The 115343-nt window shown below is 71.7% G+C and carries 81 protein-coding genes (2 of these 81 cut by a window edge); 26 read left to right on the top strand and 55 right to left on the bottom strand.

The annotated features are described in order from the left end of the window. The 13 genes from ACZ56E_RS02655 to ACZ56E_RS02595 form a co-directional block, all read right to left on the bottom strand. Positions 1 to 484, bottom strand: partial view of an amino acid adenylation domain-containing protein gene (locus tag ACZ56E_RS02655; RefSeq protein ID WP_471210162.1) — the 5' end (the start) only. It extends 13688 nt beyond the left edge of the window; the window shows 484 of its 14172 coding nt (coding positions 1-484); it begins with the start codon at positions 482 to 484; its stop codon lies off the left edge, out of view. 69 nt (positions 485 to 553) lie between these two features. Next, positions 554 to 5185, bottom strand: coding sequence for an amino acid adenylation domain-containing protein (locus ACZ56E_RS02650; RefSeq protein WP_471210159.1), 4632 nt, complete (start codon positions 5183 to 5185; stop codon positions 554 to 556). Next, positions 5182 to 16557: an amino acid adenylation domain-containing protein gene (locus ACZ56E_RS02645; RefSeq protein WP_471210157.1), complete on the bottom strand. Its 11376-nt coding sequence runs from the start codon at positions 16555 to 16557 to the stop codon at positions 5182 to 5184. Before ACZ56E_RS02645 ends, ACZ56E_RS02650 begins: the two co-directional genes overlap by 4 nt. A gap of 186 nt (positions 16558 to 16743) precedes the next feature. After that, positions 16744 to 18057, bottom strand: a complete 1314-nt coding sequence (locus tag ACZ56E_RS02640; protein ID WP_471210155.1) for a sensor histidine kinase — start codon at positions 18055 to 18057, stop codon at positions 16744 to 16746. 25 nt (positions 18058 to 18082) lie between these two features. After that, complete coding sequence (locus ACZ56E_RS02635; protein ID WP_471210152.1) at positions 18083 to 18742, bottom strand: response regulator transcription factor; 660 nt, start codon at positions 18740 to 18742, stop codon at positions 18083 to 18085. 216 nt (positions 18743 to 18958) lie between these two features. Further along, positions 18959 to 21100 carry an ABC transporter ATP-binding protein gene (locus ACZ56E_RS02630; protein ID WP_471211504.1) on the bottom strand — a complete coding sequence of 714 codons (2142 nt, stop codon included), beginning with the start codon at positions 21098 to 21100 and terminating at the stop codon, positions 18959 to 18961. A gap of 47 nt (positions 21101 to 21147) precedes the next feature. Further along, entirely contained in the window at positions 21148 to 21372 is a 225-nt protein-coding gene (locus ACZ56E_RS02625) for an MbtH family protein (RefSeq protein ID WP_471210149.1), read from the bottom strand. Positions 21373 to 21428: 56 nt separating this feature from the next. Further along, the gene (locus ACZ56E_RS02620; RefSeq protein WP_471210146.1) at positions 21429 to 22277 is read right to left on the bottom strand and encodes an alpha/beta fold hydrolase; all 849 of its coding nucleotides are present in this window, start codon (positions 22275 to 22277) and stop codon (positions 21429 to 21431) included. Positions 22278 to 22289: 12 nt separating this feature from the next. Next, complete coding sequence (gene dpgC / locus ACZ56E_RS02615) at positions 22290 to 23684, bottom strand: (3,5-dihydroxyphenyl)acetyl-CoA 1,2-dioxygenase DpgC (protein ID WP_471210143.1); 1395 nt, start codon at positions 23682 to 23684, stop codon at positions 22290 to 22292. After that, positions 23681 to 24340 (bottom strand): enoyl-CoA-hydratase DpgB, encoded by a 660-nt coding sequence (dpgB, locus tag ACZ56E_RS02610; protein WP_471210140.1) that lies wholly within the window; start codon positions 24338 to 24340, stop codon positions 23681 to 23683. Before dpgB ends, dpgC begins: the two co-directional genes overlap by 4 nt. 14 nt (positions 24341 to 24354) lie before the next feature. After that, on the bottom strand, positions 24355 to 25473 hold the full coding sequence (gene dpgA, locus ACZ56E_RS02605; protein WP_471210137.1) for a 3,5-dihydroxyphenylacetyl-CoA synthase DpgA: 1119 nt from the start codon (positions 25471 to 25473) through the stop codon (positions 24355 to 24357). A gap of 117 nt (positions 25474 to 25590) precedes the next feature. Then, positions 25591 to 27825, bottom strand: a complete 2235-nt coding sequence (locus ACZ56E_RS02600) for an aminotransferase class I/II-fold pyridoxal phosphate-dependent enzyme (RefSeq protein WP_471210135.1) — start codon at positions 27823 to 27825, stop codon at positions 25591 to 25593. Between the two features lie 147 nt (positions 27826 to 27972). Further along, positions 27973 to 29145 carry a prephenate dehydrogenase gene (locus ACZ56E_RS02595; protein ID WP_471210132.1) on the bottom strand — a complete coding sequence of 391 codons (1173 nt, stop codon included), beginning with the start codon at positions 29143 to 29145 and terminating at the stop codon, positions 27973 to 27975. Positions 29146 to 29352: 207 nt separating this feature from the next. Between ACZ56E_RS02595 and hppD the strand changes: the two genes are divergently transcribed. The 3 genes from hppD to ACZ56E_RS02580 all read left to right on the top strand — a co-directional run bounded on the left by hppD (position 29353) and on the right by ACZ56E_RS02580 (position 34224). After that, positions 29353 to 30474, top strand: coding sequence for a 4-hydroxyphenylpyruvate dioxygenase (gene hppD / locus ACZ56E_RS02590; protein ID WP_471210129.1), 1122 nt, complete (start codon positions 29353 to 29355; stop codon positions 30472 to 30474). Next, positions 30455 to 31603, top strand: coding sequence for an alpha-hydroxy acid oxidase (locus ACZ56E_RS02585; protein ID WP_471210126.1), 1149 nt, complete (start codon positions 30455 to 30457; stop codon positions 31601 to 31603). The genes hppD and ACZ56E_RS02585 overlap by 20 nt, the downstream gene beginning before the upstream one ends. Before the next feature lie 269 nt (positions 31604 to 31872). After that, positions 31873 to 34224, top strand: coding sequence for an ATP-binding cassette domain-containing protein (locus ACZ56E_RS02580; RefSeq protein ID WP_471210123.1), 2352 nt, complete (start codon positions 31873 to 31875; stop codon positions 34222 to 34224). Positions 34225 to 34260: 36 nt separating this feature from the next. Here ACZ56E_RS02580 and ACZ56E_RS02575 read toward each other — a convergent pair whose 3' ends face one another. From ACZ56E_RS02575 to ACZ56E_RS02560, 4 genes are all read right to left on the bottom strand, one after another. Then, on the bottom strand, positions 34261 to 35775 hold the full coding sequence (locus tag ACZ56E_RS02575) for an acyl-CoA synthetase (RefSeq protein ID WP_471210121.1): 1515 nt from the start codon (positions 35773 to 35775) through the stop codon (positions 34261 to 34263). 88 nt (positions 35776 to 35863) lie between these two features. Beyond that, positions 35864 to 36610 (bottom strand): succinate dehydrogenase/fumarate reductase iron-sulfur subunit, encoded by a 747-nt coding sequence (locus ACZ56E_RS02570; RefSeq protein WP_362989312.1) that lies wholly within the window; start codon positions 36608 to 36610, stop codon positions 35864 to 35866. Further along, positions 36607 to 38565, bottom strand: coding sequence for a fumarate reductase/succinate dehydrogenase flavoprotein subunit (locus ACZ56E_RS02565; RefSeq protein ID WP_471210117.1), 1959 nt, complete (start codon positions 38563 to 38565; stop codon positions 36607 to 36609). The genes ACZ56E_RS02570 and ACZ56E_RS02565 overlap by 4 nt, the downstream gene beginning before the upstream one ends. Before the next feature lie 3 nt (positions 38566 to 38568). Beyond that, the gene (locus ACZ56E_RS02560) at positions 38569 to 39276 is read right to left on the bottom strand and encodes a succinate dehydrogenase (RefSeq protein ID WP_471210114.1); all 708 of its coding nucleotides are present in this window, start codon (positions 39274 to 39276) and stop codon (positions 38569 to 38571) included. A gap of 95 nt (positions 39277 to 39371) precedes the next feature. Between ACZ56E_RS02560 and ACZ56E_RS02555 the strand changes: the two genes are divergently transcribed. Beyond that, entirely contained in the window at positions 39372 to 40247 is an 876-nt protein-coding gene (locus ACZ56E_RS02555; protein WP_471210111.1) for a LysR family transcriptional regulator, read from the top strand. A gap of 24 nt (positions 40248 to 40271) precedes the next feature. Here ACZ56E_RS02555 and ACZ56E_RS02550 read toward each other — a convergent pair whose 3' ends face one another. The 4 genes from ACZ56E_RS02550 to ACZ56E_RS02535 form a co-directional block, all read right to left on the bottom strand. Continuing rightward, on the bottom strand, positions 40272 to 41030 hold the full coding sequence (locus ACZ56E_RS02550) for a VOC family protein (RefSeq protein ID WP_471210108.1): 759 nt from the start codon (positions 41028 to 41030) through the stop codon (positions 40272 to 40274). A gap of 3 nt (positions 41031 to 41033) precedes the next feature. Next, positions 41034 to 43181, bottom strand: a complete 2148-nt coding sequence (locus ACZ56E_RS02545; RefSeq protein ID WP_471210105.1) for a putative bifunctional diguanylate cyclase/phosphodiesterase — start codon at positions 43179 to 43181, stop codon at positions 41034 to 41036. After that, on the bottom strand, positions 43178 to 43990 hold the full coding sequence (locus ACZ56E_RS02540) for an SAM-dependent methyltransferase (protein ID WP_468607627.1): 813 nt from the start codon (positions 43988 to 43990) through the stop codon (positions 43178 to 43180). The genes ACZ56E_RS02545 and ACZ56E_RS02540 overlap by 4 nt, the downstream gene beginning before the upstream one ends. 216 nt (positions 43991 to 44206) lie before the next feature. Continuing rightward, positions 44207 to 45181: an SCO0930 family lipoprotein gene (locus ACZ56E_RS02535; protein WP_471210102.1), complete on the bottom strand. Its 975-nt coding sequence runs from the start codon at positions 45179 to 45181 to the stop codon at positions 44207 to 44209. A 258-nt stretch (positions 45182 to 45439) separates the two neighbouring features. Between ACZ56E_RS02535 and ACZ56E_RS02530 the strand changes: the two genes are divergently transcribed. After that, positions 45440 to 45988 carry a hypothetical protein gene (locus ACZ56E_RS02530; protein ID WP_471210100.1) on the top strand — a complete coding sequence of 183 codons (549 nt, stop codon included), beginning with the start codon at positions 45440 to 45442 and terminating at the stop codon, positions 45986 to 45988. Between the two features lie 15 nt (positions 45989 to 46003). Next, positions 46004 to 46768: a bestrophin-like domain gene (locus ACZ56E_RS02525; RefSeq protein WP_468607621.1), complete on the top strand. Its 765-nt coding sequence runs from the start codon at positions 46004 to 46006 to the stop codon at positions 46766 to 46768. 42 nt (positions 46769 to 46810) lie between these two features. On the opposite strand, the gene ACZ56E_RS02520 is transcribed toward ACZ56E_RS02525, so the two are convergent. Next, complete coding sequence (locus tag ACZ56E_RS02520; protein WP_471210096.1) at positions 46811 to 47587, bottom strand: polyprenol monophosphomannose synthase; 777 nt, start codon at positions 47585 to 47587, stop codon at positions 46811 to 46813. A 144-nt stretch (positions 47588 to 47731) separates the two neighbouring features. On the opposite strand from ACZ56E_RS02520, the gene ACZ56E_RS02515 reads away from it, so the two are divergent. Both ACZ56E_RS02515 and ACZ56E_RS02510 read left to right on the top strand, forming a co-directional pair. Further along, positions 47732 to 47944, top strand: a complete 213-nt coding sequence (locus tag ACZ56E_RS02515; protein WP_471210093.1) for a hypothetical protein — start codon at positions 47732 to 47734, stop codon at positions 47942 to 47944. 169 nt (positions 47945 to 48113) lie between these two features. Then, positions 48114 to 48665, top strand: a complete 552-nt coding sequence (locus ACZ56E_RS02510; RefSeq protein WP_468607615.1) for a hypothetical protein — start codon at positions 48114 to 48116, stop codon at positions 48663 to 48665. 85 nt (positions 48666 to 48750) lie between these two features. On the opposite strand, the gene ACZ56E_RS02505 is transcribed toward ACZ56E_RS02510, so the two are convergent. Next, a complete protein-coding gene (locus ACZ56E_RS02505) occupies positions 48751 to 49245 on the bottom strand; it encodes a hypothetical protein (RefSeq protein ID WP_471211502.1) in 495 nt (164 codons plus the stop codon). Between the two features lie 445 nt (positions 49246 to 49690). Here ACZ56E_RS02505 and ACZ56E_RS02500 point away from each other — a divergent pair, with 445 nt between their 5' ends. Continuing rightward, positions 49691 to 50284: a class F sortase gene (locus ACZ56E_RS02500; RefSeq protein WP_468607719.1), complete on the top strand. Its 594-nt coding sequence runs from the start codon at positions 49691 to 49693 to the stop codon at positions 50282 to 50284. Between the two features lie 52 nt (positions 50285 to 50336). Here the strand turns inward: ACZ56E_RS02500 and ACZ56E_RS02495 are convergent, their stop codons facing one another. Continuing rightward, positions 50337 to 51182, bottom strand: a complete 846-nt coding sequence (locus ACZ56E_RS02495) for a polysaccharide deacetylase family protein (protein WP_471210090.1) — start codon at positions 51180 to 51182, stop codon at positions 50337 to 50339. A 71-nt stretch (positions 51183 to 51253) separates the two neighbouring features. Beyond that, the gene (gene lysX / locus ACZ56E_RS02490; protein WP_471210087.1) at positions 51254 to 54538 is read right to left on the bottom strand and encodes a bifunctional lysylphosphatidylglycerol synthetase/lysine--tRNA ligase LysX; all 3285 of its coding nucleotides are present in this window, start codon (positions 54536 to 54538) and stop codon (positions 51254 to 51256) included. A 108-nt stretch (positions 54539 to 54646) separates the two neighbouring features. Here lysX and ACZ56E_RS02485 point away from each other — a divergent pair, with 108 nt between their 5' ends. Continuing rightward, a complete protein-coding gene (locus ACZ56E_RS02485; protein WP_362989340.1) occupies positions 54647 to 55108 on the top strand; it encodes a universal stress protein in 462 nt (153 codons plus the stop codon). A gap of 131 nt (positions 55109 to 55239) precedes the next feature. Further along, positions 55240 to 56670 (top strand): amino acid permease, encoded by a 1431-nt coding sequence (locus ACZ56E_RS02480; protein WP_471210084.1) that lies wholly within the window; start codon positions 55240 to 55242, stop codon positions 56668 to 56670. A gap of 7 nt (positions 56671 to 56677) precedes the next feature. Here ACZ56E_RS02480 and ACZ56E_RS02475 read toward each other — a convergent pair whose 3' ends face one another. Then, entirely contained in the window at positions 56678 to 57898 is a 1221-nt protein-coding gene (locus ACZ56E_RS02475) for a CapA family protein (protein WP_471210081.1), read from the bottom strand. A gap of 286 nt (positions 57899 to 58184) precedes the next feature. On the opposite strand from ACZ56E_RS02475, the gene ACZ56E_RS02470 reads away from it, so the two are divergent. Both ACZ56E_RS02470 and ACZ56E_RS02465 read left to right on the top strand, forming a co-directional pair. Continuing rightward, complete coding sequence (locus ACZ56E_RS02470) at positions 58185 to 58697, top strand: hypothetical protein (RefSeq protein WP_471210079.1); 513 nt, start codon at positions 58185 to 58187, stop codon at positions 58695 to 58697. An 89-nt stretch (positions 58698 to 58786) separates the two neighbouring features. Beyond that, positions 58787 to 59431, top strand: a complete 645-nt coding sequence (locus ACZ56E_RS02465; RefSeq protein ID WP_471211500.1) for a zf-HC2 domain-containing protein — start codon at positions 58787 to 58789, stop codon at positions 59429 to 59431. Positions 59432 to 59440: 9 nt separating this feature from the next. Here ACZ56E_RS02465 and ACZ56E_RS02460 read toward each other — a convergent pair whose 3' ends face one another. The 7 genes from ACZ56E_RS02460 to ACZ56E_RS02430 form a co-directional block, all read right to left on the bottom strand. Then, positions 59441 to 60301, bottom strand: coding sequence for an Fpg/Nei family DNA glycosylase (locus ACZ56E_RS02460; RefSeq protein ID WP_471210076.1), 861 nt, complete (start codon positions 60299 to 60301; stop codon positions 59441 to 59443). Between the two features lie 9 nt (positions 60302 to 60310). After that, positions 60311 to 62410 carry a SpoIIE family protein phosphatase gene (locus ACZ56E_RS02455; RefSeq protein ID WP_471210073.1) on the bottom strand — a complete coding sequence of 700 codons (2100 nt, stop codon included), beginning with the start codon at positions 62408 to 62410 and terminating at the stop codon, positions 60311 to 60313. A gap of 119 nt (positions 62411 to 62529) precedes the next feature. Beyond that, entirely contained in the window at positions 62530 to 63507 is a 978-nt protein-coding gene (locus ACZ56E_RS02450; RefSeq protein ID WP_471210070.1) for a streptomycin biosynthesis protein, read from the bottom strand. Between the two features lie 342 nt (positions 63508 to 63849). After that, a complete protein-coding gene (gene aroF, locus ACZ56E_RS02445) occupies positions 63850 to 64893 on the bottom strand; it encodes a 3-deoxy-7-phosphoheptulonate synthase (RefSeq protein WP_471211498.1) in 1044 nt (347 codons plus the stop codon). Between the two features lie 176 nt (positions 64894 to 65069). Further along, positions 65070 to 66386: a sensor histidine kinase gene (locus ACZ56E_RS02440; protein ID WP_471210068.1), complete on the bottom strand. Its 1317-nt coding sequence runs from the start codon at positions 66384 to 66386 to the stop codon at positions 65070 to 65072. A gap of 7 nt (positions 66387 to 66393) precedes the next feature. Further along, positions 66394 to 67050: a response regulator transcription factor gene (locus ACZ56E_RS02435; protein ID WP_471210065.1), complete on the bottom strand. Its 657-nt coding sequence runs from the start codon at positions 67048 to 67050 to the stop codon at positions 66394 to 66396. A gap of 266 nt (positions 67051 to 67316) precedes the next feature. Beyond that, positions 67317 to 70199, bottom strand: a complete 2883-nt coding sequence (locus ACZ56E_RS02430) for a helix-turn-helix transcriptional regulator (protein WP_471210063.1) — start codon at positions 70197 to 70199, stop codon at positions 67317 to 67319. 404 nt (positions 70200 to 70603) lie between these two features. On the opposite strand from ACZ56E_RS02430, the gene ACZ56E_RS02425 reads away from it, so the two are divergent. Next, positions 70604 to 72031, top strand: a complete 1428-nt coding sequence (locus tag ACZ56E_RS02425; protein WP_471210060.1) for a lipase maturation factor family protein — start codon at positions 70604 to 70606, stop codon at positions 72029 to 72031. On the opposite strand, the gene ACZ56E_RS02420 is transcribed toward ACZ56E_RS02425, so the two are convergent. The 8 genes from ACZ56E_RS02420 to ACZ56E_RS02385 all read right to left on the bottom strand — a co-directional run bounded on the left by ACZ56E_RS02420 (position 72019) and on the right by ACZ56E_RS02385 (position 80148). Next, positions 72019 to 72888 (bottom strand): amidohydrolase family protein, encoded by an 870-nt coding sequence (locus tag ACZ56E_RS02420; RefSeq protein ID WP_471210057.1) that lies wholly within the window; start codon positions 72886 to 72888, stop codon positions 72019 to 72021. The genes ACZ56E_RS02425 and ACZ56E_RS02420 overlap by 13 nt on opposite strands. Next, positions 72873 to 73187, bottom strand: a complete 315-nt coding sequence (locus tag ACZ56E_RS02415) for an L-rhamnose mutarotase (RefSeq protein WP_471210054.1) — start codon at positions 73185 to 73187, stop codon at positions 72873 to 72875. The genes ACZ56E_RS02420 and ACZ56E_RS02415 overlap by 16 nt, the downstream gene beginning before the upstream one ends. After that, positions 73184 to 74194, bottom strand: a complete 1011-nt coding sequence (locus ACZ56E_RS02410) for an aldo/keto reductase (protein ID WP_471210051.1) — start codon at positions 74192 to 74194, stop codon at positions 73184 to 73186. The genes ACZ56E_RS02415 and ACZ56E_RS02410 overlap by 4 nt, the downstream gene beginning before the upstream one ends. Before the next feature lie 41 nt (positions 74195 to 74235). Next, a complete protein-coding gene (locus ACZ56E_RS02405) occupies positions 74236 to 74991 on the bottom strand; it encodes an SDR family NAD(P)-dependent oxidoreductase (RefSeq protein WP_471210048.1) in 756 nt (251 codons plus the stop codon). Beyond that, entirely contained in the window at positions 74988 to 76358 is a 1371-nt protein-coding gene (locus tag ACZ56E_RS02400; protein ID WP_471210045.1) for an L-fuconate dehydratase, read from the bottom strand. The genes ACZ56E_RS02405 and ACZ56E_RS02400 overlap by 4 nt, the downstream gene beginning before the upstream one ends. A 79-nt stretch (positions 76359 to 76437) precedes the next feature. After that, entirely contained in the window at positions 76438 to 77475 is a 1038-nt protein-coding gene (locus tag ACZ56E_RS02395) for an ABC transporter permease (RefSeq protein WP_471210043.1), read from the bottom strand. Continuing rightward, positions 77468 to 79069: a sugar ABC transporter ATP-binding protein gene (locus ACZ56E_RS02390; protein ID WP_471210040.1), complete on the bottom strand. Its 1602-nt coding sequence runs from the start codon at positions 79067 to 79069 to the stop codon at positions 77468 to 77470. The genes ACZ56E_RS02395 and ACZ56E_RS02390 overlap by 8 nt, the downstream gene beginning before the upstream one ends. After that, the gene (locus ACZ56E_RS02385; protein WP_471210037.1) at positions 79066 to 80148 is read right to left on the bottom strand and encodes a sugar ABC transporter substrate-binding protein; all 1083 of its coding nucleotides are present in this window, start codon (positions 80146 to 80148) and stop codon (positions 79066 to 79068) included. Before ACZ56E_RS02385 ends, ACZ56E_RS02390 begins: the two co-directional genes overlap by 4 nt. Positions 80149 to 80370: 222 nt before the next feature. Here ACZ56E_RS02385 and ACZ56E_RS02380 point away from each other — a divergent pair, with 222 nt between their 5' ends. Continuing rightward, positions 80371 to 81081, top strand: coding sequence for a FadR/GntR family transcriptional regulator (locus ACZ56E_RS02380; protein WP_398298794.1), 711 nt, complete (start codon positions 80371 to 80373; stop codon positions 81079 to 81081). Between the two features lie 44 nt (positions 81082 to 81125). Here ACZ56E_RS02380 and ACZ56E_RS02375 read toward each other — a convergent pair whose 3' ends face one another. Further along, on the bottom strand, positions 81126 to 82238 hold the full coding sequence (locus ACZ56E_RS02375; protein WP_471210034.1) for a hypothetical protein: 1113 nt from the start codon (positions 82236 to 82238) through the stop codon (positions 81126 to 81128). Between the two features lie 137 nt (positions 82239 to 82375). Here ACZ56E_RS02375 and ACZ56E_RS02370 point away from each other — a divergent pair, with 137 nt between their 5' ends. Continuing rightward, the gene (locus ACZ56E_RS02370) at positions 82376 to 83110 is read left to right on the top strand and encodes a hypothetical protein (protein WP_471211496.1); all 735 of its coding nucleotides are present in this window, start codon (positions 82376 to 82378) and stop codon (positions 83108 to 83110) included. Between the two features lie 18 nt (positions 83111 to 83128). Here ACZ56E_RS02370 and ACZ56E_RS02365 read toward each other — a convergent pair whose 3' ends face one another. From ACZ56E_RS02365 to ACZ56E_RS02345, 5 genes are all read right to left on the bottom strand, one after another. Further along, positions 83129 to 86176 carry an alpha-mannosidase gene (locus ACZ56E_RS02365; protein ID WP_471210032.1) on the bottom strand — a complete coding sequence of 1016 codons (3048 nt, stop codon included), beginning with the start codon at positions 86174 to 86176 and terminating at the stop codon, positions 83129 to 83131. A 172-nt stretch (positions 86177 to 86348) separates the two neighbouring features. After that, positions 86349 to 87605: a glycoside hydrolase 5 family protein gene (locus tag ACZ56E_RS02360; protein WP_471210030.1), complete on the bottom strand. Its 1257-nt coding sequence runs from the start codon at positions 87603 to 87605 to the stop codon at positions 86349 to 86351. Positions 87606 to 87663: 58 nt separating this feature from the next. Then, entirely contained in the window at positions 87664 to 88581 is a 918-nt protein-coding gene (locus ACZ56E_RS02355) for a carbohydrate ABC transporter permease (RefSeq protein ID WP_471210027.1), read from the bottom strand. Continuing rightward, positions 88578 to 89549, bottom strand: coding sequence for a carbohydrate ABC transporter permease (locus ACZ56E_RS02350; protein WP_471210024.1), 972 nt, complete (start codon positions 89547 to 89549; stop codon positions 88578 to 88580). Before ACZ56E_RS02350 ends, ACZ56E_RS02355 begins: the two co-directional genes overlap by 4 nt. 20 nt (positions 89550 to 89569) lie before the next feature. Continuing rightward, a complete protein-coding gene (locus ACZ56E_RS02345) occupies positions 89570 to 90868 on the bottom strand; it encodes an extracellular solute-binding protein (RefSeq protein WP_471210021.1) in 1299 nt (432 codons plus the stop codon). Positions 90869 to 91136: 268 nt separating this feature from the next. Here ACZ56E_RS02345 and ACZ56E_RS02340 point away from each other — a divergent pair, with 268 nt between their 5' ends. Continuing rightward, entirely contained in the window at positions 91137 to 92186 is a 1050-nt protein-coding gene (locus ACZ56E_RS02340; RefSeq protein ID WP_471210018.1) for a LacI family DNA-binding transcriptional regulator, read from the top strand. A gap of 33 nt (positions 92187 to 92219) precedes the next feature. Here ACZ56E_RS02340 and ACZ56E_RS02335 read toward each other — a convergent pair whose 3' ends face one another. The 5 genes from ACZ56E_RS02335 to ACZ56E_RS02315 all read right to left on the bottom strand — a co-directional run bounded on the left by ACZ56E_RS02335 (position 92220) and on the right by ACZ56E_RS02315 (position 98252). Next, a complete protein-coding gene (locus tag ACZ56E_RS02335; RefSeq protein ID WP_471210016.1) occupies positions 92220 to 93131 on the bottom strand; it encodes a nitroreductase/quinone reductase family protein in 912 nt (303 codons plus the stop codon). 307 nt (positions 93132 to 93438) lie between these two features. Further along, entirely contained in the window at positions 93439 to 94575 is a 1137-nt protein-coding gene (locus ACZ56E_RS02330) for a hypothetical protein (RefSeq protein ID WP_471210013.1), read from the bottom strand. A 209-nt stretch (positions 94576 to 94784) separates the two neighbouring features. Beyond that, complete coding sequence (locus ACZ56E_RS02325) at positions 94785 to 94958, bottom strand: hypothetical protein (protein WP_398298812.1); 174 nt, start codon at positions 94956 to 94958, stop codon at positions 94785 to 94787. A gap of 365 nt (positions 94959 to 95323) precedes the next feature. After that, entirely contained in the window at positions 95324 to 96811 is a 1488-nt protein-coding gene (locus ACZ56E_RS02320) for an SDR family NAD(P)-dependent oxidoreductase (protein WP_471210010.1), read from the bottom strand. 70 nt (positions 96812 to 96881) lie between these two features. Next, positions 96882 to 98252, bottom strand: a complete 1371-nt coding sequence (locus tag ACZ56E_RS02315) for a wax ester/triacylglycerol synthase family O-acyltransferase (protein WP_471210007.1) — start codon at positions 98250 to 98252, stop codon at positions 96882 to 96884. Between the two features lie 542 nt (positions 98253 to 98794). Between ACZ56E_RS02315 and ACZ56E_RS02310 the strand changes: the two genes are divergently transcribed. From ACZ56E_RS02310 to ACZ56E_RS02295, 4 genes are all read left to right on the top strand, one after another. After that, entirely contained in the window at positions 98795 to 99022 is a 228-nt protein-coding gene (locus ACZ56E_RS02310; protein ID WP_471210004.1) for a type A2 lantipeptide, read from the top strand. A gap of 135 nt (positions 99023 to 99157) precedes the next feature. Then, positions 99158 to 99964, top strand: coding sequence for a hypothetical protein (locus tag ACZ56E_RS02305; protein WP_471210001.1), 807 nt, complete (start codon positions 99158 to 99160; stop codon positions 99962 to 99964). Between the two features lie 38 nt (positions 99965 to 100002). Next, positions 100003 to 102249 carry an NHLP family bacteriocin export ABC transporter peptidase/permease/ATPase subunit gene (locus tag ACZ56E_RS02300; protein WP_471211493.1) on the top strand — a complete coding sequence of 749 codons (2247 nt, stop codon included), beginning with the start codon at positions 100003 to 100005 and terminating at the stop codon, positions 102247 to 102249. Between the two features lies 1 nt (position 102250). Further along, a complete protein-coding gene (locus ACZ56E_RS02295; protein ID WP_471209999.1) occupies positions 102251 to 105127 on the top strand; it encodes an NHLP bacteriocin export ABC transporter permease/ATPase subunit in 2877 nt (958 codons plus the stop codon). Positions 105128 to 105133: 6 nt separating this feature from the next. On the opposite strand, the gene ACZ56E_RS02290 is transcribed toward ACZ56E_RS02295, so the two are convergent. Both ACZ56E_RS02290 and ACZ56E_RS02285 read right to left on the bottom strand, forming a co-directional pair. Further along, positions 105134 to 105523 carry a peptidase inhibitor family I36 protein gene (locus ACZ56E_RS02290; RefSeq protein ID WP_471209996.1) on the bottom strand — a complete coding sequence of 130 codons (390 nt, stop codon included), beginning with the start codon at positions 105521 to 105523 and terminating at the stop codon, positions 105134 to 105136. 164 nt (positions 105524 to 105687) lie between these two features. Continuing rightward, positions 105688 to 108324, bottom strand: coding sequence for a PA14 domain-containing protein (locus ACZ56E_RS02285; RefSeq protein WP_471211489.1), 2637 nt, complete (start codon positions 108322 to 108324; stop codon positions 105688 to 105690). A gap of 177 nt (positions 108325 to 108501) precedes the next feature. Here ACZ56E_RS02285 and ACZ56E_RS02280 point away from each other — a divergent pair, with 177 nt between their 5' ends. From ACZ56E_RS02280 to ACZ56E_RS02260, 5 genes are all read left to right on the top strand, one after another. Further along, on the top strand, positions 108502 to 109515 hold the full coding sequence (locus tag ACZ56E_RS02280) for a LacI family DNA-binding transcriptional regulator (protein ID WP_471209993.1): 1014 nt from the start codon (positions 108502 to 108504) through the stop codon (positions 109513 to 109515). A 144-nt stretch (positions 109516 to 109659) separates the two neighbouring features. Continuing rightward, on the top strand, positions 109660 to 110742 hold the full coding sequence (locus ACZ56E_RS02275) for an ABC transporter substrate-binding protein (protein ID WP_471209990.1): 1083 nt from the start codon (positions 109660 to 109662) through the stop codon (positions 110740 to 110742). 1 nt (position 110743) lies between these two features. Further along, positions 110744 to 112258: a sugar ABC transporter ATP-binding protein gene (locus ACZ56E_RS02270; protein ID WP_471209987.1), complete on the top strand. Its 1515-nt coding sequence runs from the start codon at positions 110744 to 110746 to the stop codon at positions 112256 to 112258. A 40-nt stretch (positions 112259 to 112298) separates the two neighbouring features. Then, positions 112299 to 113261 (top strand): ABC transporter permease, encoded by a 963-nt coding sequence (locus ACZ56E_RS02265; RefSeq protein ID WP_471209985.1) that lies wholly within the window; start codon positions 112299 to 112301, stop codon positions 113259 to 113261. Positions 113262 to 113290: 29 nt separating this feature from the next. After that, the gene (locus tag ACZ56E_RS02260; protein WP_471211487.1) at positions 113291 to 114286 is read left to right on the top strand and encodes an ABC transporter permease; all 996 of its coding nucleotides are present in this window, start codon (positions 113291 to 113293) and stop codon (positions 114284 to 114286) included. Between the two features lie 9 nt (positions 114287 to 114295). On the opposite strand, the gene glgC is transcribed toward ACZ56E_RS02260, so the two are convergent. Further along, positions 114296 to 115343: the 3' portion of a glucose-1-phosphate adenylyltransferase gene (gene glgC, locus ACZ56E_RS02255; RefSeq protein ID WP_468607532.1), read on the bottom strand. It continues 173 nt past the right edge of the window; 1048 of the gene's 1221 nt are visible here — the last part of the coding sequence; its start codon lies off the right edge, out of view — the gene reads right to left on this strand; it ends in the stop codon at positions 114296 to 114298.

The raw sequence follows: 115343 nt of genomic DNA, 5'->3' as shown, positions 1-115343 counted from the left end.
CCGGCAATTCGTTGAAGAGCACCGCCATGGACCAGCCGTCCATCACGACGTGGTGGCTGGTGACGACCAGCCGGTGCCGTTCCTCGCCCAGCCGGACGAGGAGGAGCCGGAGCAGCGGGGCGTTCGCCGGGTCGAAGCGTTGCGTCCGCTCCCGGGCCGCCAGCCGCTCGGTCTCGGCGAGGGCCGCGTCCTCCGGAAGGCCGGAAGCGTCCACGATGTTCCACGGCAGCGCGGCCTCGCGCGCGATGACCTGCACCGCCTCCCCGGACTTGCGGCCCCGGAAACTCGCCCGCAGCGCGCCGTGCCTGGCCAGCAGCGCCTGCCACGACCGGCGCAGCCGTTCCACGTCCAGAGGTCCGACCAGCTCCAGCATGCGCTGCCCCTGGTAGACGTCCGGCCCCTGGTCGTCGAAGGCGGCGTGGAACAGCAGCCCCTCCTGCAATGGCGACAGCGGCCAGACATCCTCGACAAGGGATCGGGTCATCGTCTCTGTCTCCTCATAGCGGTCATAGCGGCAACAGCGCAGCGGCAACAGCGGAAGGGTCGGTCGGGGTCAGTGGCCTTCGAACTCGTCGACTTCGTCCTGCGCGAGGTCGAGGAGAGGGAAGTCGGAGGGCGTATGGCCGCCCGCGGCGGGAGCGTCGGTGTGGTCGGCGAGGCCGCCCAGCAGCTCCACCCAGGTCCGGCCGACGCGCTCGGCCTCGGCGTCCGTCACGAGGTGACCCGGCCAGCTCAGGGTGACCGTCAGCTCCGGCCCGCCCGGCGTGTCCCGAACCATCGCGCCCGCCTCAAGGAGGTGGTGCAGCGGCATGTCCGGATCGATCGAGCCGCCGATGGCGGTCTCGCCCGTCAATTGCCATGCCTCGAAACGCCCTTGGTCCGCGTCGGACGCGAAGCGGCCCATGTAGTTGAAGCCGACCTCGGGGGCGGGCCGGGCGCGCAGTACCGGCCCGGTCTCCGGGTTGAGATGGCGCAGCAGCTCGTAGCCGAGGCCGTCGCCCGGTATCGCGCGCACCTGCTCCTTGACCGTCTTCAGGAGCGCGCCGGCCGCGGGCCCGCCCGCCTTGACCTGCGTGAGGTCGATACCGGTCGTGTCCACCCTGACCGGGTGGGTGCTGGCGAACCAGCCGACCGTGCGTGACAGATCGACTTCCCCGATCGGCTCGCGGCCGTGTCCCTCGACGTCCACCAGGAACCCGGAAGCCGCTGGTCCGGGGGCTGCCGGTGCTGCCACCTCGGGTCGCCAGTGCGTGACGGCTCCGGCCAGGGCCGCCAGCAGGATGTCGTCGACACCACAGTGGAACGCGGTCGCCGTGCCGCCCAGCAACGTCGCGACCTGCGCCGACGGCACGGACCACGCCTTGTGGCGCAGCGTGCCCACAGTGTCGATGTATGAGTCCAACCCCCGGCGCGCCAGGGTGGTTTGTGTGTCGCCGAGCAGCGTCAGCCAGGAGTCGAGCTCCGCGACCCGGCGCCCCTCCGTCGCCTCCGTTGCCAGCAGTTCCGCCCAGCGCCGGAACGACGTGCCCACCGGCTCCAGCTTCGGCGCCCGCCCCTCGGCCACCGCCTCACACGCGGCCCGCAGATCCGGCACCAACACTCGCCACGACACACCATCAACCACCAAGTGATGCGCTACGACAATGAGTCGCCCGGCACGGTCGGGTCCCGCATCCACCCACACCGCCCGCACCATCACCCCGGACACCGGATCCAACCGCCCCGCCGCCTCCTGCGCAGCCCGCCCCGCGATCTCCTCCAACGCATCCGCAGCGGCACCCGCCGCGTCGACACGAGAGACCACAGCCCCGGCATCGACCGACCTCGGCTCACCCACCACCAGCCTCGCCTCACCAGGAACGGCCCGCGCGCGCAACATGTCGTGCGTATCAAGGACAGCGCTCAGACCCGCCGCAAGAACATCCAGGCCAAGGCCGGCCGGGGCACCCAGCACCACCCACTGCGCGAACCCCGGCCGCGCGGCCCGCTCACCCAGCGCCCGCATGACCGGCGTCCAGGGCACCTCGCCCACGCCGACGTCGACTGCGGGGCGCGCCTCGCCGGGCGTCTGCACCACAGCCGCCAGCCGTTCCGGTGTCTTCTCCTCGAACACCTGGCGGGGTGTGATGACGAGCCCGGCGCGGCGGGCCCGGGAGGCCAACTGCATCGAACTGATCGAGTCACCGCCCAGCTCGAAGAACCCGTCCTCGACCCCGACCCGCTCCAACCCCAACACCTCGGCGAACAGGTCACTCAGAATCCGCTCCGCCTCCGTGCGCGGCTCACGCCCCGACACGCGTTCCGCGAAGTCCGGCGCGGGAAGAGCCACCCGATCCACCTTCCCGTTCACCGTCAACGGCAAGGCGTCCAGAACCACGACCGCCACCGGCACCATGTACTCCGGCAACACCCCCGCCACATACGCGCGCAACAGCTCCGGATCCACAACCTGCCGGCCATCGGGCACGACGTAACCGACCAGGCGCCGGTCTCCGGGGCGGTCCTCGCGGGCCACCACCACGGCCTGCCGTACGCCGGGGTGTGCCGCGAGTGCCGCCTCCACCTCGCCCGGCTCGACGCGGAACCCGCGGACCTTCACCTGCTCGTCCGCCCGGCCGGCAAAGGTGAGCTGCCCGTCGGCCGTCCAGCGGGCCAGGTCGCCGGTGCGGTACATCCGGCCGCCGCCACCCTCACCGAACGGGCACGCCACGAAGCGTTCTGCCGTCAGCCCAGGGCGGCCCACATACCCCCGGGCCACTCCGGGTCCCGCGACGTACAACTCACCCGTCACGCCCATAGGGGCCGGGCGCAGAAAAGCGTCCAGGACGTACGTCCGCATGTTCCCGAGCGGGCGGCCTATCGGAGGTGGGGCGTCGGACTGGCCGGTCGTGGCGTCCACCGGTCCGGCGGTGGACATGACGGTGGCTTCGGTGGGGCCGTAGGTGTTCCACAGCCGCGTCCGGCCGGCCCAACGGCTTGCCAGTTCGCCGGTCAGGAGTTCCGCGCCGAGGACCCAGTTGCGTACGCCTCGCACCGCCGACGGGTCCAGCACCCCCAGCAGGGAGGGCACGACGCTGGCCGTGCTCACCCCGGCCGACTCGATCATCTCCGCCAGCGCCGAGGGCTCCGCACGCTCCTCGGACGAGGCGATCGCCAAGGTACCGCCCCCGGACAGCGTCACCGCCACATCCAGCACCGCCGCGTCAAAACTGAACGACGCGAACTGCAGGACAGTGGTCCCCTCGGACACACCAAGCACCGGACGCATCGCCGCCGCGAGGTTCGCCACGCCACCATGCGCCACCCCCACACCCTTGGGGCGTCCCGTCGAACCGGACGTGTAGATCACATAGGCCAGTTGCTCCCGTGCCACGCGCGAGTCCAAGGGAGTTGCCGCCAGCGTGGTGAGCGTTCGAGCGACCTCCGGGTCGTCCAGTCGCACTGCCCGCGCCTCGCCGACCGACACCTCCGCCAGGCTCTCCGCGACACCCAGCACCACAGCCGCGCCACTGTCGGCCACCATGAACGACAACCGGTCCACCGGGTACTCGGGATCCAGCGGGACGAAGGCGCCACCCGCCTTCCACACCGCGAGCTCCCCCACGACCATGTCGACACCGCGCGGCAGACACAGACCCACCCGCGACTCCGGCCCCACCCCGAGCCCGACCAGATAGCGCGCCAGCCGATTCGCCCGCGCCTCCAACTCCCCGTACGCCACAGCATCCGCACCACACCGCACCGCCACCGCCTCCGGCGTGCGCACCGCCTGCGCGGCGAACAGCTCGGGGACGGAGGCCCCCGGGACTGCGGCCGCCGTGTCATTCCAGCGGTCCACGACCAGTTCGCGCTCCGGAGCGCCGAGTACGTCGATGCGGGCCACCGGCGTCGACGGGTCGGCGACGATCTGCTGGAGGACCCGTATCAGCCGTCGGCCCATCGCGGCGGCGTCCTCCCGGGCGATCAGGTCCGGCCGGGACGTCACGCGGAGGTGGAGGCGGTCGGTCGTGAGGACGCCGAGCGTCACCGGGTAGTTGGTCGCCTGGTGGCCCGCGGTGGCGGAGAAAGTGGGCACGTCGCCGGTCGTCGGCCGGGCGGGTGGCGCGGGGTAGTTCTCGTAGACCACGAGGGTGTCGAAGACCGCTCCGGGGCCCGTGACCCGCTGGATCTCGGCGAGGCCCAGATGCTGGTGGGCGATCAGGCCGGACTGGCGTTCCTGCAGTCGGGTCAGCATGTCGGCGACGGGCTGCGTGCCGTCGAGGCGTACGCGGACCGGGAGCGTGTTGATGAGCAGGCCGATCATCGACTCCGCGCCCGGCAGTTCGGCCGGGCGGCCCGCGACGGTCGCGCCGAAGACGACGTCCGTGCGGCCGGCGAGACGGGCGAGTACGAGTGCCCACGCGCCCTGGACCAGCGTGTTCACCGTGAGCCCGAGGGAGCGGCCCGCCTCCGTCAGCGCCCGCGTCTCCTCTTCGGAGAGCCACAGGGAGGTCTCCTCCGGCAGGACGAGGGCGCCGCTCGGGTTCGCCGGTGCCACCAGCGTCGACTCGTCGGCCCCGGCGAGCTCGGCCCGCCAGGCGACACGCGCGGCTTCCTTGTCCTGGCGGCCCAGCCACGCCAGGTAATCGCCGTAGGAGGCCGCGCGCCCGAGTACCGAGGGGTCGCCGCCCGCCTCGTAGATCTGGGAGAGCTCGTTCAGGAGGACCGGCATGGACCAGCCGTCCATCAGGAGGTGGTGGGACGTCACGACGAGGCGGTGCCGTCGCTCGCCGAGCCGTACGAGGAGGAGGCGGAGCAGCGGGGGCACTGTCAGGTCGAGCCGATGGGCCCGTTCCTGTGCGGCCAGCTTCTCCGCCTGGTCGGTCATGTCGGGTTCGGCGAGACCCGAGAGGTCGACGTCGCGCCAGGGCAGGGTCACCGTCCGGGTGATGAGCTGCACCGCCTCGCCGGACTTCCTGCGGTGGAAGCTGGCCCGCAGTGCCGCGTGCCTGCCGAGCAGCGCCTCCCACGAGGCGCGCAGGCGGCCGGCGTCCAACGGTCCTGTCACGTCCAGCAGGAACTGGACGGCGTAGACGTCGGGGCCCCGGTCGTCGAAATCCGCGTGGAACAGCATCCCTTCCTGCAGCGGGGACAGCGGCCACACTTCGGCCAGGGCCGAGCCGTGCGCGGCGGTTGAAGACTTCACCGGGACAGACCTCCCTCGAGGTTCGCTGCTATCGCTTGGAACTGGTCGACCTCGTCCTGCTCCAGGTGGAGGAGGTGGAAGTCGGACGGGGTGTGCCCGCCCGCGGTGGGGTCGTCGGTGTGCGCGGCCAGGCCGGTCAGCATGCGCACCCAGGTCCGGCCGAGACGTTCCGCGTCGGCCTCGGTCAGGAGCCGGCCCGGCCAGCTGAGCGTGACGGTGAGTTCGGGGCCTTCCGCTGTGTCCCGGACGGCCGCGATTCCTTCCAGGGCGTGCGGTGCGGGGGTGTCCGAGGCGTCGGTGCCGCCGGCTGCCTCGGGTCCTGCCTGCTGCCAGGCTCCTACGTGCCCGGGCTGCCCGGGCTGCCCGGGCTGCCCGGGCTGCCCGGCCTGAGTCGCGGATTCCTGCTGCGGCTCCGCCTCTGTTTCTGCCTCTGTTCCCGCTCCCGTCCCTGTGGCGAACCGGCCGAGGTAGTTGAAGCCGATCTGTGCCGTCGGAGCGGCTTCGAGAACCGGAGCCGTACGAGGGTTGAGGTGACGCAGCAGGCCGTAGCCGAGTCCGTCGCCGGGGACCGCCCTCACCTGCTCCTTGACGGCCTTCACCAACGTACCGGCAGCCCGGCCGCCCGCCATAGCGTCGTCCAGGTCGGCGCCGGTCACGTCGAGCCGCACCGGGTGCGCGCTCGTGAACCAGCCCACCGTCCGCAACAGGTCGGTCCCGTGCAGGGGTTCGCGTCCGTGCCGCTCGATGTCGAGCAGCAGCCCCGCTGCCTGCTCGGGGCGCCAGTGCGCCACCGCGCCCGCCAGGGTGGCGAGGAGCACCTCGTGCAGTCCGCAGTGGAAGGCGGCCGGTGTCCGGCTCACCAGGGTCTCCACGTGTTCGGAGGGGACGGTCCACGACCGGCGGCGGAGGGTGCGCGCGGTGTCGATGGTCGGGTTCAACGCGCGGTGGGTCAGGGGCGGTTGGTGGTTCCCCAGCAGGTTCAGCCAGTCCGGCAGCTCGGCGACGCGCTGCTCGTCGGTCGCCTCCTGGGCCAGCAGTTCCGACCAGCGGCGGAACGACGTCCCCACTGGGTCGAGTCGCGGTGTCCGCCCCGCGGCCACGGCCTCGCACGCGGCCCGCAGGTCCGGGATCAGCACGCGCCAGGACACGCCGTCGACCACGAGGTGGTGGGCCACCAGGATCACCCGTCCCATGCGTCCGGGGCCTGCGTCGATCCACACGGCCCGCACCATTTCCCCTGCCGCCGGATCGATCCGCCGCGCCGCCTCCCGTGCCGCCCTGCCCGCGGTCACGTCCAGCGCTTCAGCGGCGGTGGCGTTCGTCAGTGTCTCGGCGGCGGTGGCGTTCATCAGTGTCTCGGCGTCGGTGGCGTTCCCCGGGCCCGTCGCCGTGACCGTCACCTCGACGCACGACACCAGTCCAGCCGCGTCGACCGACCCCGGCTCGCCGACGATCAGTTTGGGCTCGCCCGGCACGGTGCGGGCCCGCAGCATGTCGTGCGTGTCGAGGAGGGCGTTCAGTCCCGCCACGAGAACGTCCAGGCCCAGCCCGGCCGGCGCGCCCACCGTCATCCACTGGGTGAACCCCGGACCCGCGACCTTCTCGCCGAAGGCCCGCATCACCGGTGTCCACGGCACCTCGCCGACGCCGTTGTCGTCCGCCGCGGCCTCGTCCCCGGCGGGCTCCGCCACCTCCGCGAGGCGTTCGGGGGTCTTCTCCTCGAAGACCTGCCGGGGCGTCACGACGAGACCTGCCCGGCGGGCCCGCGACACCAGCTGCATCGAGCTGATCGAGTCGCCGCCCAGCTCGAAGAAGCTGTCCTCGGCGCCCACCCGGTCGAGTCCCAGCATGTCGGCGAAGAGGTCGCACAGGATCCGCTCGGTCGCCGTCCGCGGGTCCCGGCTCGTGGCGCGCCCTGCGAAGTCGGGGGCGGGCAGCGCGGCCCGGTCGACCTTGCCGTGCGCGGTGCGCGGCAGGGCGTCGAGGACCAGCACCGCCGTCGGCACCATGTACTCCGGCAGCACACCGGCGACGTACTCGCGGACCGTCCCGCCGTCGACCGTCCGCCCGTCGGCGGCCACATAGCCGATGAGGCGGCGCTCGCCGGGCCGGTCCTCCCTGATCGTCACCGCGGCGTGGCGTACGCCGGGGCAGGCCGCGAGGGCCGCCTCGACCTCGCCGGGTTCGACGCGGTGCCCGCGGATCTTGAGCTGGTCGTCGGCGCGGCCCGCGAAGACCAGTCGGCCGTCGTTGGTCCAGCGGACGACGTCGCCGGTGCGGTACATCCGCCGGCCGGGTTCGAAGGGGTCCGGCGCGAAGGGGTTCGCCACGAAGCGCTGGGCGGAGAGTCCCGGTCGTCCGAGGTAGCCGCGGGCGAGGCCGGCACCGGCGACGTACAGCTCCCCCGGGACGCCCACCGGCACCGGGCGCAGGGATGCGTCCAGTACGTACGCCTGGGTGTTGGTGACCGGGGCGCCGATCGGCGGTGGTCCTTCGCCGTCGGGGGCGCCGTGCCGGATCAGGCCGGCCGTGGAGATGATCGTCGACTCGGTGACCCCGTACTGGTTGTACATGGCGCGGCCCTTCGCCCACCGCCGTCGCACCTCCGCGGGCATGGCCTCGCCGCCGGTGATCAGCAGGCGGAGGTCCGGCAGTTCCTCCGGGGGCATCTGCGAGAGGAAGGTGGGCGGGATCGCGGCGTGGGTGATGCGCCGGGTGCGCACCAGGCGGGCCAGTTCCTCGCCGGAGATGTCGAGCCGTGTCGGGGCGAGCACGAGTCGGCCGCCCGCGCACAGGGTGGGCCAGATGTCCGCGAGCGAGACGTCGAAGCTCGGCGATACCAGTTGCAGGACGCGGCTGTCCGGGTCGATCGCGTACCGCCGCACGTTCTCCGCGACGAGATTCCGCAGCCCGTGGTGCGACACGGTGACGCCTTTGGGCGCGCCGGTGGAGCCCGAGGTGTAGATGACGTACGCGGCGTGGGCGGCCGTCAGCGGCACCGACCGCTCGGCGTCACGCACCGGACCGGCCGGGAGCCGCCCGATCTCGCCGGCCACCACCGGGTCGTCCACCACCACGACCCGACCGGCGAACCCGTCGGGCACGGCACCCCGCGAGGCCGCCGTACACACCACCACCGACGGATCCACGTCACCCACCACATACGCGAGCCGCTCCGCCGGATATCCCGCGTCCACCGGCACGAACACACCCCCCGCCGACGACACCGCCAGCAGTGACACGACCAACTCCGTCGACCGCTCACCCACCACGGCCACCCTGACCTCGGGCCCCACCCCGACGCCCATCAGATACCGGGCGAGACGGCTCACCCTGCCGCCCAACTCGCCGTAGGTGAGCCGCTGTTCGCCTGCCACCAACGCCACCGCGCTCGGGGACTCCGCCACCCGTCGGCCGAACTGTTCGGGTGCCAGCGCGTCCGGGACCGGGGACGCCGTGTCGTTCCAGTGCTCGACGATGCGGACCCGTTCGGCGGGCGTCAGGATGTCGATCTCGCTGAGGCGGAGGCGCGGATCGGCCGCGACCTGTTCGAGTACGTGGGCCAGGCGTTCCGCGAGTGCCCGCGCGGTGTGTTCGTCGAAGAGGTCGGTCGCGTAGAGGATCTCGCCGTCGAGGCCGGCGGGTGCGCCGCGCTCGTCGCGCCGCTCGACCATGGACACCGCCAGGTCGAAGCGGGCGGAGAGTTCGGGGGGCAGCGGTGCGGGCCGGACGTCGACGCCGGGAAGTTCCCAGGCGACTTCGGGGACGTTCTGGAGGGCGAGCATCACCTGGAAGAGCGGGTTGCGGGAGAGCGAGCGGGTCGGGTTCAGCTCTTCGACCAGGCGCTCGAAGGGGACGTCCTGGTGCGCGTACGCCGCCAGGTCCGCGGCCCGGACGCGCTCCAGGAGTTCGGCGAAGGTCGGATCACCACTCACATCGGCACGCAGGACGAGAGTGTTGACGAAGAACCCGGCCAGCTGCTCCAGCGCCGCGTCCCCGCGGCCGGCCGCCGGGGTTCCCACAGCGATGTCGTCCCCCGCTCCCAGACGGGACAGCAGCAGCGCCACCGCCGTGTGCACGACCATGAACATCGTCGCCCGGCCCTGCCCCGCCACCTCCACCAGCCGCCCATGCGTGAACGCATCGGCCGCCACCGGCACCAGCCGCCCCTGGAAGGACGGCACCACAGGCCGCACCCGGTCCACCGGCAGCACCAACTCCTGCGGAACGCCCGCCAACGCGTCCCGCCAGTAAGCCAGTTGGCCGCTCAGCACACTCGCCGGGTCGTCCAGCTCCCCCAGCACCTCACGCTGCCACAACGCGTAATCCGCGTACTGCACCGGCAACGCATCCCAACCCGGCGCCCGCCCCTCACACCGCGCCGCATACGCCACCTCCAGATCCCGCGCCAGCACACCCATCGACCAGCCGTCCACCGCCACGTGATGCGCCACCACCGACAACACGTACTCACCCGCGCCCACCACCACCAGGCACACCCGCCACGGCAGATCCGTACGCAGGTCGAAGCCGGTTGCCAGTTGCCCGGCGAGGGTCCGGTCGAGGTCGGTCTCGTCGGCGCGCACCACGGTCAGCGGCGGCCGCCCCGCATCTCCGTGCCGTACCTGCTGATGCGGAACACCGTCGACGTCGGGCAGGACGGTACGCAGGCTCTCGTGCCGGTCGGCCACATCACCCAAGGCGGCCTCCAGCGCTGCCACGTCCAGCACACCCGAAATCCGCAACGCCAAGGGCAAGTTGTACGCGGACGACGCGCCCGGGACCGTCTCCTCAAGCCGGTTCAGGAACCACATCCGCTGCTGCGCGAACGACAACGGCACCACGTCCGGCCGCACCCACGGCCGCAACTCCAGCCGCCCCTCTCCCACGCCCGCACGCCCGCCGATCAGTCCGGCAAGCCCCGCCACCGTCGGCGCGCCGAACAACTCACCGATCCCCACCTCCACATCCAGCACCGCACGCACCCGCGCCACCAACCGCATCCCCGACAGCGAATCCCCGCCCAGGTCGAAGAAGCCGTCCTCGATCCCGATCCACTCCAGGCCGAGCACCTCGGCGAACAGGCCGCACAGGATCTCCTCGGTCTGCGTGCGCGGCTCGCGCCGGGAGCCCCGGGCGGTGAAGTCCGGTGCCGGGAGGGCGGCGCGGTCGAGCTTGCCGTTGGCCGTTATCGGCAGGGCGTCGAGGAGCAGGACGGCGGCCGGGACCATGTACTCGGGCAGCGTCCTCGCCGCGTAGTCCCGGACCTTCCTGGGGTCGAGGCTCCGCCGTGTGGCGGGCACGACGTAGGCGACCAGCCGTTTGTCGCCGGGGCGGTCCTCGCGGGCCACGACCGCCACCTGGCCGACCGACGCGTGCCCGGCGAGCACCGACTCGACCTCGCCCGGCTCCACCCGGAAGCCGCGCACCTTGACCTGCTCGTCCGCGCGCCCCACGAACAGCAGCTCGCCGTCGGCCGTCCACCGGACGAGGTCGCCGGTCCGGTACATCCGCCGTCCGCCGCCGTCACCGTCACGGCCGCCGTCACCGCCGCCGTCACCGTCGCCCTCGCCGAACGGGCAGGCCACGAAACGTTCGGCCGTCAGGGCCGGCCGTCGCAGGTACCCGCGCGCCAAGCCGGACCCGGCGATGTACAGCTCGCCCGTGACGCCGGGCGGGACCGGCTGCAGCGCCGCGTCCAGGACGTACACCTGCCGGTTGGCGAGCGGCCGTCCGATGGGGAGCACCCGACCCGCCTCATCCTGGGGCCGCAGCAGGTGTGTCGTCGCGCAGAGGGTGATCTCGGTGGGGCCGTAGAGGTGCCGTACGGCGACCCCGGGGCATGCCTCCCGCACCCGCGCCACGGCACCGGTCGGCACCACATCGCCGCCGGTCAGCACCTCCTTGAGACCGGCGAAACACTCCGGGGACTCCTCCGCAAGCACCCGGAACATCCCCGCCGTCACATGCAGCACCGACACCCCGACGGCAATGGCGGCACGTATCCGGCCGGCATCCACGACACCCGGCTCCGCCACCACTACCTGGCCACCGGCCACCAGCGGCACCCACACCTCGAACAGCGACACATCAAAGGCATGCGGGGCATGCATCAACACCGCATCCTCCGGGCCCACCGACCAACCCCGGTCTGCCACCAGCCCGGTGACACTGCCGTGTGGCACCGCCACACCCTTCGGCACACCCGACGACCCGGACGTATACATCACATACGCCACGTCCTCGGAACCGATACCGACGGCTGAACGGTCGACCGGGCACCCCGCGACAGCCGCACGGCCCCCCGGATCGTCCAGCACCACGACCTGCGCCCCCATACCCGCAGGGATCGCGTCCCGGTGTGCCCTGGTGCACACCACCGCCGCAGGGGCCGAGTCGTCCAGCAGAAACGCCACCCGCTCCGCCGGATACTCCACATCCACCGGCACATACGCCGCCCCCGCACGCCACACCGCCAGCAACGCGACCACCAGGTCGACCGACCGCTCCATCACCACCGCGACACGATCACCACGCCCCACCCCCACACTCCCCAGGTAGGACGCCAGCCGACCCGCCGCCCCAGCCAACTCCCCGTAGGACAGGGCATCCGAGCCACAGCGCACCGCCACGGCGTCGGGCGTGCGCCTCACGTGTGCGGCGAGCAGTTCCGGCACCGACGCGTCCGGGACAGCGGCCGCCGTATCGTTCCAGCGCTCCACGGTCTGCGTGCGCTCGGCGGGCGTCAGGATGTCGATCTGACTGAGGCGGAGGTCCGGGTCGGCGGCGACCTGGGCGAGGACGCGGCCCAGCCGGTCCGCCAGCGCCTGCGCGGTACGGTCGTCGAAGAGGTCGGTCGCGTAGAGGATCTCACCGTCGAGGCCGGCGGGCGCGCCGCGCTCGTCGCGCCGCTCCGCCAGGGTCACCTCTAGGTCGAAGCGGGCAACCGGGGAGACCATCGACGCGGAGCGCACCTCAGCGCCGCGGAACCGCCACTGCGGTTCGGGCACGGTGTCCAGGGCGAGCATCACCTGGAAGAGCGGGTTGCGGGACACCGAACGGGCCGGGTTGACCTCCTCGACCAGGCGCTCGAAGGGAACGTCCTGGTGGGCGTACGCCCCCAGATCCGCGGCCCGCACCCGCTCAAGGAGCTCGGCGAAGGTCGGATCACCGCTCACATCGGCACGCAGGACGAGAGTGTTGACGAAGAACCCGGCCAGCTCCTCCAGCGCCGCGTCCCCGCGGCCCGCGATCGGCGTGCCCAGCGGGATGTCATCCCCCGCTCCCAGGCGGGACAGCAGCAGCGCCACTGCCGCGTGCACGACCATGAACATCGTCGCCCGGCCCTGCCCCGCCACCTCCACCAACCGGCCATGCGCCTCCGCGTCCGCCGTCACCGGCACCAACCGCCCCTGGAACGACGGCACCACAGGCCGCACCCGGTCCACCGGCAGCTCCAACTCCTGCGGGACACCAATCAACACATCGCGCCAGTACGCCAGTTGGCCACTCAGCACACTCGCCGGATCGCCCAGCTCCCCCAGCACCTCACGCTGCCACAACGCGTAATCCGCGTACTGCACCGGCAACGCATCCCAACCCGGCACCCGCCCCTCACACCGCGCCGCATACGCCACCTCCAGATCCCGCGCCAGCACACCCATCGACCAGCCGTCCACCGCCACGTGATGCGCCACCACCGACAACACGTACTCACCCGCGCCGACAGCTATCAGGCACACCCGCCACGGCAGGTCGGCGCGCAGGTCGAAGCCGCGTGCCGCCTGCTCCGCCAGTACCTCGTCGACCCGCTGCTCGGTGCACTCCCTGGTCAGCAGGGGTGGCCGGCCCGCTTCACCGTCCAGGACACGCTGGCGGGGTACGCCATTCACGTCGGGCAGGACGGTGCGCAGGCTCTCGTGCCGGTCGGCCACATCACCCAACGCGGCCTCCAGCACGGCCACATCCAGCACACCCGAGATCCGTATGGCCCACGGCAGGTTGTACGCCGATGACGCCCCCGGAACCGTCTCCTCAAGCCGGTTCAGGAACCACATCCGCTGCTGCGCGAACGACAACGGCACCACAGCCGGCCGCACCCACGGCCGCAACTCCGACCGCTCCCCCACCACGCCCGCGCGCTCACCGATCAACCCCGCGAGCCCCGCCACCGTCGGTGCCCCGAACAACTCCCCGATCCCCACCTCCACATCCAGCACCGCACGCACCCGCGCCACCAACCGCATGCCCAGCAGCGAATCCCCGCCCAGGTCGAAGAACGACGCGTCGGTGCCGACCCGCCCCAGGCCGAGGACCTCGCCGTACAGGCCGCACAGCACCTCCTCCACAGGTGTCGCCGGACCACGGGCAGCGCCCGCGCCCGCGAAGTCGGGGGACGGCAGAGCGGCGCGGTCGAGCTTGCCGTTGGCCGTGATCGGAAGGGCGTCCAGGACCAGCACGGCGGCCGGGACCATGTACTCCGGCAGGTGGTCCGCCACGTATCCGCGTACCGCTCGGGGGTCGAGGGCACCCCGCTCCCGCTGCCGTTCGTCCGGCACGACGTAGCCGACCAGCCGCATGTCGCCGGTCGAAGCGCCGTCCTGCCGGGCCACCACGCCGGCCTGCCCGACCCCCGCGTACCCGGCGAGCACCGACTCGATCTCACCCGGCTCCACCCGGAACCCGCGCACCTTCACCTGCTCGTCCGCACGCCCCACGAACAGCAGCTCGCCCTCGGCCGACCACCGGGCCAGGTCACCCGTGCGGTACATGCGCCCCTCGCCGAACGGGCACGCCACGAAACGTTCCGCCGTCAGGCCCGGCCGCCTCAGATACCCACGCGCCAGGCCGGACCCCGCCACGTACAACTCCCCCACCACACCGGGCGGGACCGGCTGCAGCGCCGCGTCCAAGACGTACACCTGCCGGTTGGCGAGCGGGCGGCCGATGGGGAGGGCCAACCGGTCGGGTGCCCCTACCGGCAGCGCATGCCATGTCGCACAGAGCGTGATCTCGGTAGGGCCATACAGATGCCGTACCGCCACACCCGGGCACGCCTCCCGCACCCGCGCCACCGCCCCGACCGGCACCACATCACCGCCGGTCAGCACCTCCTTGAGACCGGCGAAACACTCCGGGGACTCCTCCGCAAGCACCCGGAACATCCCCGCCGTCACATGCAGCACCGACACACCGCCCGCAACAGCGGCACGAATCCGACCGGCATCCACCACACCCGGCCCCGCCACCACCACACGGCCACCCGCCGCCAACGGCACCCACACCTCAAAAAGCGACACATCAAAGGCATGCGGCGCATGCATCAACACCGCATCCTCCGGACCCACCGACCAGCCCGAATCCCCCACCAGCCCGGCGACACTGCCGTGTGGCACCGCCACACCCTTCGGCACACCCGACGACCCGGACGTATACATCACATACGCCACGTCCTCAGCACCCACCGACACCGCCGGCCCGTCGGCGTGGCACGCCGCGACCTCCGCACGGACCCTCGGGTCGTCCAGCACCACGACATCCGCGCCCATACCCGCAGGGACCGCGTCCCGGTGTTTCCCGGTGCACACCACCGCTACCGGCGCCGAGTCCTCCAGCAGAAACGTCACCCGCTCCGGCGGATACTCCACATCCACCGGCACATACGCCGCCCCCGCACGCCACACCGCCAACAGCGCGACAACAAGGTCGGCCGACCGCTCCATCACCACCGCGACGCGATCACCACGCCCCACCCCTAAATCCGCCAGGTGCGACGCCAGGCGACCCGCCTCGGAGTCCAACTGGCCATGGGTGATGGAGCGTTCGCCGTCCTCGACCGCCACCGCGTCCGCCGACCAGCCGAGCTGGCGGGCCAGCAGCTTCGGCACCGTGTCCGCCACGGTCGGGCGCGCGGTGGCGTTCCACGCGGCGAGCAGCATGCCTCGCTCGGGCTCGGCCATCAGCGGCACATGTCCCACCGGCTGTGACGGGTCGGCCGTCAGCTGCTCCAGGAAGTGCAGGAAGGAGCGGTGGCTGCCGCGGAGCCAGTCGCGGTCGTAGGTGTGCGCGTCGGCCTCGAAGGTGATCTCCATGCCCCGGTCGGCGGACGCGCCGCTCACCAGTACGCCCAACTCCTCGACGCGGCGGCTGGAGAGGTCGCGCACGACGGCCCGTCGGCCTCCGAAGGACAGGGTTTCGCCGGCCATCGGCATGACGTTCACGTACGGGCCGAAGTACCAGCGGTCGCCGGTGGGCCAGTTGAGCTCGCGGCGCAGCCGCTCGCCTCGGAAGTTCTGGTGGTCGACGAGGTCGCCGATCTCGCCGGCCGCCGTCCGCGCGAGGTCGAGGAGGTTCGTTTCGGCGGTCACGGGGAGGCGGAGCGGCAGGATGTTCGCCATCGTGCACGGGGTGCGCCGGGCCTGGTCACTCGTGCGGCCGGCCACCGGGAGGCTCAGGATCGCCTCGTCGGAGCCGCTGAGCCGGCCCACGAAGGCGGCGACCGCCGCGACGACGAGGCGGGGCCAGCTCACGTCGGCGCGGGTGGCCGCCGCACGCAGTGCCGCGACGGCGCGGGGCGGCAGGTGCCCTGTCTCGCGCAGCACCGTTGTCGACGTGTCGGATGTGTGGGGGGCTTCGGGGGCGGCCGGGGCGGGCGTCGTCCGGTGGCCAGGGACGACGGTCAGGTCGGGGCGGTCCGCGAAGTGCTCGTGCCAGTAGCGCCGGTCGGCCTCGTGCCGCCCTGAGTCGCGGTGGGCGGACTCCTGCTCCATCAGTTCGCGCAGCGGGGCATGGTCCGCCGGGGCGAAGGGCTTGCCTTCGAGGAGCGCCGTGTAGACGTCGGCGGCGCGGCGGGCCAGCAGGGAGCAACCGTAGGCGTCCATCAGGAGGTGGTCGTAGCGCTGGTACCAGATGTGGTGGTCGGGTGCCAGGCGGATGAGGGCGTGCGAGAAGGGGCGGTCGGCGTGGGCCGTGATCTCTTGGTTCAGTTCCGCCCGCATCCACGCTTCGGCGGCCGCCCTCGGGTCCTGCTCGGCGGTGAGGTCGACGAATTCGGTGGGCGGACGGTTCGCCTCTTCGGTTTCTTTCGAGGTGTTGCTCTCGATGTTCTCAGTGTTCTCAGTGTTCTCAAGGACAGGAAAGATCATCCGCGATCCGCCGGCGCCGTCGTCCTCGAATCGCGCGTGCAGGATTTCCGTCTCGTCCGTCAACTGCCGCAGTACGCGCGCGAACAAGTTCTCGTCGACGGGCCCGAATATCTCGACGTACTGCCCGACGCTGTACAACCGGCGCGAGCCCGCCACGTGTTGTGCCAGCCATATTCCCTCCTGGGCGTCGAGGAGGGGCAGAGCATGAGCAGCGTTGCCGTTCATCATTCCCCCTGGCCGAGTAATCCCCCTCGGCTAACCAGCTATGTCTGTCAAGGCCGTACGAGTGTGTCCGGCAAGGCCGTACGAGCCGTCCAACCGCGCACTTTCCGCACTTGGACAGGGATTTGGATACGCGCTCAGGCATGCCGGACGGGCACGCAAAGCAAAAGGCGCGTGGTCTCGTACGGATAATTAAATGCTATGGCCCAGAGGGGAAGGGGCGCGACCGTCTGCGGTGGGAATTCCTGGCTGTTCCGCCGGTGCCTGGTGCGGGAGCGGCGGTGCCGGTGTCCGCAGGGGGAAGTCCACCTCGACGACGAGGCCGCCCTGGGGCCGCGCGTGCGCGTTCAGGGTTGCTTCGTGGGCCGCCGCGATGGAGCGGACGATGGAGAGGCCGAGGCCGTGGTGTCCGTTGTCGGCCGTCCGGCCGAGGCGCTGGAACGGCTCGAAGAGGCGGCTCACTCCGGCGGGCGGGATCTGCGGGCCGGTGTTGGAGACGCGGACGAAGGCGCGCCCGTTCCTGACGCCGGTCACGACTGCCACCCAGCCGTCGGGCGTGTTGTAACCCATGGCGTTGTCCAGGAGGTTGGCGACGAGTCGCTCGACGAGCGCGTCGTCGCCCCAGATGAAGGCCGGTTCGATGTGCGGCTCCACGCGCAGCCCGCGCCGGTCGGCCTCCGGCCGGGACGCGAGGACGACGTCACCGGTGAGCTCCGCGAGGTCCAGCGGGTCCCTGCGGTCGAGGCCGCGCTCGCTGCTCGACAGGGTCAGCAGCGACTCCAGGAGGCGGGCCTGCTGTTCGCTGAGGGTCAGCAGCCGCTCGAAGTTGGCGCGGAAGGAGTCGACGGTCGCCTCGCGGTCGATCAGGGACTCCTCCAGCAGGGCGTGTTCGACGGTCAGGGGGGTGCGCAGTTCGTGCGCGGCGTTGGCGACGAAGCGTTTGTGGGAGTCCAGCGCGGCCTCCAGCCGGCCGAGGAGGCCGTCGACGGTGTCGGCCAGGTCCTTCAGCTCGTCGCCGGGCCCGTCGACGGCGAGGCGCTCGTGCACGTTGTGCGCGGAGATGCGCTGGACGGTGGTGGTGATGGTGCGCAGCGGCCGCAGTACGCGCCCCGCGACCAGCCAGCCGAGGCCTATGGCGAGCACCGCCATGAACGCCAGCGCGATGCCGGACTGGGTCAGCAGGTGCTGCATCTCGGCGGCGTGCTGGCGCATCGCCTGTTGCTGCTGTGCGTGGGCGAAGCTGTCGACGGCTCCCGGCACCTGGTCGCGGCGGTACATGTGGACGCCGGCGTCGCCGGGTGAGCCGGAGCCGCCGCGGCGGCTGACGAGCACGGTGTTGTCGGGGCGGTTGACCAGGAGGTAGGTGATCGTGAGCAGGACGGCGCCGGACACGACGAACAGCAGGCCGTACAGCAGGGTGAGCCGCATGCGGACCCGTCGGGGCATGAGGCGCGAGACGAGTCCGGCTCGGGACAGGGCCGCGCGGGCCGCACTTCGCAGACGCATCGGCATCTCGCTCCGCATCGTCAGGTCATCGTCGGATCCGGTACCCGCCGCGGGGCACGGTCTCGATCACCGGTGGTGAACCGAGCTTCGGCCGCAGCCTGTTGATGGTCGCCTTGACCGTCGTGGTGAACGGGTCGGTCGCCTCGTCCCACACCCGTTCGAGGAGTTCCTCTGCGGACACGACGCGGCCGTGGGCCGCCATCAGGTATTCGAGGACCGCGAACTCCTTGGGGGTGAGCGAGAGCCGCTGCCCGGCGCGGGTCGCGATCCGCTGGGCCGGGTCGAGCCGCAGATCGCCGTGGACGAGGACCGGTGGTACGGCCGGCTGGGCGCGGCGGGCCACCGCCCGGATGCGGGCGACCAGTTCGGCGTACGCGAAGGGCTTGGGGAGGTAGTCGTCGGCGCCGAGGCTGAGTCCTTCCACCCGGTCCGCGATCGTCCCGGACGCCGTGAGCATGAGGACTCTGGTGCGGGCGGGTTCCGCCATCAGGGCGCCGCACACCTCGTCGCCGTGCACGGTGGGCAGGTCGCGGTCGAGTACGACCACGTCGTAGTCGACGACGGAGGTGCGCTCCAGCGCGCCCTCTCCGTCGTAGACGACGTCGACCGCCATTCCTTCGCGGCGCAGCACTCTGGCCACGGAATCCGCGAGTTCGGCCTGGTCCTCTACCACCAGCACCCTCACAGCCCCACCCCCCGATGGATCATGGCTGACAGGATCTCCGAGCGGGGGTCACACACTGGTCACAGCCCGCCGCCACGGTTCAGCGTACCGGCGGGGCGCCGCGTGCGGGCCGGTGTGACGGAACGGCATCCGCGATGCGGGGTGCCGCATCGCGGATGCCGTGGGAGGGGCAGGGCTCATCTCATCCGTGGCCCGGGGTCATGCGCGGCCCGGGGTTCATCCGTGGCCGGGAGGCGGTGGGCCTCCGGGGCCGCCTGGTCCACCCGGCCCGCCGGGTCCACCGGGTCCGCCCGGGCCACCGGGGCCGGCCAGGAAGACTCCCGGGCCGCCGGGGAAGGCTCCGTGCGGGCCGCCCGGCATCGGTCCACCGGGGCCGCCGGGTCCGCCGGTCAGGACCGGGCCGGGGCCGTGCGGGCCGCCGACCGGCTCGGGCACGGGACCGTCGCCGTTCTTCGAGGGCTGGCGGGAGAACTGCGTGCGGTACAACTCCGCGTACATCCCGTCCAGTCGCATCAGTTCCTCGTGTGTGCCGCGTTCCTGGACGCGGCCCTTGTCGATGACGAGGATCTGGTCGGCGTCCCTGATGGTGGACAGGCGGTGCGCGATCACCAGGGAGGTGCGGCCCTTCAGCGCCGTCTTCAGGGCCCGTTGCAGTGCCGCCTCGGACTCCGAGTCGAGGTGGGCGGTGGCCTCGTCGAGTACGACGATAGGCGGGGCCTTGAGCAGCAGCCGCGCCATGGCCACGCGCTGTTTCTCACCGCCGGAGAAGCGGTAGCCGCGGTCGCCGACCACGGTGTCGAAGCCGTCGGGCAGCGACTCGATCAGGTCCCAGATCTGCGCGGCCTTGCACGCGTCGATCAGTTCCTGCTCGGTGGCGTCGGGCCGCGCGTAGGTGAGGTTGTCGCGGATCGTCGCGTGGAAGAGGTGCGCGTCCTGCGTGACCATGCCGACGGTGTCGTTCAGCGACTTCAGCGTCACGTCGCGGATGTCGTGGCCGCCGATGCGGATGACGCCCTCGACGGGGTCGTAGAGCCGCGGCACCAGGTGGGTGATGGTGGTCTTGCCCGCGCCCGACGGGCCGACCAGGGCGGTGAGTTTGCCCGCGGGCACGGTGAAGTTCAGGTCGCGCAGGGTCCAGGTGTTCTGGGCGCGCTCCTGCGAGGGCAGCGCGATGGACTCCAGCGAGGCGAGGGAGACGTCCGCGGCCTTCGGGTAGCGGAACGACACGTTCTCGAACGTGACCTCGGGTGCCCGGGAGCTCCCGTCGGCGGCGGCCGTGGCCGCGGCGGCCGGCAGCGGCACCGCGTCGGGCTTCTCGGAGATCAGCGGCTTGAGGTCGAGGATCTCGAAGAGCCGGTCGAAGCTGACGAGGGCGGTCAGTACGCTCGTCTGCGCGCTCGACAGCTGGTTGATGGGGCCCATCAGCCGGGTGAGCAGCGTGGCGAGGGCCACCAGTGTGCCGATCTGGAACGTGCCCTCGATGACGAGGGCGCCGCCGATGCCGTAGACGAGGGCGGTGGCGATGGCGCCGACGAGCGTCATCGTCAGGAAGAGCATCTTGCCGTAGACGGAGGTCAGGACGCCCAGGTCGCGTCCCTTGCGGGCCAGCCGGGAGAACATGCCCGTCTCGGTCGCGGGGCGGCCGTACAGCTTGCTCAGCAGGGCGCCGGTCACGTTGAAGCGCTCGTTCATGAACGAGCCGACCTCGGCGTTGACCTGCATGTGCTCCCGCATGATCCGCTGCAGCCTGCGGCCGACGACCCGGCCCGGCAGGATGAAGAGCGGGATCACCACGAGGGAGACGAGGGTGACCACCCAGGAGAGGTAGAACATCGCGCCGAGGACGAGGAGCAGGGTCAGCCCGGCGGACACCACCGTGGACAGCAGTGCCGTGACCGCCTGTTGGGCACCGACGACGTCGGTGTTGAGGCGGCTGACGAGGGACCCGGTCTGGGCGCGGGTGAAGAACGCCAGCGGCTGGCGCTGCACATGGTCGAAGATCTTGGTGCGCAGGTCGTAGATGAGCCCCTCGCTGACCCGGCCCGAGTACCAGGCCTCCGCGAAGCCGAAGCCGGTGCTCAGCAGGGCGAGGACGGCGACGATCACGGAGATCCACACGACCACCGAGGTGTCGCCCTCGACGATGCCGTCGTCGATGAGGTACTTGAAGAGAAGGGGCGTGGCCACCACGTTGCCCGCGTTGAGCACGGTGACGACCAGGAGAACGCCTATGTTGAAGCGATACGGTTTCGTATAGGGGAGGATTCGCTTGGCCGTGCCAGGCTTTATCTTCTGCTTGGTCACCGACTCGTCAGGACCCATCCCCCGCATCAGTACCGGCCCCGGGCCGCCGATCATGGCCACGAAAACCTCCTGTTTCCGTTGTCGTTTCGGTCGGGGAGCGCCTAGCCGGCGGCTTCGAACTTCTCCATCTCGTCGATGAGACTCTTGGGACGCATGTCCGTCCAGTTCTCCTCGATGTAGTCCAGGCAGGCCTTGCGGGTGTCTTCTCCGAAGACGGCCTTCCAGCCGGCCGGCACCTCGGCGAAGGCGGGCCAGAGCGAATGCTGGTTCTCGTCGTTCATGAGAACGAGGAAGGTGCCGTTTTCGTCGTCGAACGGGTTCGGCATAACCACTCCGATCAATTTCCGTCGGCTCAATTTCCGTCGGCAGGACGTGTTTCACGCTAGCGGGGTGATTCGGGGCCTACAAGGTTGTCCAGGCGGCCTGCGAAGAATTCGGTGATCGCCGAATTCACCGCCGCGGGCCGCTCCAGATATCCGTAGTGGCCGCAGCCCGGGATCTCCGTGTAGGAGCCGCCGGGAATGCTCCGCGCGACCTCGCGGGACAGGTGCGGGCGGATGACGAGGTCGTCCTGGAACCCGATGACCAGGCACGGCCTGTCGATACGGCGGTAGGCGGTCAGCCGGTCCGGGATGAGCTGGAGTCCGAGCTGGCCACGGGCGCCCGCCGCCGTGGTGTCCACGGCCGACATCTCGAAGACCGCGAGCCAGTCCCGCAGGCGTTCCTCGTCGTTGAGCGTGCGCGGCGAGAGGTTCTGCAAGGCCTGTACGTAGGCCGCGAAGCGGGGCGGGAGTTTGCCTCCGCCGTCGGCGAGCTCCACGTCGGCGGCCGTCATCGCGGCGGTGAGGGCGTCGGTGCGTCCGCTGGTCGCCATCAGGACGGCCCGGCTCACGAGGTCGGGCCGGGCCAGCAGCAGTTCCTGGACCACGATCGCGCCCAGTGAGTAGCCGACGACCCGGCACGCGCCGTCGCCCGCGCTCACGTGCTCGATGAGTCCGGCGACGTCCGCGACCATGTCGACGAGGGTGAACCCGTCGGGGCACGGGTCGCTCGGCGGGATCCCCCGGTTGTCGAGCGTGATCACCCGGTAGCCCGCGCCGGTGAGGGCGGGCACCTGGTGGGTCCGCCACATGCGGCCGGGGGCACCGGTGCCGGTGACCATGACGACCGGCTCTCCGGTGCCGTACTCGTCGTAACCGAGGCTGGTCCCGTTGATGCGGGCGATCGGCATCGCGGTGTCCCCTCAGCCGTGCGGTGTCGCACCGAAGCGGCCGACCTTGTCGATGACGTCCTGGCCGTAGATGCGGAGGGCCTGTTGGAGGGCGAACTCCGCCATGTACGCGCGGAAGGCGTCCGGCGGTTCCTCGGCGAGGTTGAGCATCCGCCGGTTGGCGAGCACCGCGGCGCCGTCGAGCCGGGCCAGGCTCGCCTCGACGGCGGCGTCCATGTCCTCCGGCTCCACGACCTCGTCGACGAGCAGCCGCGCGTCGGGCTCGGCGGCCCTGATCCTGCGGCCCTCCAGGATCACCTGCCGGGACAGGCGCGGCCCCACGTACCGGCTGAAGCGGAAGTTGGCGACGCCGGGGATGATCCCCTCCTTCGCGGCGGGCAGGCTGAGGTACGCGTCCGACGCGGCGAGCACGTGGTCGCAGACCAGCAGGAGCTGGGCGCCGCCCCCGATGGCGAAGCCGTCGACGGCCGCGACCCACGGCTTCTCCACGAGGGGCGAGTGCCACTGGCCGGGGTGGTCGGCGCGCACACCGCGCACGATCTTCTGCAGATAGCCGAGTTCGCGGCGCAGCAGGAACCCGACGAGCGGGATGTCGCCGGCGCTCAGGCTCTTGAGGTTGATGCCCGCGCTGAACACGCGCCGGCCACGGTAACGGGGGTGCGTCATCTCCCCGCCGCGCAGCAGCCCGACCCGGACCGCCGGGTCGAGCAGGGCGAGGTCGACGGCGGTCTCCATGTCGTCGACCTGGCGGACGTCCTCGGCGTTCAGGCAGTCGTCCCTGCACATGGTCAGCCGCGCCACACCGTCGGCACGCCGTTCGACGCGCACCGACTCCATCTCCACCACGCCGGTACGGGTGAACTCCTCGATGAGCCCCAGCGCGCGGGGAGTCGGCCGCAGCATGGCGTCGAGCAGGTGCGGGCCCGCGGACGGGGAGCGGAGCACGGCCCGCAGGAAGATGCCCTGGTCGATCTCATCCCCCTCCTTGGCGGCCTGCGTCCTGCTCCGCTCGGCCGCGAGGCGGGCTTCGCCGGGCACCAGGCCCGGGAAGACGACGGCCGCGGCGGCGAGGAGTTCCTCGATGCGCGGGGACTCGGTGCGGTCCGCGGTCAACCGGTCGTAGACGGCGTCCGCGTACGTGTCGAGAAAGGCGACCCGCAGTGCGCGCGCCGCGTCCTTGGCCGCGGCGACGTCGGCGCGCTGCTCGGCGGTACGGGCGGGGGGCTCCGGCAGACCGGCCACCAGTTCGTCGACGCGGGCCATGACGCCGGCCCCCGCGACGAGCTTCACCCAGGCGTCCCGCACGTCGGCGGAGCCGGGCGGGGACGGTGGCGCCGACTGCGCCTGTGCTGACGGCTGCCCCGGTCGGCCGGGCAGGGGCGGTTGGTTCGGGAGCGTGGTCGTCACGAGGCCTCCTCCGCCGCGCCGGCCCCCTGCCGCAAGGCGCGGTCGCAGGCCGCGAGGTGGGCGCCGAGTGCGTCCTCGAAGCCGGTGGTCGCCGCGTCGAACATCAACTGCCGGCGGATCGCGACCTCCTTGCCGGACAGCCCGCCGACCAGCTCGGCGACGTCCGCGAGCGCGGCCGCCGGGTCGTCCGTCAGCTCGTCGACGATGCCAAGCGCCAGTGCCTCGGCGGCTTCGATCGTCCGGCCGAACAGGACGGCCTTGCGGATCCTGGCGACCCCGGCGAGCCGGACCAGGCGGTAGCCGGCCATCCCGGGCCAGGTGGCCGCGGTGTCGCGCGGGAGGAGCAGCCGCGTGTCCGGGAAGGCCACGCGGACGTCGGCGGCCAGGAACGCTTCGAGCGCGGTCCCTCCGCAGTCGCCGCGCGCCACCGCGACCGTGGCCGCGGGCAGCCGCTCCAGGCGGCGCAGCGCGCGCTCCCACTTGGTGACCAGCATGACGTCGAGCCCGTCGGCCCAGCCGTCCCGCGGCGCCCCGGTGACGTGCAGGGCGACGACAGGGCGGCCCGCCCCGTCCTCGGTCCGGTCGCAGAGGGCGCCGACGTCCTTGACCGCCGTGGCCGACAGGGGTTCGGATCCGTCCAACTCCAGTGCGTACATGGTCCGTTCCGTCCTCACCATCGGATCAGCGCCGTCTCGATCGTGGAGCCCGGTCCCATGGTCATGAGCACTCCGTACTCGCCGGGCCGGGTGACCTCCTCGTCGAGGAGGCGTTCGTACGAGAACAGGAACGAGCCGCTGGACACGTTCCCGTGGTCGCGCAGCACACCGACGGTGTGGCGGACGTCGTGGCGGGTCAGTCCGAGGTTGACGACGACCGCGTCGATGACCTTCTTGCCGCCGGAGTGCACCAGCCAGTGCCGGATGTCGCTCCTGCGCAGCCCGGTGCCCGCCAGGAGCCGGTCGACGACCAGTTCGGCGTGCGCGCCCACCACGTAGGGGATCTGCGGGTCGAGGAAGAAGCTGAACCGGCCCTGGACGCGGTCCCAGTCGTAGCGCATGGCATCGACCGCTTCGGGGATGACGCAGCTCGCGAACTTCAGGACGGCCGGCGCCTCGGCGTCCACGTCCGGGTCCATGACTGTGCCGGTGCCCGGCCCCGTGAGCAGGGCGACGGCCGCCGCGCCGTCGCCGAACAGGCTGTTCACGACCGCCGTCCGCATCGTCGAGTCCACGGTGTACGCGGCCGAGCACGCCTCCACGCAGAGCACGACGGCGAGTTCTCCGGGGTGGGCCGCCGACCAGCCGGCCACCACGCCCAGGGCGTTGAGCCCCGCGTTGCAGCCCATGCCGACGATGTCGGTCCTGCTGCAATGGCGGTCGATGCCCAACTCACGTATGAGGAGGGCGCTGAGGCCGGGCGTGAGCAGCCCCGTGGAGGTCACGCAGCACAGGTGGCGCAGGTCCGCGAGGTCGGCGCCGGCCTTCTTCAGGCAGGCGCGCAGGGCCTCGCCGCCCATCTCCAGGGCGAGTGCCTTGTGTTTGTCGAGGAGGTCGCCCTGGGACTCGGGGGCGCGGACACCGTGGGTGTCCTCCGGAGGGAGGGCGAGGTTGCGCCGTTCGATCGCGCTGTTGAGGAACACCGAGCGCACTTTGGGGTCGGTGATCCCGAAGGCGTCGAGCACCTCCAGCTGCGAGTAGGACGCGGCGGTCACGGCCGTGCCCACGCCGACGATGCGGGGGTGAGCGAGGTCCGTGGTCGTCGATGCTGCTGTCCCCGTGGTCATGGTCATCGGAAGGTCCACCCCCACATACGTGGCTTGCTGCGCAGGTGCCGCATGGTCTCGGTGCCGGTCACTGTCCTGCCCTCCTTGTCAGGTCGTGGCTCGCGCTCAGGTCATGGCTCGCGCTCAGGTCGTGGCTCGCGCGCTCTCCGATTCGATGAACCGCACGAGCCTCGCCGTGCCCTCCCGGATCTGGGCGGGCGTCAGATAGCTGGTCGACAGGCGGATGCCGTCAAGGCCTCCGCCGCCGGGATGGAAGTACGTCATCGGCGTCCAGATGACGCCGAAGTCCTGTGCCGAGCGGATCAGCGCGGCGTTGTCCGCGCGGAAGGGCACCCGCAGGGTGAGGAAGAACCCGCCGGTGGGCTCGTTCCACCGCACGCCCAGGGCCTCCCGCCGGTCCGCGGGCAGGTGGGTGTCGAGCTCCCTGAGCGTGGCCCGCATCGCGTCGCCGTAATACGTGGCCGCCGCCGCGTTCAGCTCCGAGACCCGGCCGCCCGCCGCGAGGAGCGTGCCCGCCACGGCGGCCTGGCTGAGCGAAGAGGTGTTGACCGTCACCATGCTCTTGATCTTGGAGAGTTCGTCCGCGAGCAGGCCGGTGTGCCCGGAGTCGTCGACGACGGGCTGGTCGGCGACGACGAAGCCGACGCGGGCGCCGGGGAACACGGTCTTGGAGAAGGAGCCCAGGTGGACGACCGTGTGCGCGCGGTCCTGGGACTTCAGCGTCGGCAGCGGCGGGCCGGGGCTGACCAGGCGGTAGGGGCTGTCCTCCAGGATGAGGATGCCGTGCCGGGCGGCGAGGTCGAGGAGTTCGGCCCGCGTCCGCGGACTCATCGTGGTCCCCGACGGGTTGGAGTGGTCGGGGACGACGTAGAAGGCGCGGGGGCGGCGCCCGCGGGCCCGCTCGTTCCTGATCGCCGCTTCCAGGTCGGCGCAGGAGACGCCGTCCTCGTGTTCCTCGACGGGGGTCACGGCGATGTCCAGGAGGCGGGCCGCTCCGGTGATGCCCACGTAACAGGGGCTGGAGACCAGGAGCACGTCGTCCGGGCCGGTGATCAGGGCGCGCAGGACGAGGAGCATGGCCTCCTGCGCGCCGACGGTCACCACGATCGACTCGGCCGGGACGTCGATGTTCTCGTCGGCGCGCAGCGAGTCGGCGATGATCTCGCGGATCTGTCCCGCGGTGGGCCCGTACTGGTACATCGCGGTGCGCACCTGCTGCGGCGAGAACCCCTGCTCCTCGAGGTGGTCCAGGTACCGGCGGAGGTGGGTGAAGATCTGTTCGGTGTCGAAGAAGCCGTCGTGGGGGCGCCCCGGTGCGAAGGAGATCGCCTCCGGGTAGCGGGAGGTGATCTCGTTGAGGAAGGTCATCGTGTCCAGGACCGGGGCGGAGACGCTGGCGTGCAGCTCGGCCTTCCGCAGCGGCCGCGCGGCCGCGGGCGGTGCCGTGTCCGCGGCGGGCGGCCCGGTGCGGACCAGGCCGGGGCCGAGGTCCGCGACGGTGGCGGTGCCGGTGAACGTCATCGCGTCGCTCAGCTCCCGGACTAGGCCGTTCAGCGCCTCCGCCACCCCGGCGCGCCCGTCGGCCCGCAGCCCGTCGAGGACGGGACGCCCGGCGAACACCGCGTCGGCACCGGCCGCGAGCGACACGAGGATGTCCGCGCCGCGCCGGACCCCGCCGCTCAGGAGGACCGGGCAGCGGCCCGCCACGGTCTCCGCGATCGCGGGAAGCGCGTCGAGGGAGGCGACCACGATGCCGTCGGCGCCGCTGTCCACGGCGCGAAGCGCGTCGGATGCGGTGCGCACGCCCGCGACGAGGAGCGGCAGCGCGGTGGCAGCGCGCAGCTCGGCCACGTCGGTCCAGTCGGCGTGGGTGCCGAGCAGGGTGCGGACGTCGCTCGACGGTGCGTGCCGCGCGAGGTTGGCGGGGGCGGCGACCTTCCTGAGGCGGATGTCGTCGCGGCTGCCCAGCGCGAGGAGCACCGCTCCGAATCCGGCGTCCTCGGCGCGCGCGGCGAGCCGGTGGCCGGTGTCGCGGTCCCGGAAGGCGTAGGTGCGCAGCCACGGCGGGACGTCGGTGGCCGAGGAGAGTTCGCTGAAGGTGCGTTCGGCGAAGGCGCCGACCACGGCGGGGAGTTGGGCGGTTCCCGCGGCGCGGACCACGGCGAGCTCGCCGCCGGGGCGGGCCGGGGCGGAGAGCGGCCCCACGGCCAGGGGCGCCGCCCAGACGCGGCCGAGGATCTTCACGGTGGTGTCGGGGGGCCCGGGGTTGCCCGGTGGGCCCTGGCGCAGTCCCCTGCGGTCGAACGCCGCTCGGTTGGCGGCGGAGTGTTCGGAGCCGTCGGCCGTCAGTTCCGCCATGGATTTCCCCCAGGCGTCCGGAAGTTATCGGGAAAGTGTCATCCGTCGCTCAGAGTCACACGGTTCCCGACGGTCCACCACCGCGTCCAACCGGCCGATTCGCACACTTGGACAGGCGTGGACACGCTTCAACACGCCGGGCGGCGGTCACGCGGGGCGACGGCCCGGCCGGGTCGCCGCGACGGTCACGTCCCGTACGACGACGACATCCCATCCCCTGGCGCCGAGCACGGCCACGAGCCGGTCCGCGGTGCGCGGCGGGACGGTGAAGCCTACGGCGAACCCTCCGCCGTCCGCGTCACCTCCGGGCATGGTGTCCCTGCCGCCCGCTGCCTTCGAGCTCGCCGTCTCGACCCGGGCGTCGTCCGCCGCGATGCCGAGGTCCGCCACGGCGTCGAGGAGCCGCGCCAGTTCGCCGGGGCGGTCCGAGACGGCGACCCGTACGCGCGGGTCCTCGGGCGAGGCGCCGGGCCGGGCGTCCGGGATCTCCGCGAGGCCGGAGATGCCCCGGTCGAGCAGGTCCACCAGCGTCCGCATGCCGAGGTCCCGCTCCTGCCCGCCGCCGGGCGCGGCGAGCGCGTCCAGCGCCGGCACGAGGCGGGAGAGATCCATGTGCAGGTCCTTGAGAACGCCGGCGATCGCCGGGGCGTTGGCCTGGAGGATGTCGCCCCAGAGCCGTGAGTCGCCACCCGCGATCCGGGTGGCGTCGCGCAGTCCCTGCCCGGCGAGGCGGGGCAGGTCGGCCGGGCCCTCTCGCAGCCGTGCGGCCATCAGGCTGGCCATGAGGTGGGGCACGTGGGAGGTCACGGCCACGGCGGCGTCGTGTTCCTTGCTGCCCATCACGACCGGGACGGCACCGCACAGGGCGACCAGTTCCAGAGCCCGGTCGAGGGTGTCGTCCGTGGTCAGCGGGGACGGCGTCAGCACCCAGGTACGGCCACGGAACAGGTCGGCGCGGGCGGCGAGCGGACCCGAGCGCTCCCGCCCCGCCAAGGGGTGGCCGCCGACGTACCGGTCCGGGTCGGGGGCGTGGCTCAGCGCGGCGCGCTCCGGCTCGGCCTTCACTGACGCCACGTCGGTGTAGCTGTCGGCGAGGCGGCGTTCCTGTGCCTCGCCGAGCACGGCGCCCACCTGGCTGGGCGGCACGGCGAGCACGGCCAGGTCCACCCGTTCGGCGGGTGTCCTCGCGAGTCCGGCGCCGAGCGCTGCGGCCGTCCGGGCCGCCGCGGGGTCACGGTCGGCCAGGTACACCGTCACGCCCCGCCGGCTCACGGCCAGCGCGACGGAGGTGCCGATCAGGCCCGTACCGATGACGGCCATGGTGCGCATCACAAGTCATCACCCGTCCAAAAGGCCATCGACCATAAACCGAAAGCTGAAGGATAAAGGACCTCCTGTTTTATGCGCGGCCCCGCGAAGTCGCCGTCCTGGACGGCGGAGTTCGGCGTCCATATCGGCCGTAGCCAGATTCGCGACCGGGCTCGTACAGTCCCAGGAGCTCATTTCTCTCCGGATCTGGAGACACTCATGAGGGATTTATCAGAATCACCGGAATCAGCAGAATCAACGGATCCGCTCGCGGATCTCTCCATCGACTACGTGGAGATGTACGTCGAGGACCTGGACGCGGCGGTGGCCCACTGGACCGACCGGTACGCCTTCACCGTAGTCGGCACCAGCACCTCCGCGGAGCACCGCGGCGTCGCCGTGCGCCACGGGGAGATCACGCTCGTCCTGACCCAGGCGACGTCCGAGCTGCACCCCGCGTCCGCGTACGTGATGGCCCACGGCGACGGCGTCGCGGACATCGCGCTGCGCACCGCCGACCCGGAAGGGGCCTTCCACGCGGCGCTCGCGCGCGGCGCCCTGGCCCACCGGCACCCGACGCCGCGGACCGAGGCCGGGCCCGGCACCACCGCGGCGCTCCGCGGCTTCGGGGACCTGGTCCACACACTCGTCCGGCGCGCACCCGGGGAAGGTCCCGGACTGCCCGTCGGCCATGTCCCGGTGGCGGCGCCGGGCGGCGAACGGTCCGACGCGGTGGGCCTGTTGGAGCTCGACCACGTCGCCGTGTGCCTGCCGGCGGGTGACCTCGACGCGATGGTCGCCTACTACCGCGACGCCCTCGGCTTCCGGTTCGTCTTCGAGGAGCACATCGTCGTGGGCACGCAGGCCATGGAGTCGAAGGTCGTGCAGAGCCGTTCGGGGACCGTGACGCTGACCCTGATCGAGCCCGACACCTCGGCCGCCACCGGCCAGATCGACGAGTTCCTGAAGGGGCACCAGGGGGCGGGCGTCCAGCACCTGGCGTTCTCCTCGCGGGACGCGGTGCGTTCAGTGCGGGCCCTGTCCGAGCGCGGCGTCACGTTCCTGCGCACCCCGTCGTCGTACTACGACCTGCTCGGCCAACGCGTCGAGCTGGGCGAGAAGCGGCTGGCCGACCTGCGTGCGACGCACGTGCTCGCCGACGAGGACCACGACGGCCGGCTCTTCCAGATCTTCACGGCGTCGACCCACCCGCGGAAGACCCTGTTCTTCGAGGTCATCGAACGCCAGGGAGCGGCGACCTTCGGCAGCGCGAACATCAAGGCGCTCTACGAAGCGGTGGAGCTGGAGCGGACGAAGCAGCGTGGCTTCGACCAGCGCTGAGGCGGATCCCCCGACGTCGGCCACGACCCCGGACACGGGCCCGGCCGACGGGCTCCACTGTCTCGCCGACGCGGAACGCGCCGCCGAGGCGGTCCTGCCCGCCGCCGTCCGGGACTTCGTGGCCGGGGGCAGTGGCGCGGAGGTGACGCTCGACGCCAACCGTGCCGCCCTCGACCGGGTCTTCGTCGTGCCGCGCGTCCTGCGGGACGTGTCGCGGTGCACGACGGAGACCACCCTGCTCGGGCGCCCGGCCCGGCTGCCGCTCGCGGTCGCGCCGGTCGCCTACCAGCGGCTGCTGCACCCCGAGGGAGAGCTGGCCGCCGCCCGTGCCGCGAAGGCGGTGGGGGTGCCGTTCACCGCGAGCACCCTCAGCAGCGTCCCGGTGGAGCGGCTCACCGCGGTCGGCGGTGCCGTCTGGTTCCAGCTGTACTGGCTGCGGGAGCCGGGGCGCTCCCTCGACCTGGTCCGGCGGGCCGAGGACGCCGGCGCGGAGGCGATCGTGCTCACGGTCGACGTGCCGTGGATGGGGCGCAGGCCGCGCGACGTACGCAACCGGTTCGCGCTGCCCGACCACGTGCGCGCCGCCCACCTGACGGCAGGGCCCTCCGCGGCGCACCGGCCGCCTTCCGGCGCCGCCTCCGCGCTGGCCGCGCACACCCGGGCGGCGTTCTCGCCGGCGCTGACGTGGTCGTCGGTGGTGGCGCTGCGGGAGCAGACCCGGCTGCCGCTGGTGCTGAAGGGTGTCCTCGCGGCCGAGGACGCGGTGCGGGCCGCCGAGTGCGGGGTCGACGCCGTGGTGGTCTCGAACCACGGCGGCCGCCAGCTGGACGGCGCCGTGCCGAGCGTCGACGCGCTGCCGGACGTGGTGGCGGCGCTGGCCGGCCGGTGCGAGGTCCTGCTGGACAGCGGCATCCGCAGCGGTACGGACGTGCTCAGGGCGCTGGCTCTCGGCGCGTCCGGCGTCCTGGTGGGGCGCCCGGCGCTCTGGGGTCTGGCGGTCGCCGGTGAGGACGGGGTGCGGCGGGTACTCGAACTCCTGTCGGACGAGTTCCGGGACGCTCTGGGGCTCGCGGGATGCGCGGACGTGGCTGCGGCGCGCGCACTGCGGGCGGTACGCCGGGAGTGGTGAATACGTGGCGGGCGCGCTGTCCAATTCTTGAGGCGCCGCACGAAGGAACACGTAGGGACGCACGAAGGGGCGCACGAAGAACGCCCCGCACAATATTTCCGGACGTGTTCCCGACGCTTTTCAGAAGCCGCTCGCATCGACTGCCGGCGCCGCCGCACCACAATTGCGACCCCCTATTGCGACACCCCTCATCACCCCTACCGGGTCGCGCGGCGGCCCGCGGCCTAGAATCGTGGGGTTTGCCCCCGAGCCGCGTTCGGAGCCCCACCATGCACAGCCCCCACGATCCGTTCGTACGCGTCCGGGGTGCCCGGGAGCACAACCTCCGGGGCGTCGACGTGGACATCCCGCGCGACGTCCTCGCGGTCTTCACGGGCGTCTCCGGCTCGGGCAAGTCCTCGCTCGCGTTCGGCACGATCTACGCCGAGGCCCAGCGGCGCTACTTCGAATCCGTCGCGCCCTACGCCAGGCGGCTCATCCACCAGGTGGGCGCCCCGAAGGTCGGCGAGATCACCGGGCTGCCGCCCGCCGTCTCCCTCCAGCAGCGCCGCTCGGCGCCGACATCCCGCTCCTCCGTCGGCACGGTCACCACGCTCTCCAACTCCCTGCGGATGCTCTTCTCCCGCGCGGGCCGCTACCCGGAGGGCGCCGAACGGCTCGACTCGGACGCCTTCTCACCCAACACCACGGCCGGCGCGTGCCCCGAGTGCCACGGTCTGGGCCGCGTCCACCGGACCACCGAGGAACTGCTGGTCCCCGACCCCTCGCTGTCCATCCGCGAGGGCGCCATCGCCGCCTGGCCCGGCGCCTGGCAGGGCAAGAACCTGCGGGACGTCCTCGACGCCCTCGGCCACGACGTGGACCGCCCGTGGCGCGAGCTGCCGCAGGAGGACCGCGACTGGATCCTGTTCACGGACGAGCAGCCGGTCGTGACGGTGCACCCGGTGCGGGAGGCCGGCCGCATCCACCGCCCCTACCAGGGCACCTACATGAGCGCCCGCCGCTATGTGCTGAAGACCTTCGCGGACTCCAAGAGCCAGCCGCTGCGCGCCAGGGCCGAGCGGTTCCTGGCGAGTGCGCCGTGCCCGGCGTGCGGCGGGAGCAGGCTGCGGCCGGAGGCGATGGCGGTGACGTTCGCAGGCCGTACGATCGCCGAGCTCGCCGCGCTGCCGCTCTCCGAGCTCGCCGACGTCCTCGCGGGCGCGGCCGACTCCTCGGAGACGGCGCGCGTCCTGACCGACGACCTGCTGGCCCGCATCGCGACCGTCACCGAGCTCGGACTCGGCTACCTCAGCCCGGACCGCGCCACGCCCACCCTGTCGGCGGGCGAACTGCAGCGCCTGCGCCTGGCGACCCAGCTGCGCTCGGGGCTCTTCGGTGTGGTGTACGTCCTGGACGAGCCGTCGGCGGGCCTCCATCCGGCGGACACGGAAGCCCTGTTGACGGTCCTCGACCGGCTCAAGGAGGCCGGCAACTCCGTCTTCGTCGTCGAGCACCACCTCGATGTCATGCGGCACGCGGACTGGCTCGTCGACGTCGGCCCGCAGGCGGGCGAGCACGGCGGGCGGGTCCTGCACAGCGGCCCGGTGGCGGAGCTCGCGGGCGTCCGGGAGTCGGCGACGGCCCGCTTCCTCTTCGACGAGTCACCCGCCCCCGTACGCGAAGTCCGCGCCCCGCAGGGCTGGTTGAAGGTCGGCCCGGTCACCCGGCACAACCTGCGCGAGGTGACGGCGGAGATCCCGCTGGGCGCCTTCACAGCGGTCACCGGCGTGTCGGGCTCGGGCAAGTCCACGCTCGTCGGCGAGATCACCGAGGAGCTGCCGGGCGTCGGCAGGCTGGTCCGCGTCGACCAGAAGCCGATCGGACGCACACCCCGCTCCAACCTCGCCACCTACACCGGCCTCTTCGACGTCGTCCGCAAGGTCTTCGCGGCCACGGACACGGCGAAGGAGCGCGGTTACGGCGTGGGCCGGTTCTCCTTCAACGTGGCGGGCGGGCGGTGCGAGACCTGCCAGGGCGAGGGGTTCGTCAGCGTCGAGCTGCTCTTCCTGCCGAGCACGTACGCGCCGTGCCCCGACTGCGCGGGCGCCCGGTACAACCCCGAGACGCTCGACGTGACGTACCGGGGCAGGAACATCGCGGAGGTCCTCGACCTGACCGTGGAGTCCGCCGCGGACTTCTTCGCCGACACCCCGCCCGTCGTACGCAGCCTGCGCACACTCCTCGACGTCGGCCTCGGCTATCTGCGGCTCGGCCAGCCGGCCACGGAGCTGTCGGGCGGCGAGGCCCAACGCATCAAGCTGGCGGGCGAGTTGCAGCGCGTCCGGCGGGGCCACACGCTCTACCTCCTGGACGAGCCGACGACGGGCCTGCACCCGGCCGACGCCGAACTCCTCACCCACCGCCTGCACGAGCTGGTCGACGCGGGCAACTCCGTGGTCGTCGTCGAGCACGACATGGCGATGGTGGCGGTCGCGGACCATGTGATCGACCTGGGCCCGGGCGGCGGCGACCGGGGCGGCCGGATCGTCGCGACGGGCACCCCGGCGGAGGTCTCCCGCGCGGAGAACAGCCGGACCGCGCCCTACCTGGCCCGCGCACTGGGCGGGTCGGGCGGCTGACCGGCAGCACGGCACCGGAAGCGCAAACCCGGCCCGTCACCCGTTCCGATACGCGTCGCGCAGCCGAGACTTCGCCAGTTTGCCGGTCGGGGTGCGCGGCAGGGACGCGGTGAAGTCGACGGTGCGAGGAGCCTTGTAGTGCGCGAGGCGGTCCCGGGCGAAGGCGATGAGTTCGCGCTCCAGTCCGGGGCCGGGCTCGATGCCCGGCTCGACCTGGACGACCGCCTTGACCGCCTCGCCCATCTCCGGGTCGGGAACCCCGACGACCGCGACATCGGCGACGGCCGGGTGCAGCACGAGGACGTCCTCGGCCTCCTGCGGGTAGACGTTCACACCACCCGAGATGATCATGAAGGCCTTGCGGTCGGTGAGGAAGAGGTAGCCGTCGTCGTCGACGTGCCCGACGTCGCCGGTGGTCGTCCAGTTCGGGCGCTCGGGGTGCTGCGCCTCGCGGGTGCGGGTCTCGTCCTTGTGGTAGCGGAAGGACGGTTCGTCGCGCTCGAAGTAGACCGTTCCGGTCTCGCCGGGCGGCAGGACGCGCCCCTCCTCGTCACAGATCCGCAGGGTCCCGAGGAACCCGTCGCGGCCGACCGACCCCGGCTTGCGCAGCCACTCCTGCGGGGAGATGAAGGTGATGCCGTTGCCCTCCGTCGACGAGTAGTACTCGTACAGGACGGGCCCCCACCACTCCATCATCCGCCGCTTGACCTCGACGGGGCAGGGCGCGGCGGCGTGGATGGCGACCTTCATCGACGACAGGTCGTATCGCTCACGCACGGCCTCGGGCAGCTTCAGCATGCGGACGAACATGGTCGGCACCCACTGACTGTGCGTCACCCGGTGCCGCTGCACGGCCGCGAGGGCCGCCTCGGCGTCGAAGGACTCCATCAGGACGACGGTGCCGCCGAGCGCGATCACCACACCGCAGAAGCGCAGGGGCGCCGCGTGGTAGATCGGCGCGGGACAGAGGTAGACGGTGTCCTCACCGAAGCCGTACATCGCCTGGAAGACCACGGTGTACGTCGTGGGCCCGTCCCGCACGTCCCCTTCTGGGAGGACCGGCTCGATGCCCTTCGGCCGTCCTGTGGTGCCGGAGGAGTAGAGCATGTCGGTGCCGAGCGGCTGCCGGTCGGGCGGCACGGCGGAGGCGGCGTCCAGCGCCTTCTCGTACGACCCGTCGTCGAGCCCGAGCACGAGTGGCGGCCCGCCCGCCAACTCCCTTACCTGGTCGCCCAGTTCGGCGAGCGACCCGGCGACGATCAGCGCGCCCGCCCCGCAGTCGCGCACGATGTAGGCGGCCTCCTCCGCCGTCAAGTGGTGGTTGACGGCGGTGAGATAGAGCCCGGACCGCATGGCAGCCCAGTAGACCTCCATGGCGCGCGGGTCGTTGTCGCAGAGCAGGGCGAGGTGGTCGCCCCGACGCAGACCCGCGGCCCGCAGATGGTCCGCGAGCCGCAGGGAGCGTTCTTCGAGCTGTCCGTAGGTGAGGGCCCGTGTGCCGTCGGCGCTGACGACGGCCGTCCTCGCGGGGTCGTACGCTCCCGGATGCATAGGGCGCAAGGTACGCGCCCCTCAGGGGCGCGGGGAACCGCGCGACCGGCCACATCGGACCCACACATCCCACGCCCCACGGCCGGAGCTACCGGCTCACCTTCCGGGTGGCCCGCAGCCACTCCTTGTTCATCGCGGCGATGGACGGCAGCGGAATGCCCTTCGGGCAGGCGGTCGCGCACTCGCCGGTCAGCGTGCAGCCGCCGAACCCCTCCGCGTCCATCTGCGCGACCATGTCCAGGACCCGGGTCTCCCGCTCGGGTGCGCCCTGCGGCAGCACGTTGAGGTGGTTGACCTTGGCCGAGGTGAAGAGCATGGCCGACCCGTTGGGGCAGGCCGCCACGCAGGCCCCGCAGCCGATGCACTCGGCGTGTTCGAAGGCGAAGTCGGCGTCCGGCTTCGGCACCGGGGCGGCGTGCGCCTCGGGCGCGGAGCCGGTGTTGGCGCTGATGTAGCCGCCGGACTGGATGATGCGGTCGAAGGCGGAGCGGTCCACCACCAGGTCCTTGACGACCGGGAAGGCGGCGGCGCGCCACGGCTCGATGTCGATCGTGTCGCCGTCCTCGAAGGACCGCATGTGGAGCTGGCAGGTGGTGGTGCGCTCGGGCCCGTGCGCGTCGCCGTTGATGACGAGCGAGCAGGCGCCGCAGATGCCCTCGCGGCAGTCGTGGTCGAAGGCGACGGGGTCCTCGCCCTTGACGATGAGCTCTTCGTTGAGGGTGTCGAGCATCTCTAGGAAGGACATGTCGGAGGAGATGCCGTCCACTTCGTAGGTGGACATCGCGCCGTCGGCGTCGGCGTTCTTCTGGCGCCAGACGCGCAGGGTGAGCTTCATGCGTAGCTCCGCTGAGTGGGGTGGACGTACTCGAAGACGAGGTCTTCTTTATGAAGGACGGGGGCCTCGCCGGTGGCGGTGAACTCCCAGGCTGCGGCGTAGGAGAACTCCTCGTCGCGGCGGGCGGCCTCGCCGTCGGGCGTCTGGGACTCCTCGCGGAAGTGGCCGCCGCAGGACTCGGCGCGGTGCAGGGCGTCGAGGCACATCAGCTCGGCGAGTTCGAGGTAGTCGACGATGCGGTTGGCCTTCTCCAGGGACTGGTTGAACTCCTCGCCGGTGCCGGGCACCTTGATGCGGCGCCAGAACTCCTCGCGGATCTGCGGGATGCGCTCCAGGGCCTTGCGCAGCCCCGCCTCCGTGCGGGCCATGCCGCAGAACTCCCACATGACCTCGCCCAGTTCGCGGTGGAAGGAGTCGGGGGTACGGTCGCCGTCGACGGACAGGAGGAGGTTCAGCCGGTCCTCGGTCTCGGCGATGGCCTCCTGGACGACGGGGTGCTCGTCGCTCACCTCGTCCTTGTGCGGGTTGCGTGCGAGGTAGTCGTTGATGGTGGCCGGCAGGACGAAGTAGCCGTCGGCGAGGCCCTGCATGAGGGCGCTCGCGCCGAGCCGGTTGGCGCCGTGGTCGGAGAAGTTGGCCTCGCCGACCGCGAAGAGGCCGGGGACGGTGGTCTGGAGGTCGTAGTCGACCCAGAGGCCGCCCATCGTGTAGTGCACGGCGGGATAGATCCGCATCGGCACCTCGTACGGGTTCTCCGCGGTGATCCGCTCGTACATGTCGAAGAGGTTGCCGTACTTCTCCTCGACCTTCTTCTTGCCCATGCGCCGGATGGCGTCGGCGAAGTCGAGGTAGACGCCCTGCCCGCCGGGGCCCACTCCCCTGCCCTCGTCGCAGACGTTCTTCGCGGCGCGGGACGCGATGTCGCGGGGCACGAGGTTGCCGAAGGAGGGGTAGATGCGCTCCAGGTAGTAGTCGCGCTCGTCCTCGGGGATCTCGTTCGGCGGCCGCTGGTCGCCGCGCGCCTTCGGTACCCAGATGCGGCCGTCGTTGCGCAGCGACTCGCTCATCAGCGTGAGCTTGGACTGGTGGTCGCCGGTGCGCGGGATGCAGGTGGGGTGGATCTGGGTGAAGCAGGGGTTGGCGAAATAGGCGCCGCGCCGGTGGGCCCGCCAGACGGCGGTGGCGTTGGAGTTCATGGCGTTCGTCGACAGATAGAAGACGTTGCCGTAGCCGCCGGAGGCGAGGACGACGGCGTCCGCGAAATACGTGTCGATCTTGCCGGTGATCAGGTCGCGGGCGACGATGCCGCGCGCCCGCCCGTCGACGACGATGACGTCGAGCATCTCCGTACGCGGATGCATCTCCACGTTCCCCGCGGCGATCTGCCGGCTGAGCGCCTGGTAGGCGCCGAGGAGCAGCTGCTGCCCTGTCTGGCCGCGCGCGTAGAAGGTGCGGGACACCTGGACGCCGCCGAAGGAGCGGGTGTCGAGGAGCCCGCCGTACTCGCGGGCGAAGGGGACGCCCTGTGCGACGCACTGGTCGATGATCTCGACGGAGATCTGTGCGAGGCGGTGCACGTTGGACTCGCGGGCGCGGAAGTCGCCGCCCTTGACGGTGTCGTAGAAGAGGCGGTGGATGGAGTCGCCGTCGTTGCGGTAGTTCTTCGCGGCGTTGATGCCGCCCTGTGCGGCGATGGAGTGGGCGCGGCGCGGGGAGTCCTGGTAGCAGAACTGGACGACGTGGTAGCCCTGTTCGGCGAGGGTGGCGCCGGCGGAGCCGCCGGCCAGGCCGGTGCCGACGACGATCACGGTCTGCTTGCGGCGGTTGGCCGGGTTGACCAGCTTCGCCTCGAAGCGGCGGGTGTCCCAGCGCTCTGCGATCGGCCCGGTGGGGGCCTTGGTGTCGACGAGCGGCTCTCCCGTCGTGTACGCGGAGTACTCACTGGAGTAGTTCATGGGTCAGCTCACCAGTCCGGTCATGACGGCCACGGGTACGGAGACGAAGCCCACGGTCAGCACCGCGGCGAGGATATTGGCCAGGGGCTTGAGGACGCGGTCGCGGGTCGCGGTGCCCACGCCCAGGGTCTGTGCGGCGCTCCACAGTCCGTGCCGCACGTGGAGGCCGACGGCGACCACGGCGACGATGTAGATGACGTTGCCGTACCAGGTGGAGAAGGTGTCGATGATGTTCTGGTACGGGTGCAGGTGCTCGTACTCCCCCGGGTGCACGGTGCCGGTCGTCAGGTCGAGGATGTGCCAGACGATGAACAGGGCGAGGATGATGCCGCCCCAGCGCATGGTGCGGGTCGCGAAGCTCGCCTCGCGCCGCTTGTGCACGTACTTGGTGGGGCGCGCCCTGATGTCGCGGCGGCTCAGCTGGTAGGCGGCGGTGGCGTGCGCGACGACGGCGGCGACGAGCACCACGCGGAGCAGCCAGAGCGTCCACTCGTAGTGCATGAAGGGCTCGCCGACCGTGCGGAGCCAGTGCGCGTAGTGGTTGATCTCCGCCGGGCCGAAGAAGATCTTCAGGTTCCCGATCATGTGCAGGAACAGGTAGAGCAGCATGATCAGGCCGCTCACCGCCATCACCGTCTTCTTGCCGATGGTGGAGTCCCACAGCGTGCGGGTCATGGACGGTCGTTTGTCCGTCCGCGTTGCCAGAGCCATGTCAGAGACGCTACGGCCGAAAGTCCCCATCGGTCCAAGAGATGGTTCGGCTCATCTCCATAGCCTTTCCCTATCGACCCCTCTATGCTGCGGGTATGCAATTCCAGCAGCTGCACTACTTCGTCGCGGTCGCTGAGACCCGGCACTTCACGCGGGCCGCGGAGGCGGTGCACGTGTCCCAGCCGTCGCTGTCGCAGCAGATCCGGGCGCTGGAGAAGGAGCTGGGCGCGGAGCTCTTCAGCCGGGCCCGCGGGAACATCACCCTCACCGACGCGGGCGAGGCGCTGCTTCCGCTGGCCCGCCGGATCCTCGCCGACGCGGACACCGCCCGGATCGAGGTGCAGGAGCTCGTGCAGCTGCGCCGCGGCCGCATCCGCCTCGGCGCCACCCCGAGTGTGTGCACGGGTCTGCTGCCCGACGTGCTCCGCGCCTTCCACGACCGCCATCCGGGCATTCAGCTGCTCATCGAGGAGGGCGGCTCCCACGATCTCGTACGGGAACTGGCGCGCGGCGCCCTGGACCTGGCGCTGGTCGTGCTGCCGCTGCCGTCGCCGTCACCCGCCCTGACGACCGTGGAGCTGCTTCGCGAGGATCTGGTCGTGGTGTCCTCGCCGGACTGGCGGGGCCTCGGCGGAGCGGTCCGGATCGCGGATCTCCAGGGCGAGCGCCTCGTGATGTTCCGGCACGGCTACGACCTGCGGGAGCTCACCGTCACTGCCTGCCGCGCCGCGGGGTTCGAGCCCGAGTTCGCGGTGGAGGGCGGCGAGATGGACGCGGTGCTCGGCTTCGTGCGGGCCGGGCTCGGGGTGGCGGTCGTCCCGCGCATGGTCGCGGAGCGCTCCGGACCCGACCTGCGGATGACGCCCCTGGCCAGCCCGAGCCTGCACCGCACGATCGCGCTCGCCCACCGCAGTGACGTGGCCCCGCCGCGGGCGGCGCGCGAACTCCAGCGGATGCTGCTGGCCCGCTGAGGCTCCCGGCAGGCCGAGGCGGCCCTAACGTGCCTCTTTCCGGGGCGGCAGTGTGCCCGTCGAAGGGTCACGGCCCGTCAGGCAGTACGTGCCGCCCGCCGGGTCCCGCATCACGAGCCAGTGCGCGCCGCGCGACACGAAGGCCGCTCCGTGGCTCTCGTGCCACGCACGCACCACGTCCGGGTCCGAACACGCCAGGTCGAGGTGGGCCCCGGTGCTCCCGTCCGGGCCGAGACGCTGCAACAGGAGCCGGACCGGGAGGTCCGGAGGCGGCTGCACGACGTGGAATTCGGAGCGGCTGCCCGCCACGGACTTCCACCCCGTGAGCGCCACCCAGAAAGCGACTTCCCTCTCGTACGCCTCCGGGGTCACGTCCAGGCACACCTGGTCCAGGCGGCTGGTGGCACCGCCGGGCGCCGCGACCGGTGCAGGGCGGGCCTTCTCCCCCGCCCAGGGCACGACGCAGAACAGCTGCCCGCCCGGCGAGCGCAGAACCTCTAGGCCCTCCTCCGCGTGCACCGAGGCGGCGCCGAGGCCGCGGGCCTCCCGCGCCGTCGCGGCGATGTCGTCCACCGCGAGGTCGAGGTGCGCGCCGGCGGACCCGGCCACGGCCTGCGCCTTCACACACGCGTCGGCGGGTGCGTGCGGCAGCAGCGTCGCGAACTCGGCGCCGGTGCCCCGGAGTTCGGACAGCCGTGTGCCGGTGACCGCGGTCCAGAAGGAGCAGGCCCCGGGGAAACGGTCACGCGGTCGGTCGATGAAGGCGTACGTCCAGCGGATCACGGGTCAGCCCGTCGCGTCGGCGAGAGCCAGCTCATGCAGCCGGTCGGGCGGGCCCGGACGGGCGTAGTACCAGCCCTGCGCGGTGTCGCAGCCGAGCTCCCGCAGCTGGTCCGCCTGCGCGCCCGTCTCGACGCCCTCGACGGTGACCGCGAGGTCGAGGCTGTGCGCGAGCGCGACGATCCCCTCGACGATCTTCAGATCGACGGGGTCGGCGGGGAAGTGCTGCATGCCCTGGGTGAACGAGCGGTCGAGCTTGAGCACGCTCACCGGCAGGCGGCGCAGGTTGGCGAGGTTGGAGTAGCCCGTGCCGAAGTCGTCGAGCGCGATGTCCACGCCCATCTCGGCGAGCCTGCGCAGCGGCTTGAGCAGGTCGTCGTCGGCCCCTATCAGAGCGGACTCGGTGACCTCCAGGCAGAGCGCGCCCGGCTCCAGGCCCTCGCGCTCCAGGATGTCGACCGTGTCGGAGACCAGGCCGGGGTGGGTCAGCTGCATGGGTGAGAGGTTGACGTTGACGCGCAGGGGCCCGGCGGCGGCCGCCCCGTCGAGGGTGCGTGCCTCCCACAGGCGGGCCTGGCGCACGGACTCCGCGAGGACCCAGCGGCCGAGCGGCACGATCAGGCCGGTGTGCTCGGCGAGCGGAATGAAGCGGTCCGGGCCGATGACGCCGTGCTGCGGATGCAGCCAGCGCACCAGCGCCTCGGCGCCGCGCACGCTGCCGTCGGCGAGGTGCACGAGCGGCTGGTACTCGATGAAGAACTCGCCGCGCTCCAGGGCGGCGGGCAGCGCGGTGGTCAGCCCGTGGCGGGTGATGGCGCGCGCGTCGGCCTCGGGGTCGGCGAGTTCGTAGCGGTTGCCGCCCGCGGACTTGGCGCGGTACATCGTGATGTCGGCGCTGCGCAGGACCTCCGCGGCGCCCCGCTCGCCCGCGGGGCCCTCCACGATGCCGATGCTGCCGCGCACGGTCAGCTCGCGGCCGTCGACGCGGATGGGGGCGGCGAGCGCGTTCATGATGCGGCCCGCGAGCTCGTCCACCTCGGTCTCGGTGTCGGGTCCCGTGGTGAGCGCCACGAACTCGTCGCCGCCGAGCCGGGCCACCATCTCGCCGGGGGCGGTCGCGCAGGACTGCAGCCGGTCGGCGACCTCGACGAGCAGCCGGTCGCCCGCCGCGTGCCCGAGGCTGTCGTTGACGGTCTTGAAGCCGTCGAGGTCGAGGTAGCAGAGCCCGAAGCGGGCGTCCGCGCCCGCCGCGAGCGCCTTCTCCAGACGCTCGAAGAACAGGGTGCGGTTGGGCAGGCCGGTGAGGGCGTCGTGCGTCGCCTCGTACCGCAGGCGGAGGTTGAGCAGACGGCGCTCGGTGGTGTCCTCCATCAGCGCCAGCTGGTACTGCGGGACTCCGTCCGCGTCACGCAGCAGCGACACGGTCAGATTGGTCCACAGGACCGTGCCGTCGGGGCGGTAGAAGGCCTTCTCCACGCGGTAGTGCTCGCGCTCGCCGCGCACGAGCTCCTCGTACAGCTTCCAGACGTGCGGGGAGTCGTCGGGGTGGGTCCACTCCCCTACGTTGCGCCCCCGGAGCTGGTGCTCCAGGCCGCCGAACATGCGGATCAGCGCGTCGTTGACCTCGAGGATCCGGCCTTCGAGGTCCGCGATCCCGATGCCGATCGCGGCGCCGTGGAAGACGGCGCGGAAGCGGGCCTCGCTGGCGTGCAGGGCCTCGGCGACGGCGCTGCGCGCGCTCAGGGCGGCGCGGGAGATCGCCTCCTGCTCGGCGAGGGTGCGCTCCCGCAGCGCCTGCGCGAAGCCCGCGGCCATGGCGTGCTGGATGCGCGCGGAGCGGGCCCGCAGCGCTTCCTGGGGCCCTTCGCCGCCGCAGTAGAGGACCAGATAGGCGTCGACGCAGTCGAGGGTGCGGCTGAGGGCCTCGGGGTCGGTGCAGTGCGTGCCGATGAGCGCGGCACCGACGGCCTGGCTCTCCGCGGCGTCGAAGACGCGCTCCTGGAGCGCGTCGTTCAACCGCCTGGCGAGCGGCACCAGTTGCTGCTCGAACTCGGGACGGGTCAGCGAGGTGGCTGTCACGGGGAAGATGGCACGGCTCCAGATGGTGGCGAACCTGCGGAGTCTTCCCTCGGGTCCGTCCTGCTCGCCGCTCAACGCTTCCGTCCCACGCCCGCGAATCCCGAGAAGGAGTACGGGTCCTCCTCCTCGGGCGCGGTGTCGGGCCGCCAGTGCGGCATCGGCACCAGGCCGGGTTCCACCATGTCGTATCCCTCGAAGAACCGCGCGATCTCGTCGCGCGAGCGCATGATCAGTGGATTGCGGATGTTCTTGTATACACCGACCGTCCGGCCGGCCTGCTCGGGGGGAACGGGGATCCCTTCGTACGAGGCGTGACTGAGGATGACGAGGCTGCCGGGCGCCATCGCGTCCCGCAGCTCGGCGATCGCCGCGTAAGGATCGTACGCGTCCTCGACGAAGTGCAGGACGGCGACGAGGAGGAGAGCCACCGGGCGGTCCAGGTCGAGGACCGAGGCGACCTCCGAACTGCCCAGAATGTCCCGGGGCTTGCGCAGGTCGGCGGCGAGGGCCGCGGTGCCCTCGGTGCCGTCGAGCACGCTGCGGCTGTGCGCGACGGCGACCGGGTCGTGGTCCACGTACACGACGCGCGCCTCGGGGCTGGCCTGCCGCGCCACCTCGTGGACGTTGCCGAACGTCGGGATGCCGGAGCCGATGTCGAGGAACTGGGTGACGCCCCCGGCGACCGCGTGGCGCACCGCGCGCCGCATGAAGGCGCGGTTGGCCTGCATGATCTTCGGGAGCCCCGGCATGTGCTCCATGGCCTCGCGGGCCGCCTCGCGGTCCACCTCGAAGTTGTGCGAACCGCCCAGGTAGTAGTCGTAGATGCGGGACACGCTGGGCATCGAGATGTCGATGCCCGGCGGTGCCCAGGCGGGACGCTCCATCAAGACTCCAAGACGTAGGGGGCGGCACGGGCGATCCGGTGTTCGAGGGTGAGGCTACTGATCGTCCGCCAAGGGAGCGAGTCAAACCGGAAATTGGTCGTCCGTTCTCGGTCACTGCCTTTGGCAAGTGCCGTATCCCACACGTAGGACCGGCCCGCCCCCTCCCTGTGATATGGGAGGGGACGGGCCGGTCTGTCCGAATGCCGTGCGGGCCGGCTAGGGAGCGCCCACCGTCTTCCCCGTGGGGCTCGCGGCGAACCAAGTGCCGCCCACGCCCTGGCCGTTGGTGTCGCCGGGCTTCTTGTCACCGGCGAAGGTGTACAGCGGCCAGCAGTCGATCGTCTGCTGCTTCTTGCCGTCGGGCCGGTCGAAGACGGTAAAGCCTTTCTTGAGGATCCCTCGAGTGGTGTTCTTGTCCACGGGCTCCACGACGGGCCACTTGTCGAGGCAGGCGCCGGTGCAGGCCGACTTCATCGGCCAGGCGGAGTCCTTCGTGAAGCGGTAGACGGTCATGCCGTTCTTGTCGACGACGATCTCGCCGAGCTTCGGGTCCTTGCGGGTGGACAGGCCCGCGGGGTCGACGGGAGCGGTGTCGGCCGCAGGTGCGGCCTTATTGCCGTCGGGGGCCGCAGCGAACCAAGTGCCGCCCACGCCCTGCCCCTTGGCGTCGCCGGGCTCGGCGTCCTTCGCGTACCGGTACATCGGCCAGCCGTCGATGGTGAGCTGCTTGCTGCCGTCGGCGGCGGTGACCTCGCCGAGCAGGGACGCGTCGACTCCCGGCGGGGCCTTGGAGCCGTCGGCAGCGACGACGGGCCAGGCCTTCAGGCAGGCCGCGTCACAGTTGGACTTGGGCGGCTGGGCGGTGTCCTTGTCGAAGCGGTAGAGGGTGAAGCCCGCGCTGTCGGTGACGACCTTGCCGAGCTTCTTGCTGTCCCACACGGCGAGTTGGCCCGCGGACTTCGCCTTGGCGCCCGCGCCCTTGTCCGCGGCGCCGGAGTCCTCGCCGTAACCGTCGCCCGCGCCGTATCCGTCGCTCTTCGCGGGCGCTTCGTTGCCCACGTTCTGCCCGTTCGGAGACTGGTCGCCCTTCTCCTGACCGCACGCCGTCGTCAGCGCCAGCAGGGCCGCGGCTGTCGCTACGAGCGAGGCGTTCCGCCTGGCCCGGGGGGAACCCCCACTTGGATGCAGCATCCTTGACTCCCAGTGTCAGAACAGGTGTTGTGGCGCCCGGTTGCGTCACACATGGCCCTAGGTACGGGCCGGGACGGCCGTCGCGTTCAACCCCGCCGCAAGATTCTTTGCGCGCCGGGCGGGAGCGGCAGGGCCGGGGCGCCCCGGTCGAACCCCTGTCGGGGGCGGGTCCTTCCTTCGGGTCATTCCTGGGGCTCGTGGGCGTGCCGAGGGCGTAGGCGGCTCATGCTCCCCGTCGTGCACGGAACTCCACGAGCCTTGTCGCCTCTGGTCGCCCGCGCGTTGGCGCTCGTCGCGCTGGCGCTGCTCCTCGCCGCGTCGACGGCCGTCGGCTCCGCCTCCGCCGACAACTGCGGGTACGCGTCGATCAATCAGAACGGCGGCGACAACGTGGCCGTCTCGGGCAACGGCGCCGACTGCTGGGCCGGACCCACCCACCACCCGAAGCCCCCACCACCGCCACCGCCTCCCCCGCCACCGCCCCCACCACTACCGAAGCCGCCCGCCCCTGAGCCACCCCCGCCGCCGGCTCCGGCACCACCGCCCGAGCCGTCCGTACGGCCCGCGGCACCGCCGCCCCCGCCGCCCTCGCCCGCGGCCCCGGCACCCGCCCCGAAGCCCGAACCCACGCCCAAGCCCAAGCCGCCCTCCGCCCGCCCCCCGAAGCCCCCCGCACCGGTGAACTATCCGGAGTACAAGGCCCCGCCCCGCAAGCAGCCGCCCCGTCACGGCCCGTCCCTCGTCTCGCTCACCCTGCTCATCACGGCGCCCGCAGTGCTCGCCGTCGCCGCGCTCCGCCCGCGCTGACCGCCGGAGGTTTCCATGTCGGAATGGCTTGTTCTCACCCTCGCGATGGTGGCCGCTTGCGGTGTTGTGCTCATCGTGACTCTCCTGCGCCACCGCAGGACCGGCGCGGACTACGACGCGTCCGAGACCCCGGACGTCATCGAGTACATGACGATGATGATCGGTGTCGTGTACGCCATCGTCCTCGGTCTGGCCATCGCGGGAGTCTGGGAGGCGCGCGGCGCCGCCCAGGAACACGTACGGCTCGAGGCCCAGGCGCTGCACGAGGTGTCGGAGCGGGCGCGGATCTATCCCGAGGAGATCCGGGACCGTATCCGCGACGATGTCCACACCTATGTCAGCCATGTCGTCACCACCGAGTGGGACACCATGAGGTCCAAGAACGAACTCACCGACCGCGGCGCGGAGCTCCTGGCCCGCATCCGGCACGACGTGACGGACTACGAACCGAAGTCGGACTTCGAGGCGCAGGCCTATCAGCCGCTGGTCGACTCCGTGGCGGCCGCGGACGACGCGCGCAGCGCCCGCGCGGACAGCGTCGGGGCGACCATGCCCGCGGTGGTGTGGTTCGGTCTGATCACCGGCGGCCTCGTCACCATCGGCATGCTCTTCGCCCTGCAGATCCGCCGCACACCACGCGAACTGGTCCTCGCCGGACTCTTCTCCGCCCTCTTCGCCTTCCTGCTCTTCCTCATCTGGGACTTCGACGCGCCCTACAGCCGGGGCGTCGCCGCGACGGCGGAACCGTTCCGGGCGCTGTTCCCGGATCTCGGGGGCTGACCGGCTGCCGTCCCTCGGCGTGGGGAGCCTGGCCGGCTCCCGTCAGCTCCCCGCGCCCCGGCGGCCGAACCGCAGCTTCCACGGGGTGATCGCCGACTCCGCCTGCACCCGGAGGCTGAGCTTCGACTCGCCGCTGGCACGCTCCTCGAAGGTGATCGGCACCTCGACGATCCGCAGCCCGCGACGGATCGCGCGGTAGTTCGTCTCGACCTGGAAGGAGTAGCCGTTGCTCCGCACCGACGGCAGGTCGATCGCTGCCAGCGCGGTGGCCCGCCACGCCTTGAAGCCCGCCGTGGCGTCCTTGACGCCGAGCCGCAGGACGGCGTTGACGTAGAAGTTCGCCCAGGCGGACAGCGCCTTGCGGTGCCAGGCCCACTCCGTGGCGAGCGCGCCGCCCGCCACGTACCGCGAGCCCAGCACGACGGCCAGGTCGTCGCCGCCCGCGAGCAGCGTGCGCACCATGAGCGGGAGCGCCTGTGCCGGGTGCGAGAGGTCGGCGTCCATCTGGACGACCACGTCGGCGCCGTCGGCGAGGGCGCGGGTCATGCCGGCGACGTACGCACGGCCGAGGCCGTCCTTCTCGGTGCGGTGCAGGACGGTGACCGTCCCCGCCGACTCCGCCGCGATCCCGTCCGCGACGTCGCCGGTGCCGTCGGGCGAATTGTCGTCGACCACGAGAACGTGCAGGTTCGCCAGCTCCAGCTCCTTGAGCAGGCCGACGAGGAGGGGCAGATTCTCCCGTTCGTCGTACGTGGGGACGACCACCACGACCTTCGGGGAGGCCGCGTCAGCGGCTCGGGACGCCTGTTCCACGATCATTCCCCCGTGCGATTCTCCGTGCGGTCGGCACCACACTACGACAGGGATCTTGAAAGTACGCCAACGGCCGGGCCTGGGCGGCCTGTTGGCGCGTTGGCCGTGAACCGCGCTGCGCCGCGCCTCCGCAGGGCGCACTCTGGTGTCATGGCCTGGCAGTCACCGATCGTCGTCCATCCGCCCGCCGCCGACGGCGGGCGGCACGTCACCGTGCGCGGACGGGAGGCCGGCGTCGCACGCAGCGACCACGAGCTGACGGAGCTGCTGCGACAGGCGGGGCTCGGCGAGGCCGACATGGCGCTCGACGACCCGCACCTCGTCGAGTGGCGGGGCGGCCCGCACGTGTGGACGAAGACATGAAGCCGCCACGCCGTCCCCGTCCCCCGACCGGCCCACACGATTGCCCCGTTCGCGCGACACGGATCGCGCGGACCTGGGCCACTCTCTAGCGTTTCGGGCATCGAGGTGCATTTCCGGCAACAGCGGAAGAAGGTCCGCAGCTGCTCCTCGTGGACCCGGAGGATTGATCATGCGCGCGATACGCGTCGCTTCGGCCGCCCTGCTCACCGCTTCCGCCCTCGCCCTCACCGCCCCGACCGCGTCCGCGTCCGCACCCATGGGTGAGGAGAACGTGACCGCGTTCGGCTTCAGCATCACCCCCAAGACGGTCGCCGCCGGCGGGCAGGTGACCCTCAACGTCGACGGCTGCGACGGCGAGACCAAGGTCACCTCCGGCGTCTTCGACGACACGACGATCCCCAAGGGGCAGAAGTCCGCCACCGCCCACGTGTTCTGGGACGCGAAGCCCGGCGCGATGTACGAGGTGACGTTCACCTGCAACGGCAGCAACCCCGGCAGCGACAAGACCGACCTCACCATCGCCACCGGCCGCCCCGACGGCAACACCCGCCCTGACGGCAACACGCACCACAACCCGCACAAGGGCGTCAAGGCCGGCGTCGGCGGCAGCCTGGGCGGACTCGACCTGCACGAGATCGCCCTCGGCGGCGCCCTGATCCTGGGCACCCTGGGTGCCGCGTACTACAAGACGCGCCGCCGCACCGGCGAGGGCAACTCCTGAGCCGCGCACCGCGGCGCTTCGCCCCCGGGCGTCTCCAGGTCCCGGGGGCGAAGGGCGGTCACCTGCCGTGCGAGCAGGGTGTACGTCAGATCTTGTTCTCGGCGCGGCGGCGCATCCAGAAGACGCCGCCACCGACGAGGGCCGCCGTGACCAGGGCGCCGCCGATGGCCATGTCGGTGCCGGTGGCCCCGGAGTTCGTGCTGCCGCCGAAGCCGCCGCGCACACCGCCGTGGATGACGGTGAACGCCGCGGGACGGGTCAGGGTCTTGCCCCCGCAGTGAGCGGTGATGTCGTACGCGCCGGGGTGGGCGTGCGAGTGGACGATCGCGGTGGCGCTCGCCGTGGTGCCGCCCCCGATGCTGTGCAGCTTCGTGTCGGGGAAGGCGTGCGACGTGATCTTGCTGCCGGGCGACTGGCAGGAGGATCCGTCGACGGTGACCGTCAGGTGGCCGCCTCTCGGGATCACGCTGGGCATCGCCACGATGTTGGTCGGGTCGGCCCACGCGGACGCGGTCGGGGCGGCGAGCCCGACGGCCCCGACGGCCACGGCGGCGACCGCGAGGGCACGAGTGGTCCGCATACGAGAAGTACGCATGGCAATCCTCCGCGGAAGGCGCCCCGGGGATACCGTCCCCGGTCGATCGGCGAGAGCGCCTCCCAGACTGACCCTCAGATGCCGAGGTCAGGCCCGCATTTCGGCGCTCGGCCGTCCCGGTGAGACGACACGCCGGGGCACGTCCGCGCAACCCGACATCACCGCAGGTCACGGACCGTCAGAAATTTCCTGCCGGGGGCGACTCGGATGGCGCACCCCGGCCCCGGAGCCACCCGTTCGCTCCCGCCCTTTCGCACGCCGCGCGCCCCGCGCTTAGCGTTTTGGATACGCGCTACGGACGCGGCGCTTCTGCCGCGTCGAGAGGGGATAGAGAATGCCTTCGCCCCAGCCGGCCGACGAGTTCGAATTCCAGGATCTCCAGGGTCTCCAGGAGGACGAAAAGCAGCGGAAGCGCGCCCCGTGGGGTGTGATGGCGCTTGTCCTGCTGACCGGTCTCGCGCTGATCCGCAATGGTTCCGGGGAATTCGACGTGGGTCCGCCGCAGCCCGCGTCCGCGGCTGCCGCGGACCGCGCGCCCGAGGCGGGCGACGGCGCTCCGGCGCCCCTGACGTTCTCGCCCGCGGAGCGCATCCGCATCAAGGGCATCCAGGTGGACGCGCCGATCATGCAGGTGGGGCTGGACTCCGAGGGCTGGGTGGACGCGCCGCCGCCGGGGGACCCGAATCTCGCCGGCTGGTTCACGGGCGCCGTGTCGCCGGGCGAGACGGGCACCGCCGTGGTGGTCGGCCATGTGGACAATCAGCAGGGGCCTGCCGTCTTCTACGGCCTCGGTTCGCTGAAGAAGGGGCAGCGCGTCGAGGTCGAGCGCAGGGACAAGAAGACGGCCACTTTCGAGATCTACGGCGTCGAAGTGTTCGACAAGGACAATTTCCCGGGCGAGCGGGTCTACGGAAACAGCGGAACTCCGGAATTGCGCGTCATCACCTGCGGCGGCGGTTTCTCGCAGCAGGCGGGCTACGACGGAAATGTCGTGGTGTTCGCCCGCCTGGTCGCCGGGAGCTGACGCGAGGCGGGGCGGGGCGGGGCGGGGCCGGGCCGATGTGCCGGTCCGCAGGTCAGGTCAGGTGAGGGTGCGGCAGCGTGATGCGGTACCCGGAGTCCAGGAGTTCCGGAAGGTAGCTGCGCAGCGCCTCGACGCTGCCCGAGCGGTCGCCCCCCGCGTCGTGCGAGAGCACCACGACGCCCGGCCCGGCGCCCGCGCGGACGCGCCGCACGATGGTCCTCGCGCCGGGTTCGGTCCAGTCGAGGGTGTCGACCGTCCAGGCGAGCGGCTCCATGCCGAGTTGGGCGCCCAGCTGGAAGGCGTTGCGGTTCCACGCGCCGTAGGGGGCCCGGAACCACTCCGGGGGCGTGCCGGTCACGTCCTCGATGACGTCGCAGGTGCGCTCGATCTCCTCGCGCATCGTGGCCCTGCCGAGGCGAGGCAGCAGCGGGTGGCTCCAGGTGTGGTTGCCGATCACATGCCCGTCGTCGACCATCTCGCGCAGCAGGTCCGGGCTCTCGGCGGCCATCTCGCCGCACACGAAGAACATCGCGCGGACGTCGTGCCGGCGCAGGGTCCGCAGGATGCCGGGGGTGTAGCGCGGGTCGGGCCCGTCGTCGAACGTGAGCACCATCGACCGGTCGCGGCCCGGCATGCGCAGGATCGGCGCCTTGCGCACGTGGGGCAGGGCCCTCGTGTGGCGCTGCGGTCCGCTTCCCGTGAGGGGCCGCAGGCGGTACGCGGAGGGCTTGAGGGCGCGTGCGGCCTGCGGGCCCTTGGCCGGCGCCCGGCCGGTGGCGGTGGGTCCGGGCGTGGCCGGTCCTTCCGCGCCCGCGCAGCCCGCGGTCGTGGCGATCCCGAGGACCGCGGCGGCGCGGAGCAGCGCCCGACGCCCTGGCGACAGCTGATCGTCTTTCATGACTAATCCGTCGCACGGGCGACAGTCCACCCGGGACATCAACACCCGCGGCGGGCCCGGAAAGCACCCGTTCAGACGCGGCGGACGAGGGGGAAGGGGAGGGTCTCCCGGATGGTCAGGCCGGTGAGGAACATGACGAGCCGGTCGACGCCGATGCCGAGGCCGCCGGTGGGCGGCATCGCGTACTCCAGGGCGTCGAGGAAGTCCTCGTCGAGCTCCATGGCCTCGGGGTCTCCCCCGGCGGCGAGCAGTGACTGCGCGGTGAGGCGGCGGCGCTGCTCCACGGGGTCGGTCAACTCGGAGTAGGCGGTGCCCAGTTCGGTGCCGAAGGCGACGAGGTCCCAGCGTTCGGCCAGGCGCGGGTCGGTGCGGTGCTGGCGGGTGAGCGGGGAGACGTCGGTCGGGAAGTCCTTGTAGAAGGTGGGCAGCTTCGTCTTCTCCTCGACGAGCCGCTCGTACATTTCGAGGACGATGTCGCCGCGGCCGTCGTCCGCCGTGTACGGGACGGCGGCCCGGTCGCAGAGCCGGTGCAGGGCCGCCGTCGGGGTGTCCGCGTCGATCTCCTCGCCGAGCGCCTCGGAGATCGCGCCGTACACGGTCTTGACCGGCCAGGGCCCGGAGATGTCGTGCTCGACGCCGTCCTTGTGTGCCACGGGTCTGCCGAAGGCGGCGGTCGCGGCGCCCTGGATGAGTTCGCGGGTGAGGTCGAGCATCACGTCGTAGTCGGCGAAGGCCTGGTAGGCCTCCAGCATCGTGAATTCGGGGTTGTGTTTGTAGGAGACGCCTTCGTTGCGGAAGGTGCGGCCCATCTCGAAGACCTTCTCCATGCCGCCGACGCAGAGCCGCTTCAGATACAGCTCGGGGGCGATGCGCAGGTAGAGGTCGAGGTCGTAGGCGTTGATGTGGGTGGTGAAGGGGCGGGCATTGGCGCCGCCGTGGATCTGCTGGAGCATCGGCGTCTCGACCTCCAGGTAGCCGCGGTCGAGGAGACCCTGGCGCAGCGCCTGGACGGCGGTGGAGCGGGCCCGGACCGCGTCGCGTGCGCCGGGGCTCGCGACGAGGTCGAGGTAGCGGCGGCGCACCTTGGCCTCGGGGTCCGTCAGGCCCCGGCGCTTGTCGGGCAGCGGGCGCAGGCACTTGCCGGTGAGCCGCCAGTCGGTGACGAAGACGGTGAGCTCGCCCCGGTCGCTGGTGCCGACGGTGCCGGTGGCGGTGATGTGGTCGCCGATGTCGGTGCCGGTGGTGAAGCGGTGCAGGGTGTCGGGGCCCGAGGTGTCGCGGGTGAGGGCGAGCTGGCGGTCGCCGGACCAGTCGCGCAGGAGGGCGAAGACGATGCCCCCGAAGTCGCGTACGAGCATGACGCGGCCGGCGACGGCGACCTGATCGCCCGTCATGCCGGGGTGGATGTCGGCGAGTTCGTGGGTGCGTGGGGGCAGACCGACCGGGTAGGGGTCGATGCCCGCGGAGCGCAGTCGGTCGAGTTTGCGGTGGCGGATGCGGATCTGTTCCGGGAGCTTCGACGTGGGGTCGGCGTCGGCGGTGTCGTCCCGGCCCGCGAGGCCGAGTGCGGCGATGGAGGGGAGGCCCTCGGTGGTGGCGGGCCGGTTGACGCCGCGGGGCTTGTGGCCGTTGCCCCACAGCTTGCGCAGGGACGGCACGGAGACGAAGCCCTCGGCGATGCCGGAGGCCAGGCTGATGCGGGCGAGGGCGCCGCTGTCGCCGTAGCAGATGAAGCGCGGATACCACTCGGGGTGGTACTTGGCGTTCGACCGGTAGAGCGCTTCGAGCTGCCACCACTTGGAGAAGAACAGGAGCAGTCTGCGCCACAGCCGCAGCACAGGGCCCGCGCCGATGCGGCCGCCCTCCTCGAAGACCGAGCGGAACACCGCGAAGTTCAGGGAGATGCGGCGCACGCCGGACCTGGGCGCCGCCGCGCACAGTTCGGCGACCATGAACTCCATGACGCCGTTGGGCGCGGCGCGGTCGCGGCGCATCAGGTCCAGGGAGATGCCGTCCCTGCCCCACGGGACGAGGGAGAGCAGCGCGAGGAGCCTGCCGTCGGCGTCCAGGGCCTCGACGAGGAGGCAGTCGCCGTCCTCGGGGTCGCCGAGCCGGTCGAGGGCCATGGAGAAGCCGCGCTCGGTCTCGGTGTCCCGCCAGGCGTCGGCCTTGTCGACGATCTCCTCCATCTCCTCGTCGGTGAGCATGGAGTGGCGGCGGATGCGGGCGGTGGCGCCGGTGCGGCGGACGCGGTTCACGGCCTGGCGGGTGACGCGCATGTCGCGGCCGTCCAGGTCGAAGTCGGCGACGTGCAGGATCGCCTCGTCGCCGAGTTGCAGCGCGCCGAGCCCGGCGCGGGCGTACGCGGTCGCGCCGTCCTCGGAGGCGCCCATCACCGCGGGGGCCCAGGCGTACCGCCGGGCCACGTCGAGCCAGGCGGCGATGGCGTGCGGCCAGGCCTCGCGGTCGCCGACGGGGTCGCCGCTGGCCAGGCAGACGCCGGCCTCGACACGGTAGGTGACGGCGGCCTTGCCGCTGGGCGAGAAGACGACGGCCTTGTCGCGCCGGGTGGCGAAGTAGCCGAGCGAGTCCTGGTCGCCGTAGGCGCCGAGGAGGGCGCGGATGCGGGGTTCCTCGTCGCCGTGCAGGGCCGCTTCCATGCGCTGGGAGCGGAAGAGCGTGGCGGCGGCGTTGAGCAGGGCGAGGGCGCCGAACAGGCCGAGCCAGAAGTAGAGGGTGCGCGAGGGGGTGCCGTCGAAGTAGTCGTGGCCGTGGATCAGCCCGCCGCAGACCCGGTTCGCCGCCCAGAGCAGGCGCTCGCCGCGCACCAGCGTGCCGGGGAACAGCTCCACCAGGCCCCAGCCGAGCAGGATGGCGAGGCCGAGGCCCGCGACGAGGACCGCGAGGGCCCGCCGGACGGCGCCGCGCCGGGAGTCCGCGGAGAACTCCTTGCGGGCCAGGAGGAGCAGGACGAAGGCGGCGCCGCAGACGACGAAGGAGGGCAGGGACTCGGCCCAGTAGCCGAGGGCCGCGCCGAGCACGTCGAAGGCGAGGAGCAGGCCCAGATAGGTGACGATGAGCCACCAGGTGACCTTCTTGCGGGCGGCGGTGGCGGCGGCGAGCAGGAAGAGGAAGACGGCGTACGCGAGGTTCGCGCTGACCGGGACGGTGACGAGGTCCAGGAAGCGGATGACGGGCATCAGGAGGCGGCGCAGCGGCGCGATGACGGCGAGGACCGCGCAGAAGACGCCGAGGGCTCCGAAGAAGGCGGCAAACCCCTCGGGGACGCGGCCGAGGAAACCGTCTCGGGAGCGTATCCGCCCACCGGACGCGGGCGCCTCCGTGCTGACAGTCATGGGCACGACTCTAGGAAGAGGTGCGCCGGGGCGCGCGCCGAGATCGGCGGTAGGGGGCACGGCCGCCCGGACCACAGGCGGTACGACTGCCTCCGCTAACCTCTCGGCGTGAGTGCAGACCAGTCCCAGCAGTTCGAACGCGGCACCGACGGGCCCAAGGTGATCGTGGTCGGAGTCGATGGCTCCGATTCATCGCTCCGCGCGGCGGCATATGCCGGAGGCCTGGCCCGGCGGCAGCGGGCCCTGCTCGCCGTCGTGTACATCCAGCCGGTGCTCGCCGCCGGCGCCGCGTTCGGTGTGCCGGTCGCCGAGACCACCGACGAGATCGCCGAGGGGCTGATCGCGGAGATCCGGGCCGCGACGGAGCGGGTGAAGGACATATTCGACGTCCGGTGGGAGTTCCACACGTTCCGCGGCGACCCCTACACCGGCCTGGTCACCGCCGCGGACGACCTGAAGGCCGACGCCGTCGTCGTCGGCGCGTCCGAGCAGGCGGGCCACCGCATCGTCGGTTCGGTCGCCGTCCGCCTGGTGAAGGCCGGCCGGTGGCCGGTGACCGTCGTTCCGTAACCCACGCACCTGAATGGCCCCCGCCGTGACGGCCCCGCGGACGCCCGGGGTGTGGCGTCTTCCGTCGCGCCCCCGGCTGGGCCATCATGATCCGCCATCAGCCGACTGCCGTCTGCGAAGAGGTGGAGATCATGTCGGGACTCCGGATGGGACAGGGCGTGCTGCGCCGCAAGCCCATCGAGCACATCGACGAGACGGAGACGGGGGCGGGCGGCGGGCTCGCGAAGACCCTCGGACTCTGGCAGCTCACCGCGATCGGTGTCGGCGGCATCATCGGTGCCGGCATCTTCAGCCTCGCCGGCGCCGTGGCGAACGGCACGGCGGGCCCCGCGGTGCTGATCTCCTTCCTGATCGCGGGGGTCGCGAGCGCGGCCGCCGCCTTCTCGTACGCCGAGTTCGCGGGCATGATCCCGAAGGCCGGGTCGGCGTACACCTACGGCTATGTGGTGCTCGGCGAGCTGACCGGCTGGTTCATCGGCTGGGACCTGCTGCTGGAGTACACCGCCATCGTCGCGGTCGTCGCGATCGGCATCTCCGGCTACTTCGGCTTCCTGGTGGAGGAGATGGGGGCCGAGCTGCCGAGCTGGATGATGGGCGCGCCAGGCACCGGCGACGGGCACAAGGTCGACCTCTTCGCCGCGGTGCTGTGTCTGTTCATCGCGTATCTGCTGACACTCGGCATCAAGAACGCCGCACGCTTCGAGATGATCGTGGTCGTGCTGAAGGTGATCGTGGTGCTCGTCGTGATCGCGGTCGGCTTCTTCCACATCGAGACCGGCAACTACGAACCCTTCTTCCCGTACGGGGTCAGCGGCGCGTTCACGGGTGCGGCGACCGTCTTCTTCGCCGTCTTCGGTTACGACGCGATGAGTACGGCGGCGGAGGAGTCCAAGGACGCGCAGCGGCACATGCCGAAGGCGATCCTCTACTCCCTCGCCATCTCGATGGTGCTGTACGTGCTCGCCTGCCTGGTCCTGACGGGCATGCAGAGCTACAAGGACGTCGACCCGGAGAGCGGTTTCTCCACGGCGTTCAAGTCGGTGGGGCTCGGCGGTCTGGCGGACGTCATCGCGGTGGGCGCGATCATCGGCATCCTCACGGTGATGTTCACGTTCATGCTGGGCTGCACCCGGGTGTGGTTCAGCATGTCGCGCGACGGCCTCCTTCCCAAGTGGTTCGCCAAGACGCACCCGACCCGGCACGTGCCGACGCGCGTGACGTGGATCGTGGGGATCGCGTCGGCCGCCATCGCCGGGTTCCTGCCGATCGGCGAGGCGGCCGAACTGACCAACATCGGCATCCTGCTGGCGTTCGTCGTGGTGTGCATCGCGGTGATCGTGCTGCGCTACAAGCGCCCCGATCTGCCGCGCACCTTCCGCTGCCCGGGGATGCCGGTGGTACCCGCGATCGGAGTGGTCTTCTCCATCTGGCTGATCACGTTCCTGCAGTGGCAGACCTGGGCGCGGTTCGCCGTGTGGTTCGCGCTCGGTCTCGTCGTGTACTTCGGATACTCCTACCGCAAGTCGGAGCTGGCGAAGGCAGAACGCCGCTCCGAGACGTGACGCGGGCCTACTTCCCCATGACCAGGCCGTGCTTGCCCGCGCCGCGGCTGAGGACGACGCGGCGGATGCGGTCGCGTAGGTCACGCACGTCCGCGCCGCGGTCCAGCGCCCGGTTGAGGTTGACGACGCGCATGTCGTCCGGGTCGAACCACATCGGCAGGAACTCGGCCTTCGTCACCTGCCAGCGGGCGCCGGGACGCGCGGGCGGAGCGAAGGTGAAGCGGCCGATGGTGCCCTGGTTGCCACGCGGGTCGTCGTCGCCCTCGTGGTTGACCATCTCACCGGCGATCTGGTCGCCCATGCCGTAGATCACCCAGGTGCCGTTCACCTTCTCGTAGGCCTGCGGGACGTGGGCGTGCGTGCCGAGGATGAGGTCGATGTCCGGGCGCCCGCCCGTCCGCGACGCCGTGAGCTGCTTGCCGAGCCGCAGCTGCTGCCGGTCGGGCTCGTCCTGCCACTCCGTTCCCCAGTGCAGGCTGACGACCACGACGTCGGCGCCCGCCTTACGGGCCCGCCGGGCATCCGCGACGATCTTGTCGCGGTCGATGAGGTCGACCGACCAGGGCTTGCCCTTCGGAAGCGGATAGCCGTTCGTGCCGTAGGTGTACGCGAGCTGCGCGACCTTGGCGTCACCCGCCCGGAGCCACGCCGGGGTCTTGTCCTCGGCGGCCGAGCGGGCCGAACCCACGTGCTCGACGCCCGCCTTGTCGAGCGCGTCGAGGGTGCGGCGCACTCCTGCCGCGCCGTCGTCGAGGGTGTGGTTGGAGGCGGTGGAGCACGAGTCGTACCCGGTGGCCTTGAGGGCGCGGGCCACCTGGGGCGGTGACTTGAAGGCGGGGTAGCCGCTGTAGTCGCCGTCCGCCCCGTAGACGGTCTCCATGTGGCAGATCGCCAGATCGGCCTTGCGGATGACGGGCTTGGCACCCGCGAGCATCGGCGCGAAGTCGTAGCCGTCGCCGTCCGCGTCGGCGCGGGCCTTGCGGATGACCGAGGCGTGCGGCAGGACGTCTCCGGAGGCGGCGAGCGTGAAGCCGCGCCGGTCGGCCGCGACCCCGGCCGGGGAGTGCGCCGGGGCCGGGCCCGAGGAGCACGCCGTGGTGCCCGCGGCGCCCGCGATCAGGAGGGCCGCCGCGGCGGCTGTCGCGGGGCGCGGACGCAGGGCCCGGGGCCCGTTTCTCGAGGTGACGGTGGTTCGGGTGTGCCGTGTGGTCCGTGCGGGCTGCTTCATGCTCGGGCTCCGTGGGTGGGGGAGATATCCAGCCAGACGAATCCACATACGGAATTATCGGATAATCAAGGAGCAAGGCCGCCGGAGTCGCTGAAACGGCGTCAAACGGCTCCGCCTGTGACGCGAACAACACACAGCGGCTCACCTGCGGTGAAACCGGGGCCCGGGTCAAGCCTCCGTAAAGCGCCTTGCTCCGCACCCCTTCCGGGTAATCCGCTGTCCTCACCGTGTGCCGGATTGGGGGGCCAGAGCCGGAGCGCGCGCGGACCGGAGGAAGGCGGAACGGATGCGGCACGAGAGCAGAGGGAACACGGACGGCCCGCAGGAGGGCGGCCTCGCCGTCCCGATGGCGTGGTTGTACGCCGAGTACATCGCCGACGAGCTGCTGCGCACCGGCGATCTGATGCCGCCCACGTCCTTCGAGTACCGGGCGGGGCGCGACGCCCTCGCGCTGACGATCTTCCTTTCGGACAGCGAGGGCGAGCTGTCCGGCATCCGTGTGATCTCCCAGCTGGAGACCTGGCTGAGCCTGACCGCGTACGGCCAGCCGTGGCAGGACTGGGTCCGGGAGCGGATGGCCATCCGCACGGCGGACGCCGTCGCGGCGGGCGGCCCCCGGCCCGACCTGGAGCTCGCCGACCGGGCGTGGCGCTGGCTGCAGGAGACCGAGCTGCTCGCCCCCGACCTGGACGCGGTGCCCGGCCGCGGCGGGCAGGGCGAGGAGGACGGACCGAAGGTGTGGACGCCCGCGTGGCGGCTCGGGCTGCCGCTGAGCCACCTGGCGATCCATCTGTTCTGAGCGGGCTGTGGCCCTTGAACGATTCGGCCGTCCGCTGCGTACCGGAGGAGGAACAGCACCCGGCAGCGACACCGAACGGCAGGATCGCCATGAGGCCCCTGGAGCGGCACCGTGACGCGGGCGCCTACGCGCTCGGCGTACTGGACGAGGCGGACGCCTTCCGCTTCGAGGATCACCTCGTGGGCTGCCCCGCCTGCCTCTTCTCGCTCGACGAACTCCGAGCGGCCGGACACCAGTTGGAGCTGTACGGACGGGTGACTCCGGCCCCCGTGGAGCCGTTCGCCGCGCCCTCTCCGGGCCTGCTGGACCGCCTCCTGCGGCAGGCGGGGCGGCTGCACGGCGCGCGGCGCAGGCGGCGGCTGTGCGTGGCCGCCGTCGCGGCCGTCCTGGCCGTCGGCGGCCCCACCGCCACCCTCGTGACGGCGCCCGGGCCGACCCCGGTGCGGATCAGCGCGCGGGACGCCCGCAGCGGAGTGTCGGCCACGCTGACCGCACGGGACCGGGCCTGGGGCGCGGAGATCGGGCTCACGGTGCGGGACGCGGCGGCCGACGGGCGGGTCTGCGAACTGGTCGCCGTCGGCGCCGACGGCTCCGAGCAGACCGTCACGACGTGGCGGGTCCCCGCGCCGACCGTGCGCACCCGGGGCACCGCGGCCCTGCGCACCGGGCAGACCGAGCGATACGAAGTGCGCACCGCCGACGGGGAACCGCTCCTGACGCTGCCGCGCCCCTGACCGGCGCCGCTATTTCAGCAGCCGGGACAGCCGCCGGTCCGCGAGCAGCTTCCCGCCCGTCTGGCACGTCGGGCAGTACTGCAGCGAGGAGTCGGCGAAGGAGACCTCCCTGATCGTGTCACCGCACACCGGGCACGGCTCGCCGGTACGGCCGTGCACGCGCAGACCGCTCTTCTTCTCCGACTTGAGGCGGCCCGCCGCGACCCCGCGCGAGCGCTCCACCGCCTCGGTCAGCGTAGCCAGCAGCGCCACATGCAGCCCATGGACTTCCTCCTCGGTGAGGCTCGACGTGAGCCGGAACGGGGACATGCGGGCCGCGTGCAGGATCTCGTCGCTGTACGCGTTCCCGATGCCCGCGATCAGGCTCTGATCGCGCAACGCCCCCTTGATCTGCCGCCGTTCACCCGCGAGGAGACGCGCGAACCGCTCCTCGTCGAAGTCGGCGGCCAGCGGGTCGGGCCCGAGCCGCGCGATGCCCGGCAGCTCCCCCGGCGCCCGCGTGACGTACACCGCCAGGCGCTTCTGGGTGCCCGCCTCCGTGAGGTCGAAGCCCTCCCCCGTCTCCAGGGCCACGCGAAGCGCCAGCGGGCCCTTGCCGGGGCGCGGAACGCCGTCGGGGAGCCGGTCGTGCCACCGCAGCCAGCCCGCCCGGGCGAGGTGCGTGACGAGGTGGGTGCCGTCGGCGTCGATGTCCAGGAACTTGCCGTGCCGCTCCACGGCGGTGACGGTGCGCCCTTCGAGGGCGGTGAGCGGTGGGTCGTACGTCTTGAGGACGCTGATGGCGGTGGGCAGGACGCGCACGATCTCCCGGCCGACCAGATGGTCCGTCAGGAACTCGCGCAGGGCTTCCACTTCGGGCAGTTCCGGCATCGTTCTCCCTCACCTCCGCGCTCTGCCCGCGGGCACGACGAACTCGCACCACACGCACTTGCCGCTGCCGCGCGCGTCCACGCCCCACACGTCCGCGAGCCGGTCCACCAGGAGCAGGCCGCGGCCCGACACCCCGGACTCGCCGGCGTCGCGGCGGCGCGGCAGAGCGCTGGACGAGTCCTCCACGTCGACGCGCAGCCGCCGGTCGGTACCGCTCAGGACGCGCACGGTCACCACCGCGGAGCCGTCGGTGTGCATCAGGGCGTTGGTGATCATCTCGTCGGCGACCAGCTCGATCTCGTCGGCCCGCTCGCCCGCGCCCCAGGCCCGCACGGCCGCCCGGATCATGTGGCGGGCCTCGGCGAGCGCCTCCGGGTCGCTCGGCGCGACGTGCTGCCGCAGGCGGCCGCCGGACCGGGGGGCTTCGGCCGGGCGGCGGCGCAGCAGGAGGAGCGCGGCGTCGTCGTCCCCGCCGCGGCCGTCGACGATGCCGCAGAGCCGGTCGGCGAGCCGTTGCAGGTCCCGGGGGCCGACGGCGGCGAGCTCCGCCAGGACCCGCATGCCGTCGTCGAGGTCGGCGCCCGGCACTTCCACGAGCCCGTCGGTGCAGAGCAACAGGGTCTCCTCCGCGTCGAGTTCGAGCGTGGTGACCGGATAGTCGAGCTGCCCGAACTCGGCGGACAGGCCGAGCGGCAGGCCGCCGTCGACCGGCACCCGCCGGCACGATCCGTCGGCGAGCAGGACGAGCGGGTCGAGGTGTCCCGCCCTGACCAGCTGCACCACACCGGTCGACAGGTCGGCCTCCGCGTACAGGCAGGTGGCGAAGCGTTCGGTGTCCAGCTCGTGCAGGAAGCCGGAGGCGCGGGCCATGACGGTGGCGGGCGTGTGCCCTTCGGCGGCGTACGCGCGCAGGACGATGCGGAGCTGGCCCATGACGGCGGCCGCGTGCGTGTCGTGGCCCTGCACGTCGCCGATGACGGCGCCGACGCGGCCCCCGGGCAGCGGGATCACGTCGTACCAGTCGCCGCCGATGTCCCGGCCGAGCGCCGCGGAGCGGTACCGGACGGCGATCTCCGCGCCCCGCACGCCGGGGATGGTGCGCGGCAGCATGGCCTGCTGGAGGCCCTGGGCGAGGTCCTTCTCCTGCTCGTAGAACATGGCGCGCTGCAGGCTCTGCGCGATGCTGCTGCTGAGTGCCACCAGGACGTTGCGCTCCTCGTCGGTGAAGCCGGTCTTGTCCTGGTAGAGCAGGCCGAGCGCGCCGATGGGGCGGGCCTGCGCGATCAGCGGGAGGTAGGCGGCCGCGGTGATGCCGAGCTCGTCGATGTGCGGCCAGAGCAGCGGGTAGGACTCTGCGAAGTCGTCGGCCGTCTCGATGTAGCGCGGCGCGAGGGTGCGGACGACCTCGCTCATCGGGTACTCCTCGTCGATGCCTGTGAGGCGGGTGCCGGGCACGAAGCTGCCCGCGGGGCCCTCGGCGACGAGGCGGATGCGGCCCGCCTCGACGAGACCCATGACGAGGTTCGATGCGCCCAGGTGGGCGAGGCCGTGGGTGTCCCGGAGCACGTCGATGACGTCCCGTACCGTGCGGGCGTGCGCGAGGGCCGCCGTGGTGCCCTGGACGAGGCTGGTGGTGCGGCGCCGCTCGGCCTCCTCGTCGGCCCGCTCACGCAGGGCGGCGGGGCTGTCGCCCAGCTCCCGGGTGGCGTCCCTGACGATGCCGACGATGCGGCGGGGCCGGCCGGTGGCGTCCCGCTGGATGCAGCCCTGCGTGTGGGTCCAGCGCAGCGCGCCGGTGTGGCAGCGGATCCGGAAGTACGCGCCGTATGTGTCGCTGCCGTCCTTCAGGGCGTGCGACACGATCTGGTCCAGGCGGTGGCCCTCGACGGTCGGGACGCGGAAGGCGAGGGTCTCGGGCCGGTTGTCGTACTCCTCGGGGCGCACGTCGAAGACCTCGTGGGCGGTGGCGTCCATGGTCATCAGGCCCGTGTCCAGGTCCCAGTCGAAGCGGCCCATGCGGAGCGCGGCCCCGTACAGCGCGAGGAAACAGCCGACCGGCTCCCCGGCCGGCTGTCCGCAGCGGCATTGCCCCGCCGGGTCGTGCTCCATGGGCCCACGCTAGGCGGAGGCCTCCGGGCGCGCATGTGGGAGAGGCGGTGCCCCACTGGTGAGCACCGCTCCCGCTACGTGTCGGGCACCGCCCTTGCTACGTGTGAGCACCGCCCCCGCTACGCCGACTCGGCGACCTTGCTCTGGACCCGTACCGCGACCTCCGTCCACATCTCGGCGCTCTCACCCGCGAGGTAGGCCACGACGCCCCTGCAGTGCGGCGGGACCTTGTCGATGATCTGGTCCCACTCCTCCCTGCTGATGGTGTGGATGCTGAGCAGCCGCAGCAGGGTGCGGCCGATCTCGCTGAAGCGCAGCGCCGGGTCCGCCTTGAGCCGCTTGACGGCGGTGGCCCGGTCCTGGGCCGCGTCCCGGTCGGGCACGGCCGAGGGCCTGCCGACCCGGGCGGTGCCGCGGTCCTCGCGGTGCGCCTGTTTCCCGCGCTGCGGCACGGGGTCCTCACCCCGCATCATGCGGTTGCGCACATCGCGCACCGTCTCCGGCGAGATGGCCGCGACCCTGGCCACCTGGCGCAGCGAAAGGCCCGGGTTCTGGGCGATCAGCTCACCGGCGAGCCTGCGCCCCTCCGCGCCGTTGATGGGCCGGACCCGGCCGTCGTGGCCGATCCGGCTCTCGTCGCCCTGCCGGCCGCCCGGGGCGCGCCTGCGGAGGTCCGCGACGGTGCCGGGCGCGATGCCGCTGACCGACGCGATCATCCGGTCCGACCACTGCGGGTGGGAGGCGATGATGCGCGCCGCCGCCCGTTTGCGGTCCGCCGTCGTCAGCGGCAGACCGTGTGTGACGTTCGATTCGACGGCGAGCACGAAGGCGTCGTCCTCCGCGCCGTCGAAGTACTTCACCGCGATCTTGCTGCGCCCCTGGAGTTCGGCGGCGCGCAAGCGGTGCAGGCCGTCGATGACCCGCATCGTCGGACGGTGCACGGTGATCGGCGGCAGCGGCGTCTGTACGACCGCGAGTGCCTGCACGTGCTCCGGATCGACTCCGGTCGTCCGCGGTGAGTCCGTCGTCGACAGCGAGCCGATCTCGACCTCGACGACCATGAGCCGGTCGATCTCTGCGTGCTCAGGTGTTGCCAACTCAACTCCCCCTCAAGCTCTGTTGTCCCCCGTGCGCGCGTCCCGGCACACCGCCCGGCCGCGCCCCAGCGCCGAGTCCCCCTGCCGCCTTCGGTCCGCTTCGCTGTGCGTCACGTACGCATTCGCCCTTGGTCGAGGGCCCCTGAAGTGAATGCGTCGCGTGCCCCGCAGGTGTGTTCTCCCGGATTACAGAATTCACCCGCGCTCGGCACCCCGGACCCTTCGGCGGGAATCCGCGCGCCCGACCGCGGGAGAATTTCCCCGGCCGGGCACTTTCACCCTAACAACGCCCTTTCCGCCCTGGAACCCCTCACTAATAGCGCGCCACGGGTTCCGCCACCCCTATTCACCCCTACCGGACCGCGCACCGGCCACCGGCTGCGCGAGGGTGCGGCCCATCAGCGGCGTCAGCGTGTCGACGGCGTGCGCCACCGAGCCGATCTCCGTCCGGGTCAGGGCCTGGTCGCCGTCGCAGAGGGCCCGCCCCGGCTCGGGGTGCACGTCGATCATGACGCCGTCCGCGCCGACCGCGAGGGCGGCACGGGTCAGCGGCAGGACGAGGTCCTTGCGGCCGCCCGAGTGCGAGGGGTCCACGATCACGGGGAGGTGGGACAGGCGCTGGACCACCGGCACGGCGCTGATGTCCAGCGTGTTGCGGGTGGCGGTCTCGAAGGTGCGGATGCCGCGCTCGCACAGCACGATGTCGAGGTTGCCGCGCTGCGCGATGTACTCGGCGGCCATCAGCCACTCCTCGATCGTGGCCCCGAAGCCGCGTTTGAGGAGCACGGGCCGGCCGGCCGCGCCCACCTCCTGGAGCAGCGCGAAGTTGTGCATGTTGCGGGTGCCGATCTGCAGCATGTCCGCGTAGGGGGCGACCAGTTCGACGCTGGCCGGGTCGATGACCTCGGTGACGACCGGCAGCCCCGTCTCCTCCCGCACGTCGGCGAGGATGCGCAGTCCGGTCTCGCCGAGCCCCTGGTACGCGTACGGCGACGTGCGCGGCTTGAAGGCCCCGCCCCGCAGCAGCGCGGCCCCTGCCGTCTGTGCCATCCGCGCGGCGGCCAGGGTCTGCGAGTGGGTCTCGACCGCACAGGGCCCGGCGATCACGGTCAGGGTGTCGGGGCCGATGGGCACGCCCCCGACGGTCACGACGGAGCGGTCGAGGTGGTGTTCCCTGCTGACCAGTTTGTACGGCACCGAGATGCGCACGACGTCCAGGACCCCGCGCAGGTGGGAGAGGTTGAGGGCGCCGAACGCCGCCACGTCTCCCACCAGGCCGACGATGGTGCGGGTGACGCCTCGGCTGACGAAGGCGTCCCCGCCGGCCGTGCGGACCAGGTCGACGACCGCGTCGACATCTTCCTGCGTGGCCTCCGGGGCCATCACGACAACCAAGGGGTTCCTCCCGTGAACGGTGTCCCGGCGATGCGGGACTGATCGCGAATACGTGATATTCCTCGACGGACCGAAATCCGCCCGCGCTCCGGAAACTCGCGGAAAGTGCGGGGACCCGTCGGGGAAATACGTCGGGCGACCACGGTAGAAGCGCCGGTGTCATTTACTCAACGAAGTCCGGCACCCTTGTCCAACTGCGCAATATCGCTGATTTCCCCGCCCGACCCGTGCGATTCACCGGACTCACCGAACCCACCGAACCCCCCGATCCCGGCGAACTCATCGTGCTCGTCGTGCTCGTCGTGCTCGTCGTGCTCGTCGCGCTCTCCGGGGCAGAGCGGAAAGGCGACCTCCACCGCGAGCCCGCCGCCCGGCCGCGCTCGGGCGCTGATCACAGCGTCGTGGGCAAGGGCGATGGCGTGCACGAGGGAGAGGCCGAGGCCGTGGTGGCCGTCGCCCGCCGTGCGGCCGAGGCGCTGGAAGGGTTCGAAGAGCCGTTCCACCGCGTCCGGCGGCACCCGCGTGCCGGTGTTGGCCACGGAGAGGACCGCGCGCCCGCCCCGGCCGCCGGTGGTGATCCGCACCTGCCCGCCCGGGGTGTTGTGGTCCACCGCGTTGTCCACGAGGTCGGACACCAGGCGCTGGACGAGGGCCGGGTCGCCCAGCACGGCCGCGGAACGGATGGCGGTCTCCACGCGCAGCCCGCGCTCCTCGAACCGCGGGAGCGAGGCGTGCAGGGCCCCCTCGGTGACGCGGGCGAGGTCCAGCCGCTCCCGGTGCCCGAGGCCCCGCTGACTGCCCGCGAGTGCGAGCAGTGACTCCAGGAGCCGGGCCTGCTGTTCGCTGATCTCCAGCAGCCGCTCGAAGTGGGCGCGGAACGTTTCCGCGGTGGCGTCGCGGTCGGTGAGCGCCTCCTCCAGCAGCGCGTGTTCCAGGGTGAGCGGGGTGCGCAGTTCGTGGGCGGCGTTGGCGACGAAGCGCCGGTGGGAGTCGAGCGCCGTGTCCAGGCGGCCGAGGAGCCCGTCCACGGTGTCGGCGAGGTCCTTGATCTCGTCACCAGGTCCCTGGACGGCGAGCCGCTCGTGGAGGGTGTGCGCCGAGATGCGCCGGATGGCGCCGGTCAACGTGCGCAGCGGGCGCAGCGCGCGCCGGGCGACAAGTCGGCCGAGGACGGCGGAGACCACGACCATGACGGCCAGGGCGGTCCCGGACTGCACGAGCACCTCCCGGAGCTGGTCGGCGTGCTGGCGTACCGCCTGTTCGTGCAGCAGGCCGGCGAGGTCGCCGGTCCTGGTGGCGGTGTGGACGCCGGGCCCGGCCCCGGGACCCGCTCCGGTTCCGGTCGCGGTCCCGTCGACGACCGCTCGGTCCGCGGGGAACCGGGCGACGAGCAGATACGTGATGGCCAGCAGGACCGCCCCCGAGACGACGAACAGCGCGCCGTACAGCAGCGAGAGGCGTGTGGTGAGCGAGGGCAGACGCATGGGCCCCTCAAATCCGGTAGCCGCCCCGAGGAATGGTCTCGATGACGGGCGGGGTGCCGAGCTTCGGCCGCAGGCGGTTGATCGTCGCCTTGACCGTGGTGGTGAACGGATCCGTCGCCTCGTCCCACACCCGCTCGAGGAGCTCCTCGGCCGACACGACCCGGCCCCGGGCCGCGAGCAGGTACTCCAGGACCGCGAACTCCTTGGGCGTGAGCGCGAGACGCTCCCCGGCGCGCGACGCGACCCGCTGCGCCGGGTCGAGTCTGAGGTCGCCGCGTACGAGGACCGGGGGCAGCGCCGTCCGCGCGCGGCGGCCGAGCGTCCGGATGCGGGCCACCAGCTCGGCGTAGGCGAACGGCTTGGGGAGGTAGTCGTCCGCGCCGAGGCCGAAGCCCGCCACGCGGTGGGTGATCGTGCCGGACGCCGTCAGCACCAACACCCGGGCGTGCGCGGCCTGTCCGGCAAGGCGGCGGCACACCTCGTCGCCGGGTACGCCGGGCAGGTCCCGGTCGAGCAGGACCACGTCGTAGTCGACGACGGAAGTGCGTTCGAGGGCGTCCGCGCCGTCGAGGGCGACGTCGACCGCCATGCCCTCGCGGCGCAGCACCCGCGCCACCGACTGCGCGAGCTCGGCGTGGTCCTCGACCACCAGGACCCTCGTCACGGGGGCCTCATCGGGGAGCTGATCATGAAGTCCACGGTGCCCGAACCGTCGTCACGCACCGGTCACAGCCCGCCGTGCCCGGGCGTGCCCGGACTTCCTGTGAGCCGGTCACAGATCTTCGGACCGCCGTGTGACCGCCCGCCGCGTAGAAACGGAACCGCACCACCGCGACTGTGCCAGGGCCTCGCGACACCTCGCGACACCTCGACAAGGAGATGCCGGCCGTGCTCACCAACGGGGAGACGGACATGACCGACGTCCGGTCGTCAGCCCACGTGCAGCCGGTCACAGGCGTCGTGCGTCGCGTCCCCCTCGCGGTCCTCCTCCCCCGGCCCCGCGAGGGGGTTCAGCTTGGCCGCGAGGTCCGCCCGCCGCTGGACGGCGAGCTTGCGGTACGCCCGGGTCAGATGCTGCTCGACGGTGCTGATCGTGATGCAGAGCTTGTCGGCGATCTGGCGGTTGGTGTGGCCGCGGACGGCGAGCGTGGCCACACGCAGTTCGGCGTTGCTGAGTTCGTCGGGATGTCGGCGGTTCCCGGCCGACCACGGCTGTTCGGCGGGGTGCGGGCTGTCGGCGTCGGCCGGCATGCTGGGCACGGGCACTCCGCACTCCCCCGCGAGCCGCTGCGCCTTCCTGGCCAGGGCGCGCGCCTGGCCGACCTTGCCGAGCTCGCGCTGCGCGCGGGCCGATTCGTCGGTGGCGCGGACCAGTTCGAGGCGGTGCCCGTGGTCCTGAAGGATGTCGATGGCCTCGCCGAGCAGCGGCGGCCGGTGTGCGGCGTCCAGTGTGCCGGCGAGCATCCGCAGCGAGACGGCTCGCGCGCAGTCCTTCTTCCGTCCGCTCAGGGCAAGTTGCTCCTCGGCCAGGGCCCGGGCGCGGTCGCGGTCGCCGAGCGACAGGTGGGCCTCGGCCGCGTCGGTGCGCCAGGGCACCAGCGCGGGCAGGTCGAAGTCCCAGCGCCGCATGAGGTCCCCGCAGGTGAGGAAGTCGTCGAGGGCGGCGTAGGGGCGTCCGGCGGCGAGGTAGTAGTGGCCGCGGGCGCGCAGGTAGAGCAGGCCGTCGGCGGTCTGGAACGCGGCGTCCGGCACGGGGACGCTGAGGTGGGCGGCGGCCTCGTCGAGCCGGCCCATGACGGTCCTGGTGAACACGGCGGTGGCCATGGGCGAGACGACGGCCACGCCCCAGCCGTCCGCGGGGACCAGGGCGAGCGCGGAGCGCGCCGACTCCCGAGCGGCGACGAGTGCGCCCGTCCTGAGCTCGATGCGTGCCTTGGCCGCGGCGAGCAGCGCCTGCCACATGGGGGCGCGCCGCTCGACGGCCTCCTTCAGGAGCGTCTCGCACCAGAAGCCCGCCGCGTCCAGGCGGTCGGCGAGCAGCAGGGAGTTGAGCGCGACCAGGAGGGGCGTCAGCGTGCCGTCGTCGAGGCGGGTGCTCTGCAGGATCTGCTCGGCCCGGACCACCACGTCGTCGCCCGGCCCGTCGAGGAGGGCCTTCATCAGGGTGGCCGCCCGCCGGTGGGGGCTGCGCGCCAGCGCCGCCGCGTGCTGCGGGCTCGTGTCCTCCGCCGTCGTGTGCTCCGGCGTCCCGCCCAGGCAGGCCCCTGCGGATGCGGGCAGTCCCGGATAGGCGTACGTCATCCAGCGGCGCGGGCAGTCGTGCCGGTCCCGGACGCCGGGGCCGGACCGCCCCGACGGCGCGGTGCTCTGCCGCTCGACGGCGCCGAGTACGTCGAGGGCGCGCTCCGCCCGGCCGAACCAGAGGAGGTGGCCGACGAGTTCGTCGGCGTGCCGCGTGCCGAGGCGTCCGTCCAGTGCCGCGGCGGTGAGCTCGGGCAGGTGCTGGGCGACACCGGCCGGGTTGACGCGCCAGCCCGCCCGGGTGAGCGCGGCGCGGATCTCCAGGGTCTGGTCCGGGTCGGTGCTGCTGTCGCGGGCGATGCGCAGGCAGGTGAGGGCGAGGTCGACCTCGTCGTCGGCGAGGGCGCGCTCCGCCGCCTCGATCAGGGTGCGCCGCGCCCAGGGCGTGTCGGCCGTCTCCGCCGCGATGAGGTGCCGCACGACGACGGCCGAGGCCGCCCCGTGCTCGTGCAGCACCTGGGCGCAGCGGGCCTCGACGCGGGCCCGGTCGGCGGGCTCCAGGCTCCTGAGCACCGCGGCGCGCCCGGCGTCGTGGCGGAACCAGCCGGCGTCGAGGAGGCCCGCCTCGTTCAGTGCCCGCAGGCTGCGCAGAAGCGATTCCCTGCTGGTCCCGAGGACCTCCACCAGTTCGGCGAGGGACATGTCGGCGCCCGCCACCGCCAGGGCCCAGGCGGTGCGCCGCGTGGCGAGATCGCTGCGGTACAGAATGGTCGCGACGGCCCGTACGAACGACTCGCCCGGCGCCAGAGCTGCGGACGGTGTGGTTCCGGGGCCCGCGGCGCGGTGGTCCTCGATGAGCGCGCGGGTCAGCAGCGGGCTGCCGCCGCCCATGTGGTGGAGCTCCGAGACCAGCTTGCGCGTCCGCCACCCCGGATCGCCGAATACGGAGATCATCTCCGCGACTCCGGAGCGCCTGAGCGGGCCGAGCCTGATATTTCGGCAGCCCGGCAGACGCAGCAAATCAACGCGCAATCTCGCGTGTCCCGCCAGGAAGCCACTGTTCTCGCCCAGCACGACCAGAATGCGGCTGACGGCCAGCCTGCGGGCGAGGAAGAGGAGGCATTCCAGCGAGTGTTCGTCGGCATGCCGTGCGTCGTCAATACTGAGCGCCAGGGGCCTTTCCCTGGCTTTTTCGAGTAGAATCCCGCAGAGCTCCGGAATCTCGTTCATGGCCACGGCGGGCAGTTCCCCCGCTGCCCGCCGCGACTGGGCCGAGCCGGCGATGAGCTCCACGAGCCGTGCCGCGCGCCGGGCGTCGGCGGCCGGCAGATCGGCGCCGAGGAGCAGTTGCCCCATCACCCCGAGGGGCAGGTCGCTCTCCGCATCCGACGCTGTGGCCTGCAGGTGCAGTGCGCCCGAGGCGCTGACGCGCGTCTCGAAAGCGCGCAGCAGCGCGGTCTTGCCACTGGCCACCGCGCCGCTGACCAGAATGACTCCGCCATGCCCGCTCGCAGTCGAGTCGAGCATGTGCTCCATGATCGAAAGTTCTTCACCGCGTTCCACCAAGTTCATGAGCCGACTTCTCCCCCGCGGCTGACGGCTGATCCGTGAGCGGCCGTAAGACCAGCTGGATCAATTTCATCGACTGAACCGGCCACCCGACGCACGACTCTGCCATATCTGAAAATCAACTACCAGCGCTATTTGACTCAATGCCGCGCCATTACCGTCACGAATGCGCCACATCCACGGCAATCGGACGCGGCCGCTCCATATCATTCGGAAACTCTTGCGTATTTGCCTGATGACGGAACTCGGCGAATTTCGGGAAGGCGGCCGTGGGCCGGGCGAAAAGACCGCCGTGGCGAACGGGACGGCAGCGACGGGAGGGCCGGGGAACGATTGGCCCGTTCCGCATGGCCCCCTCACCCGCCGTCTGACCGGTTCGACTCGTCGGCCGGCGGCACAATGGGCACGTGGAGTGGTTCACCGCGGACGCGTACTGGTTGAGCCGGCTGATCTTCCAGCGGGCCCTGGCCGCGCTGTATCTCGTGGCGTTCCTCGGGGCCGCCCTGCAGTTCCGGGCGCTCATCGGCGAGCGCGGAATACTGCCCGTGCCGCGGTACGTCGCACAGGTGCCGTTCCGGCGGGCGCCGAGCCTCTTCCAGCTCCACTACTCGGACCGCTTCTTCGCGCTCTGCGCCTGGGCGGGCTGCGCGGTCGCGGTGGCACTGCTGGCCGGTGCGGACGGGCTGCTGCCGCTGTGGGGCGCGATGCTGCTGTGGCTGGTGCCCTGGGCGCTGTACCTCTCCATCGTGAACGTGGGCCAGACCTGGTACGGCTTCGGCTGGGAGTCGCTGCTCCTGGAGGTGGGCTTCCTCGCCGTCTTCCTCGGCAACGACCAGGTGGCGCCACCCATTCTCGTGCTCCTTCTTCTGCGCTGGGTGCTCTTCCGCGTGGAGTTCGGCGCCGGGCTGATCAAGATGCGCGGGGACGCGTGCTGGCGCAAGCTCACCTGTCTGTACTTCCACCACGAGACGCAGCCGATGCCTGGCCCGCTGAGCTGGTTCTTCCACCATCTGCCGAAGCCCGTGCACCGGGTGGAGGTCGCGGCCAACCACGTCACCCAACTGGCCGTGCCGGTCCTGCTGTTCACGCCGCAGCCGGTGGCGACGGGCGCGGCCTCCCTCATGATCGTGACCCAGCTGTGGCTGGTCCTTTCGGGCAACTTCGCCTGGCTGAACTGGCTCACGATCGTGCTCGCGGTCTCCGCACTCGACCTGTCCGCATGGCATGCGGCACCCCCTGTCGGGGCGGCACCCCTCTGGTACGTGGTGGTGGTGACCACCGTCTCCGCGCTGCTCCTGGCGTTGAGCTACCGTCCGGTGCGCAATCTGCTGTCCCGGCGGCAGGTCATGAACTGCTCGTTCGACCCGCTGCACCTCGTCAACGCGTACGGCGCGTTCGGCAGCGTCAGCCGCGTCCGCCAGGAGGTCGTCGTCGAGGGCACGGCGGACGAGGCGCCGCGCGAGGACGGCGACTGGCGGGCGTACGAGTTCAAGGGAAAACCCGGTGACGTGCGCCGCCGGCCGCGCCAGTTCGCCCCGTACCACCTGCGGCTCGACTGGATGATGTGGTTCGCCGGGCTCTCCCCCGCGTATGCCCGTTCGTGGTTCGGGCCGCTCGTGGAGCGCCTTCTGGACGGTGACCGGGACACCCTGCGGCTGCTGCGGAGCTCGCCGTTCCCGCCCGACGCCCCGCCCGCGTACATCCGCGCCCGGCTCTACCGCTACCGGTACACGACCCGGCGCGAGCTGCGCGAGACGGGCGCCTGCTGGGAGCGTACGTACGTCCGTGAGTTCCTGTCGCCGACGCGGCTCGCCCCGCCCGCTCAGAAGCCGTAGACGCGCCGGGCCGTGCCACCGAACACCTCGGCGCGCTCGGCCGCCTCCAAGTGGCCCGTCAACAACCGTGCGGCGTCCAGGACTTCGCCGTAACGGGCCGCGAGCGTGCTGACGGGCCAGTCGGAGCCGAACATCAGCCGCCGGGGGCCGAACGCCTCGACCACGGTGTCCACGAAGGGCCGCAGGTCGTCCACGGTCCACGTCGCGTGGTCGGCCTCGGTGACCATGCCGGAGAGCTTGCACACGGTGTTGGGGCGCGCGGCGAGCGCACGGACCGCGGACGCCCAGGGTTCGAGCGCCCCCGACGCGATGGGCGGCTTGCCCAAGTGGTCCAGTACGAAGGTGAGTTCAGGCAGGTCCGCGGCCGCCTTGGCGCAGGCGGGCAGCTGATGCGGCAGGACGACGAGGTCGTGGGCGAGACCGGCCGCGGCGACTGCCACCAGGCCCCTGCGGACGTCGGGGCGCAGCAGCCACTCCGGCTCGGGCTCGCCCTGCACCTGGTGGCGGATACCCACCAAGCGCTGCCCTCCTGGCAGTTCACGGAGTGCGGCCAGCGTGTCGGCCACGTCCGGACGGGTGAGGTCCGTCCATCCGACGACACCCGCGACGAGGTCGCTGTCCGCCGCGAGGGCGAGCAGCTCCGGGGTCTCGTCCGGGACGGTCACGGTCTGGACGAGGACCGTGACGCCGACACCCGCCGCGCGGGCCTCGGGCGCGAGGTCGGCCAGGGTGAAGTTCCTGCGGAGCGGCGCGAGGGTGTCGCCGGTGATCCACTCCTGGTCGCGCACGGAGAGGTCCCACACGTGGTGGTGGGCGTCGACGAGGAGCGGCCCGGTCCCGGTCACGGCAGCTCCCATACGACGGGCAGTCCGGCGTCGGCGCCCTCGGCGGAGTAGTCGTGCGCCACGTCGAGCAGCTCGGCCATCCGCGCCTGCCAGGCGATGTTGACCGGAAGCCGCTCCAGCTCGGCGAGCATGCGCCCGTAGTCCTCGCACTCCAGGACGTGGAAGAGGTCGGTGCCGCTGCGCCAGATCGTCCAGGACGACACGCCCGCGGCCCGGATCGCGGCGGTGAGTTCGGCGGGCACCTCGCGGTGCGCGGCGTCGTAGGCGTCGACTCGGTCGGCGCGGACCTTGGTGTGCAGGGCGACTCTCACAGCCGGCCCCTTCCCCGTACGCCTCCCGGTATGTCTTCCGGCGCGGCTTCCCGTGTCCCTCCGGGGACCGGCACATCCGGCGGCAGCAGCCCGGTCTCCTTCGCCTCCTGCCAGAACCCGGCGGGCACCTCGGCGGCGAACTGTTCGGCGGCGTCGGTGACCTGCTCCGGCGCGCGGATGCCGACCAGCACGCTGGCGACGGCCGGATGGCCGGTGGGGAAGGCGAGCGCGGCGGCCCGGAGCGTGGTGCCGTGCCGTTCGGCGACCGCCCGCAGGGCCTGGGCGCGCGCCAGCAGTTCAGATGGCGCCTCGGTGTAGTCGTACCGAGCCCCGGGCCTGGGGTCGGCGAGCAGGCCGGAGTTGAAGACGCCGCCGATGACGACCGTCGTGCCGCGCTCGCTCGCCGCGGGCAGCAGTTCGGTGAGGGCCCGGTGGTCGAGGAGTGTGTAGCGGCCGGCGCAGAGCACGGCGTCGACGTCGGTCTTGCGGACGAAGCGGGTGAGCATCTCCGCCTGGTTCATGCCCACGCCGATCGCGCCGACGACGCCTTCGGAGCGCAGCTTCTCCAGCGCCGGGTAGCCCTCGCGGAAGGCCTCTTCGGCGTGGTCGTCGGGGTCGTGCAGGAAGACGACGTCGACACGGTCGACGCCGAGGCGGGTGAGGCTGGACTCCAGCGAGCGGCGCACGCCGTCCGCGCTGAAGTCCCAGATCCTGCGGTGCGTGCGCGGCACCGCGAAGCCGCCGTCGGCGAGGTCGTCGCCGGTCACCTCGTCGGCCGGCGCCAGGATTCTGCCGACCTTCGTCGAGATGACGTAGGCGGAGCGGTCCCGGCCGCGCAGCGCCTCGCCCAGCCTGCGCTCGGACAGGCCGAGGCCGTAGTGCGGGGCGGTGTCGAAGTAGCGGATGCCCGCGCTCCAGGCACGGTCGAGGGCGGTGGCCGCCTGTTCGTCGGTGACCGGCGCGTAGAGGTTGCCGATGCCGGCGGCGCCGAAGGACAGCTCGGTCACCTCGACACCACTGTGTCCGAGGGCGCGCCGCGCCGGGCCGCTCACCGGTTCACCGGCCGGAGCCGCAGGCCCTGCATGCCGCCGTCGACGGCGAGTGCGGTGCCCGTGGTGGCTCCGGACAGGGGGCTCGCCAAGTAGGCGATGGCGCCCGCGACCTCCTCCGCGGTGACGAGGCGGCCGGTGGGCTGGCGGGCCGCCAGCGCGGCCCGTTCGGCGGCCGGGTCGGGGGCGGCGTCCAGGAGCCGGCCGACCCACGGCGTGTCGACGGTGCCGGGGTTGACGCAGTTGACGCGGACCCCTTCGCGCACGTGGTCGGCGGCCATGGCGAGGGTGAGGGAGAGCACCGCTCCCTTCGACGCCGCGTACAGGGCGCGTCGCGGGAGGCCGGCGGTCGCGGCGATGGAGCAGGTGTTGACGACGGCCGCGCTCGTCGAGAGGCGCAGGTGGGGCAGGGCGGCGCGGGTGGTGCGGACGATCCCGAGGACGTTGACGTCGAGGACGGTGTGCCACTGGGCGTCGTCGTTGTCCTCGACGGTGCCCTGCGCGCCGATGCCCGCGTTGTTGACCAGGACGTCGAGGCCGCCGAGGTCGGCCGCCGCCGCGGCGACGGCCTCCCGTACGGACACGTCGTCGCTGACATCTCCGGCGTACGCGCGCAGGGGCTTGTGCACCCCGCTCGGGTCGAGGTCGAGGACGGCCACCTCTGCTCCGCGTGCGGTGAGGAGGTCGGCGGTGGCCCGGCCGATGCCGGACGCCCCGCCGGTGACCAGGGCCTTGAGCCCCTGGAAGTCGGTCATGCGGCTGCTCCCTTGTCCTGTGCGAGGTGGTCGTGTGCGGGGTCGTCCTGTGCGAGGTCGGCGGCCCAGAACGTGCCGTCCGGATAGGTGAACTCGGCGACGGACTCGGCCCGCATGGTCGCCGAGAAGCCCGGTGCGGTCGGGGCCGTGTAGTGGCCCGCGCGGATCACCACCGGGTCGGTGAAGTGCTCGTGGAGGTGGTCGACGTACTCGATGACGCGGTTCTCGGTGGTGCCCGCGAGCGCCACGTAGTCGAACATCGACAGGTGCTGGACGAGCTCGCAGAGGCCGACGCCGCCCGCGTGCGGGCAGACGGGAACGCCGAACTTGGCGGCGAGCAGCAGGATGGCGAGGTTCTCGTTGACCCCGCCGACCCGTGCCGCGTCTATCTGGAGGACGTCGATGGCGTCGGCCTGGAGGAGCTGTTTGAAGACGATGCGGTTCTGCACGTGTTCGCCGGTGGCGACCTTGACGGGGGCGACGGCCGTGCGGATCGCGGCGTGGCCGAGGACGTCGTCGGGGCTGGTGGGTTCCTCGACCCAGTAGGGGTCGAACTCGGCGAGGGCGCGCGTCCACCGGACGGCCTCGTCGACGTTCCAGCGCTGGTTGGCGTCGACGGCCATGCGGATGTCGGGGCCGATGGCCTCGCGGGCGGTGCGGCAGCGGCGGATGTCGTCGGCGAGATCGGCGCCGACCTTCAGTTTGATCTGGGTGAAGCCGTCGGCGACGGCCTGGCGGGCGAGCCGGGTGAGCTTCTCGTCGCTGTAGCCGAGCCAGCCGGGTGAGGTGGTGTAGCCGGGGAAGCCGTGTCTCTTGAGCCGGGCCGTGCGGTCCGCCGCGCCCGTGCGGCCGGACCGCAGCAGTTCAAGGGCCTCCTGCGGGGTGAGGGCGTCGGCGATGTAGCGGAAGTCGACCTGGGAGACGAGCCATTCGGGCGTGGCGTCGGCGAGCAGCTGCCACAGCGGCTTGCGGGCCCGCTTGGCCGCCAGGTCCCAGACGGCGTTGACGACGGCGCCGATGGCCATGTGCATCACGCCCTTCTCGGGGCCGAGCCAGCGCAGCTGGCTGTCGCCGACGAGGTCGCGGTTGACCGTGCCGGGGTCGGCGCAGAGCTCGTCGACGGGGCGGCCGATCAGGTGGTGGCGCAGGGAGCGGATCGCGGCGACCTGGACGTCGTTGCCGCGGCCGATGGTGAAGGTGAAGCCGTGCCCCGCCAGGCCGTCGCCGGCGTCGGTGCGGAGCACCACGTAGGCGGCGGAGTAGTCGGGGTCGGGGTTCATCGCGTCGGACCCGTCCAGTTCCCGTGAGGTCGGGAACCGTATGTCGTAGGTGTCGACCGCGGTGATGCGGGAGGGGGTCGGGGACACAGGAGGCCTTTCCGGAAGGGGCGTGTCGCGCAGGCAGAGGGCGGCGGACCGGTGCGGGGCCGGTGCGGACGGTGCGGGGTCAGTCCTGTGCGCGGCCCGTGGTGACGCGCGCGATCATCAGGGCGACCAGGATGATTCCGCCGTAGATGGCCTGGATCCAGAAGGACGGCACCTGGGCGAGGGTGAGCAGGTTCTGTACGACACCGAGGAGCAGGACGCCGGTGAGGGCGCCGGACATGGTGCCCTTGCCGCCGTCGAGGCTGATGCCTCCGATGACGGCGGCGGCGAACACCGTGAAGATCATGTTCTGGCCCTGGTTGGCGTTGATGGCGCCCACGTAGCCGGTCTGCATGAGCCCGCCGATCGCGGCGAGGGCCCCCGCGGCGACGAACACGCCGAGCATGACGCGTTCGACGCGGATGCCGGCGGCCCGGGCCGCTTCCGGGTTGCCGCCGATCGCGTACAGGGCACGGCCCACGCGGTGGTACTTGAGCACGAAGCCCGCGCTGCCGAAGGCGGCCGCGGCGAGCCACACCGACAGGGGGATGTGCAGGAAGGTGGAGGTGGCGAGGGTGTAGAAGGCCTCGGGCATGCCGAAGAGGGTCTTGCCCTCGGTGGCGCCGACGAGCAGCCCGCGCAGCACGATGAGCATGGCGAGCGTCACGATGAACGCGTTGAGCTTGAGCTTGACGACGAGAACGCCGTTGAAGGCGCCGATGGCCGCGCCGACGAGCAGGATGGCGAGGATGCCGACGGCGGCGGGCAGGTCCGTGCCGAATCCGGCCTGGGCGGCCGGTAGCACGAGGAGCGCGCCGACGGCGGGCGCGATGCCGACGACCGACTCCAGGGACAGGTCGAACTTGCCGGTGATGAGGACGAGCGACTCGGCGAGGACGACCATCGCGAGTGCGGCGGACGCGCCGAGGACGGAGATGAGGTTCCGCTCGGTCAGGAACGAGTCGTTGAGCAGCGCGCCCAGCAGCATGAGCAGCAACAGGGCGGGGACCAGAGCCAGTTCGCGGGCACGGCACAGGAGTACGGATTGGGCCGGGGCCGCGCCCCGGTCCGGTGGTCCGGGGGTGGCCGCCGTCGCGGCCGGGGCCTTGAGGTCAGCCATGGTGGTCTCCTTGTGGTTCGCCTGAGGGGGCGTTGCGGCTGGTCGCGCAGTTCCCCGCGCCCCTGACGGGGCTCGTCCGGTCCACGCCCTCGATGGACGCGATCAGGTCGTGTTCGTCGAAGCCCGCCGCGTGCTCCGCGACGATCCGGCCGTGGAAGAGGACCAGCACGCGGTCGCAGCGGCGCAGGTCGTCCAGTTCGTCGGAGACGACGAGCACGGCGGTGCCGTCCTCGCGGGCGTGGTCCACGCGGGCGAGCAGGGACTCCTTGGATCTCACGTCGACGCCCGCGGTCGGGTTGATGAGGACCAGGAGACGCGGGTCGGAGGCGAGGGCGCGGGCCATCACGACCTTCTGGGCGTTGCCGCCGGAGAGGTCGGAGACGGGCTGGTCGGGGCCGTCGGCGTGGATGTCGAGGCGCTCGATGAGGTCGTCGGCGAAGCGGCGTCTGGCGCCGGTGCCGACGAAGCCGTGGCGGCCGAGCCGGTCGAGGACGCTCATCGTGGCGTTGTCCCCGATGGTCATGCCGGGGACGAGGCCCTGGCCGTGGCGGTCGCGCGGGACGCAGCCCACTCCGGCCCGCAGGGCGGCGGTCACATCTCCGAACGGCAGCCGCTCCCCGCCGAGTTGGGCGGCCCCTGCGGTCGGGGTGTGGAGTCCGGCGAAGCTCTCCGCGAGGTGGATCTTGCCGCTGGCGCTGGATCCCGCGAGGCCGACGACCTCGCCCTCGCGCACGGTGAGGTCGATGTCGGTGTACGACTCCCCGGTCAGGCCCTTGACGTCGAGCATGACGGGGGCGTCGGCGGGGACCCCGGCGCGTGCCACGGCCTCCTCGGCGTCGGCCTGCCGCGCGATGACCTCGCCGGCCATGGCCGCCACCAGGGCGGCGCGCGGCAGCTCGGCGACGGGTGCGCTGGTGATCCAGCGGGCGTCGCGCAGCACGGTGACGGTCTGGCACACCTCGTACACCTCTTGGAGGTGGTGCGAGATGAACAGGAAGGTGACGCCGGAGTCCTGGAGGGCGCGCATGCGGGTGAAGAGGCGTTCGATCTCGCGGTTGTCGAGCTGCGCGGTCGGCTCGTCGAGGACGATGAACCGCGCGCCGAAGCTCAACGCCCGCGCGATCTCGACCATTTGGCGGTCCTCGACCTTGAGGTCGGCGGTGCGCGCCTCGGGGTCGACGCGCACGTCCCAGGTGTCGAGGACCCGCGCCGCCTCGGCGCGCAGCCGCCGCCAGCTGATGAAGCCGCCGCGGCCCTGCGGCTGCCGGTTGATGAAGAGGTTCTCGGCGACCGTCAGGTCGGGTACGACGGTGGGTTTCTGGTAGACGCAGGCCACCTTGCGGCGCCAGGCGTCGCGGTCGGTGAGCGGCGGCGCGGGTTCCCCGTCGAAGCGGACGGTGCCCGCGTCGGGTGCCTGGAGGCCGGTGAGGACGGTGACGAGGGTGGATTTGCCCGCGCCGTTGCGGCCGACGAGGGCGTGCGACTCGCCCGGCAGGACGGTCAGGCGGCCGTCCCGCAGGGCAACGGTGGGCCCGTACCGTTTGACGATGCCGGCCGCCTCGACGAGCGGGATGTTCGTCGTGTGCGCGCTCATCCGACCGTGTTGCCCCACAGCTCGGCGTCGTCGACGTTCTTCTCGGTGACGAGCGGGGCGGGCAGCTGGTCCTCGAGGATGCCGCTGGGCAGCTTGACGATGGTCGAGTCGTGGTCGGTCGGGCCCGGCTCGAACTTCTCGCCGTTCATCGCGGCCTTGATGTAGTGCATGCCGTACTTGGCGTAGGCGTCGGCGGGCTGCGAGACGGTGGCGTCGATGTGGCCCTTGCGGATGGCGTCGAACTCCTGCGGGATGCCGTCGTTCGAGATGACGGTGATGTGCCCCTTCTCGCCCGCCTTCTTCAGCATTCCCTTCGACTTGAGGGTCTGCAGGGTGGGCGCGAGGTAGACGCCGCCCGCCTGGAGGTAGATGCCCTTGATGTCGGGGTGGGAGTTCAGCAGCGTGTCCAGCTTGGCGGCGGCCGTGTCGGACTCCCACTTGGCGGGGATCTCCAGGACCTTCAGCTTCGGGTACTTCTTCCGCACGCAGTCACGGAAGGCCTTGGACCGCTCGCGGCCGTTGACGGACGCGAGGTCCCCCATGACCTGCACGACCTTGCCGGTCTTGACCCGGCCGCCGAGGTAGTCGCAGGCCTTCTCGCCGTACGCGACGTTGTTCGCCCGCACCACCATCGCGACCTTGCCCTTCTCGGGCGCGACGTCCACGGCGACGACGGGCACGCCCTTGCGCTCGGCCTGGTCGAGGCCAGCGGCGATCGCGGCGCTGTCGAGCGGCGCGACGACGAGGCCCCGCACGCCCTGGTTCAGCTGGTTGTTGATGTCGGTGATCTGCTGCGATGGGTCGCTGTTGGAGTTGACCGTCTTCATCGCGTCGACGTCCTCGGACTTGGCCATCTTCGGGACATAGTCGTTGTACGACTGCCAGAACGGCGAGGTCAGCAGGGGCAGGATCACTCCGACCTTCCCCTCGCCGCCACCTCCGCCGCCGGGCGACGCGGTGTCCTTCGTACTGCCGCACGCGGCGAGGACGAGGGACGCGCAGGCGGCCGCGGCGGCGGCGCGCACCGCCCGTGAAGTCCGCGTGCTGCTGGGCCTGTTGCGCACTTTCCTGCCGGCCATCTGACGGCTCCTCATCGAAGATGAACGAAGAAGGGTGGAGCGTGATCGAGACTGATCGAGAGTGATCGAGCGGGTCTGCAGGGCCTGATGACGCGAATATTTATCAGACCACTTGTCGCCCACAACACCCCTCGACGCCAACTATTCGCGCTTTCCGGCCGTGGTGGTAGGACCACATCTCTGGCTAGACTGCGGCGCACTCGGCCAGCAGAGGAGCGTTACGTGGACCAGCCGGAGCAGTCCGCCCCGCAGAAGGGCACCGTGACGCAGCGGGCCATCGAACAGATCAAGGCGATGATCGGCGAGGGCCGCCTCGAGCCGGGTCAACGACTGCCCACTGAACGGGACTTGGCGGTCCAGCTGGGCATATCGCGCAGCTCCATGCGGGAGGCGATCCGCGCGCTGACGGTGCTCGGCGTCCTCGAAGCGCGGCACGGCTCCGGCATCTACGTCACGCAGCTGGAGGCCGGGGACCTCCTGGAGACCTTCGGCGTGGTGGCGGACCTGTCCCGCGGACCGCAACTCGTCGAGCTCCTGGAAGTGCGCCGGGTCCTGGAGTCCACGGCGACCGCGCTGGCGGCGGCCCGGATCACAGAGACCCAACTCGCCGACGTGGAAAAGCATTTGGAGGCCATGAACGCCACCGACGACCCGGAGGAGATCCTCTCCCACGATCTGGCGTTCCACCGCACGATCGCCTTCGCGGCGGGCAACGACACGATGGCCGCGATACTGGAGGGCCTCTCCTCGCGCACGTTCCGCGCCCGGGTGTGGCGGGGCTACCAGGAGGAAGGCGCCTTCGAACGCACCCGCCGCGAACACGCCCGCATCCACCGGGCGCTCGTGGCACGGGATCCGGAGGCGGCGCGGGCCGCGGCGGCGGCTCATGTGGGCGAGGTGGAGGACTGGCTGCGGGCGCAGTGGGAGGGGTGAACTGCGGGCGGAGTGGGAGGGGTGAACCCGGCTGGTCGACGCGGTCAGTCGGCGGCCAGGGTCCGCTCGATCCGCCCGACGAACGCCCGGGTCAGCTCTTCGAGCTGCGCCTCGTATCCGGGCAGGTCGCCCACCTCTCCGAGCCGCAGCCACGCCACGGTGCTGCCCACCCGGACGACGGCCATGGCGTTCGTGCTGTCCTCGGGCTCCTTGTAGTACGTGAAGGTCGAGCTCTCGTCGCCGAGGGGCGGCAGCGAGAGCGGTGTCGTCCTGTCGTATCCGGACTGGTCCTCGACGAGCTGCTGGTGCGCGCGACCCGCCTGGGTGGGCGAAGCGCAGGCGAAGATCCGGAACTCTGCGCGGACGTGGCCGGACTCCGGCGACGCCAACGCGTACAGCACGCCACCCTCGTGACAGCCGCCGGACCGCTCGGCCTTCTTGGCGCCAGCCCTCCCCTGCAGGGCCCAGCCGGGCCGCAGGTCCTGCCGGGCGGGCAGGGCGTCACGCGTCTGCGCCACGGTCAGCGCGCGGGTGCGGTCGGCCGCAGCGCTGCCGGTGCCCGCGCCGGCGGCCCCCTTCTCCTCCGACGCGCCCTTGCCGCCTGTCTCACCGCTCCGCTGCGCCGCGGTGTCCCGGGGGCCGTCGTCGGTGAGAAGCCGCGTTCCCCCGTACACGCCGAGCGCGACCAGGGCCAGCAGCAGTACGCCGGTCAGCGCGAGGACCGCGAGGGGACCCGGGGACTTCGTGATGGTCAGGGGGCCGAACGAGATCTGGCTGCGCGAGATCGTGCTGCGGTCGATGACCATGGAGTCGCGGTAGTAGGTCGTGGGCGCGTGGAGGTGGAAGGCCAGCTGCCGCTCCAGCTCCGGGTCGCCCTCGATCTCCTCCCGCAGGACCGCCTGCGCCTCCGCCCCCGCACGTCCGGAGTCGCCCACCCCCGCGCGTCCCGAGTCGCCCACCCCCGCACGTCCGGAGTCACCGGCCCCCGCGTCGTCGAGCCCGGCCAGCGCCGCCCGCCCCCGCTCGGTCCTGGCGAGCCGGGACCGCACCAGCTCGGTGACGGCGACCCCCGCCCCCTCCCCGACGCCGCTTGCCGCCCCCGTCGCCACGGCGGTGACCACGCCCACCGCCATGGCCGCGAGCTCCGTCGACCCCATGCCGTACCCCCCAGCTCGACAGCCTCAGGGCCTCATCATGTTCCACCTGCCCGCCGCCCGGGCACCCCTCGGCGGCAAGGCGGCGGAAAGAAAAGCGCGCGACGGGCGCGAGGTGTTCTGGCACCATCCCCCCAGTGATCACCGACTCGCGCGCCACCCCGCTCCTCACTGCGGCCGTCCGCAACAACGCCGACTGGTGCGACGCCGTCTGCCGCTCCCACGGAGTGCAGGGCTCCGTCGAAGAGGGCGTGTGGGCCGCCGCCTCGCGGACTCCCCCGCTGTATCCGGACGCGGTGACGCTCTCGCCCACCGCGACACCCGACGACGTGCTCCCCCGCATCGATCTCACCTCGCCCGGCGCCACCGTCAAGGACAGCTTCGGCTCGCTGGACCTCTCCGCGGCCGGTTTCGAGGTGCTGTTCGAGGCGCGGTGGATCCACCGTGCCCCCGCGGTCCCCGCACCGCGCGGCGGAGGCTGGGAGCCGGTCGAGAGCGACGCCCGGCTGTCCGCATGGGAGGCCGCGTGGAGCGGCGACGGGGAAGGAGAGGGAGAAGGCGAAGGGGCGGACGGGGGGCTCTTCCGGCCCTCCCTGCTCGACGACGGAGCGGTGTTCCCGGCGGCCACGGCCGAGGGCCGCATCCGCGCGGGCGCCATCGCCTACCCGAGCGCCGGCGTCGTCGGCATCTCCAACCTCTTCGCCGCCGACGACGACCTGGACACCGCGTGGCGCTCCTGCCTGGCCGCCACGGCCCGGCTCTGGCCCGGCGTGCCGGTCGTCGGCTATGAGCACGGGGACGACCTGGCGGCCGCGCTCCGCCACGGCTTCGAGCCCGTCGGCCCGCTGCGCGTGTGGCTGCGGACCGACGGGTGAGGGACTGCCCGGCGGGCGTCAGCCCCGGGTGAACCGCAGCGTCACCAGCTCGAACGGCCGGAGCCTCACCGACACCGCGTCATCCGTGAGCTCCGGTGCCACCGCCCCGTCGAGCGGCCGCTCCAGCAGGTCGGTCACGGTGACCGAGCCGACCGGGAAGCCCGCCGTCAGGGTGGGGCGGGCGCGGCCGCCGTGTGCCTCGTGGAAGCGGACGACCACGTCACCGCTCCCGTCGTCGGCGAGCTTGACCGCCGTGACGACCACGGCGTCGTCGTCGACGGTCACCAGCGGCGCCACCTCGGAGCCACCGGTGAGCCGGCGCTCGGGCAGGTTGACGCGGTAGCCCTCGCGCACCGCGTCGCCGATCCCCGCGCCCGGCACCAGCGCGTGCCGGAAGCGGTGCACGCCCTGGTCCGTCTCGGGGTCGGGGAAGCGCGGGGCGCGCAGCAGCGAGACGCGGACCGTCGTGGTCGTGCCGGAGTCCTCGGCGCGGACGGTGCGGGTCACGTCGTGGCCGTACGTCGAGTCGTTGACCAGGGCGACGCCCCAGCCCGGCTCCTCGATGTGCACGAAGCGGTGGTTGCACGCCTCGAACTTGGCGGCCTCCCAGCTCGTGTTGGTGTGCGTGGCGCGGTAGAAGTGGCCGAACTGGGTCTCTGACGCGTACCGCTCCGCGTGGATGTCCAGGGGGAAGGCGAGCTTGAGGAACTTCTCCGTCTCGTGCCAGTCGACCTCGGTGTCGATGTCGAGGCGCCGGGCACCAGGGGCGAGCGAGAGCACCTGCGTGAGGCGCGAGTCGCCGAAGGTGCGCACGACGCGGACCGACGCGCCCGCGCCCTCGCCCTCGCCCTCGCCCTCGCCCTCGCCCGCCACGACCTCGTCGGCGTCCGTCAGGTCACTGACGGTGTTGCGGTAGAACTCGTCGACGTCCCACGCGTCCCACATGTTCGGGAAGTCGGCGTGGAGCTGCGGCAGGTTCGCCGCCTGCCCGGGCGGGACGGTCTCCCGGCCGGCCACGAGGTCGTACGCGGAGACGACCAGGCCGCGCCCGTCGATCTCCACCCGCAGCAGACCGTTGTCGAGGACGAAGCCGCCCTCCTCGCGCGGGGCGAGCGCCGCCTCATCGTCGGTCTGGGCGGCTCCGGCACCGCCCGCGGGGACGCCGTCGCGGGTGTGCGGCGTGGAGTTGAAGTGCAGTTCGCCGGTGCCTTCACCGGCGAGTGCGCGCTGCGCCTCGTCGATGATGCCGTCGAGTTCCCGGGCGAGCGCCGCGTAGGTCGCGCGGGCCTCGCGGTGCACCCAGGCGATGGACGAGCCGGGCAGGATGTCGTGGAACTGGTGGAGCAGCACCGTCTTCCAGATGCGGTCCAACTGCTCGTAGGGGTACGTGAATTCCTCGCACCGAACGGCGGCCGTCGCGGTCCACAGCTCCGCCTCGCGCAGCAGGTGTTCGCTGCGGCGGTTGCCCTGCTTGGTGCCCGCCTGACTGGTGAGGGTCGCGCGGTGCAGTTCGAGGTAGAGCTCACCGACCCACACGGGGGCGTTCGGGTACTCGGCCTCCGCCTTCTCGAAGAACTCCTGCGGCGTCTCCCACCGAACGGTCGCCGAGCCCTCCAGGTCCCGCATCCGGGCGGCCTTCGCGATCATCTCGCGGGTGGTGCCGCCGCCTCCGTCGCCCCATCCGGTGGGTGCGAGGGAGTGCCGGGCGACGCCCTTGTCCTTGAAGTTCTTCGCCGCGTGGGCGATCTCGCTGCCCTTCATCGAGCAGTTGTAGGTGTCGACGGGCGGGAAGTGCGTGAAGATGCGGGTGCCGTCGATGCCCTCCCAGTTGAAGGTGTGGTGCGGGAAGCGGTTGGTCTGCGACCAGGAGATCTTCTGCGTGAGCAGCCACTTGGAACCCGCCGCCTTGATGATCTGCGGGAGCCCGGCGGCGAAACCGAAGGTGTCGGGCAGCCACGCCTCGTCGTTCTCGACGCCGAACTCGTCGAGGAAGAACCGCTTGCCGTGCACGAACTGACGGGCCATCGCCTCCGAGCCCGGCATGTTCGTGTCCGACTCGACCCACATGCCGCCCGCCGGCACGAACCGGCCGTCCGCGACCGCCTTCTTGACCTTCGCCCACACCTCGGGCCGGTGCTCCTTGATCCAGGCCCACTGCTGCGCCTGTGACATGGCGAAGACGAAGTCGGGCTCGTCCTCGATGAGCGCCGTCATGTTCGACGTCGTCCGCGCCACCTTGCGCACCGTCTCGCGCAGCGGCCACAGCCAGGCGGAGTCGATGTGGGCGTGGCCGACGGCGCTGATGCGGTGGGCGGAGGGCTCGGCGGGGGTGGTCAGCACGGCGTGGAGCTCGGCCCGTGCGGCGGCGGCCGAGCCGTTCACGTCCTGGAGGTCGACGGCGTCGAGGGCACGGCCGACCGCGCGCACGACGGCGTAGCGCCGCCCGGAGTCCTCGGGCAGCTCCTGCATCAGCTCACCGAGGACCTCCAGGTCGATGACGAGCTGCCACACCGTCTCGTCGAAGACGGCGAGGTCCATGCGCTCCAGCTTGTACTGGGGTTCGCTGCCCGCGGTCTCCTTGTCACCCAGCTGGGTGGGCAGGAAGGGGTGGTAGTCGAGGATGACGGGGTTGGACGCGGCCTCGATGTGCAGCCGCACCTCTTCGCCGCCCTCGGCGGGCGCGGCGATCCGCACCCACTGGTTGCGCGGGTTGAGGCCCTTCACCGGGGTCCCGTCGGGGCGGTAGACGAGGCCCTCGCACTGGAACCCGGGCATGTTCTCGTCGAAGCCGAGGTCGAGGATCGCCTCGACGGTCTTCCCCGCCCACTCCTTCGGCACGGTCCCGGTCACCCGGAACCAGCTGGTCCCCCAGGGCGCGCCCCACTTCTCGCCCACCGAGGTGGGCGACGGCTCGGCGGCAAGCCCTTCGGCGACCGGCACGGGCTCCCCCGGCGCGTTCCACACCGCGACGTCCAGCGGCACGGAGGCGGGGTACACGGCGGGCCGGATGCGCTCGTCCAGCACACGCTTGAGTCGGGCTTCGACCAGGGTGCGGTCGTCATGCATGAGGGGTCTCCCAGGAGGGTTGGTCGGTGGAGGGGGGGCAAGTTCAGCCCCTCCTGCGTTTGAGGAGCGGGGTCCGGGGCGGAGCCCCGTGTGCGACAGGGCGCGGTCCGAGTAGGCGCCCCGTGCGTGGCGGGGCGCGGTCCGGGTACGCGCCCCGCGCGTGACGGGGCGCCTACCCGACGACGTCCGCCGGCAGCACCACATCGCTGATGCCTCGCGCAGCGAGGTACTCGGCGTCCCCCGCCCGTCCGGCGAGGACCACCGCGGGGCGCACCCCGTCCGCGACAAGGCGGGCGAACGCCTCGAAGACCGCTCCCCCGGGGGCACACGCGGACCGCCGCCCCAACGCGTCGTCGACGACGAGCGCGGTCGTCCGGGCCGCCGGAGCGTACGCCCGCCCCCGCCACTCCTTCGCCACGCGGGCGATCGCGGCCCCGGCCGGCTTGACCTCACCGGCGTTGGTCAACAGGCCGAGGCTGTACTCCAGTTCGGGAAAGTCCGCGAGGTCCCGTGACACGTCGTGGGAGCACCACCACGTCACGCCCCACACGTCCTGGCAGTCGAGCGCGGCGGCGACGGTCTCCTCGGTGAACTCCGCGGCGTGCTCCGCCGGAATCAGCGGTGCGGGCGCGCCGACCTCCTGGAGCCAGACGGGGCGGCGCGGGTCGTCCGCCCAGGCCTTGGACAGCTCGATCATGTACGCCGCGTGGGTCCTGGTGGCCGTGCCGGTGCGCCCGTGGCGCTGGGCCGTGCCGTTGAACACCCAGGAGTGCACGGCGGTGACGGCGCCGAGCCGGGCGGCCTGCGCCGGGGTGAAGGGCTGGTCGTCCTGGTACCAGGCGGCGTCGTACTCGGCGTGCAGGTGCAGCTTGCCGGGCGCACCCTCCTCGCAGGCGGCGAGGACGGTGCGCAGCCAGCTCTCCGCCTGCTCCGGGGTGATGCGGTCGGGGTCGGGGTGCGGGCCCGCGGAGAACTGGTTGATCTCGTTGCCGATGGTCATGCCGATGAAGTTCGGCCGGTCGGCGAGTGCCGCGGCCAGCGTGCGCAGGTACGCGGCCTGCCCGGACACCACGTCCGGGTCGGTGAAGATGTTGCGCCGGTGCCAGGTCTGCGTCCACGCGGGCAGGAAGTCGAAGCTGGACAGGTGCCCCTGGAGGCCGTCGACGTTCACGTCGAGCCCGCGTTCGGCGGCGGCGTCGGCGAGCTGGACCAGCTGGTCGACGGCGCGCGGCCGGATCAGGGTGCGGTTGGGCTGGAAGTACGGCCAGATCGGGAAGACCCGGATGTGGTCGAGGCCCAGCGAGGCGATGGCGTCGAGGTCGGCGCGTACGGCGTCGATGTCGAAGTCGAGCCAGTGGTGGAACCACCCCTGGGAGGGCGTGTAGTTGGCGCCGAAGCGCGGCGTGCCCGAAGGCGATGCGGAAGGCAAGTGCGGATCCTGGTTCTGGTGAGGCCGTCGAGGAGGAGCGCCGTCGAGGGGCGCGGGGTCAGCCCTTGACCGCGCCTTCGCCGACCCCGCGGAAGAAGTACCGCTGGAGGCAGGCGAAGAGGACGATCAGCGGGAGCACGGCGATGACCGTGCCCGCGGCGACGAGACGCTCGTCGTTGGCGAAGGTGCCGTGCAGATAGTTCAGGCCGATGGTGAGGGTGAACCGCTCCGGGTCGCTGAGCACGATGAGCGGCCACAGGAAGTCGTCCCAGGCCCCCATGAAGGCGAAGATCGCGACGACCGCGAGGGTGCCCTTGACGGCGGGCAGCGCGATGCGCAGGAACCGCTGCCAGACGTTGGCGCCGTCCACGAACGCGGCTTCCTCGATCTCGTAGGGCACGTTCAGGAAGGCGTTGCGCATCAGCAGGACGTTGAGCGCGGAGACGCAGCCGGGCAGCAGTACGCCGACGAGGGTGTTGTTCAGGCCGAGCTCACGCATGGTGGTGAACTGGGCGATGATGATGCCTTCGACGGGGACCAGCATGGCCAGGATGAAGACGACGGTCGCCGCTTTGCGGCCGCGGTAGCGCAGCCGCGCGAGCGCGTATCCGGCGAGCGTCGCGCCCACGCAGTTGGTGACGACGTTGGCGGCCGCCACCTTCAGGGAGTTGAGGGCGTAGTCCCAGACGGGGATGGTGTCGGCGACCCGCTCGTAGTTGTGGAAGGTGGGGTCGGAGGGCAGGAACTTCGGCGGGGAGCTGAAGATGTCCTCGTGCGGCCCCTTCAGGGACGTGGACAGCTGCCAGAGGAACGGGCCGATCATCAACGCCAGTACGGCGAGGAGGAGTCCGTAGCGCAGGACGATCTCCCACACGGGCATCCGGCGCCCGTTCTCGTCGGTGATCCGGCGCCGCCGGGGCCCACGGGCCGCGGCGCGTTCGGCGGTCGTCGGGGGGATCTTGTCGACGGTGGTCACGCGTCCTCCTTCCGGTCCGCCCGCAGCACGAGCAGCATCAGCGCGACGGTGACGACGAAGACGACGACCGAGATGGCCGAGGCGTAGCCGACCCGTCCGGTCAGGCCGGTGCCGACGCGCTGCACCAGCATCACGAGCGTGGTGTCCTCGCCGGCCGGGCCGCCGGTGGGCCCGGCCATCAGATAGACCTCGGAGAACACCTTGAAGGCGGCGACCGAGGAGAGCGCGCCGACCAGGACCATGGTGGAGCGCACGGCGGGCACGGTGACGGTGAGGAAGCGGCGGAACGCTCCGGCGCCGTCGACCGCCGCCGCCTCGTGGAGCTCGCGCGGCACGTTGGCGAGCGCCGCGAGATAGATGATCATGTAGTAGCCGAGGCCCTTCCAGACCGTGACGGCCATCGCGCTGAACAGCAGCAGCCACTGGTCGCTGAGGAAGCCGACCTTCCCGACGCCGACCGCTTCGAGGACGGCGTTGACCAGGCCGCGCTCGTCCAGCATCCACACCCAGATCAGGCCCACGACGACGATCGAGGCGACCACCGGGGTGTAGAAGGCGGACCGGAAGAAGGTGATGCCGGGGATGTGCTTCTGGACGAGCATCGCGAGGAGCAGGGGCAGCAGGACGAGCGCCGGGACGACCACGAGGACGTAGATCGTGCTGTTGCGCAGGCCGATCCAGAACATGTCGTCGTGCAGCAGCTCCGAGAAGTTGGCGAGGCCGACGTACTCGCCCGGCATCAGCGTCCGCTTGTCCGTGAAGGCGTTGTTGAGGGTGCTGACGAACGGATAGAGGATGAAGACCGCGACGATCACGAGCCCCGGGGCGGCGAACAGCCAGGGACTGGTGGGCAGTTGGCGGCGGATGCGGCGGCGGCCGCCGCGCCCGTCGGGGCCGGGCCCCTTGAGCGCGGGGTCGGCGGCGCCGGTGTCGGATGAGGTCGCCTTGGCGGCGGTGGGGCTCTTCATGGTCGTACGGGTCCCTGGCCTCAGCTGGTCTTCAGCAGCCGGTCACAGTTCTTGACAGCGTTGTCAAGCGCTTCCTTCGGGCTCTCCTTGCCCTGCAGCGCCCTCGCGACGGCGTTGCGCAGCTCGACCTTCATCTGCTCGCTGAACAGCACGGGCGTGTAGTTCACCGCGGTCTTGATGGACTTCGCGGCGGCGACGCGGACGCGGGTCTCCTCCTTGCCGTCCTGCTTCGTGAAGTACGGGTCGTCGAGGGAGCCCTCGGTACTGGGGAAGATCGCGACCTTCTTGGCGAACTCCATCTGGTGCTTGGCGTCGGTGACGAAGTGCGCGAAGGCGACGGCGGCCGGCGTCTGCTTGGTGCGGGCGTTCACCATCACGCCCATCACGTACATGTTGTCCTTGCCGGTGCTGCTGATCTGCGGGGTGATGCCGATGTTCTTGTAGAGCTTCGGCGCGTCCTTCTTGAACTTCTCCAGGTCGAGCGCGCTGCCGGGGTTCATGGCGACGGCCTCGGTGAGGAACTTCTTGCCGGTCGACTCGGGCGTGGCGGTCAGCGCCTGTCCGTCGAGCGCCTTGGCGTCGTACAACTTCTTGTACTTCGTGAGGAGTTCGACGCCCTTGGTGTCGTTGAAGGTGAAGCCGGTGCCTTCCTTGTTCATGAGCGGCACGCCGTAGCGGCCGAAGTCCTCGATGGTGGGGACGTTGGCGAGGGTGGCGACCTTGCCGTCGCTCTTCTCGGCGAGCTCCAGGGCGTTGTCGAAGAGCTGGTCGTACGTCTTCGGGGGCTTGTTCTCGTCGAGTCCCGCGTCCTTGAAAAGGCGCTTGTTGTAGAACAGCGGGCCGGTGTTGAGGTACCAGGGGAAGGCGTACGTCCCGTCCATGCCCGGTATCTGGTGGCTCTTCCAGGCGCCCGGCAGGTACTCCTTCTCGTACTTCCCCGCTGCCTTGCCGAGGTCCAGGGCGAGGCCGGCCTTGGCGAGCGGGGCGACCAGGTCGGGCGAGACGTTGACGACGTCGGGGAGCGTGCCCGCCGCGGCGTCGGCGCTGATCTTGTCGGCGTAGCCCTCGCCGGGCTGGTCGACCCACTTCACCTCGGTACCGGGGTACTTCTTCTCGAACTCGTCGACGAGGCCCTCGAAGTAGGGCTTGAAGTTGGCCTTCAGGTTCCAGGTCTGGAAGGTGATCTTGCCTTCGATCTTCCCCGACGCGTCCGTGGAACCGCTGTCGTCACCTCCGTCGCCACAGGCGCTCAGCGGCAGCAGGACGGCGAGGACGGCGCCTGCGGCGACCGCTCTGCGGGGGATACGGGAGATACGCACGGTGAAACGGCTCCTTTGCTCGGCCCAGCGTGAGACGGCGGTGACTGCGACCGTCCGAACTGGGCAATCCACGCCGAGGCAGACCCTGCACGGAACGGTGGCGCAAAGTCAATGGATTTGGGGAACCGAATTCGAAGATCGGGCGACCGGCGGGATAACTCCCCAGGTCAGACGGGTGTGTTGAAAGCCTTGCGGTCGCTGACTAATGCGCTTTAGAGTCTCACCGCTCAAGCGCATTAGTATCCGGCAGCCAGGAAAGGGGCAACGGGTGCAAGGCAAGCGGTCACCGGCGCGCCGGCCGACCATGAAGGACATCGCGCGCCGGGCCGGGGTCTCCGAGAGCGCCGTCTCCTTCGCGCTCAACGACCGGCCCGGCGTCTCCGACATCACCCGGGACCGGGTGCGCCGGGTCGCGGAGCAGCTGGGCTGGCGGCCCAGCACGGCGGCGCGCGCCCTGTCCGGCGAGGGCTCGGCGACGGTGGGGCTTGTGGTGGCGCGCCCGGCGGCGACGCTGGGCGTCGACTCGTTCTTCCTGCAGCTGATCTCGGGCATCCAGGAGGTGCTGGCCGAGCGGCACTTGGGGCTGCTCTTCCAGGTGGTGGAGGACGTGGCCGCCGAGTGCGCGGTCTACCGCCGCTGGTGGGCCGAGCACCGGGTGGACGGTGTCCTGGTGGTGGACCCGCGCACGGACGACCCGCGGCCCGCGCTCCTCGACGAGCTGGGGCTGCCCGCGGTGGTGACGGGCGGCGTGCCGGATCCGAAGGCCGGCCATCCGGGCCTGTCGACGGTGTGGGCGGACGACGCGGGCGCGATGGCCTCGGTGGTGGGCCATCTGTATGCGCTCGGGCACCGCCGCATCGTCCACATCGCGGGCCTGGAGGGGCTGGCGCACACCGAGCGGCGCATCAGGACGCTGCGCGTCGAGGCGGCGGGCCGCGGTCTGTCGGGCGTGCGTTCGGTGACGACGGACTACTCCGACGCCGAGGGCGCCGCGGTCACCCGGCGGGTGCTGGAGTCCGCGGAGCCGCCGACGGCGCTCGTGTACGACAACGACGTGATGGCCGTCGCCGGTGTCGCCGCCGCGAGCTCCCTGGGTTTCGCGGTCCCGGACGACGTCTCGGTCGTCGCCTGGGAGGACTCGGCGCTGTGCCGCATGGTGCATCCGTGGCTGACGGCCCTGTCCCGGGACACGCTGTCGTTCGGCCGGACGGCGGCCCGCGAACTCCTCGCCCTACTCGACGACGGCCCCGCGGCGACGGTTCAGGTGCCGTTGCCGCGGCTCATCGAACGGGAGAGCACGGGGCCTGCGCGGGCCTGAGACCGGGTGGGCCCGCGCAGGCCCGGCGTGGGCTCACTCCCCGCCCGGGGCCACGGGAGGCCACGGGAGCGCGGCGAGGACCGGCAGCAGCACCTCCTCCTCGTAGTCGAGGTGGGCGGTCAACTCAGCTGCCATCCGGGCGAGTTCGGCGCGGAACCGCTCGGGATCCGCGCCCCCGACGGCCGCGAGAAGCGCGGCCAGCTCCCCCTGGACGCGGCCGATCGTCCGGTGTTCCTCGGCGAGCCGGTCGAAGGTCTCGCGCAGTTCGGGGTGGTGGCCCGCCATGACGGGGAAGAGGTGGGCGTCCTCGCCGGTGTGGTGGAACTCCAGGGCGTCGCAGAACGCCAGGCAGTGCTGGCGGATCTGCAGCCCGAGGCCCGGTGCCGGCGGCGCCCCCGGCCCTCGGTGTGCGGCGAGCGCGGCGAAGTACGCGTCCGTCTCGTCGCGTACGTGTCCCAGCTGGCCGCGGAGCCATCGGTGGACCTGGACCATCTTGTCCGCGAAGGTGGCCGCCTCTTCGGGGATGTCGGCCGCGTGCGCGGGCCGTTCCAGGGCGACGACCGGCAGGGTACGGCTGGTGCGTGCCTGGTAGTCGCCGTATCCGGGTTCGGCGGCGACCACGCGCTCGAAGAGCCGATCGCGCCGCTCCCCTTCGGCCGGGACGGCGATCGCCTCGAACGCGTCGGTGCCGAGCTCGACGGTCACCGTGGGGTGGGCGAGGACGTTGTGGTACCAGTCCGGGTGCCTGGGGCCGCCGAGGTTCGACCCGATGACCAGGAGAGCTTCGCCGTCACGGACGAAGCCGAGCGGGGTGGTGTGCTCCTTGCCGGACTTCGCGCCGGTGGTGGTGAGAAGCAGGAGGTCGCCGCCCTCGAAGGGGCCGCCGACTTTGCCGCCGTTGGCGCGGAACTCGTCGATGACGGACTGGTTGAAGGGTGTGGGCATGACGGTGTCTGATCTCCGTACGGGTGTTCAAGTCCGCGCCGGGCGCGGTGAAGTGAGGGGGGGTCACGCGGCGAAGGCGTGGCCGGGGCGCGCGAGGGCGCGCGGATCGGGCGGAAGCCCTGGGGCGCGAAGGCCGCGAACGGCATGGGCCGTTACGAGCGGTGTGAACTCACGACGTGGTCATCGGCGTCGTCCTTGAGTGATGGTGCTCGCCCGATCGCCGACCTGCCCACTGCTCTTTGGTCGGCGCCACGCGGCACGAGCACCATTACAGACACTCACTCCCTCACATGTCAACGCGGAACGATCAGTCGAAGTGGCGGACGAAGACGTCCGACTTGCCGTTGGTGTCGCCGGGCACGAGGTCGTCGGCCGCGGACTGGAAGACCACGTCGCGCCCGTCGGCGCTGACCGCGTCGGTGCCGGCCGAGGCGGGCCGGTCCGAGACGACCTTGTCGGTGCCGCTGCTCAGGTCGCGCAGCATGAGCGACGGTCCGGTCGCGTCGTGCGGGGCGTACAGCAGGTGGCGGCCGGTGGGGTCGATGGCTGCGCCCCGGACGTTCGGCACCTGTTGCGCGGTGCCGGAGGCCACGTCGTGGACGTAGGTGTCGGAGCCCGAGAGGTAGAGGACCGTGCCGCCGTCCTCGCTGAGGTGGACGAGGGTCGCCTCCTTGGCCGGGCCCTCGATCGGCCCTGAGGTGGTGCCGGCGGTCCTGTCCCGTACGAAGACGTCCTGCGCCTTGCCGTCCTGGTAGGCGATATGGCGGCCGTCACCGCTGAGGGACGGCCGGGAGGGGGTGGTGTGGTCGAAGGTGGCGACGGTCTCGACGGTATTGGTGTCCCAGTTCTCGACCTGGACGCGCTGTCCGTACGTCGCTTGCCGGTAGGAGATGCTGGCATACGAGGTGAGGCGGCCGTTCGCGTTCATCGACGGCTGATTGCAGGTGAAGAGCGAGCAACTGCCCGAGGCCGTCCTTCCGGTGCTGACCTCGTAGTGGCGTATCCGTACGTTGTTCATCCACTGCACCGGATAGGCGACGTACTCCCCGTTGCCGCTGATCACCGGGGGCTGGACCGGCGGCAGATGCCCCATGCGATGGGTCTGCCCCGCCTGCCGGTCACGGACGTACACCTTGTCGCCCTCGGACGGGGTGTCGGAGGTGAGGTTCTTCGCCGCCGACGAGAAGACGACGCGGCGGCCGTCGGGCGTGATCGAGGCGCCGGCGGAGTCCCCGTCGGCCTGAGTGCCGTCACCCGCGACACTGACCCTCTCGACACCCGCGGTGCTCATGGACTCGGCCGCGGTGGTCTTGGACTCGGCCGCCATGGTCACGGGCTCGGCCGCGGCGGCTCCGGGCAGGACCGCGGTGACCGCGCAGACCACGATCACCGCGCTCAGCGCGCTCAGCGCGGTCCGCACACGTCTGGTGGTGCTCCGGTTCACGTTTCCACTCATGTTCCCCCCAGCTGAGACACGGTCTCTCCCCCTGCTCCCCACCGGAGGACCACAAGCATGCAACCGTGCTGCCACTGCGGAGGTCAATGCGTCTCACGTCGAAGGGCCCGGACACACCGGCGCCCCCTGCCGTCGACGGCAGGGGGCACAGGGCGAAGAGCGAAGTGCACCGGTGCGACACCGGGCCCGGCGGTGGCTCAGTCGATGCCGGGGAGGATGTGCGGCTCGGCGAGGTCGTCCTCGTAGCCGGCCAGGCGGATGGGGGCCGCCTTGGACCATGCCTCCAGGTTGCGGAGCTTCTTGGGCCTGCCGGCCCGTTCGCCGCCGCGTTCCGCCGGTCGCTTTTCGTGCTTCGTCAGATCTGGTGTCACCGCGCACTCCTTTGTGTCGCGTAACGGAAGGACAAGGGCAGTTCGGTCGCGGTGGCGCCGTTCTCTGGCGGGACCGCGGCCGTGGTGCCGGCCTGTCCCCGGAGCGGCCGAGGATGCTTGTGGATCTCTCGTGGCCGCCCGTTCGCCCTACATTAACCAAATGAGCGGCGCGGCGCTCGATGGGGAGCTGAGTCGGAGTGGATTCCGGACAAGGAAGCCCGTGCGACGGCATGCGGCGCCGGGGGCCGCAGGTGCGGAGCGGGCCACGACTGGCGAGAAACAGACAGCCGGCCCGGGCCGCGCACCGCGCGACACCCGAACCGGCTGTCCAAAAGCTGAGACGACTCTCGGCTACGGCCTGCGGACTACCACTTGCCCTGCGCGTAGTCCTTCAGGAAGACGCCGTACAGGTCCTCCCCCGCCTCGCCGCGCACGACGGGGTCGTACACGCGGGCGGCGCCGTCGATCAGGTCGAGCGGGGCGTGGAAGCCCTCCTCGGCCAGGCGCAGCTTGTCGTAGTGCGGGCGCTCGTCGGTGATCCAGCCGGTGTCCACCGAGGTCATGAGGATGCCGTCGGTCTGGAACATCTCCTGGGCGCTGGTCCGCGTCACCATGTTCATCGCGGCCTTCGCGGCGTTGGTGTTCGGGTGGCCCGCACCCTTGTAGCCGCGGCCGAAGACGCCCTCCATCGCCGAGACGTTGACGACGTAGGAGCGGCCGCTCGACGCCTTCTTCGCCGCGTCGGCCATGGCCTGCCGCAGCGCGCTGATCAGGATGAACGGGGAGGTGTAGTTGCACAGTTGGGTCTCGAGCAGCTCCACCGGGGAGATCTGCTCGATGGTCTGCACCCAGGTGTTGCTGTCGACGACGTCCGGGACCAGGCCGCCCGCGTCGATCGCGGTGCCGTCGAGGTGCCGGGCGACGCTGGCGTTGCCCGCGACGAGAGCGAGGTCGGCGACCTGCTGCGCGTCCAGACCGCTGGTGCCGACGGGCAGCGCGGCCAGGCCGTCCACCGCTCCGGAGTTGAAGGCGCCGATCACGGAGTGGGCGGGCAGCTCCCCGGCGGGCAGCGGCGCGCTCTCGCCGTCGACCAGCGCGGCGTACGCGGAGGGCAGGCGGCGCACGGTCTGCGTGGCGTTGTTGATCAGGATGTCGAGCGGGCCCGCCGCGGCGACCCGCTCGGCGAGTGCCACGGACTGCGCCGGGTCGCGCAGGTCGATGCCGACGACCTCCAGGCGGTGGATCCAGTCGGCCGAGTCGTCCATCGCCTTGAAGCGGCGGATGGCGTCCTTGGGGAACCGCGTCGTGATGGTGGTGTGGGCACCGTCACGCAACAGCCGCAGCGCGATGTACATGCCGATCTTGGCGCGGCCGCCGGTGAGCAGGGCGCGCTTGCCGGTGAGGTCGGCGCGGGCGTCGCGCTTGGTGCGGTTCAGGTGGGCGCACTCCGGACAGAGCTGGTGGTAGAAGTAGTCGACTTCCACGTACCGGGTCTTGCAGGTGTAGCAGGAGCGCGGGCGCTGGAGTATTCCCGCGATCCTGCCCTCCTCGGTCCGCGACGAGGGCAGCAGGCCCTCGGTCTCGTCGTCGATGCGCTGCGCGGAGCCGGTGGCGGTGGCCTCGGTGACGGCCTTGTCGTGAGCGGTCTTGGCGGCGCGACGCTCCTGGCGGCGGCGCTGCTTCACCGTCCGGTAGATCCCGGCCGTGGCCCGGCGCACGGCGATCGCGTCCGGGTGGTCGACGTCGAGCTTGTCGAGTTCGTCGAGCACGCTGAGGCAGACGGCGAGACGGTCCGGGTCGATGCCCGGGCCGTGGGATACGGTCTCCTCCTGGCTTTCGTCTGTCACCGTCATCGCCGCTGTCCTCATGTCATTCCGTGCCGCGGTGCGTCTGGTCGTCCGCGGAAGCTCCAAAAGCGGAACTTTACGTAGCGGCGGGCCCTGTCACCAAACCCGCCTGCTGGGCGCAGGCCGCGACGAGGCCGTCGATCTCGTCCCGCACGCTCCGCGCGAGCAGCTCCAGATCGGGTACGGCGGCGGCGTCCGCGACCAGTCCGTAGTGGACCCGGCCCCGGTAGGTGGAGACGGCGACGGCGAGTGACTGGCCCCGGGCGAGGGGCGCGAAGGGGTAGACCTCGGTGAGCCGGCAGCCGCCGAGCCGCAGGCCGACGCCGGGCAGCGGGACGCTGGTGACGAGGATGTCGAAGAGCAGCCGCGCGGCCTGGGCGACGACGGGGCCGCCGATGCGGTGCCCGAGCGGCGGCACGTGCTCGGCGAGCAGCGCCACGGCTCCGGCGCCCCGCTCCGGCCCCGCCTCCTTGTTCCGGTCCATGGCGGCGCGTACGGCGCGCAGCCTGTCCAGGGGGTCCTCGTGGCCGACGGGGAGCCGGACCAGATAGCCGGAGAGCCGGTTGCCCGGGGGCTGCGCGGAACGGGGGCGGCGCCGCGAGACCGGGATGAGGGCGCGCGGCTCGACGCCCTCACTGCAGTCGCCCCGCTCGTCGAGCCAGCGGCGCAGGGCGCCGGCGACCACCGCGATCAGCACGTCGTTGACGGTGCCGCCCACGGCCTTGCGCACCAGGTGCACGTCGTCCAGGTCGAGGACGACCCCGGCGGTGCGGCGGGTGCCGGTGGCGGCTGCGGTGAGCGCGGCGCAGGAGCGTACGCCCAAGGTGGCGCGGGCGACGGACGTGCCGATACCGATGGCCTGGCCCACGTCGGCGACCGTGCCGCGGACGCGGTCGGGCAGGGTGCGCGGGTCGAGGACCGACCAGCGGGAGGTCGCGGGGGCCGGTGGCCGCTCACGGGAGGCGGGGAGGTCGACGGGGTCGAGGAGGGCGGCGCCGAGCGTCAGCGCGCGCAGCCCGTCGGCGAGCGCGTGGTGGAACTTGAAGAGGACCGCGAAGGACGTGCCGTCCGCACCCGGCAGCACGTGCGCCTCCCACGGTGGCCGCCCGCGCTCCACCGGCCGCCGCATCAGCTCCCCCGCGGCGGCGTGGAAGTCCGCCACGGGCGCCGCGAGGCGTATGTGCTCCAGCGGGTCGAAGGCGGACGCCGGTACGCGCACCGCCCCGCCGACGGGCACCAGGACGGACCGTATGCGCAGGCGCAGTCCGGGGACGTCCGCGGCACGGGTCGCGAGGAGGTCGACGGCACGGTCGGCCGCGCCGGGCCCGGCGGCCTCGAAGACGCCGAGTGCGCCCAGATGCATGGGGTGTTCGGCGGTCTCGATGTTCCAGAAAGCCAGATCGAGAGGTACGAGCAGGTCAGAGCTCTGCACAGTCGATGAAGTCACGGACTCGCTCTCGCGTCGAGGACGGGGCGGGGCGGTGCGGTGTGGGGCCGTGCGGTGCCGTGCGGGGCTGGCGAACGAGAAGTCAACCGCTCCGGGCAACTACGGTCAAGTATGGTCACGTTACGCAGAGTTAAGAACGGATTAAGACCCCGCCCCCGGGAGCACCCGGCGCACGCCCTTCAAAAAACCTGCACACCGAATGCGCAGTCCGGTCACGCAATTCGGACCTCGTCCCGCGTGAATTTCCCTGCACGGACCAAAGAACCAACATTCCGGCGCGCGCATGTCCGTTTTGTTGAAGGGAGTACCGCAGTGCCCTCGATTTCCTTCTGTGAATCTTGTGAAGGAGCTGCCGCCACGCGGTGAAACCGCCTGCACGCAGCGGTGATTCAGCGCCGCAACCGTGCCCGGGCAGCACTCCGTCGATTGGATGTACGAGCTGCGAACGTGCTTTGATCCTGGCTCGCCGCGGAATTCGAATCCCCAGGTTCCGCGGAGTGGGAAACACCTATGCACATTCATTGAGAAGGGCAGCTCACACCATGAACAACGTCCCCCAGGTCGAGACCCTCGAGATTTCCGACGCCGACCTCGACAACGTCTCCGGTGGCCTCGTCGCCGGTGTCGTGGGCAACGTCACCAGCACCGTCGACTCCGTCGCCCCCGTCTCGGGCGTCGTCGCCGGCGTCGTCGGCACGGTCGAGGGTGCCACCGGCCTCAACACCGGTGCCGTCACCGGCCTGGCCTCCGGCCTCACCGCCGGTCTCTGAGCCTTCGCTCACTGAGACGCCATGATTCGTGAGCCCCGGAACCTCTGGTTCCGGGGCTCACGGACGCCACAGGCACCGTCGCCACAGGTTCCGGCACAGGCACAGCCGCCACAGGCACAGTAAGGGAAGCGTTCCGTGCAGTTCCGCCAGCAGGCCCTGTCCAAGCTGCAGTCGCCCGAGGAACTCGACCTTCCGGTGCGCTACGCCCGTCCCCAGGGCCTGCTCGTCCTCACCGTCACCCTCGTCGTCATGGCCGCCGCGAGCGTCTGGGCCGTGACCGGCTCGGTCTCCTCCACGCTCCGCGCGCCGGGCATCCTCACGCACGGCCAGGGCAGTTACGTCCTGCAGAGCCCCGTCACCGGTCAGGTGACCCGCGTCCTGGCCGAGGAGGGCAAGCGCCTCGCCGCCGGCGCTCCCGTGCTCAAGGTCCGCACGGAACAGGGCGACAAGGTCGTGCGTGCGATCGCCGCGGGCCGTGTGACCTCACTCGTCGCCAGGATCGGCACCGTCGTCACCACCGGCGCCGACGTCGCGACCCTGGAGCGGGTGGCGGGCGGCGACGACCCGCTGCTCGCGACGGTCTACGTACCCGCCGACAGCGCGGCCACCGTCCCCGTCGGCGCATCGGTGGACCTCACCGTCCAGTCCGTGCCCACGCAGGAGTACGGGACGCTGCGCGGCCGGGTGAAGGCGGTCGGACGCGCCGCGCAGACCCGGCAGAAGATCGCCGGGTTCCTCGGCGACAAGGAGCTGGCCGGGCAGTTCACGAAGGACGGGCCGCCCATCGCCGTCCTCGTACGGCTCGACGAGTCCTCCGGCACCAAGTCCGGCTACGCCTGGTCCACCGCCGACGGACCGCCCTTCGCGCTCGACTCCATGACCCTGGCCACCGGCGCCTTCCACCTCGCCGAGCAGCGCCCGATCGATTGGCTGCTTCCGTGACCGCAGCACCGCACCCCTCCCCCGCGCACCAGCAGCAGCTGCCGCCCCCCGGCGGCCGCCGCAGGCACCGCCCCGAGCCCCCGCACCGCGGCCGCCGCCGCGCGGCACCGCGCCCCGCGCCGAAGGGCAGGCGGCCGCGGACCGTCCGCACGCCCACCGTCCTGCAGATGGAGGCCGTGGAGTGCGGCGCCGCCGCCCTCGCCATGGTCCTCGCCCACCACGGCCGGCGCGTCCCCCTGGAGGAGCTGCGCATCGCGTGCGGCGTCTCCCGCGACGGCTCACGCGCCAGCAACGTCCTGAAGGCGGCGCGCGGTTACGGCCTGACGGCCAAGGGCATGCAGATGGAGCCTGCCGCGCTCGCCGAGGTCGCGGCGCCCGCGATCCTCTTCTGGGAGTTCAACCACTACGTCGTGTACGACGGCATGGGGCGCCGCCTCGGCCGCCGGGGCGTGTACATCAACGACCCCGACAAGGGCCGCCGCTTCGTGCCCTCGGAGGACTTCGACACCAGCTTCACCGGGGTCGTCCTGGTCCTCGAACCCGGCGCAGACTTCCGCCCCGGCGGCCGCAGGCCCGGCGTGCTGAAGGCTATGCCCGCCCGGCTGCGCGGCACCACCGGCACGATGCTCGCCGCGCTCCTGGCCAGCCTGCTGCTCGTCGCGGTCGGCGCGGCGCTGCCCGCGCTCAGCCGGACGTACATCGATCTGTTCCTGATCGGCCATCAGACCTCGTTGCTGGGCGCGCTGTTCGCCTCGATGGGCGCCATGGTCGCGCTCACCGTCGTCCTGACCTGGCTGCAACAGGCCAACCTGCTGCGCGGCCGCATCATCTCCTCCACCCTCGGCAGCGCCCGCTTCTTCCGCCATCTGCTGCGCCTGCCCGTCACGTTCTACGCCCAGCGCAGCCCCGCCGACCTCGTGCAGCGCCTCGCCTCCAACGACGCGGTCGCCGAGACCCTGGCCCGCGACCTCACCGCGGCCGGGGTCGACGGTGTCGTCGTACTCCTCTACGCGGCCCTGCTGTGGACGTACGACCCGCAGCTCACCCTCGTCGGCGTCGGCATCGCGCTGCTGAACATCGTGGCGATGCGCGTCGTCATCCGGCTGCGCGCCACCGGCACCCAGAAGCTGCGCGCCAACAGCGCCAAGCTCACCAACACGTCGTACACCGGCCTCCAGTTGATCGAGACGATGAAGGCCACCGGAGGTGAGAACGGCTACTTCCGGCGCTGGGCCGGCCAGCACGCCACCACCCTGGAGGAGCAGCAGCGCCTCGGCGTGCCGAGCGCCTGGCTCGGTGTCGTCGCGCCGACGCTCGCGACCCTCAACAGCGCGCTGATCCTGTGGATCGGCGGTCTGCGCGCGGTCGAGGGGCATCTGTCGATCGGGCTGCTCGTCGCCTTCCAGGCCCTCGTCACCCGCTTCACCGCGCCGATCACCCGCCTGAACGGTGTCGCGGGCCGCATCCAGGACTTCGCCGCCGACGTCGCCCGCCTCAAGGACGTCGAGAACTTCCCCGTCGACCCGCTCTACTCCCGCCCCGAGCCGGCCGCGAGCACCCGCCGCCTCAAGGGCCACGTCACCCTCGACGACATCACCTTCGGCTACAGCCCGCTCGACAAGCCGCTCCTCACCGGGTTCTCGCTGTCGGTCGGGCCGGGGCAGCAGGTGGCGCTGGTCGGCGGTTCCGGCAGCGGCAAGTCGACGGTGTCCCGGCTGATATCGGGGCTCTACAGCCCCTGGGAGGGCACGATCCGCATCGACGGACAGCGCCTGGAGGACATTCCGCGCGGCGCGCTCGCCGCCTCCGTCTCCTTCGTCGACCAGGACGTCTTCCTCTTCGAGGGCACCATCCGCGACAACGTGGCCCTGTGGGACCCGTCGATCCCCGACGACGCCGTCGTCGCCGCCCTCCAGGACGCCTGCCTGTACGAGGTCGTGGCCCGCAGGCCCGGCGGCATCCACGGCCGCGTGGAGCAGGACGGGCGCAACTTCTCCGGCGGGCAGCGCCAGCGCCTGGAGATCGCGCGGGCCCTGGTCCGGCGCCCGAGCATCCTCGTGCTCGACGAGGTGACCAGCGCCCTGGACGCCGAGACCGAGCAGGTCATCATCGACAACCTGCGCCGCCGCGGCTGCGCCTGCGTGGTCATCGCCCACCGGCTGAGCACCGTGCGCGACAGCGACGAGATCGTCGTGCTCGACCACGGCCGGATCGTGGAGCGCGGCCGTCACGAACACCTCGTCGCCGCCGGCGGTCCCTACGCCGACCTGGTCAAGGAGCACTGAGGTGACGTCGTCCGTACCGCGACAGCACGGCGAGTACACCCCTGACCCGGTCGCCGCCGCCTTCGGCGCGCTCGGCACCCCGGCCGACTGCACCGGGCTGCGCAGCGTGCACCTGGAGGGTCCGCAGGTGCTGTGGTTCGTCGTGGCCGGCGCGCTCGACCTGTTCGCGGTCGACGCCGCGCAGCAGGGCCACTGGCACTACCTCGGCCGCCTCGAACCGGGCGCGCTGCTCCTCGGCCCGGTCGAAGGACCCCAGCACACCCTCGTCGGCCGCCCCCTCCAGGGCTGCGAGCTGCGCCGCATCCCGCTGCGGGAGCTCTACCGACCCGACTACGGCGACACCTGGTCGTACGAACAGCAGTACCCCTCCCAGTACGACACGCAGGACGCGGCCCTGAGCCTCCTGGAGCACGCCTTCGCGCTCGGCATCGGCCGCGGCCACCGGGTCCTGTTCGAGGCGCCGCTGGACGGCCGCACGGTGGGCGACGACGCGGCGGCCGACGGCGTGGTGGCCGACGACGACATCCTCTGGATGCCGGTCGCGCCGGGCAGCGTGCAGTACGGCTCCGCCTACAGCGCGGAGGCGGCGGGGGACCTGCTCGTGGACGCCGCGATGTGGCAGCGCATGGTCAACCAGCAGTACCGGCTGCTTGCCACCCTCGACCGCTGGATCGAACGCCTGGAGCGGGCCCACGAGGACCGCACGGCGGCCGGCATCAAGGCGGGCGAGAGCGTCCGCGAGCAGGCCGACCGCACGCTGATCGCCTCCATCGGCCGCTCGGGCGGGCGCGGCGCGCGCCGTACGCAGTCCGGGAGCACGCACGACGCGACGTACGCCGCCTGCCGGCTGGTCGCCGACGCGGCGGGCATCACGCTGTCCGACGCCGCTGAAGGCGGTGCGGTGAGCGACCGGATCGATCCGGTGGAGCAGGTCGCGGTGGCCTCGGGCATCCGCACCCGCGCCGTCCGGCTCGACGGACGGTGGTGGCGCGAGAACGCGGGACCGCTGGTGGGGCACAGGGCCGCGAGCGGCACACCGGTGGCGCTGCTGTGGCGGCGCGGCGGATACGAGGCAGTGCACCCCACGTCCGGGCGGCGCACCCGCGTCGACGCGGCCAACGCCGACGAGTTCGAACCGCAGGGCGTCATGTTCTACCGGCCCCTGCCCGACCGGCCGTTGACGCCCTGGCGGCTGTTCCGCTTCAGCCTGCGCGGCACCGGCGGCGACGTGCGCAACCTCGTGCTCGCCGGTCTGGTGACGGTCGTGATCGGCGCGCTGGTGCCGATCGCGACGGGGCAGGTGCTCGGCGTGTTCGTGCCCAACGGCGAGCAGAGCCTCATCGTCCAGGTCTCCCTGGCCGTGATGATCACCAGCGTCGTGTCGGCGGCGTTCATGCTGCTCCAGAACCTCACCGTCCTGCGGATGGAGGGCCGCATGGAGAGCACGCTCCAACCCGCCGTCTGGGACCGGCTGTTGCGGCTCCCCACGCGGTTCTTCGCGTCCCGCTCCACCGGTGAGCTGGCGAGCGCGGCGATGGGGGTCAGCGCGATCCGCCGGGTCCTGTCGGGGATCGGTCCCGTCGCCCTGCAGGCCGGGTCGGTCGGCGCGATGAACCTCGTCCTGCTGCTGCTCTACAGCGTCCCTCTCGCCCTGGCCGCCCTCGCGATGCTGGCCGTCATCGCCGGTGTGTTCCTCACGCTCGGCCTGTGGGAGCTGCGCTGGCAGCGGCGCCTCGTGGAGCTCGCCAACAAGCTGAACAACCAGGCGTTCCAGAGCCTGCGCGGGCTGCCCAAACTCCGCGTGGCGGGCGCGGAGAGCTTCGCGTACGCGGCGTGGGCCGGGGAGTTCGCGCGCAGCCGGGAGCTGCAGCGGCGGGCCGGCCGCATCAAGAACATCACGACGGTCCTGAACTCGGTGTACCTGCCGCTCTGCACGCTCGTCATGTTCGTGCTGCTCGCGGGCCCGGCCCGGGGCAGCCTGACCGCGGGCGAGTTCCTCACCTTCAGCACCGCCGTGACGATGCTCCTGACGTCCGTCACCCAGCTCACCGGCGCGCTGATCTCGGCGGCCGCCGTGCTCCCGATGTTCGAGCAGATCAAGCCGGTGCTCGACGCGGCGCCCGAGGTGCGGGCCGGGAGCACGCAGCCGGGCGAGCTGCGGGGCGGCATCGAGGCACGCGGCGTCTCCTTCCGCTACACCGACGACGGCCCGCTGGTCCTGGACGACGTCTCACTGACGGTCCGGCCCGGCGAGTTCGTGGCCGTCGTCGGCCCGAGCGGCTGCGGCAAGTCGACGTTGCTGCGCCTCCTGATCGGCTTCGACGAACCGGTCTCGGGCAGTGTGCTCTACGACGGGCAGGACCTGGCGGCGCTCGACCAGTCGGCGGTCCGCCGGCAGTGCGGTGTGGTCCTGCAGAACGCGCAGCCGCTCACCGGCTCGATCCTGGACTGCATCTGCGGCGCCGAGTCGTTCACGCAGGAGGAGGCGTGGGAGGCCGCCGCGATGGCGGGTCTCGCCGAGGACATCAAGCGCATGCCGATGGGCCTGCACACGATGATCTCCGGCGGCGGGGCGGTCTCCGGCGGCCAGCGCCAGCGCCTGATGATCGCCCAGGCGCTGATCCGCCGTCCCCGCGTCCTCTTCTTCGACGAGGCGACGAGCGCCCTGGACAACGAGACGCAGCGCACGGTCATCGACAGCACCCGCGCCCTGAACGCCACCCGCGTCGTCATAGCCCACCGCCTCTCCACCGTCCTGGACGCCGACCGTGTCGTCGTCATGTCGGAGGGCCGCATCGTGCAACAGGGCCCGCCCGCACAGCTGTTGGCCGACGCGGGCGGGCGGCTGCACGAACTGGTGCGGCGGCAGCTGCGGTGAGCGTGTCTAACGGCCCTCGCCCGGCGGTGTGCCGCAGCTCGGACCGCCCGGCCCGCCGAACTGCACCGAACTGAAGAAGTCCTGGTACGTGGGGAAGAAGTTGCCCTTGCCCGTCGGGCCCGCGGAGGTCACCGCCGTACAGCCGGTGTAGTGCGCGTCGGACCAGAGGTAGATGGTCGAGGGCGTGCGGTTCCAGTCCGACTTGGCCCGGTCGTCCATGCCCAGTGCCGCGAGGTCCGGGGTGTTTCCCCTGAGCTTGATCATGTCGCCGGTGCCGTCGAGGCCCGAGAACATGCAGTAGTAGCCGTCCGGGCACCGGTCGTACCCGTCGGCCGCGTGCGCCGTCGAGACCGGTACGACGGTGGCGGCCGCGGCGGCCACCGCCACGAGCGCCATAGAGAGCCTTTTCCTCATCACAGTCGCCTTCCACCTGCAGATCAACCTTTGTGACCCAAAGCTTGTTGATCTGTTCGGTGAGCCGCCATCCCCCACACGAGGGACACCCGCAGGAGTCTCCGGTCCGCCCGCCGCCAGAGACCGGCGGACCGGAGACCTTCGGATCAGGAGCCGCCGCAACCCGGCACCGTGGCCTGTGAAGCGTCACGGATCAGCGCTTCGTGGGCCGCCTTCACCCGCTTCACATCGGGTTTGACGACCTTGCGGTCGTAGGTGAGCAGACCGTTCAGCTCGCCTTCCACGTCGGTGATCTGGGTGTAGACCGCGCCGTTGCCGCCCTTGCACGCGAGCGCGCGGACCTCGGCGAGCTTGGCGATGTAGTCGTCCGTGTACGTCGCCGGGTCCACGTCGACGTAGCTCTGCTGGACGGCCCAGGCATGGCCGGGCACCGCGAGGCCGAGGCCGCCGTATTCGCCGCTCACCAGGGCCCGTTCGCCGTCTGGGCGCGGCGGAAGCGCGGGGCTCGGGTAGCCGTGCTCGTCCATGATGTCACCGGCGCCTCCGTCGGCCCCGAGGTTGAGCCCCGACTGGTTGTTGACCAGCCGGGTGGGGTCCCAGGCCTTCGCCTGCCGCGCGACGCGGCCCACGTCGTACTGGCCCCAGCCCTCGTTGAAGGTGACCCACATGACGATCGAGGGGCTGCTCGCGTGCTCGTCGATCATCTCCTTCATCTCGTGCTCGTACTGGGCGCGGGCGGCCGCGTCCGGGGTGCGTCCCGCCTCCATCGACGGCATGTCCTGCCAGACGAGGAGCCCCAGCTTGTCCGCCCAGTAGAACCAGCGGTCGGGTTCGACCTTGATGTGCTTGCGGACCGAGTTGAAGCCCATCTCCTTGTGCGCCTTGAGGTCGTACGCGAGGGCTTCGTCGCTCGGCGCGGTGTGCAGACCGTCCGGCCAGAAGCCCTGGTCGAGGGTGGCCATCAGGAAGACGGGCTTGCCGTTGAGGAGGGTGCGGGGAGTGCCGTTCACCTTGTCGACGGCGATGGACCGCATGCCGAAGTAGCTGGTGACGCGGTCGGCGCCGACGCGCACCTTGAGGTCGTAGAGGAAGGGGTCGTCGGGCGACCAGAGGCGCGGGTCGGCGATCTTGATCTTCAGTGGCTTTCCGGTGCGTCCGCTGACTTCGGCGACCTTCTTGCGGCCTTCGTACGCGGCGGCCGTGACCGGCACGCCGTCGCGCACGCCGCGCGTCTCGACGGTGACCTGCTCGTTCCGCACGTCCGGGGTGATCTTGAGGGAGTCCGCGTGGTCGGCGGCCACGGGCTCCATCCACACGGTCTGCCAGATGCCGGACGACGGCGTGTACCAGATGCCGCTGGGGTCCAGGCGCTGCTTGCCGACGGGCGGGTTCGCGCCGTCGTCGGCGTCGGTCGGGTCGTGGACGCCGACGATGAGTTCCTGGGTGCGTCCTGGCTTCAGCGCGTCGGTCACGTCGGCGCTGAACTTGTCGTAGCCGCCCTTGTGTTCGGTGACCTTGCGGCCGTTGACGTACACCTCGGAGTGCCAGTCGACGGCGCCGAAGTTCAGGTTGAGCCGCTTGCCTGCGCCGATGCGCCAGTTCTCGGGGACGGTGAAGGTACGGCGGTACCACATGCGGTCCTCGCGCCGTTCGATGCCGGAGAGCTGGGACTCCACGGGGTAGGGGACGAGGATCTTCTCCTTGAGCGTCTTGCCTACCGGGGGCTTCTCGCCCGCTTCGGCGGCGGCAAACTGCCAGGAGCCGTTGAGGTTGCGCCAGTTGTCGCGCTTCAGCTGTGGCCGGGGGTACTCCCGGTGGGCGTTGCCGGGTGTGACGTCGTCGGCCCACTCGGTGCGCAGCTGATACTCGGAGTGGTTGGGCCCGCTGGTCCAGAACTGGCCGACGGCGTCGCCGTCCGTGCCGCTGAGGCCGCCCTCGCCGTCGTAGCGGATGTCGGCGAGGCCCGGGGCGTTGCCTGCCTTGTTGCCGACGACGGGTTCCTTCAGGCCGACGAGGAGGCTGCGGTCGTCGGCGGGGTCGGCCTTGACCGTGCCGAGCGGCCACTTGGCGCCGCCTATGACGGCGTCGAGGTGGTCGGTGAGGCCGGCCGGCGGGGCGGCGAGCTTCTGGGCGAAGTCGAGTTTCAGGCTGCGGCCGTCCTTGAGGACGGTGGCGGCGATGGCGCCGTCGTAGTCGAAGTCCTCGGGGATGCGGAGGGCGGAGCGCGGGACCGGTTTCTTCTCGCCGCCCGGCGGGGTCCACCGCAGGCGCAGGTTGGAGCCGCCGTAGTGCTCGAAGTACTCGACCTTGATGTCGTGGGCCTTGCCGGCCGTCAACTCGACGGGGGCGGAGGTCTGTTCCTTGTCCCAGTCGTCCTGCCAGTGGTCGATGGCGATCCTGCCGTCCACCCAGAGGCGGAAGCCGTTGTCACCGATCATCGAGAAGGTGGTCGCGCCGCTCTTCTCGGGGATGATGCGGCCGGTCCAGCGGACGCTGACGTCGTCGGTCTGTCCGGTGGTGGCCTTGAGCCGTGATTCGAGGTTGCCGAAGTCGATGTTCGGGTCGAGTCCGGTGGCCTTGAGCTCGTCGAAGTCGAAGGCTCCGGGGGCGGACTGGGTGTAGTACTCGCCCTTGAGTCCCTGGATCTCGACGGGTTCGTCGGCCGCGGTGGCGGCGGGGACCGCGGTGAGTCCCGCGATGCCGAGGGCCCCCGCGAGCAGCACGGCGAGGTGTCTGCCGAGTCGTCCGGGGCGGCCGGTGCTTCTTCCGGGATGTCGTCTGATGCGCACGGATCCTCCTTGGTGAGGAAGGGTGGCGGCTCGTCGCTGCAGTCGGTACAACGAATCTGTACAACGTTGGAAGGAACGGCAGTTGGCATGACAGCACGCCCTCCGCGCGCTGTCCAGGGTCACGACATCCGCCCCGGGCGTCCGGTGCGGCCACCGACGCAGGGAGAAGCAGTGCGGGTAAGCCTCAAGGACGTCGCGGAGCGCGCGGGCGTCTCGATCAAGACCGTCTCGAACGTGGTGAACAAGTACCAGCACGTCACCCCGGCGATGCGGGCCCGCGTCCAGGAAGCCATCGACGAGCTGGGCTACCGCCCGAACCTGACGGCACGTCACCTGCGCAAGGGCCGCACAGGCATCATCGCGCTCGCCGTCCCCGAGCTGGGCAATCCGTACTTCGCCGAGCTCGCGGGCGCCGTCATCGACGCGGCGGCCGAGCACGACTTCACGGTGCTCCTCGACCACACCCGCGGCGACCGCGAGCAGGAGGTCCTGGTCAGCCAGGGGTTCCGGGCCCGGGTGATCGACGGGCTCATCCTCAGCCCGCTGGAGCTGGAGGCGGAGGACCTGCGCGAGCGCGAGGACGACGTGCCGCTCGTGCTGCTCGGCGAGCGCCAGTACGACCTGCCCCACGACCACATCGCGATCGACAACATCGCCGCGAGCCGCGCGGCGGTACGGCACCTCGTCGGGCGCGGCCGCACCACCATCGCCTATCTCGGCGCCCGTACGGACTCCGCGAACCGCCCCGCCCACCTCCGACTCCAGGGCTGGCGCGAGGAGTTGACGGCGGCCGGGATTCCCGCGCCGGAGTCTCTGGTGGGGCCGGTCGGCGGCTGGGACCGGTGGGACGGCGCGAAGGCGATGGCGCGGATGCTGGACGCGGGGGTGCGGCCCGACGCGGTGTTCGCGTACAACGACCTGGTGGCGATCGGCGCGATGCGGGTGCTGCACGAGCGCGGCCTGCGGGTGCCGTGGGACGTGGCGGTGGTCGGCTTCGACGACATCGCGGAGGGGCAGTTCGGGGCGGTCACGCTCACCACGGTGGCGCCGGACAAGCAGGCCATCGCGCGCCTCGCGGTCGAGTCGCTCCTCGGCAGCCTGGCGCATCCGGAGCGGCCCGGGGGACGCGAACTCACCGCCGATTTCCGGCTGGTGGAGCGGGAGAGCACACTCGGTCGGCGCTGAACCGGGGAGTCGTCGGCCGCTGCGCGGAGGGTTTACAGCCCTCTTTCAACGATGTAAAAAGCTCCCCGTAACGCGAGTTGACCGCAAGTGCCGATCCTGCCGTGAGCGCTCTCAGCGCCGGGGCCGTGCCGTTTTGGGGACTCCATGAAGCCGATCACCCTCCGCACCTCCGTCAGGACCCTGCTCGCCGTCGGCCTCGGCGCCAGCCTCGCCCTCACCGCCGGGTGCGCCAAGTCGGAGGACGACGCATCCGACGGCAAGAGCGGCGACGGCGGCGGCGCGGGACAGGCCGTCTCGGAGACGAAGGGCGGCAAGACCTGCGCGATCGACGCCTACGGCGCAAAGAAGCTCGACCTCGAGACGGCCACCGTGGGCTTCTCGCAGTCCGAGAAGGAGGCCAACCCCTTCCGGATCGCCGAGACGGCCTCCATCAAGGCCGAGGCCGAGAAGCGCGGCGTGAAACTCCTCACCGCCAACGCCCAGTCGCAGTTCTCCAAGCAGATCAGCGACGTCCAGGACCTCATCGCCAAGGGCGCCGACCTGCTCGTCATCGCGCCGCTCAACTCCGACGGCTGGGAGCCGGTGCTGCGCGCGGCGGGCGCCAAGCACATCCCGATCGTCACCGTCGACCGCAAGATCAACGCGACCGCCTGCAAGGACTACGTGAGCTTCATCGGCTCCGACTTCGTCGCCCAGGGCAGGCGCGCGGCGGACCGGATGATCGAGACGACCGGCGGCAAGGGCAAGATCGCGATCCTGCTCGGCGCCGCGGGCAACAACGTCACCACCGAGCGCACCAAGGGCTTCGAGGAGCGCCTGAAGGAGAAGGCCCCGGACCTCCGGGTCGTCTTCAAGCAGACCGGCGAGTTCGCCCGCGAGAAGGGCCAGCAGGTCACCGAGCAGCTGATCCAGTCCAAGCCCGACATCACCGGGATCTACGCCGAGAACGACGAGATGGGCCTCGGCGCCGTGAACGCGCTCAAGGGCGCGGGCAAGAAGGCCGGCGACGTGAAGATCGTGACGATCGACGGCACGAAGGGCGCCGTGCGGGGCATCGTCGACGGCTGGATCGACGGCGTCATCGAGTCCAACCCCCGCTTCGGCCCGCTCGCCTTCAAGACGCTGGACGCGTTCACCAAGGGCGAGAAGGTCTCCCAGGACATCGTCATCAAGGACAGCGCGTACACGAAGGACAACGCAAAGGCCGACCTCGGCAAGGCCTACTGACATGCTGTCGGTGACCGGCCTGACCAAGACGTTCCCGGGCGTGCGCGCCCTGGACGCGGTCGACTTCACCGCACGCGCGGGCGAGGTGCACGCGCTGATCGGCGAGAACGGCGCGGGCAAGTCCACCCTCATCAAGGTGCTGACGGGCGTGTACGAGCCGGATGCGGGCGAGGTGACGTACGACGGCCGCGCGGTCCGCTTCGCCACCCCCCTCGAAGCACAGCACGCGGGCATCTCCACCATCTATCAGGAGGTCAACCTCGTCCCCCTGATGAGCGTGGCCCGCAACCTCTTCCTCGGCCGTGAGCCCCGCGGCCGGCTCGGCCTGATCGACTTCCCGCGGCTGCACCGCGAGGCCGACGAGGCGCTGCGGGGGCTCGGCGTCCGCGTCGACGTCCGCCGCCCGCTGCGCGAACTCGGGCTCGGCGCCCAGCAGATGGTGGCGCTGGCCCGCGCGGTCGCGGTCGACGCGCGGGTCGTCGTGATGGACGAGCCGACGTCGTCCCTCGAACCACGTGAGGTGCAAACCCTGTTCGGGGTGATCCGCATGCTGCGGGAGCGCGGCATCGCGGTCGTCTACGTCAGTCACCGCCTGGACGAGCTGTACGAGGTCTGCGACGCGGTCACCGTGCTGCGCGACGGCAAGGTGGTCCACACGGGCGCCCTCGCCGACCTCGACCGGCTGCGCCTGGTCGCGCTGATGCTGGGCCGCGAGATCGACGACGTGCAGGACGAGGGCCTCACCCGCTTCGCGGGAGCGCACGACACCGCCACCGAACCTGTGTTGCTGGCGCAGGAGTTGAGCGTCCGCCACCGAATTCACGGGGTGTCGGTCACCATCCGGCCCGGGGAGGTGGTGGGTCTTGGCGGGTTGCTCGGCTCGGGGCGCAGCGAGACGGCGAAGGCCATCGCCGGGGCCCTGCCGGTGGACTCCGGGACCGTCGCGATCGGCGGCACCCGCGTTCGTGCGGGCTCCACGCCCGCCGCCGTCCGGGCCGGCATCAGCCTCCTCCCGGAGGACCGCAAGGCGGAGGGTATCGTCCCGGGCCTCTCGGTCCGCGACAACATCGCGCTCGCCGCGCTCCCCCGCCTCTCCCGGCTCGGCCTGGTGAACGAACGGAGCATCGACGCGATCGTGGACACCTTCGTCCGGCGCCTCCGCATCAAGGCGTCGAGCCCCCACCAGAAGGTGGGCGAGCTGTCCGGCGGCAACCAGCAGAAGGTGCTCCTCGCCCGCTGGCTCGCGATGCACCCGAAGGTGCTGCTGCTCGACGAGCCCACGCGCGGCATCGACATCGGCGCGAAGGCCGAAGTCCAGTCGCTCGTCGACGAGTTGGCTGCCGACGGGCTCGGTGTCCTCCTCATCTCCTCGGACATGGAGGAGCTCGTCGAGGGCTCGGACCGGGTGATCGTCCTCAAGGACGGCACGGCCGTCGCGGAGCTCACCGGCGCCTCGGTGACGGAGGAGAACCTGCTGCGCGCCATGGCGGCGGCCCCCGCGAAGCCGGGCCCATGACCCACCACGAACGGCAGGCCCCGCACCCACGGAGCTCCCCATGACCGACCTCGCCCTCGGCCGCACGGCCACCGACCGCGACCGTCTCCTGCGCCTCCTCCAGAACTACGGCGTCTACGCGGGCGTCGCCGTCCTCCTCCTCGTCAACATCCTCTTCACCCCGCACTTCCTGTCCGGCGAGAACTTCCGCACCCAGGCAGTCCAGGTCGCCCCCGTCCTCGTCGTGGCGCTCGGCATGGCGCTGGCCATCGGCAGCGAGGGCGTCGACCTGTCCGTCGGCTCGGTGATGGCGCTCTCCACCTCCCTCGTCTCGCTCTACCTCGGCTACGGCATGGGGATCGCCTTGGCCGTGGCGCTGCTCGGCGGGATGGCGGTCGGCGCGGCCAACGGCTCACTCGTCGCGTTCATCGGCGTCCAGCCCATCGTCGCGACGCTCGCGCTGATGGTCGCGGGCCGGGGCCTCGCCCTGGTCCTCCTCCCCCAGCTCAAGGACGTCCGCGACCCGGCGATGGCGTCACTCGGCTCCGGTGCCGTGCTCGGGATCCCGTACCTGGTCCTGATCGCGGCGGCCCTCGCGCTGCTGATCGCGTTCGTCGTGCGGCGCACCACGTTCGGCCGACAGCTCCTCGCCATCGGCGACAGCCGCCCGGCCGCGCTCCTCGCGGGCCTGCCGGTGCGCCGCGTGCTCATCGTCGTGTACGTCGTCTGCGGCGCACTCGCCGCACTAGCCGGAGTCCTCGCGACCGCCCGCCTGTCCGCCAGCGACCCGACGTCGCTCGGCAACCTGATGGAGCTCTCCGCGATCACCGCCGTGGTCGTCGGCGGCACCCCGCTCAGCGGCGGCCGCATCAGGATCGGCGGCACCGTGGCGGGCGCGGTCCTCATCCAGCTGCTCACGGCCACGCTCATCAAGCACGACCTGCCGCCGTCATGGACACAGATCGCCCAGGCCGTGGTGATCGTCATTGCGGTGTACGCGGCACGCGAGAGGGGCAAGCGATGACCATCGACACCCGGAGTCCGGCGGATCCCATGAGGCAGGCCGTCCAGGAGGAGCGGACCGCGGGCCCGTCCCGCTCCGAGCGGCTCAGCGCGCTGGCCCAGCAGCACGGCGCGCTCGTCACGCTGACCGTCGCGGTGCTCGTCGCGTCGCTGAGCTTCGACACGTTCCTGACCGGCGACAACCTACAGAACATGGCGGTGTCCTCCGCTTTCCTTGCGGTCGTCGCGCTCGGCATGACGTTCGTGATCGTGACCGGCGGCATCGATCTGTCGGTCGGCTCGCTCTTCGCCCTCGGCGGGGTGCTCGCCGCCTGGGGCTCCCGGTACGGCACGGCCGTGGCGCTGCTCCTGCCCCTCGCGGTCTGCGGGCTCATCGGCCTCGTCAACGGCCTGCTGATCGCCCGCGCGCGGCTCGCGCCGTTCATCGTCACGCTCGCGGCGATGCTGGCGGCCCGCGGCATCCTCCTCTCGGTCACCGACGAGGGGTCCCGGACGTACCTCGTCGACAAGGACTCCTTCTTCGCCACGCTCGGGCAGGGCAAGGTGCTCGGCATCGGCGCCCCGGTGTGGATCACGGTCGCGCTCTTCGTGGCGGGCGCGGTCGTGCTGCGCCGCACCCGGTTCGGCCAGTACGTGTACGCGGTCGGCGGGAACGAGGACGCGGCGGCGCTGATGGGCGCCCCTGTGGCCCGTACGAAGATCGCCGTCTACACGGTCTCCGGGCTCTGCGCGGGGCTCGCCGGGGCCCTCAACGCGGCCTGGCTGGTCTCCGGGGTGACGATCCTCGGCTCCGGCATGGAGCTGGAGGCGATCTCCGCGGTCGTCATCGGCGGCACGCTGCTCACCGGCGGGTTCGGCTTCATCAGCGGGTCGTTGGTGGGCGTACTGCTCCTCAAGGTCATCCAGAACGTCATCAACCAGATCGGCTCGCTCGACTCCGCCTACCAGCAGGTGGTCAGCGGCGCCTTCCTGGCGATGGTGGTGATCGCGCAGACCTGGCTCGGCCGCAGACGCCGCGTGCTGTGAGCACGGGCCTCACATCGGGACGATCTGCCCCTTCCCCAGGGCGATCACCCCACCGTCGGACACCGTGTACAGCTCCTCGTCCCGCTCCGGATTCACCCCGATGGTGGCGCCCGGCGGCACGTCGACGTTCTTGTCGAGGACCGCGCCGCGCACCACCGCGCCCCGCCCGATCCGTACGTTGTCGTGCAGCACGGAGCCCTGGACGACCGCGCCCTCCTCGACGGTCACACCGGGCGACAGGACGGAGCGGGTGACCTGGCCGCGGATGACGCAGCCGGGGCTGACGATCGACTCGCCCGCTATGCCGCCCGCGCAGAACTTGGCGGGCGGCAGGCCGCCGGAATGGGTGTAGATGGGCCAGCGCCGGTTGTCCAGGTTGAAGACGGGCTGGTCCGATATGAGGTCCATGTGGGCTTCGTAGTACGAGTCGAGGGTGCCGACGTCGCGCCAGTAGCCGTGGTCGCGCGGGGTCTCGCCGGGTACGTGGTTGTCGTCGAAGTCGTACACCTGCGCCATGCCGCGCTCGGTGAGCAGGGGCAGGATGGAGCCGCCCATGTCGTGTGCGGACTCCTCGTCCTCGGCGTCCTGCTGGAGGGCGTCGACGAGGGTCTTGGTGGTGAAGAGGTAGTTGCCCATCGAGGCGAAGACCCGGTCCGGATCGTCGGGCAGCCCCGGGGGGTCGGTCGGCTTCTCCAGGAAGCGCTCCACCTTCGTGCCGTCGCGCCCGGGCGTGATGATGCCGAACGACGGCGCCTCGGCGCGCGGCACCCTGATCCCCGCGACGGTCACCGCCGCGCCGTTCTCGATGTGCTGCTGGAGCATCTGCCGCGGGTCCATGCGGTAGACGTGGTCGGCGCCGAACACGGCGATGTAGTCGGGCTGTTCGTCGTGGACGAGGTTGAGCGACTGCAGGATGGCGTCGGCGCTGCCCAAGTACCAGCGGGGGCCGAGGCGTTGCTGAGCGGGCACGGGCGTGACGTAGTTGCCGAGGAGGCTCGACATGCGCCAGGTCGTCGTCACGTGCCGGTCCAGGGAGTGCGACTTGTACTGCGTGAGG

Source organism: Streptomyces sp. NPDC039480, from assembly GCF_055597165.1.
This window is presented reverse-complemented; position numbering and strand designations above follow the sequence as displayed.

Bases quoted from the DNA above. Each gene is read 5' to 3' on its own strand.
- ACZ56E_RS02555 (WP_471210111.1), top strand. From the start codon at position 39,372: ATGCAATTCCAGCAGCTGCACTACTTCGTCGCGGTCGCTGAGACCCGG.
- ACZ56E_RS02365 (WP_471210032.1), bottom strand. From the start codon at position 86,176: ATGCATGACGACCGCACCCTGGTCGAAGCCCGACTCAAGCGTGTGCTG.
- ACZ56E_RS02405 (WP_471210048.1), bottom strand. From the start codon at position 74,991: ATGACCGACTTCCAGGGGCTCAAGGCCCTGGTCACCGGCGGGGCGTCC.
- ACZ56E_RS02540 (WP_468607627.1), bottom strand. From the start codon at position 43,990: ATGGAGCGTCCCGCCTGGGCACCGCCGGGCATCGACATCTCGATGCCC.
- ACZ56E_RS02645 (WP_471210157.1), bottom strand. From the start codon at position 16,557: ATGATGAACGGCAACGCTGCTCATGCTCTGCCCCTCCTCGACGCCCAG.
- ACZ56E_RS02480 (WP_471210084.1), top strand. From the start codon at position 55,240: ATGTCGGGACTCCGGATGGGACAGGGCGTGCTGCGCCGCAAGCCCATC.
- ACZ56E_RS02620 (WP_471210146.1), bottom strand. From the start codon at position 22,277: ATGCCGATCGCCCGCATCAACGGGACCAGCCTCGGTTACGACGAGTAC.
- ACZ56E_RS02495 (WP_471210090.1), bottom strand. From the start codon at position 51,182: ATGAAAGACGATCAGCTGTCGCCAGGGCGTCGGGCGCTGCTCCGCGCC.
- ACZ56E_RS02260 (WP_471211487.1), top strand. From the start codon at position 113,291: ATGAGGCAGGCCGTCCAGGAGGAGCGGACCGCGGGCCCGTCCCGCTCC.
- hppD (WP_471210129.1), top strand. From the start codon at position 29,353: ATGAGGGATTTATCAGAATCACCGGAATCAGCAGAATCAACGGATCCG.
- ACZ56E_RS02290 (WP_471209996.1), bottom strand. From the start codon at position 105,523: ATGGCGCTCGTGGCGGTGGCCGCCGCGGCCGCCACCGTCGTACCGGTC.
- ACZ56E_RS02520 (WP_471210096.1), bottom strand. From the start codon at position 47,587: ATGATCGTGGAACAGGCGTCCCGAGCCGCTGACGCGGCCTCCCCGAAG.
- ACZ56E_RS02525 (WP_468607621.1), top strand. From the start codon at position 46,004: ATGTCGGAATGGCTTGTTCTCACCCTCGCGATGGTGGCCGCTTGCGGT.
- dpgA (WP_471210137.1), bottom strand. From the start codon at position 25,473: ATGACCATGACCACGGGGACAGCAGCATCGACGACCACGGACCTCGCT.
- ACZ56E_RS02640 (WP_471210155.1), bottom strand. From the start codon at position 18,057: ATGCGTCTGCGAAGTGCGGCCCGCGCGGCCCTGTCCCGAGCCGGACTC.
- ACZ56E_RS02575 (WP_471210121.1), bottom strand. From the start codon at position 35,775: ATGCATCCGGGAGCGTACGACCCCGCGAGGACGGCCGTCGTCAGCGCC.
- ACZ56E_RS02560 (WP_471210114.1), bottom strand. From the start codon at position 39,276: ATGGCTCTGGCAACGCGGACGGACAAACGACCGTCCATGACCCGCACG.
- ACZ56E_RS02600 (WP_471210135.1), bottom strand. From the start codon at position 27,825: ATGGCGGAACTGACGGCCGACGGCTCCGAACACTCCGCCGCCAACCGA.
- ACZ56E_RS02265 (WP_471209985.1), top strand. From the start codon at position 112,299: ATGACCGACCTCGCCCTCGGCCGCACGGCCACCGACCGCGACCGTCTC.
- ACZ56E_RS02595 (WP_471210132.1), bottom strand. From the start codon at position 29,145: ATGGCCGTCATCGGTACGGGCCTGATCGGCACCTCCGTCGCGCTGGCC.
- ACZ56E_RS02430 (WP_471210063.1), bottom strand. From the start codon at position 70,199: ATGAACTTGGTGGAACGCGGTGAAGAACTTTCGATCATGGAGCACATG.
- ACZ56E_RS02350 (WP_471210024.1), bottom strand. From the start codon at position 89,549: ATGAAGAGCCCCACCGCCGCCAAGGCGACCTCATCCGACACCGGCGCC.
- ACZ56E_RS02470 (WP_471210079.1), top strand. From the start codon at position 58,185: ATGCGGCACGAGAGCAGAGGGAACACGGACGGCCCGCAGGAGGGCGGC.
- ACZ56E_RS02275 (WP_471209990.1), top strand. From the start codon at position 109,660: ATGAAGCCGATCACCCTCCGCACCTCCGTCAGGACCCTGCTCGCCGTC.
- dpgB (WP_471210140.1), bottom strand. From the start codon at position 24,340: ATGTACGCACTGGAGTTGGACGGATCCGAACCCCTGTCGGCCACGGCG.
- lysX (WP_471210087.1), bottom strand. From the start codon at position 54,538: ATGACTGTCAGCACGGAGGCGCCCGCGTCCGGTGGGCGGATACGCTCC.
- ACZ56E_RS02390 (WP_471210040.1), bottom strand. From the start codon at position 79,069: ATGAGCGCGCACACGACGAACATCCCGCTCGTCGAGGCGGCCGGCATC.
- ACZ56E_RS02460 (WP_471210076.1), bottom strand. From the start codon at position 60,301: ATGCCGGAACTGCCCGAAGTGGAAGCCCTGCGCGAGTTCCTGACGGAC.
- ACZ56E_RS02270 (WP_471209987.1), top strand. From the start codon at position 110,744: ATGCTGTCGGTGACCGGCCTGACCAAGACGTTCCCGGGCGTGCGCGCC.
- ACZ56E_RS02535 (WP_471210102.1), bottom strand. From the start codon at position 45,181: ATGCTGCATCCAAGTGGGGGTTCCCCCCGGGCCAGGCGGAACGCCTCG.
- ACZ56E_RS02310 (WP_471210004.1), top strand. From the start codon at position 98,795: ATGAACAACGTCCCCCAGGTCGAGACCCTCGAGATTTCCGACGCCGAC.
- ACZ56E_RS02515 (WP_471210093.1), top strand. From the start codon at position 47,732: ATGGCCTGGCAGTCACCGATCGTCGTCCATCCGCCCGCCGCCGACGGC.
- ACZ56E_RS02385 (WP_471210037.1), bottom strand. From the start codon at position 80,148: ATGGCCGGCAGGAAAGTGCGCAACAGGCCCAGCAGCACGCGGACTTCA.
- ACZ56E_RS02505 (WP_471211502.1), bottom strand. From the start codon at position 49,245: ATGCGGACCACTCGTGCCCTCGCGGTCGCCGCCGTGGCCGTCGGGGCC.
- ACZ56E_RS02395 (WP_471210043.1), bottom strand. From the start codon at position 77,475: ATGGCTGACCTCAAGGCCCCGGCCGCGACGGCGGCCACCCCCGGACCA.
- ACZ56E_RS02420 (WP_471210057.1), bottom strand. From the start codon at position 72,888: ATGGGAGCTGCCGTGACCGGGACCGGGCCGCTCCTCGTCGACGCCCAC.
- ACZ56E_RS02580 (WP_471210123.1), top strand. From the start codon at position 31,873: ATGCACAGCCCCCACGATCCGTTCGTACGCGTCCGGGGTGCCCGGGAG.
- ACZ56E_RS02565 (WP_471210117.1), bottom strand. From the start codon at position 38,565: ATGAACTACTCCAGTGAGTACTCCGCGTACACGACGGGAGAGCCGCTC.
- ACZ56E_RS02510 (WP_468607615.1), top strand. From the start codon at position 48,114: ATGCGCGCGATACGCGTCGCTTCGGCCGCCCTGCTCACCGCTTCCGCC.
- ACZ56E_RS02465 (WP_471211500.1), top strand. From the start codon at position 58,787: ATGAGGCCCCTGGAGCGGCACCGTGACGCGGGCGCCTACGCGCTCGGC.
- ACZ56E_RS02475 (WP_471210081.1), bottom strand. From the start codon at position 57,898: ATGAAGCAGCCCGCACGGACCACACGGCACACCCGAACCACCGTCACC.
- ACZ56E_RS02375 (WP_471210034.1), bottom strand. From the start codon at position 82,238: ATGGGGTCGACGGAGCTCGCGGCCATGGCGGTGGGCGTGGTCACCGCC.
- ACZ56E_RS02320 (WP_471210010.1), bottom strand. From the start codon at position 96,811: ATGACGGTGACAGACGAAAGCCAGGAGGAGACCGTATCCCACGGCCCG.
- ACZ56E_RS02335 (WP_471210016.1), bottom strand. From the start codon at position 93,131: ATGCCCACACCCTTCAACCAGTCCGTCATCGACGAGTTCCGCGCCAAC.
- ACZ56E_RS02500 (WP_468607719.1), top strand. From the start codon at position 49,691: ATGGCGCTTGTCCTGCTGACCGGTCTCGCGCTGATCCGCAATGGTTCC.
- ACZ56E_RS02440 (WP_471210068.1), bottom strand. From the start codon at position 66,386: ATGCGTCTGCCCTCGCTCACCACACGCCTCTCGCTGCTGTACGGCGCG.
- ACZ56E_RS02630 (WP_471211504.1), bottom strand. From the start codon at position 21,100: ATGATCGGCGGCCCGGGGCCGGTACTGATGCGGGGGATGGGTCCTGAC.
- ACZ56E_RS02570 (WP_362989312.1), bottom strand. From the start codon at position 36,610: ATGAAGCTCACCCTGCGCGTCTGGCGCCAGAAGAACGCCGACGCCGAC.
- ACZ56E_RS02625 (WP_471210149.1), bottom strand. From the start codon at position 21,372: ATGCCGAACCCGTTCGACGACGAAAACGGCACCTTCCTCGTTCTCATG.
- ACZ56E_RS02455 (WP_471210073.1), bottom strand. From the start codon at position 62,410: ATGGAGCACGACCCGGCGGGGCAATGCCGCTGCGGACAGCCGGCCGGG.